The sequence below is a fragment of the Flavobacterium celericrescens genome (assembly GCF_011392075.1).
GTDB classification, from domain to species: Bacteria; Bacteroidota; Bacteroidia; order Flavobacteriales; family Flavobacteriaceae; genus Flavobacterium; species Flavobacterium celericrescens.
On record NZ_JAAJBV010000006.1, the window covers coordinates 1 to 115,343 of the forward strand.

94 protein-coding genes and 4 tRNA genes (1 of these 98 running past the window's edge) are annotated in these 115,343 nt (G+C 32.2%); 45 read left to right on the plus strand and 53 right to left on the minus strand.

The window, feature by feature from the left end; all coding sequences use genetic code 11:
* The coding region (locus tag G4L40_RS08855) for a T9SS sorting signal type C domain-containing protein (protein ID WP_166236850.1) at positions 1-479 on the plus strand (479 nt) is incomplete at its 5' end.
* A 140-nt stretch (positions 480-619) separates the two neighbouring features.
* On the opposite strand, the gene rpmA is transcribed toward G4L40_RS08855, so the two are convergent.
* Together rpmA and rplU are read right to left on the minus strand one after the other, a co-directional pair.
* Positions 620-880, minus strand: a complete 261-nt coding sequence (rpmA, locus tag G4L40_RS08860; protein WP_111567425.1) for a 50S ribosomal protein L27 — start codon at positions 878-880, stop codon at positions 620-622.
* A gap of 19 nt (positions 881-899) precedes the next feature.
* Positions 900-1,322, minus strand: a complete 423-nt coding sequence (rplU, locus tag G4L40_RS08865; protein ID WP_166236851.1) for a 50S ribosomal protein L21 — start codon at positions 1,320-1,322, stop codon at positions 900-902.
* 189 nt (positions 1,323-1,511) lie between these two features.
* On the opposite strand from rplU, the gene G4L40_RS08870 reads away from it, so the two are divergent.
* Positions 1,512-2,837: a M16 family metallopeptidase gene (locus tag G4L40_RS08870; protein WP_166236852.1), complete on the plus strand. Its 1,326-nt coding sequence runs from the start codon at positions 1,512-1,514 to the stop codon at positions 2,835-2,837.
* Between the two features lie 12 nt (positions 2,838-2,849).
* Positions 2,850-4,901: a M16 family metallopeptidase gene (locus tag G4L40_RS08875; protein WP_166236853.1), complete on the plus strand. Its 2,052-nt coding sequence runs from the start codon at positions 2,850-2,852 to the stop codon at positions 4,899-4,901.
* A gap of 49 nt (positions 4,902-4,950) precedes the next feature.
* On the opposite strand, the gene G4L40_RS08880 is transcribed toward G4L40_RS08875, so the two are convergent.
* Positions 4,951-5,820, minus strand: a complete 870-nt coding sequence (locus tag G4L40_RS08880; protein WP_166236854.1) for a DMT family transporter — start codon at positions 5,818-5,820, stop codon at positions 4,951-4,953.
* Between the two features lie 109 nt (positions 5,821-5,929).
* On the opposite strand from G4L40_RS08880, the gene G4L40_RS08885 reads away from it, so the two are divergent.
* Positions 5,930-6,304, plus strand: a complete 375-nt coding sequence (locus G4L40_RS08885) for a heavy-metal-associated domain-containing protein (protein WP_166236855.1) — start codon at positions 5,930-5,932, stop codon at positions 6,302-6,304.
* Positions 6,305-6,338: 34 nt separating this feature from the next.
* Here G4L40_RS08885 and gldD read toward each other — a convergent pair whose 3' ends face one another.
* From gldD to serS, 6 genes are all read right to left on the minus strand, one after another.
* Entirely contained in the window at positions 6,339-6,887 is a 549-nt protein-coding gene (gldD, locus tag G4L40_RS08890) for a gliding motility lipoprotein GldD (RefSeq protein WP_166236856.1), read from the minus strand.
* 15 nt (positions 6,888-6,902) lie between these two features.
* Positions 6,903-8,255, minus strand: coding sequence for a magnesium transporter (gene mgtE / locus G4L40_RS08895; RefSeq protein ID WP_166236857.1), 1,353 nt, complete (start codon positions 8,253-8,255; stop codon positions 6,903-6,905).
* Positions 8,245-9,024 (minus strand): 16S rRNA (adenine(1518)-N(6)/adenine(1519)-N(6))-dimethyltransferase RsmA, encoded by a 780-nt coding sequence (gene rsmA, locus G4L40_RS08900; protein ID WP_166236858.1) that lies wholly within the window; start codon positions 9,022-9,024, stop codon positions 8,245-8,247. Before rsmA ends, mgtE begins: the two co-directional genes overlap by 11 nt.
* A gap of 1 nt (position 9,025) precedes the next feature.
* A complete protein-coding gene (locus G4L40_RS08905) occupies positions 9,026-9,352 on the minus strand; it encodes a DUF4286 family protein (protein WP_166236859.1) in 327 nt (108 codons plus the stop codon).
* Positions 9,353-9,427: 75 nt separating this feature from the next.
* On the minus strand, positions 9,428-11,248 hold the full coding sequence (locus G4L40_RS08910; protein ID WP_235922628.1) for a tetratricopeptide repeat protein: 1,821 nt from the start codon (positions 11,246-11,248) through the stop codon (positions 9,428-9,430).
* Positions 11,249-11,278: 30 nt separating this feature from the next.
* Positions 11,279-12,550: a serine--tRNA ligase gene (gene serS / locus G4L40_RS08915; protein ID WP_166236860.1), complete on the minus strand. Its 1,272-nt coding sequence runs from the start codon at positions 12,548-12,550 to the stop codon at positions 11,279-11,281.
* A gap of 243 nt (positions 12,551-12,793) precedes the next feature.
* Here serS and G4L40_RS08920 point away from each other — a divergent pair, with 243 nt between their 5' ends.
* The 4 genes from G4L40_RS08920 to G4L40_RS08935 all read left to right on the plus strand — a co-directional run bounded on the left by G4L40_RS08920 (position 12,794) and on the right by G4L40_RS08935 (position 16,616).
* Positions 12,794-14,707 carry a M1 family aminopeptidase gene (locus G4L40_RS08920; RefSeq protein ID WP_166236861.1) on the plus strand — a complete coding sequence of 638 codons (1,914 nt, stop codon included), beginning with the start codon at positions 12,794-12,796 and terminating at the stop codon, positions 14,705-14,707.
* A 71-nt stretch (positions 14,708-14,778) separates the two neighbouring features.
* Positions 14,779-16,362, plus strand: a complete 1,584-nt coding sequence (locus G4L40_RS08925; RefSeq protein ID WP_166236862.1) for a M50 family metallopeptidase — start codon at positions 14,779-14,781, stop codon at positions 16,360-16,362.
* A gap of 71 nt (positions 16,363-16,433) precedes the next feature.
* A tRNA-Asn gene (locus tag G4L40_RS08930) sits at positions 16,434-16,507 on the plus strand.
* 35 nt (positions 16,508-16,542) lie between these two features.
* Positions 16,543-16,616, plus strand: a tRNA-Asn gene (locus G4L40_RS08935).
* A gap of 38 nt (positions 16,617-16,654) precedes the next feature.
* Here the strand turns inward: G4L40_RS08935 and G4L40_RS08940 are convergent.
* Positions 16,655-17,131, minus strand: a complete 477-nt coding sequence (locus G4L40_RS08940) for a TspO/MBR family protein (RefSeq protein ID WP_166236863.1) — start codon at positions 17,129-17,131, stop codon at positions 16,655-16,657.
* Between the two features lie 82 nt (positions 17,132-17,213).
* Between G4L40_RS08940 and G4L40_RS08945 the strand changes: the two genes are divergently transcribed.
* The 5 genes from G4L40_RS08945 to G4L40_RS08965 all read left to right on the plus strand — a co-directional run bounded on the left by G4L40_RS08945 (position 17,214) and on the right by G4L40_RS08965 (position 21,686).
* Positions 17,214-18,290, plus strand: a complete 1,077-nt coding sequence (locus tag G4L40_RS08945) for a diphosphomevalonate/mevalonate 3,5-bisphosphate decarboxylase family protein (protein WP_166236864.1) — start codon at positions 17,214-17,216, stop codon at positions 18,288-18,290.
* Positions 18,291-18,336: 46 nt separating this feature from the next.
* Positions 18,337-19,275: a mevalonate kinase family protein gene (locus G4L40_RS08950; RefSeq protein WP_166236865.1), complete on the plus strand. Its 939-nt coding sequence runs from the start codon at positions 18,337-18,339 to the stop codon at positions 19,273-19,275.
* Between the two features lie 98 nt (positions 19,276-19,373).
* Complete coding sequence (locus G4L40_RS08955) at positions 19,374-20,294, plus strand: geranylgeranylglycerol-phosphate geranylgeranyltransferase (RefSeq protein ID WP_166237001.1); 921 nt, start codon at positions 19,374-19,376, stop codon at positions 20,292-20,294.
* A gap of 30 nt (positions 20,295-20,324) precedes the next feature.
* A complete protein-coding gene (locus G4L40_RS08960) occupies positions 20,325-21,209 on the plus strand; it encodes a pseudouridine synthase (RefSeq protein ID WP_166236866.1) in 885 nt (294 codons plus the stop codon).
* A gap of 117 nt (positions 21,210-21,326) precedes the next feature.
* Positions 21,327-21,686: a nuclear transport factor 2 family protein gene (locus tag G4L40_RS08965; protein ID WP_166236867.1), complete on the plus strand. Its 360-nt coding sequence runs from the start codon at positions 21,327-21,329 to the stop codon at positions 21,684-21,686.
* A 4-nt stretch (positions 21,687-21,690) separates the two neighbouring features.
* Here the strand turns inward: G4L40_RS08965 and dusB are convergent, their stop codons facing one another.
* Entirely contained in the window at positions 21,691-22,686 is a 996-nt protein-coding gene (gene dusB / locus G4L40_RS08970) for a tRNA dihydrouridine synthase DusB (protein ID WP_166236868.1), read from the minus strand.
* A gap of 160 nt (positions 22,687-22,846) precedes the next feature.
* Here dusB and lepA point away from each other — a divergent pair, with 160 nt between their 5' ends.
* The 4 genes from lepA to G4L40_RS08990 all read left to right on the plus strand — a co-directional run bounded on the left by lepA (position 22,847) and on the right by G4L40_RS08990 (position 30,740).
* Positions 22,847-24,643, plus strand: coding sequence for a translation elongation factor 4 (gene lepA / locus G4L40_RS08975; RefSeq protein WP_166236869.1), 1,797 nt, complete (start codon positions 22,847-22,849; stop codon positions 24,641-24,643).
* Positions 24,644-24,771: 128 nt separating this feature from the next.
* Positions 24,772-28,983, plus strand: a complete 4,212-nt coding sequence (locus G4L40_RS08980) for a T9SS type B sorting domain-containing protein (RefSeq protein ID WP_166236870.1) — start codon at positions 24,772-24,774, stop codon at positions 28,981-28,983.
* Positions 28,984-29,049: 66 nt separating this feature from the next.
* Positions 29,050-30,315: a Y-family DNA polymerase gene (locus tag G4L40_RS08985; RefSeq protein ID WP_166236871.1), complete on the plus strand. Its 1,266-nt coding sequence runs from the start codon at positions 29,050-29,052 to the stop codon at positions 30,313-30,315.
* On the plus strand, positions 30,306-30,740 hold the full coding sequence (locus tag G4L40_RS08990; RefSeq protein WP_166236872.1) for a LexA family protein: 435 nt from the start codon (positions 30,306-30,308) through the stop codon (positions 30,738-30,740). The genes G4L40_RS08985 and G4L40_RS08990 overlap by 10 nt, the downstream gene beginning before the upstream one ends.
* A 50-nt stretch (positions 30,741-30,790) precedes the next feature.
* On the opposite strand, the gene G4L40_RS08995 is transcribed toward G4L40_RS08990, so the two are convergent.
* The 5 genes from G4L40_RS08995 to G4L40_RS09015 form a co-directional block, all read right to left on the minus strand.
* Positions 30,791-32,896 (minus strand): peptidylprolyl isomerase, encoded by a 2,106-nt coding sequence (locus G4L40_RS08995; RefSeq protein WP_166236873.1) that lies wholly within the window; start codon positions 32,894-32,896, stop codon positions 30,791-30,793.
* Between the two features lie 151 nt (positions 32,897-33,047).
* Positions 33,048-33,230, minus strand: coding sequence for a hypothetical protein (locus G4L40_RS09000; RefSeq protein WP_166236874.1), 183 nt, complete (start codon positions 33,228-33,230; stop codon positions 33,048-33,050).
* A 37-nt stretch (positions 33,231-33,267) separates the two neighbouring features.
* On the minus strand, positions 33,268-33,831 hold the full coding sequence (lptC, locus tag G4L40_RS09005) for an LPS export ABC transporter periplasmic protein LptC (RefSeq protein WP_166237002.1): 564 nt from the start codon (positions 33,829-33,831) through the stop codon (positions 33,268-33,270).
* A gap of 22 nt (positions 33,832-33,853) precedes the next feature.
* Positions 33,854-35,125, minus strand: coding sequence for a hypothetical protein (locus G4L40_RS09010; RefSeq protein WP_166236875.1), 1,272 nt, complete (start codon positions 35,123-35,125; stop codon positions 33,854-33,856).
* Positions 35,118-35,852, minus strand: a complete 735-nt coding sequence (locus tag G4L40_RS09015) for a type III pantothenate kinase (protein ID WP_166236876.1) — start codon at positions 35,850-35,852, stop codon at positions 35,118-35,120. Before G4L40_RS09015 ends, G4L40_RS09010 begins: the two co-directional genes overlap by 8 nt.
* Before the next feature lie 122 nt (positions 35,853-35,974).
* Here G4L40_RS09015 and G4L40_RS09020 point away from each other — a divergent pair.
* From G4L40_RS09020 to G4L40_RS09065, 10 genes are all read left to right on the plus strand, one after another.
* Positions 35,975-36,047: transfer RNA gene (locus G4L40_RS09020), tRNA-Phe, on the plus strand.
* Positions 36,048-36,228: 181 nt separating this feature from the next.
* Positions 36,229-37,206 (plus strand): pyruvate dehydrogenase complex E1 component subunit beta, encoded by a 978-nt coding sequence (locus G4L40_RS09025; protein ID WP_166236877.1) that lies wholly within the window; start codon positions 36,229-36,231, stop codon positions 37,204-37,206.
* A 64-nt stretch (positions 37,207-37,270) separates the two neighbouring features.
* A complete protein-coding gene (locus G4L40_RS09030) occupies positions 37,271-39,754 on the plus strand; it encodes a DUF5686 family protein (protein WP_166236878.1) in 2,484 nt (827 codons plus the stop codon).
* Positions 39,755-40,357 carry a DNA-3-methyladenine glycosylase family protein gene (locus G4L40_RS09035; protein ID WP_166236879.1) on the plus strand — a complete coding sequence of 201 codons (603 nt, stop codon included), beginning with the start codon at positions 39,755-39,757 and terminating at the stop codon, positions 40,355-40,357.
* A gap of 93 nt (positions 40,358-40,450) precedes the next feature.
* A complete protein-coding gene (locus tag G4L40_RS09040) occupies positions 40,451-40,981 on the plus strand; it encodes an inorganic diphosphatase (protein ID WP_166236880.1) in 531 nt (176 codons plus the stop codon).
* Between the two features lie 110 nt (positions 40,982-41,091).
* Positions 41,092-43,665: a sodium-translocating pyrophosphatase gene (locus G4L40_RS09045; protein ID WP_166236881.1), complete on the plus strand. Its 2,574-nt coding sequence runs from the start codon at positions 41,092-41,094 to the stop codon at positions 43,663-43,665.
* An 81-nt stretch (positions 43,666-43,746) separates the two neighbouring features.
* On the plus strand, positions 43,747-46,008 hold the full coding sequence (locus G4L40_RS09050; protein ID WP_166236882.1) for a glycoside hydrolase family 20 protein: 2,262 nt from the start codon (positions 43,747-43,749) through the stop codon (positions 46,006-46,008).
* Positions 46,008-47,006 carry an isoaspartyl peptidase/L-asparaginase gene (locus G4L40_RS09055; RefSeq protein ID WP_207785354.1) on the plus strand — a complete coding sequence of 333 codons (999 nt, stop codon included), beginning with the start codon at positions 46,008-46,010 and terminating at the stop codon, positions 47,004-47,006. The genes G4L40_RS09050 and G4L40_RS09055 overlap by 1 nt, the downstream gene beginning before the upstream one ends.
* Positions 47,006-47,677: a copper homeostasis protein CutC gene (locus tag G4L40_RS09060; RefSeq protein WP_166236883.1), complete on the plus strand. Its 672-nt coding sequence runs from the start codon at positions 47,006-47,008 to the stop codon at positions 47,675-47,677. The genes G4L40_RS09055 and G4L40_RS09060 overlap by 1 nt, the downstream gene beginning before the upstream one ends.
* Positions 47,678-47,727: 50 nt before the next feature.
* Positions 47,728-50,202 (plus strand): beta-mannosidase, encoded by a 2,475-nt coding sequence (locus tag G4L40_RS09065; RefSeq protein ID WP_166236884.1) that lies wholly within the window; start codon positions 47,728-47,730, stop codon positions 50,200-50,202.
* A 61-nt stretch (positions 50,203-50,263) separates the two neighbouring features.
* Here G4L40_RS09065 and G4L40_RS09070 read toward each other — a convergent pair whose 3' ends face one another.
* The 4 genes from G4L40_RS09070 to G4L40_RS09085 all read right to left on the minus strand — a co-directional run bounded on the left by G4L40_RS09070 (position 50,264) and on the right by G4L40_RS09085 (position 55,003).
* Positions 50,264-52,624 (minus strand): endonuclease, encoded by a 2,361-nt coding sequence (locus G4L40_RS09070; RefSeq protein WP_166236885.1) that lies wholly within the window; start codon positions 52,622-52,624, stop codon positions 50,264-50,266.
* Positions 52,625-52,697: 73 nt separating this feature from the next.
* Positions 52,698-53,264, minus strand: coding sequence for an aminoacyl-tRNA hydrolase (gene pth, locus G4L40_RS09075; RefSeq protein WP_166237004.1), 567 nt, complete (start codon positions 53,262-53,264; stop codon positions 52,698-52,700).
* A 145-nt stretch (positions 53,265-53,409) separates the two neighbouring features.
* Entirely contained in the window at positions 53,410-54,012 is a 603-nt protein-coding gene (locus G4L40_RS09080; RefSeq protein ID WP_166236886.1) for a 50S ribosomal protein L25/general stress protein Ctc, read from the minus strand.
* 49 nt (positions 54,013-54,061) lie between these two features.
* A complete protein-coding gene (locus tag G4L40_RS09085) occupies positions 54,062-55,003 on the minus strand; it encodes a ribose-phosphate pyrophosphokinase (RefSeq protein ID WP_166236887.1) in 942 nt (313 codons plus the stop codon).
* Between the two features lie 166 nt (positions 55,004-55,169).
* Here G4L40_RS09085 and G4L40_RS09090 point away from each other — a divergent pair.
* Positions 55,170-55,249 (plus strand) — tRNA-Leu (locus G4L40_RS09090).
* Here G4L40_RS09090 and G4L40_RS13200 read toward each other — a convergent pair.
* From G4L40_RS13200 to G4L40_RS09150, 11 genes are all read right to left on the minus strand, one after another.
* On the minus strand, positions 55,203-56,798 hold the full coding sequence (locus G4L40_RS13200; protein ID WP_394367768.1) for a recombinase family protein: 1,596 nt from the start codon (positions 56,796-56,798) through the stop codon (positions 55,203-55,205). The genes G4L40_RS09090 and G4L40_RS13200 overlap by 47 nt on opposite strands.
* On the minus strand, positions 56,788-56,937 hold the full coding sequence (locus tag G4L40_RS09105) for a hypothetical protein (RefSeq protein WP_166236888.1): 150 nt from the start codon (positions 56,935-56,937) through the stop codon (positions 56,788-56,790). The genes G4L40_RS13200 and G4L40_RS09105 overlap by 11 nt, the downstream gene beginning before the upstream one ends.
* Positions 56,938-57,020: 83 nt before the next feature.
* A complete protein-coding gene (locus G4L40_RS09110; RefSeq protein ID WP_166236889.1) occupies positions 57,021-57,842 on the minus strand; it encodes a MerR family transcriptional regulator in 822 nt (273 codons plus the stop codon).
* A 184-nt stretch (positions 57,843-58,026) separates the two neighbouring features.
* Positions 58,027-59,001 (minus strand): restriction endonuclease, encoded by a 975-nt coding sequence (locus G4L40_RS09115; protein WP_166236890.1) that lies wholly within the window; start codon positions 58,999-59,001, stop codon positions 58,027-58,029.
* A 63-nt stretch (positions 59,002-59,064) separates the two neighbouring features.
* Positions 59,065-60,867 carry a restriction endonuclease subunit S gene (locus tag G4L40_RS09120; protein WP_166236891.1) on the minus strand — a complete coding sequence of 601 codons (1,803 nt, stop codon included), beginning with the start codon at positions 60,865-60,867 and terminating at the stop codon, positions 59,065-59,067.
* Positions 60,857-62,347 carry a type I restriction-modification system subunit M gene (locus G4L40_RS09125; RefSeq protein ID WP_166236892.1) on the minus strand — a complete coding sequence of 497 codons (1,491 nt, stop codon included), beginning with the start codon at positions 62,345-62,347 and terminating at the stop codon, positions 60,857-60,859. Before G4L40_RS09125 ends, G4L40_RS09120 begins: the two co-directional genes overlap by 11 nt.
* 6 nt (positions 62,348-62,353) lie before the next feature.
* Complete coding sequence (gene hsdR, locus G4L40_RS09130) at positions 62,354-64,693, minus strand: EcoAI/FtnUII family type I restriction enzme subunit R (protein ID WP_166236893.1); 2,340 nt, start codon at positions 64,691-64,693, stop codon at positions 62,354-62,356.
* A gap of 1 nt (position 64,694) precedes the next feature.
* Entirely contained in the window at positions 64,695-65,375 is a 681-nt protein-coding gene (locus tag G4L40_RS09135) for a DUF4276 family protein (protein ID WP_166236894.1), read from the minus strand.
* A gap of 1 nt (position 65,376) precedes the next feature.
* Positions 65,377-66,471, minus strand: coding sequence for an AAA family ATPase (locus tag G4L40_RS09140; RefSeq protein WP_166236895.1), 1,095 nt, complete (start codon positions 66,469-66,471; stop codon positions 65,377-65,379).
* Positions 66,472-66,482: 11 nt separating this feature from the next.
* Positions 66,483-66,683, minus strand: coding sequence for a helix-turn-helix domain-containing protein (locus G4L40_RS09145; protein ID WP_166236896.1), 201 nt, complete (start codon positions 66,681-66,683; stop codon positions 66,483-66,485).
* A gap of 72 nt (positions 66,684-66,755) precedes the next feature.
* The gene (locus tag G4L40_RS09150; RefSeq protein WP_166236897.1) at positions 66,756-67,706 is read right to left on the minus strand and encodes a hypothetical protein; all 951 of its coding nucleotides are present in this window, start codon (positions 67,704-67,706) and stop codon (positions 66,756-66,758) included.
* Between the two features lie 101 nt (positions 67,707-67,807).
* Between G4L40_RS09150 and G4L40_RS09155 the strand changes: the two genes are divergently transcribed.
* Positions 67,808-68,050, plus strand: coding sequence for a helix-turn-helix domain-containing protein (locus G4L40_RS09155; protein WP_166236898.1), 243 nt, complete (start codon positions 67,808-67,810; stop codon positions 68,048-68,050).
* A gap of 18 nt (positions 68,051-68,068) precedes the next feature.
* Here the strand turns inward: G4L40_RS09155 and G4L40_RS09160 are convergent, their stop codons facing one another.
* The 9 genes from G4L40_RS09160 to G4L40_RS09200 all read right to left on the minus strand — a co-directional run bounded on the left by G4L40_RS09160 (position 68,069) and on the right by G4L40_RS09200 (position 78,586).
* Positions 68,069-68,734 (minus strand): recombinase family protein, encoded by a 666-nt coding sequence (locus tag G4L40_RS09160; RefSeq protein WP_166236899.1) that lies wholly within the window; start codon positions 68,732-68,734, stop codon positions 68,069-68,071.
* A gap of 61 nt (positions 68,735-68,795) precedes the next feature.
* Complete coding sequence (locus G4L40_RS09165; protein ID WP_166236900.1) at positions 68,796-69,266, minus strand: DUF488 domain-containing protein; 471 nt, start codon at positions 69,264-69,266, stop codon at positions 68,796-68,798.
* 59 nt (positions 69,267-69,325) lie between these two features.
* Complete coding sequence (locus G4L40_RS09170; RefSeq protein ID WP_166236901.1) at positions 69,326-69,889, minus strand: hypothetical protein; 564 nt, start codon at positions 69,887-69,889, stop codon at positions 69,326-69,328.
* A 197-nt stretch (positions 69,890-70,086) separates the two neighbouring features.
* Complete coding sequence (locus G4L40_RS09175; RefSeq protein WP_166236902.1) at positions 70,087-70,854, minus strand: hypothetical protein; 768 nt, start codon at positions 70,852-70,854, stop codon at positions 70,087-70,089.
* A 190-nt stretch (positions 70,855-71,044) separates the two neighbouring features.
* Entirely contained in the window at positions 71,045-72,877 is a 1,833-nt protein-coding gene (locus G4L40_RS09180) for a glycoside hydrolase family 13 protein (protein WP_166236903.1), read from the minus strand.
* 54 nt (positions 72,878-72,931) lie between these two features.
* On the minus strand, positions 72,932-75,235 hold the full coding sequence (locus G4L40_RS09185) for a glycoside hydrolase family 65 protein (RefSeq protein ID WP_166236904.1): 2,304 nt from the start codon (positions 75,233-75,235) through the stop codon (positions 72,932-72,934).
* A gap of 84 nt (positions 75,236-75,319) precedes the next feature.
* Positions 75,320-75,973 carry a beta-phosphoglucomutase gene (pgmB, locus tag G4L40_RS09190; protein ID WP_166236905.1) on the minus strand — a complete coding sequence of 218 codons (654 nt, stop codon included), beginning with the start codon at positions 75,971-75,973 and terminating at the stop codon, positions 75,320-75,322.
* Between the two features lie 3 nt (positions 75,974-75,976).
* Positions 75,977-77,365 carry an MFS transporter gene (locus tag G4L40_RS09195; RefSeq protein WP_207785356.1) on the minus strand — a complete coding sequence of 463 codons (1,389 nt, stop codon included), beginning with the start codon at positions 77,363-77,365 and terminating at the stop codon, positions 75,977-75,979.
* Between the two features lie 195 nt (positions 77,366-77,560).
* Positions 77,561-78,586, minus strand: a complete 1,026-nt coding sequence (locus tag G4L40_RS09200; protein WP_166236906.1) for a LacI family DNA-binding transcriptional regulator — start codon at positions 78,584-78,586, stop codon at positions 77,561-77,563.
* 224 nt (positions 78,587-78,810) lie between these two features.
* Here G4L40_RS09200 and G4L40_RS09205 point away from each other — a divergent pair, with 224 nt between their 5' ends.
* From G4L40_RS09205 to G4L40_RS09220, 4 genes are read left to right on the plus strand one after another with little or no spacing between them, the layout of a single operon-like run.
* Entirely contained in the window at positions 78,811-81,702 is a 2,892-nt protein-coding gene (locus G4L40_RS09205; RefSeq protein WP_166236907.1) for a SusC/RagA family TonB-linked outer membrane protein, read from the plus strand.
* Positions 81,703-81,711: 9 nt separating this feature from the next.
* Positions 81,712-83,319 carry a RagB/SusD family nutrient uptake outer membrane protein gene (locus G4L40_RS09210; protein ID WP_166236908.1) on the plus strand — a complete coding sequence of 536 codons (1,608 nt, stop codon included), beginning with the start codon at positions 81,712-81,714 and terminating at the stop codon, positions 83,317-83,319.
* A gap of 17 nt (positions 83,320-83,336) precedes the next feature.
* Positions 83,337-84,404 (plus strand): SusE domain-containing protein, encoded by a 1,068-nt coding sequence (locus G4L40_RS09215; protein WP_166236909.1) that lies wholly within the window; start codon positions 83,337-83,339, stop codon positions 84,402-84,404.
* A gap of 59 nt (positions 84,405-84,463) precedes the next feature.
* The gene (locus G4L40_RS09220) at positions 84,464-87,361 is read left to right on the plus strand and encodes an alpha-amylase family glycosyl hydrolase (protein ID WP_166236910.1); all 2,898 of its coding nucleotides are present in this window, start codon (positions 84,464-84,466) and stop codon (positions 87,359-87,361) included.
* A gap of 696 nt (positions 87,362-88,057) precedes the next feature.
* On the opposite strand, the gene G4L40_RS13140 is transcribed toward G4L40_RS09220, so the two are convergent.
* The 8 genes from G4L40_RS13140 to G4L40_RS09260 all read right to left on the minus strand — a co-directional run bounded on the left by G4L40_RS13140 (position 88,058) and on the right by G4L40_RS09260 (position 98,634).
* Positions 88,058-91,357 carry a PA domain-containing protein gene (locus tag G4L40_RS13140; protein ID WP_166236911.1) on the minus strand — a complete coding sequence of 1,100 codons (3,300 nt, stop codon included), beginning with the start codon at positions 91,355-91,357 and terminating at the stop codon, positions 88,058-88,060.
* 89 nt (positions 91,358-91,446) lie between these two features.
* Positions 91,447-92,790, minus strand: a complete 1,344-nt coding sequence (locus tag G4L40_RS09230; RefSeq protein WP_166237007.1) for a deoxyguanosinetriphosphate triphosphohydrolase — start codon at positions 92,788-92,790, stop codon at positions 91,447-91,449.
* 36 nt (positions 92,791-92,826) lie between these two features.
* Positions 92,827-93,051 carry a hypothetical protein gene (locus G4L40_RS09235; protein WP_166236912.1) on the minus strand — a complete coding sequence of 75 codons (225 nt, stop codon included), beginning with the start codon at positions 93,049-93,051 and terminating at the stop codon, positions 92,827-92,829.
* 81 nt (positions 93,052-93,132) lie between these two features.
* Entirely contained in the window at positions 93,133-93,501 is a 369-nt protein-coding gene (locus G4L40_RS09240; protein WP_166236913.1) for a hypothetical protein, read from the minus strand.
* Between the two features lie 16 nt (positions 93,502-93,517).
* Positions 93,518-95,953: a ribonucleoside-diphosphate reductase subunit alpha gene (locus G4L40_RS09245; protein WP_166236914.1), complete on the minus strand. Its 2,436-nt coding sequence runs from the start codon at positions 95,951-95,953 to the stop codon at positions 93,518-93,520.
* A 60-nt stretch (positions 95,954-96,013) separates the two neighbouring features.
* On the minus strand, positions 96,014-96,811 hold the full coding sequence (locus tag G4L40_RS09250; RefSeq protein ID WP_166236915.1) for a hypothetical protein: 798 nt from the start codon (positions 96,809-96,811) through the stop codon (positions 96,014-96,016).
* A gap of 9 nt (positions 96,812-96,820) precedes the next feature.
* Positions 96,821-97,798: a ribonucleotide-diphosphate reductase subunit beta gene (locus G4L40_RS09255; protein ID WP_166236916.1), complete on the minus strand. Its 978-nt coding sequence runs from the start codon at positions 97,796-97,798 to the stop codon at positions 96,821-96,823.
* A 269-nt stretch (positions 97,799-98,067) separates the two neighbouring features.
* Positions 98,068-98,634 carry a DUF3109 family protein gene (locus G4L40_RS09260; RefSeq protein ID WP_166236917.1) on the minus strand — a complete coding sequence of 189 codons (567 nt, stop codon included), beginning with the start codon at positions 98,632-98,634 and terminating at the stop codon, positions 98,068-98,070.
* Between the two features lie 114 nt (positions 98,635-98,748).
* Between G4L40_RS09260 and G4L40_RS09265 the strand changes: the two genes are divergently transcribed.
* Genes G4L40_RS09265 through G4L40_RS09275 form a run of 3 tightly spaced genes read left to right on the plus strand, consistent with a single transcriptional unit; the run spans position 98,749 to position 100,150 of the window.
* Positions 98,749-99,330 carry a MarC family protein gene (locus tag G4L40_RS09265; RefSeq protein ID WP_166237008.1) on the plus strand — a complete coding sequence of 194 codons (582 nt, stop codon included), beginning with the start codon at positions 98,749-98,751 and terminating at the stop codon, positions 99,328-99,330.
* 11 nt (positions 99,331-99,341) lie between these two features.
* Positions 99,342-99,539, plus strand: a complete 198-nt coding sequence (locus G4L40_RS09270) for a hypothetical protein (protein ID WP_166236918.1) — start codon at positions 99,342-99,344, stop codon at positions 99,537-99,539.
* A 2-nt stretch (positions 99,540-99,541) separates the two neighbouring features.
* Positions 99,542-100,150 carry an FAD-dependent oxidoreductase gene (locus tag G4L40_RS09275; protein WP_166236919.1) on the plus strand — a complete coding sequence of 203 codons (609 nt, stop codon included), beginning with the start codon at positions 99,542-99,544 and terminating at the stop codon, positions 100,148-100,150.
* On the opposite strand, the gene G4L40_RS09280 is transcribed toward G4L40_RS09275, so the two are convergent.
* Genes G4L40_RS09280 through G4L40_RS09290 form a run of 3 tightly spaced genes read right to left on the minus strand, consistent with a single transcriptional unit; the run spans position 100,151 to position 102,745 of the window.
* Positions 100,151-101,722 carry a S41 family peptidase gene (locus G4L40_RS09280; RefSeq protein WP_166236920.1) on the minus strand — a complete coding sequence of 524 codons (1,572 nt, stop codon included), beginning with the start codon at positions 101,720-101,722 and terminating at the stop codon, positions 100,151-100,153.
* Position 101,723: 1 nt separating this feature from the next.
* Entirely contained in the window at positions 101,724-102,152 is a 429-nt protein-coding gene (locus G4L40_RS09285; RefSeq protein ID WP_166236921.1) for a deoxycytidylate deaminase, read from the minus strand.
* Complete coding sequence (locus tag G4L40_RS09290) at positions 102,152-102,745, minus strand: HupE/UreJ family protein (protein ID WP_166236922.1); 594 nt, start codon at positions 102,743-102,745, stop codon at positions 102,152-102,154. Before G4L40_RS09290 ends, G4L40_RS09285 begins: the two co-directional genes overlap by 1 nt.
* Before the next feature lie 137 nt (positions 102,746-102,882).
* Between G4L40_RS09290 and G4L40_RS09295 the strand changes: the two genes are divergently transcribed.
* Positions 102,883-103,317, plus strand: coding sequence for a tellurite resistance TerB family protein (locus G4L40_RS09295; protein WP_166236923.1), 435 nt, complete (start codon positions 102,883-102,885; stop codon positions 103,315-103,317).
* A 73-nt stretch (positions 103,318-103,390) separates the two neighbouring features.
* On the opposite strand, the gene fbp is transcribed toward G4L40_RS09295, so the two are convergent.
* Positions 103,391-104,398: a class 1 fructose-bisphosphatase gene (gene fbp / locus G4L40_RS09300; protein ID WP_166236924.1), complete on the minus strand. Its 1,008-nt coding sequence runs from the start codon at positions 104,396-104,398 to the stop codon at positions 103,391-103,393.
* Between the two features lie 113 nt (positions 104,399-104,511).
* Here fbp and G4L40_RS09305 point away from each other — a divergent pair, with 113 nt between their 5' ends.
* The 8 genes from G4L40_RS09305 (at position 104,512) to G4L40_RS09340 (ending at position 115,228) form a co-directional block, all read left to right on the plus strand.
* Positions 104,512-104,988 (plus strand): GNAT family N-acetyltransferase, encoded by a 477-nt coding sequence (locus G4L40_RS09305; RefSeq protein ID WP_166236925.1) that lies wholly within the window; start codon positions 104,512-104,514, stop codon positions 104,986-104,988.
* A 9-nt stretch (positions 104,989-104,997) separates the two neighbouring features.
* Positions 104,998-106,251 (plus strand): aspartate kinase, encoded by a 1,254-nt coding sequence (locus G4L40_RS09310; protein ID WP_166236926.1) that lies wholly within the window; start codon positions 104,998-105,000, stop codon positions 106,249-106,251.
* Position 106,252: 1 nt separating this feature from the next.
* Entirely contained in the window at positions 106,253-106,804 is a 552-nt protein-coding gene (locus G4L40_RS09315; RefSeq protein WP_166236927.1) for a hypothetical protein, read from the plus strand.
* Between the two features lie 107 nt (positions 106,805-106,911).
* Positions 106,912-110,316 (plus strand): hypothetical protein, encoded by a 3,405-nt coding sequence (locus tag G4L40_RS09320; protein ID WP_166236928.1) that lies wholly within the window; start codon positions 106,912-106,914, stop codon positions 110,314-110,316.
* 64 nt (positions 110,317-110,380) lie between these two features.
* Positions 110,381-113,827 carry a T9SS type B sorting domain-containing protein gene (locus G4L40_RS09325; protein WP_166236929.1) on the plus strand — a complete coding sequence of 1,149 codons (3,447 nt, stop codon included), beginning with the start codon at positions 110,381-110,383 and terminating at the stop codon, positions 113,825-113,827.
* Entirely contained in the window at positions 113,827-114,585 is a 759-nt protein-coding gene (locus tag G4L40_RS09330) for an enoyl-CoA hydratase/isomerase family protein (protein ID WP_166236930.1), read from the plus strand. Before G4L40_RS09325 ends, G4L40_RS09330 begins: the two co-directional genes overlap by 1 nt.
* Positions 114,582-114,764: a hypothetical protein gene (locus tag G4L40_RS09335; RefSeq protein ID WP_166236931.1), complete on the plus strand. Its 183-nt coding sequence runs from the start codon at positions 114,582-114,584 to the stop codon at positions 114,762-114,764. Before G4L40_RS09330 ends, G4L40_RS09335 begins: the two co-directional genes overlap by 4 nt.
* Positions 114,765-114,775: 11 nt before the next feature.
* Entirely contained in the window at positions 114,776-115,228 is a 453-nt protein-coding gene (locus tag G4L40_RS09340) for a 6-pyruvoyl trahydropterin synthase family protein (protein ID WP_166236932.1), read from the plus strand.
* Between the two features lie 45 nt (positions 115,229-115,273).
* On the opposite strand, the gene G4L40_RS09345 is transcribed toward G4L40_RS09340, so the two are convergent.
* On the minus strand, positions 115,274-115,343 hold the 3' end of the coding sequence (locus tag G4L40_RS09345) for an OmpA family protein (RefSeq protein ID WP_166236933.1). It continues 1,805 nt past the right edge of the window; the window shows 70 of its 1,875 coding nt (coding positions 1,806-1,875); its start codon lies beyond the right edge, outside the window; its stop codon occupies positions 115,274-115,276.

Consider the following 115,343-nt stretch of genomic DNA (forward strand, 5'->3'; position numbering starts at 1 on the left):
GTTTGCCATTTACAGATACTGATGTTGTTGCATTAGGGTTAAAAGTATTAACTCCAGGCACATATTCTATTTCTATTGAAAATGTTGATGGATTATTTACAACTCAAGATGTATTTATTAAAGACAAGTACAACAATAGCATCCATGATGTCAAACAAACACCTTATTCGTTCACAACACAAGACGGAACTTTTACAGACCGTTTTGAAGTGGTGTACAAAAACACATTAGCCAATGAAGATTTTGTGAATGAAAACAATATTACAGTTTACACTACAACAAATGGTATTGCAATTACTGCTACTGAAAACATCAAAGAAATTACAATATTTGATGTATTAGGTAGAAAACTATATCACAACGACAAAATAAACGACAAAGAAATGATTGTTTCTAAATTAACTGCTACAAATCAAGCGTTACTTGTGAAAACTACATTAACTAATGGTCAAACTATCACTAAAAAAGTAGTGTATTAATAACTATATAAACACCTAACAAAGAATCCCAGTTTATCTGGGATTCTTTGTTTTTATGAAAAATAGTCAATTACTTTATCTTTAAAAATAAAAAAGCCTTGCAATATGCAAGGCTTTTTTTATGTTGCTAAATAAATTTATTAAGCTTCGAAAGGAACTACAGATACATAAGATTTGTTTTCCCCTTTTTTCTGGAATTTTACAACTCCATCAACTTTAGCATGTAAAGTATGATCTTTACCCATGTAAACATTTTCACCTGGGTTGTGCTTCGAACCTCTTTGTCTAACAATGATGTTTCCAGCAATAGCAGCTTGACCACCATAAATCTTAACGCCTAAACGTTTCGATTCTGATTCTCTACCATTCTTCGAACTACCGACACCTTTCTTGTGAGCCATGACGTAATATTTTTAAATGTTATTCTTCAGTTTTTGGTTTTTTTGTTGCTTTAGCTTTTGGCTTAACTTCTTCAGCAGTTTCAGTTACTTCAACTTCAACTTCTTTTTTAGCAGCTTTTTTCTTAGCACCAGCAGCAACGATTCCTTCAATTAAAATTTGAGTGAATGATTGTCTGTGACCGTTTTTCTTTTTGTAACCTTTTCTTCTTTTCTTTTTGAAAACAATTACTTTATCACCTTTTAAGTGTTGTAACACTTTGGCTTCTACTGAAGCTCCTTCTACAGCTGGGGCGCCTAAAGTTACGTTTCCGTTGTCATCTAATAAAAGAACTTTATCAAAAGAAACTTTAGTTCCTTCTTCTGAAGCTAAACGGTGAACATAAACCTTTTGGTCTTTGCTTACTTTGAATTGTTGCCCTGCTATCTCTACGATTGCGTACATAACAATGATTTTAGTTAAAAATTTTAAGGTTGCAAATATACAATAATTTCTAAACCAAACAACTATACACTTAAATAAAATACCTCAAAACAGTATTTTAATGTTTTTTTACCTAAAATGTTAATTGAAATTGTAACATTATCACGAAATTGCGTCTTATTACAATTATATCAAACAAATTAATAACGTATGAAAAAATCTTTAATGGCTTTAGGAACTGCACTAATGCTTGGCGGAACTGCTTCAGCTCAAAAAGTAACATTCGAAGAATTTGATTTAGACAACGGATTACACGTCGTACTTCATCAAGATAATTCGGCTCCAGTTGTAATTACTTCGGTTATGTATCATGTAGGAGCAAAAGACGAACAACCTAACCGCACAGGTTTTGCACACTTTTTTGAACACCTTTTATTTGAAGGAACAAAAAATATTGCTCGTGGAGAATGGTTTAAATTAGTTACAGCAAACGGAGGAAACAACAATGCTAATACTACAGACGACAGAACATATTATTATGAAGTTTTCCCGTCAAATAATTTAGAATTAGCTATTTGGATGGAATCTGAACGATTAATGCACCCTGTAATTAATCAAATTGGTGTTGACACACAAAACGAAGTAGTTAAAGAAGAAAAAAGACTTCGTGTTGACAATCAACCTTATGGAAACTTAATCAAAGCGGTTAAACAAAACATGTTCAAAGTGCATCCATATAAATGGACAACTATTGGAGAAATGGAACATTTAGACGCAGCAACTTTAGAAGAGTTTCAAGCATTTAACAAAAAATTCTATGTGCCAAATAACGCTGTTTTAGTTATTGCTGGTCAGTTTGACAAAGCACAAGCTAAAGAATGGGTTAAAAAATATTTCAGCACTATCCCAAAAGGAGCTCCTGTTACACGTCAAAAAGTAGAGGAAGCACCTATTACACAAGAATTTAAAGCGTCTTGGGAAGATCCAAATATTCAAATTCCAATGCTGGTTGCTTCTTACAGAACGCCTTCAATGAAATCTCGCGACGCAAGAGTTTTAGATATGATTTCGACTTATTTATCAGATGGTAAAAGTTCTAAATTATACAAAAAAATTGTAGATGATAAAAAAATGGCATTACAAATTGGAGCATTCAACTACAGCCAAGAAGATTATGGTATGTATTTAATTTATGGCTTACCAATGGGTGAAAATACTACAGAATCTATTTTAAAGGAAATTGATGCAGAAATTGTAAAAATGCAAACAGAATTAATCTCTGAAAATGATTTCCAAAAACTTCAAAACAAGTTTGAAAGTAATTATGTAAGCAACAATGCTTCTGTTGAAGGAATTGCCGACAACTTAGCTACATATTATATGTTATATGGCGATATCAATTTAATCAATACAGAAATTGATATTTATCGTTCAATCACAAGAGAAGAAATTAGAGACATTGCAAAAAAATATCTAAACTCAAACCAAAGAATGATTTTAGACTATGTTCCTGCTAAAGATAAAGCTCAAAACTAAGATTTGAAGAATATGAAAAAATTTATATATATCGCAGCCAGTTTATTTTTAACAATAACTATGCAAGCACAAGACAGACCTCAACCAAAACCAGGACCAGCTCCATCAATAAATATTAACAAACCACAAAGTTTTGTTCTTAAAAATGGTTTAAAAGTTTTAGTTGTAGAAAATCACAAATTACCTCGTGTATCTTTTAATCTTACATTAGACAATCCTCCTTATGCAGAAGGAACTAAAAAAGGTGTTTCAGACATTTTAAGTTCTATGATTGGAAATGGAACGGAAACAATGACTAAAGATGCTTTTAATGAAGAAATCGATTTTTTAGGAGCAAACATTAATTTTTATGCTTCTGGAGCTTCAGCAAATGGATTATCTAGATATTCTAAAAGAATCTTAGAATTAATGGCTGACGGAACTTTAAATCCGTTATTTGTCCAAGAAGAATTTGATAAAGAAAAAGCAAAATTAATCGAAGGACTAAAATCAGACGAAAAAAGTGTTTCTGCAATTGCAAGAAGAGTTGAAAACGTATTAACTTATGGTAAAGAACACTACAAAGGAGAATTTACTAGCGAGGAAACATTAAACAACGTAACTCTTAGCGATGTAGTTTTAAACTACAACACTTATTTTGTTCCAGCAAATGCTTATTTAGTTATCGTTGGAGATGTTAACTTTAAAGAAGTTAAAAAAGAAGTTGAAAAACTTTTTGGAAGCTGGAAAAAAGCTACAGCTCCACAATTAACATATTCTGATCCTAAAGATGTTCAATACAGTCAAATAAACTTTATCGACACTCCAAATGCAGTTCAATCAGAAATTGCATTGGTAAATTTGTCAAACTTAAAAATGACTGATAAAGAATATTTTGCGGTTTTATTAGCAAATCAAGTTTTAGGTGGCGGTGGTGAAGGTCGTTTATTCCTTAACTTACGTGAAAAACATGGTTGGACATACGGAGCATATTCTTCAATTGGTTCAGGAAAATATATCAATAAATTTCGCTCAAGTTCTTCGGTAAGAAATGCAGTTACCGATAGTGCAGTTGTAGAGGTATTTAATGAGTTAAAAAGAATTAGAACCGAGCTAGTTTCTGAAGAAGATTTAAAAAATGCAAAAGCAAAATACATTGGAAATTTTGTAATGCAAATTGAAAAACCTTCAACAATTGCAGGCTATGCATTAAATAAAGAAACACAAGGTTTACCAGAAGATTTTTATGAAAACTACATTAAAAACATCAACGCTGTAACAGCTGAAGATATTAGAAATGCAGCCAATAAATATTTCTTAGCAGACAAAACAAGAGTTGTAATTGTAGGGAAAGCAGCTGATGTTTTACCTGGATTAGAAGCAATGAGTAAACGAGAAAAATTACCAATTTTCTACTTTGATAAATATGGTAATCCAACAGAAAAACCTGAAGTTAAAAAACCTATTCCTGCTGGTGTAACTGCACAATCAGTTTTAAACAACTACATCAATGCCATTGGTGGAGAAAAAGCGGTTAAAAATGTAAAAACATTAGCCATATTATCATCTGGAACAGTTCAAGGAACACCATTAGAATTAGTTGTAAAAACAGCTCCTAAAAAATTAGGCGTTGAAATGAAAGCTATGGGAATGGTAATGATGAAACAAGTTGTGAACGAAAAAGAAGCTTACATGGTACAACAAGGTCAAAGAAAAGACTTTACTGGAGATGATTTAAAAGACATGCAAGCTGATGCTACAACTTTCAAAGAATTAGCATTATTAACTGACAAAGATGTAACTTTAACAGGAATTGAAAACATAAATGGAGCTGATGCTTATGCAATCAAAAACGGTAAATCAACATTATATTATGATGTAAAAACAGGATTTAAAGTTGCTGAAGCTAAAGAATTAGAGCAAGGTGGTCAAAAAATGACACAAACAACTTATTACCAAGATTATAAAGATGTAAAAGGATTAAAATTCCCATACAAAACTATTATGAATGTTGGTATAGAAATCGAATTAACAACATCTGAAGTTAAAATTAACGAAGGTGTAACTGATGCTGATTTTAAATAATATCAGATTGTAAATTTTCTAAAAAGCACTCAAGAAATTGAGTGCTTTTTTATTTCTTGCTAGAAAAATAAACCCCAACTAAAACCACCAAAGCTCCAATTACCTGAACAATTGATAAGGTTTCATTCATAAATAAATAACCTAACATTATAGCAACCACAGGAATTATATAAGTAACAGAGGAAGCAAAAACCGGAGAAGAAAGCTGGATTAATTTAAAGAATAATATATTTGACAATCCTGTACCAACAATTCCTAAAATCACAATAAAACCTAGTGAATTCTGTACTTTTTCTTGATGTACAATATCAAAAAAACCTGTAAAATAAAGTACAACTAACGCTGGAATAAACATTACAATAAAATTTCCCGTACTTATGGTCAAAGGTTTTAAATCAGATAAATATTTTTTAATCAAATTCACATTAATCCCATAAAAAACAGAAGCAATAATTATCAAAATTGCATAATAATAATTCTCTGTTGTGTTTTCTCCATCTCCAAATAGAACCAATAAAACGCAGCCTACAAAACCAATAATTACTCCAAAAATCTGCCTTCTTTGAACATCTAATCCAAAAAAGAACAAACCAACTAGTAGCGTATTCAAAGGAGTTAATGAATTTAATATCGAACTTACTGAACCGTCAATTTTTGACAAGGCTATGGCAAACAAAAATGCAGGTACAAATGTTCCAAAAAATGAAGTCAAGGCAATATACTTCCATTTATACAAAGGAATTTGAGTAATATGCTTAAATCCCACAACAATTAAAAACATAGCTGCAAACAATATACGCAAACTCCCCAACTGAATTGAATTCACGCCTTGCAAACCTAATTGCATTAATATAAAAGAACTTCCCCAAACACAGCCTAAAAAGGCTAACAAATACCATTTCGTAGTGTTATTTTCCATAGCATCATTTTATCTGTCAAAATTCAGGCTTTATTTTGAGAATCACACTATGAATTTTTGTAAATTTGTAAAGACTTAAAAAAGAGTCGATTTTTTAAATATTTATTTTATGAAAAATATAAAAAACATAGTTTTTGCAACACTAATTACGTTTTTTGCAGTAAGTTGTAAAAAACAAGCAACAACAGAAGTTAAAGAAGTTGCAACAACAAAAACAGAAATAGCTGCTGAGAATGTAGAAACAGCAAGTTTTACAATTGAAGGAATGACATGCGAAATTGGTTGCGCAAAAACCATAGAAGGAAAATTATCTGAAACCGAAGGTGTTGGAGAAGCAAAAGTTGATTTTGAAAGCAAAATTGCAACAGTAAAGTTTGACAAAACAAAACAAACGATAGAGTCTTTAACAAAAACAATAGAAAAAGTTGGCGGAGGAGATTTGTATAAGGTTACAAAATCAGAAAAAAGCACAAATAAAGCTTAATATAAAAAAAGCGCTGAAAATATCAGCGCTTTTTTTATTTCCATTTAATAGTCTCCATTATTCTTCGCATATCATCTTTCAAATAATCTGCGGCAGGCAAAATAGAATCAAAATTTGGTTTTGCATAAAAATAAACACTTCCAGTCATAAAATGTTTAGTACTGTCCGTTACATAAAATTGTGCGTTAGTAGCAGCGTTACCTCCTACCTGATAAAACATTCCGTAAACTTTTTTGTCATTATTTATATAAGGTTGTTCAACAATATCATCGGCTTTAATCACATGCTCATATGTTAGCTTTTGTGCATCTCTCAATAAATCATTGATATTATTTGAAACCGCTTTGTGAGTCAAGTAAATAGTTGCTTTCATTTTTGGATAATGAATTTCATACGAGCAATTTTTCTCTTTAACAGCCGCAAATTCATTTACTTCAAACGTGAAAGGACAATTTGTTTTTAATGTACTGTATGTAGCATTTGGATATTCCAAACTAAGTTGCCCTTTTGGCTTTGGCACTGATTCATCTCCACACGAGATTAATCCGATTGTCAATATAAGCAATATGATTTTTTTATACATAAACCAATTTTGTTTTTAAATCCCTAAAATAATTTTAGCAATTGTAAAGTAGGTTAAAATACCTAAAATATCATTACTTGTTGTAATAAATGGACCTGTTGCTAATGCAGGGTCAACTCCATATTTATTCAGAATAATAGGGATAAAAGTTCCTATTAATGATGCCATAATAATAACTGAAAGTAAAGCTATAGCAACCGTATAACCTACATGTATTTCATATCCTAATAAAAAGTAACTTCCTAGAAGAAGTATTGCTGAAAGAATAACACCATTTAATAAACTTAAGGAAAGCTCTTTAAGTAATCGCTCTACAATAGGACCAATAATAGTATTATTTGCTAAACCTTGAACTATGATGGCAGAAGATTGTACACCAACATTACCTGCCATTGCTGCAATAAGCGGGGTAAAGAAAAACAATTCGGGATGCAATTTCATGATAGGTTCAAATATTCCCAAAACATGAACAGATATGAATCCTCCAAATAAAGCTAAAACCAACCACGGTAAACGTGCTTTTGTCAATTCTAAAACGCTATCATCTGCTTCAACGTCTTGTGAAATACCTGCTGCTAACTGATAATCTTTATCTGCTTCTTCTTTGATGACATCAATAATATCATCAATAGTAATTCGACCAACCAAACGCCCTAATTCATCAATAACTGGAATGGCTTCCAAGTCATACTTTTGCATAATTCTTGCAACTTCAACATCTTTAGTGTCTACCTTTACATAATCTACTTTTTTAATATAAACTTCGCTAATGGGTGTTTTTGTAGAGGTTGTTAATAAATCTTTTAATGACAATCTTCCTTTCAAACGTTCTTCATCATCAACTACATATATTGAATGAACTCTCGAAACATTTTCTGCTTGTAAACGCATTTCTTTGACACAAGTTAAAACGTTCCAATTTTCGTTTACTTTAACCAACTCTTTACCCATTAATCCACCAGCAGTATCTTCGTCATAACGCAATAAATCAACAATGTCTTTTGCGTGCTCAACATCCTCTAATTCTGAAATTACTTGCTCTTTTTTGTGTTGTGGTAATTCAGCAATAATATCAGCTGCATCATCAGTGCTTAATTCATCAAGCTCTTCTGCAATTTCTTTTGGAGATAAATTATGTAAGATTTTTTCACGAACCTCATCATCCAATTCCAACAGTATTTCTGCGGTTTTCTCAGAATCTAAGGTGTTAAAAATATAAGCCGCACCATAATCATCGAGTTCCTCCATGATTTCGGCAATATCAGCAAAGTGAATATCGTCAAGAAGCAATAGTAATTCTTGCGACTTGTTTTCACTTATAAGTTGTTCTATTTCAGATAGAAACTCTCTGCTGATTTTAAACTCCATCGGCTGTTATTTTTTGGGTAATATCTATAAATTGTTCCACCGTAAGCTGTTCTGGACGGAGGTCAAAGATACTATCTTCTTTTAAATTATCAGAAAAATTGAACGATTTTAAACTATTTCGCAATGTTTTTCTTCTTTGTTGAAATGCAGTTTTTACAACTCTAAAAAATAGCTTTTCATCACAAGGCAATGAATAATCTTCTTTTCTTCTTAATCGAAGTACGCCCGAATCTACTTTTGGAGGTGGATTAAAAACATCTGGTGGAACAGTAAATAAGTATTCAGCATCATAAAATGCTTGGGTTAATACTGATAATATGCCATAGACTTTACTTCCTTTTTTCTCACAAATTCGTTGAGCTACTTCTTTTTGAAACATTCCTGCAAATTCAGGAATTTGATCGCGCATTTCTAATGTTTTAAACACAATTTGTGTAGAAATATTGTATGGAAAATTTCCAATAATTGCAAAAGGCTCATTATCCAACACTTCGTTCAAATCATATTTTAAAAAATCTTTAGAAATAATATGGTTTTCTAACTTTGGATAATGCACGCCCAAATATTCAACCGATTCTTTGTCAATTTCAATCACAAAGGTTTCGGTTGGTTTGTCTAACAAATATTTGGTTAAAACACCCATTCCTGGACCAATTTCTAAAATTTTAGAATAACCTTCTAAAGAAAGTGTATCTGCAATATCTTTAGCAATGCTTTCATCTTTTAAGAAATGCTGTCCTAAGTGTTTTTTTGCGGTTACTTTTTCCATTTTAATTACTTTCGTGATAATGCTCACTCATTACTTCTAATTCGGTTCTAAAAGCTAACATTTTATCAGCAAAAAGTTGCAATCCTTCTTGACGTAGTCTTGGTGCATGATTTTTATAATAATCTTCAAGTTTAGTTCTAGAATCTGTAGCATACTGAATTGCGTATGTGGTTCCACCCATTTCTTCTTCCACTAATACTTTAACCATTTTCGCACTAGTAAATAAACCAGTTGCCAAAACATCATTAATATGTTTGTTTTGCATCCATTTTAACCAATCTTGGTGTATGCTTTCGTCTACGTTTATTGTTACGTTATATATAATCATTGTTCTTGTTTAATCGTTTAACTGTTTAGTTGTTTAACTTAAAACATCTTTTCTCTTTCTTCTTTCTTCTTTCTTCTAAATAGAGGTATCACCTCTCAATGTTCTATATTGTTTTCTACTTTCGGTATAATATAAACTATCAGCATGTTCTAAAACCATTTTTTCGTATAAAGGTTTTGCTTTTTCGTTGTCCATGAGATGTTTTTTATAAATTTCAGCAGAAAAAAACAAGGCTTCATCGATGTAAATTCCTTCTTTATGATTCTCTAAGATATTTTGATAATAGTTTAAAGCGGTAGTATATTCTTTTTTTTGCTCATAGATTTTAGCAACTTTCAGCAACGTTTCATCTTCTATACTTTCTCCTTTGTGCTTCTGCAAAATACTCAAAAAAGATTGAAGTGCTTCTTCATTTTTCTTTTGATAAAGTTGTAAATCTGCCTTAGCATAAGCTTGTAATGCCACTCGCAAACTGTCTTCAACCGAGTTGTCTTGGATTAGTAAAAACAATTCTACAGCATCATTTGCAATTAACAAACTCGACGATTGCTTTAAATTTTTTACTTGTTGTAACGTCCAATCAAAATCTTTTTTATAAAAATTAGCTTTTGCTAATTTCATACTTGCTTCATGAGCTAAAACATCATTCTTTAAATTCTCTTCAACTTGAGCATAAAATAAAATAGCTTGATTGAATTTTTCATCAAATACCATAATATCAGCTAATTCCATTTTTATTTTAGATTGTTGTCTAATATTGAGTGGAAGATTTAAAGTGTTTTGCAAGAGTTGTTTTCCAAGTTCAGGTTGTTTCAAATAAAATGCTTCAAAATGTGCTGTGAGAATTTGTAAATCTAACGAGAATGGAGTAACACCATACTTTTTAAGTAATTCCTGTAGCTTTTGATGAATTATTATGTAATCGGTTTGTGGTGCATTTTCAATTTCCATAGAAATCAAAAAGTGATGCGCTTGCATTTGTAAATCTAAATCTTGAGTATTTTCTAAAACAAAAGCCAAAATAGTTTTTGCATCTTCACTTTGCTTTTCTTCAATAGCCATTTTGGCCAAAGTAACAATATTTATAAATGATTCGGGATTTCTTTTATAAACCGATTTTTCTTGAACGAATGCTTTTCCATATTCTTTTTGCTGTACAAAAAACCAACTTAAAAACTGGTTCCAATACACGTCTTGTGATTTTTGTGTTTTTAACAACAATGCTTTTCTGATATCAGCAGCAAACGTTCCTTCGGTATCATCCATCAAAAAACGACTCAACTGATTTTGAACTAAGGCTGTATTTTCTTGATTTTTATAGCCATAATCAAGTAATTTTTCTAGCATTAAATCTAAGTTTCCTAATTGCCCTTGAAGCAAAGCTATTTGGTAATCAAAATTTATATTTGGATTTACTTTTTGTCCATTTTCATATGCTTTTAAAGCCCATTCAAGCAATACTTTTCGTTCAAAAATACTACCTAAATTGTAAGCATAATTAGGATTTTTATTTATTTCGTTAAGCGCTTCTTCATATTTTTTATCAGCTTCCGATTGTTTTTTTTGTAACTGATAAACATAACCTTCTTCTACTAAAAACGTGGGATTATTATATTTGACTTTTAATTCACCAATAAGCTTTAATGCTTTGTCATATTGTTTCAATTGCTGATAGCAATACAATAGCTTGTCAGAATAGATTTGTTTATTTTTTATATAAAGTTCTTCTAAAATTGTGACTGCTTTTTCATATTCACCAGCATCAATATAGTTAAATGCCAATTGTTCGTTCTGTGCCGAAACCCAAAACGAAGCTAAAAACAGAACGAAAAAACCTATTTTTTTTAGCATAAATAAAAACAAATAATGTACTAAAGTAACACTTTTTAGCGTCATTTTAGTACATTATTTTATAAAGATTAACGTTTAGTTGATAATATCAAACCCTGTGTATTTTCTTAAAACTTCAGGAACTACTATTCCTTCTGGAGTTTGGTAGTTTTCTAAAATTCCTGCTAATACTCGTGGTAAAGCCAATGAGCTTCCATTTAATGTGTGAGCAAGTTGGTTTTTACCATCTTTATCTTTGAAACGTAATTTTAAACGATTTGCTTGGAAAGTTTCAAAATTAGAAACCGAACTAATTTCTAACCAACGTTCTTGAGCCGTTGAAAAAACTTCAAAATCATAGGTTAAAGCAGACGCAAAACTCATGTCGCCACCACATAATCTTAAAATACGGTAAGGCAATTTCAATTCTTGTAAAATTCCTTTAACATGTTCTACCATTCCGTCTAAAGCTTTATATGAATTATCTGGATGTTCAATACGAACGATTTCTACTTTGTCAAATTGGTGTAAACGATTTAAACCACGAACATGTGCGCCATATGAACCTGCTTCACGACGGAAACAAGGCGTATATCCTGTACAAAGCACTGGTAAATCATTTTCGTTTAATAAAACATCTCTAAAAATATTTGTTACCGGAACTTCCGCAGTTGGAATTAAATACAAATCATCAACACCAACATGATACATTTGTCCTTCTTTATCAGGCAATTGACCAGTTCCAAATCCAGATGCTTCGTTTACTATGTGTGGAACTTGATATTCTAAGTAACCTGCATCTGTATTTTTATCTAAGAAATAAGTGATTAATGCACGCTGTAATTTAGCGCATTTTCCTTTGTAAACTGGAAAACCTGCTCCCGTAATTTTAACGCCTAATTCAAAATCGATTAAATCATATTTTTTTGCTAATTCCCAGTGAGGCAAAGCGCCTTCGTGTAATTTTGGAATTTCACCTTCTTGAAAAACATTTAAATTTTCTTCAGGTGTTTTCCCTACCGGAACAATGTCTGCTGGTAAATTTGGTAATTTGTATAATTCTTCTTGTAATTGAGCAGCATAAGCATTTAATACTTCCGTCAATTCTTTATCTCTTTCACGAAGTTGAACCGATTTTTCTTTTAAGATTTCAGCTTTTGCTTTTTCGCCACCTTTCATTAAATCACCAATATCTTTGGATAGCTTGTTTGACTCAGATTTAATAGTGTCTAATTCTGCTTGTGTTGCTCTTCTTTTTTCATCAAGAGCTATTACTTCATCAATTGCAGTTTTGGCATCTAAGTTTTTCTTAGCCAATTTTTTTACTACTTCTTCTTTGTTTTCTCTAATGTACGCTATCTGTAACATAATATATTGGTTTTAAAGCCACAAATTTAAGAAATTGGTTTTAGATAAACGACAAAAAAAAGAAATGCTATAAGGTTTGTGTATATGTGTGAATTTCAGCAATAAATCATATAAAAATTAAACATTTTATAGTATATTCGCTAAATTTTTATTTTAAAATAAATTTACGTCACAAATAATAATATAATTAATATCATATTTGTTTATCAAATTAATGCCCATACTATTAAACCTACATAAAAAATGAAAAAAATTACTTTTTGCTTATTCTATCTCTTATCTGTTTTTAGTTTTGCCCAAACCGAAAACACTGAATTTGAACGAATGGTTGAGTCGGAAATGAAATCTGCTTCTAATTTACAAACAATGGCAGTAAATCCAAATACTCAAAACTACAATGTAACTTATCATGAGTTGCGCTTTACTGTTGATCCGGCAAATTATTTTATTAGCGGGGTAGTAACAACAACTTTTACCGCATTGTCAAATATGACAACCGTGACATTTGATTTAACAAACGAGCTAACAGTAAGCGCAGTAACTTTAGCAGGAAGTCCTCTCGGATTTACGCAAAATGCAAATGAAGAATTAGTAATTACTCTTCCAAGCGTTTTAAACACAGGAAGCAACGCAACAGTTGTTATCTCATATTCAGGAGCACCTGCATCAGGTGAAGCAGCTTTTACAGCATCAACCCATTCTGGAACACCAGTAATATTTACTCTATCAGAACCTTTTGGAGCAAGAGATTGGTGGCCTTGCAAACAAGATTTAAACGACAAAGTTGAAAGTATAGATGTTTATATAACTGCACCTTCTACCTATACTAGTGTAGCTAATGGTCTTGAAGTTTCTCAGGTTGTTAACGGAGGAAACAAAACAACTCATTTCCATCATAATTATCCAATTCCCGCTTATTTGATTGCTATAGCGGTAACAAATTATCAAGTTTTTACGCAAACTGCCGGCACTATACCAAATGATTTTCCTATCGTGAATTATATTTATCCAGAAAATTATACTAGTGCAGTAACTAGTTTAGCACAAACTCTACCGATAATGAATTTATATGAAAATTTATTTGAGGCTTATCCTTTTCACCAAGAAAAATATGGTCACGCACAATTTGGTTGGGGTGGCGGAATGGAACACACAACCGTTTCATTCATGGGAAGTTGGGGCAGAAATTTAATTGCTCACGAATTAGCCCATCAATGGTTTGGAGACAAAATTACTTGTGGCTCTTGGAAAGACATTTGGTTAAATGAAGGGTTTGCAGAGTATTTATCAGGATTAGTCGTTGAAAATTTAGATGGAGCTGCCAGTTTTGTTTCGTGGAAAAACAGCAAAATATCAAATATTACTTCTGTTTCCAATGGTGCCGTTTTTTTAACAGATACAGAAGCAGAAAATGTAAATCGTATTTTTAGCTCAAGGCTTACATACAATAAGGGATCTATGGTAGTTCATATGTTACGATGGAAAATGGGAGACGCCGCTTTTTTTCAAGCTGTTAAAAATTATCTTGCAGATACTAATTTGGCATATGGTTATGCGTTAACAAACAATTTAAAATCGCATTTGGAAGCAGTCTACGGAAGCAGTTTAACAGAGTTTTTTAATGATTGGTTATATATGCAAGGATATCCAACATATACTGTAACCGCTCAAAATTGGGGGCCAGGGCAAGCAAAAATAACCGTTAGTCAAACACAATCAGACCCAAGTGTTTCTTATTTTGAAATGCCTTTAGAAATAAGATTAACAAGTGCTGGCGGTGCGAATCATGATGTTGTTGTTAATCACACTACTAATGGACAAGAGTTTGTGGTTGCCGTACCTTTTGTGGTTGCTGGAGTTACTTTTGACCCTAATAAGCATATTATTTCAAAAAATAATGTAGTTACTTTAGGTCATGAAACCTTTCAATTAGACGAAACCGTTTCAATTTACCCAAATCCTACGAATGATGAATTACATATTATGATGCCAACAAATGTTCAGTTAGAAAAAGTAGAAATTTACAATACATTAGGCCAATTAGTTGCTTTACAAAGCACAGTTGATTTTAGTGTAAATAATTTATCCTCGGGACTACATGTGATTAAAATCACTACTTCGGAAGGAATAATTCATAAAAATTTTATAAAAAAATAGCCCAACAATAAAAATATGATAAAAAGTAAGGTGAAAACCTTACTTTTGTCGTTTAAATAAAAGCATAAAAAATGATTCAAGTAGCGCAAATATTATTCATATTATCAGTTTTAGTAATTCTTCACGAATTTGGCCATTATATTACAGCCAAAATGTTTAAAGTACGAGTAGAAAAGTTCTATTTGTTCATGGATGCTGGTTTTTCATTAATCAAAAAGAAAATTGGAGAAACCGAATGGGGAATTGGATGGTTGCCTCTTGGTGGTTATGTAAAACTATCAGGAATGATAGATGAAAGTTTAGATACCGCTCAAATGAGTGAAGAACCTCAGCCTTGGGAATTTCGTTCAAAACCAGCTTGGCAACGTTTAATTATTATGCTTGGTGGAATTATTGTAAATATAATTTTAGCTTGGTTAATCTTCACCATAATGTATGCAACCGTAGGACAAAAATACATTGCGACTGAAAAAATACAAGAAAACGGATTGGCTTTTGGAGAAGTAGGACAATTTGCTGGGTTTAAAAATGGCGACAAAATTTTAGCTGTAGATGGCAATTTTCAGCCAAGTTTTAATAGAATGACATTAGATGTTCTTTTAGGAAACAAAGTTACTTTAGATAGAAATGGGAATAAAGTAGACTTGTTTTTAACAGACGAAATGAAAGGAAAAATAATCAGCGAAGAAGGTAAAGGCTTTTTATCGGCAAGAAGTTTCTTAAATGATGTTTTTGTAGATTCTGTTACTAGTAAATCAACTTTCAATAGATTTGATCAATTTGTTGGAATTGGAAATAAAAAATTCAAATATTTTGACGAGTTCACAGATGAATTAAAAAACAACAAAAACAAAGTTGTAGATATTGTTGTAAAAAGAGACAATAAAGAAGTTTTAATTGCAACTAAAGTAGATAGCGCTGGAAAAGTTGGATTTAATAAATCTGTTTTCATCACTGCTAATTATGATTTTAAAAATGCCAAAGTAAGCGAAATACAAGAAAATTCTGCTGCTGAAAAAGCAGGAATTGAATTTGGTGATATAATTACAGGTGTAAACAGCATTGCAGTAAGCAATGTGAAAGATTTTAAGCAAATTATTAGCAACAAAAAAGGTGAAAAAATAACTATCGAAATCAATAGAAACGGAAGCACAAAAACTTTAAACGCTACAATTTCAAAGAAAGGAAAATTAGGAATTGATTTTGATGATAAAACCTCTGAGAAATTATATACTAAAGTCAACGATTTATCATTTGCCCAAGCCATACCTGCCGCAGTTAAAGAATCATGGGCATTATTGGTCTATAATGTAAAACAATTCAAATTAATTTTGAAACCATCAACTAAGGCTTATACTAAAGTACAAAGCCCAATTGGAATCGCACGTCGCCTACCAGATGAATGGAATTGGGAATTTATTTGGAATTTTACAGCATTATTCTCAATTGGATTAGCATTTATGAACTTACTGCCTATTCCAGGATTAGATGGTGGCCATGCTTTATTTACTATTGCAGAAATGATAACTGGAAGAAAATTATCGGATAAAGCAATGGGATATGTACAAACTGGCGGAATGATTATCTTGTTGAGTTTAATGGCTTTAACTTTTGGAAAAGATATTTACCAATTAATTATCGATAAAGTTTTGTAATTTTTACAAAAAATAATTTGCGTTAATAAAAAATCAGTTTATATTTGCACTCGCTAAAAAGATAAACACTTTCCTCCTTAGCTCAGTTGGTTAGAGCATCTGACTGTTAATCAGAGGGTCCTTGGTTCGAGCCCAAGAGGGGGAGCAACTTTTTAGCAAAACATAAACCCATGAGGTTATTCCTCCTTAGCTCAGTTGGTTAGAGCATCTGACTGTTAATCAGAGGGTCCTTGGTTCGAGCCCAAGAGGGGGAGCAAAAAAGTCTTACAGATATGTAGGACTTTTTTATTTATTATCGATTCAACCAAAAAATACTTCCCGTTAAAACTGTTGCAAATCCTACCCAAACCAAGTAAGGAATTAGTAGATAAGCCGCTTTTTTATCAATCTGTTTGAAAACAAAATAAGTTTCATAAATCATTAACCAAAGTAGAATAATTTCAACAAAGGCTAATAAAAAATTATGCAATCCAAAGAAAATGTATGACCAAAGTGCATTTAATACCAATTGGATAATAAAGAAAAGCATCCCTTTTTTTACCAGAGGCATTTTTGTTGCCATTTGATTCCAAATTAAACCACCAGAAATTCCCATTAACACAAAAAGCAAAGTCCATACTGGAGCAAAAACCCAATTTGGCGGATTGAAAAATGGTTTTTTAATCAAAGGATACCATGATTCTACGCTTGCTTGAGTAACTTTACTAGACAAATAACCAACCGCCAAACAAACGATTACTAAGTTTATAATTCTTAAATATTTTGTCATCATTTCAATTTTATAAGCAAATTAACGAAATATCAAGGGAACAAATCAATCTAAATCGGTATTTTTGTCAAAATTTTAAGCTATGCTTACTGAAAAAGATTTTATAACAACATCATATAAATCCATTGATGCGGCAAGTTTCGAATGGAGCGCGCCTAGTAATATTGCCTTAGTAAAATATTGGGGCAAGAAAGAAAATCAAATTCCAGCGAACCCATCGATAAGTTTTACATTAAACAATTGTAAAACAATAACTAAATTGGATGTGATTAAAAAATCAGAAACCAATAGTTTTTCATTCGATTTGCTTTTTGAAGGAAAACCAAAAGAAGATTTCAAACCAAAAATTCAAAAATTCTTCGAAAGAATCGAAAAATATTGTCCATTTTTAAAAGAATATCATTTTAAAATCGATACCCAAAACACTTTTCCTCATAGTTCTGGAATCGCTTCTTCTGCATCTGGAATGGCAGCTTTAGCAATGAATATTATGAGTCTGGAAAAGGCTATTAATCCAACTATTTCTGACGAATATTTCTATTCAAAAGCATCATTTTTAGCAAGATTAGGAAGCGGAAGTGCTTGTAGAAGCATCAAAGGTGAAGTAGTAGTTTGGGGCAATCATGCTGAAATTAACGGAAGTTCGGATTTGTTTGGAGTGGAATTTTCTGAAATTCATCCCAACTTCAAAAACTATCAAGACACAATTCTGTTAGTAGATAAAGGCGAAAAACAAGTTTCGAGTACAGTTGGGCACGATTTAATGCACAATCATCTGTATGCCGAAAAACGTTTTGCTCAAGCACACGAAAATTTATCCAAAATGAAAGCGATTTTAACTTCTGGAAACACAGCAGAATTCATTAAAATTGTAGAAAGCGAGGCTTTAACTTTACATGCAATGATGATGACTTCGATGCCCTATTTTATTTTGATGAAACCAAACACTTTGGAAATCATTAATAAAATTTGGAAATTTAGAAATGAAACACAAATTCCAGTTTGTTTTACATTAGATGCAGGAGCAAATGTGCACGTTTTGTATCCTGAAAATGTGAAAGAAAATGTATTGCAATTTATTCAAGATGAATTAGTTGGCTATTGTCAAAATGGTCAGTATATTTGTGATCAAATTGGAAATGGTGCAAAATCAAATTAATTTTGTACATTTACTCATTGTTTACTGAAAAAGAAAACTGAAATTTATGAAAGGACCACTTTTTTACTCAAAAATATTACTTTTCGGAGAATATGGAATTATCCAAGATTCGAAAGGACTTTCAATTCCATATAATTTCTATAATGGTGCTTTAAAGAAAGATGAAAATGCTTCGGAAAGCGCAATTAAATCAAACGAAAGTTTAAAAAAGTTTGTTCTTTACTTAGAACAATTACAAGCGGAACAACCAGAACTAGTGACTTTCAACTTAGAAGTTTTAAAACAAGATGTAAACAGTGGAATGTATTTTGATTCCAGTATTCCGCAAGGATATGGTGTAGGAAGTAGCGGTGCTTTAGTCGCTGCGATTTACGATAAATATGCTAATAATAAAATCACAGTTTTAGAGAATTTAACACGTGAAAAATTATTGCAATTAAAAACGATTTTTTCTCAAATGGAATCGTTTTTCCACGGGAAAAGCTCAGGTTTAGATCCGTTGAACAGTTATTTGAGTATTCCAATTTTAATTAATTCGAAAGATAACATTGAAGCAACAGGAATTCCAACACAAAGTACTCAAGGAAAAGGTGCTGTTTTCTTAATCGATTCAGGAATTGTGGGCGAAACTGCTCCAATGGTTTCTATTTTTATGGAAAACTTAAAAGATAACGGTTTCCGAAACATGTTAAAATCACAATTCATAAAATATACCGATGCTTGTGTGGAAAACTTCTTGCACGGCGATGTAAAATCGTTGTTAGAAAACACCAAACAGTTGTCAAAAGTAGTTTTGAATAACTTTAAACCGATGATTCCAGAGCAATTTCACCAAGTGTGGCAAAAAGGAATCGATACCAACGATTACTACTTAAAACTATGTGGTTCTGGCGGTGGCGGTTATATTTTAGGATTCACTCAAGATTTAGATAAAGCAAAAGAATCATTGAAAGACTATAAATTAGAAGTAGTTTATAATTTTTAAAATAGGCGAAAGGGATTAGGCAAAAGGGATTAGATTTGAGTATAAAATTCAACATTATTACCCTTCACCCTTCACCCATTACCTTTAACCTAAAAGAAATGCTTACTCGTAAATCCAAATTAACGCTTAAAAAAATCGCAAGCTTCTTCTCTGTAATTAGAGGATATAATATTTGGGTTGTTGCATTAGCGCAATATCTTTCTGCTATTTTTATTTTGGCACCTGAAAAAAGAGCTTTAGCCATTATTCTCGATTGGCGTTTGTTTTTGATTGTTATTGCTTCTACCCTAACCATTGCTTCGGGTTATATCATCAATAATTTTTACGATGCGAAAAAGGATTTAATCAATCGCCCAAAAAAAGCCATGATTGACCGTTTGGTAAGTCAAGAAACAAAGTTAAAGGTGTATTTTGGAATTAATTTCATTGTCGCTTTGCTAATGTTTTTCATTTCTTGGCGTGCGGTTTTGTTTTTTTCGACTTACATTTTTTTAATTTGGTTTTATTCACACAAACTAAAAAAGATGTTTTTGATTGGTAATATTACTGCAGCGGTATTAGCAGTTTTGCCTTTCTTTGGAATTTTAATGTATTATAAAAATTTTTATGCTGTTATTTTTGCACATGCAATCTTCTTGCTTTTATTAATTTTAATTAGGGAAATAATTAAAGATTTAGAAAATATTGAAGGAGATTTAATTGCAGATTACAAAACTATTCCTGTTGTTTTTGGAGAAAAAACCGCTAAGGCAGTAATTTCAATATTAACTTCTTTAACTTTAATTCCAGTATATTTTTTAGTTGAAATATATAACGTGGGTTACATGGACATCTATTTTTATTTGAGTTTAATAGGGTTGTTATTTTTTGCCATGCTGTTATGGAAAGCAACTACTAAAACCGAATATTTAAAACTCCATTTTTTACTAAAATTTATTATTGTATCGGGTGTTTTTTGTATAGTTTTAATCGAACCTTCTGTTTTAATTCACGGCAAAAAATTGATTTCAACATATTAGTTATATCTTTGCAAAAATTTGTTTACAATTATGTCACGTCATCAAGATAACGATAAAAGTCGTCCAGGTTCTGCAAGACAAGGAGGCTACAAGAAAGCTAGTAATTCTAGAGGAAATGCGCCTATACGAAAAGCGCCTTCAAAGTTTACTACAAAACCTGAGACCGCAAAAGAAGCGCCAAAGGCTCCAAAAAAACCTTCAAATCCAGATGAAATCCGTTTAAATCGATACATTTCTAATTCAGGAATGTGTAGTCGAAGAGACGCTGATATTTACATTCAAAGTGGAAATGTAAAAGTAAACGGTGAAGTAATTACCGAAATGGGTTACAAAGTAAAATTAACCGATTCAGTTCAGTTCGATGGTGTAAACATAACGCCAGAAAAGAAAGAATATATTTTACTAAACAAACCTAAAAACTTTTCTACGGCTGGAGATGACGCAGCTGGTTCTGCAAATGTTTTGGATTTAGTACGAAATGCAACAAAAGCTAATTTGATGCCTGTAGGAAGAATGGACAAAACAACAACAGGTTTATTATTGTTTACAAATGACACTGAAATCGTTCAAAAATTCACGGTTCCAAATCAACGTTCGTCGAAAGTATACCAAGTTTCGTTAGATAAAAATTTGAAATTCGAAGATTTAGAACGTATTCAAAAAGGATTAACGATTGATGAACACAGAGTTTACGTGGAAGAAATCACTTACATCGAAGATCAGCCAAAAAGTGAAATTGGTTTGAAAATGAAAACTTCAAACGTAAAAATCGTGCGTAGAATTTTCGAACATTTAAAATATGATGTTTTAAAAGTGGACCGCGTAACTTTCGCCGGTTTAACTAAGAAAAATTTACCAAGAGGCGATTGGAGATTCTTAACCGAACAAGAAATCATAAACCTTAAAAATGCTTAAACGTATTTTTTAAAACATATTGGCACATTGAATTATATTCTTTGTGCCTTTTTTTATTTAATAATCTTTGCGAACTTTGCGAAAACTTAGCGCTTTTAGCAATTAAATCTATACTTTATGCCAAATCAACTACAACAAATCGCCATTAAATGGTTTGATGCTTTCAATACCAAAAACTTAGAAAAATTACTAGCATTATACGACGACGAAGCTCAACATTTCAGCCCGAAATTAAAAATTCGTAAACCCGAAACCAACGGATTAATCATTGGAAAAGAAGCGATGCGCGTGTGGTGGCAAGATGCTTTTGATAGATTACCAACTTTACACTACAAAGTAACCTCATTAACCGCGAACACCGACCGAGTGTTTATGGAATACACACGTCAAGTAACAGGCGAAGCCGATATGTTAGTTGCAGAAGTTTTAGAAATTAAAGACGGAAAGATTGTGTTTTCTAGGGTGTATCATGGGTAAATGATTATCCTTCAAAAACATAATCCGCATACACCTGCTCAATCTCAGTAAACACATCTAATAACTGATTAATGCCATCTGTTGTAACCAATTTTTGTTTGTATTCTTTAAAACCGTGAATGCCTTTGAAATAATTAGTATAATGACGACGCATTTCGTTGATGCCTAAACGTTCGCCTTTCCATTCAATGCTCCAAATTAAGTGATTTCTTGCGGCTTCAATTCGGTCGTTCATACTTGGTGGCGCTAATTTTTCTCCTGTTGCGAAATAATGTTTAATTTCATTAAAAATCCACGGATAACCAATCGCAGCACGACCAATCATCATACCATCTAAACCGTATTTGTTTTTGTATTCCAATGCTTTTTCAGGAGAATCAATATCGCCATTTCCAAAAATAGGCATTGTAATTCTAGGATTTTCCTTAATTCTTTGAATATGACTCCAGTCAGAATGTCCTTTATACATCTGTGCTCGCGTTCTAGCATGAACCGTTAAAGCTTGTACGCCTATATCTTGCAAACGCTCAGCAACTTCATCAATATTAATTGAACTTTCATCCCAACCCAAGCGCGTTTTTACCGTAACCGGCAAACTCGTTCCTTTGATAACGGCTTTTGTTAAACGCACCATTAAATCCACATCTTTTAAAACGCCTGCTCCAGCACCTTTACAAACGACTTTTTTTACAGGGCAGCCAAAATTAATATCCACCAAATCAGGTTGGACGGTGTCTACAATTTTAGTACTCATTTCCATAGCTTCTTCATCACCACCAAAAATCTGAATTCCTACTGGACGTTCGTAATCAAAAATATCTAGTTTTTGCTTGCTTTTCATAGCATCACGAATCAATCCTTCCGAAGAAATAAATTCAGAGTACATTAAATCAGCTCCATGTAATTTACATAAACGACGAAATGGTGGATCGCTCACATCTTCCATTGGGGCTAATAATAAAGGGAAATCGGGCAGTATGATGTTACCAATTTTAGGCATGGTGCTTCAATTTTTTGCAAAGATAGGAATTTTTTAAATCGAATGGGTTTCCAAAGATTCTTGGGTTTAAAATCCAAAACTTTAGCTTATATTTGCAGATTAAACGCACAAGAGTTTTGAGGATGAAAATGGCTCTTGTACCTGAACTTTACATTGAAAGATGAAACACATTAGAAATTTCTGCATTATTGCACACATTGACCACGGAAAAAGTACGTTAGCGGACCGTTTATTAGGTGCTACGCAAACCGTTACAGCTCGTGAAGAAAAAGCTCAGTTATTAGATAACATGGACTTAGAACGCGAACGTGGTATTACCATAAAAAGTCACGCCATTCAAATGGAATATACCTACAAAGGGGAACAATACATTTTGAATTTGATTGATACGCCAGGTCACGTGGATTTCTCATACGAAGTTTCTCGTTCAATTGCCGCTTGTGAAGGGGCTTTGTTGATTGTAGATGCGGCGCAAAGTATTCAGGCACAAACGATTTCGAATTTATATTTGGCTTTAGAAAACGACTTGGAAATTATCCCAGTTTTAAATAAAGTAGACTTGCCTAGTGCCAATCCTGAAGAAGTTAGTGATGATATTATCGATTTATTAGGATGTAAATTAGAGGATATTATTCACGCATCTGGAAAAACAGGTTTTGGTGTTGAAAATATTTTGGCAGCTATTATTGAGAAAATTCCAGCTCCAAAAGGAGATCCAAACGAACCGCTTCAAGCGTTGATTTTTGATTCACATTACAATCCATTTAGAGGAATTGAAGTTATTTTCCGTGTTCTTAATGGAGAAATCAAAAAGGGTCAGAAAATTAAATTCATGGCGACTGGAAACGAATATTATGCAGACGAAGTTGGAACATTGAAATTAAATCAAGTTCCAAAAAGCATAATTTCTACCGGAGATGTTGGTTACTTAGTTTCGGGAATTAAAGAAGCTAAAGAAGTAAAAGTTGGTGATACAATTACAGATGCAAAAGAGCCAACTCAAAATGCGATTTTAGGATTTGAAGATGTAAAACCAATGGTTTTCGCTGGAATTTATCCTGTAGATACAGAAGATTACGAAGACTTACGCGCTTCGATGGAGAAACTTCAGTTGAATGATGCTTCATTAGTGTTTGCTGCTGAAAGTTCGGCTGCCTTAGGATTTGGTTTCCGTTGTGGATTCTTAGGAATGTTGCACATGGAAATTATCCAAGAACGTTTAGAGCGTGAGTTCGACATGACGGTTATTACAACGGTTCCTAACGTTTCGTATCATGCTTACACTAAAAAAGAACCTAACACTATTTTAATTGTAAACAATCCATCGGATTTACCTGAACCTTCAAAATTAGACAGAGTAGAAGAACCATATATCAAGGCAACCATCATCACAAAATCAGATTTCGTAGGAAACGTAATGAGTTTGTGTATTGAAAAACGTGGTTTAATTACTAATCAAACCTATTTAACAACAGAACGTGTAGAATTGAATTTCGATATGCCATTAGCGGAAATCGTATTCGATTTTTATGATAGATTAAAAACAGTTTCTAAAGGATATGCTTCTTTTGATTACCATCCAATAGGAATGCGCGAATCAAAATTAGTGCGTTTAGATGTTTTATTAAATGCACAGCCAGTAGATGCGCTTTCGGCTTTAATTCACGAAAGTAATGCATACAACATTGGTAAAAAAATGTGTGAGAAGCTAAAAGAATTAATTCCAAGACAACAGTTTGATATTCCAATTCAGGCTGCCATTGGTGCTAAAGTCATCGCACGTGAAACTATTAAAGCTTTAAGAAAAGACGTTACTGCAAAATGTTATGGTGGAGATATTTCACGTAAACGTAAACTTCTTGAAAAACAGAAAAAAGGTAAAAAACGTATGCGTCAAGTAGGAAATGTTGAAATTCCTCAAGAAGCATTTATGGCTGTATTAAAATTGAATGATTAACAAATAATTAAAAAATTGTGAAAAAGTTTGAATAATTATTAATGTTTGAACTTTTTCATAATTATAATAAATATCATTTTTATTTTTTCCCTATATTTATATCAATGATTTTAATCCCAAACAAAATCTTGAAAAAAATAACCTATATATTCGCCATTTTATTTTCAACAAGTTTGTTTTCTCAAACAATAACCGTTGACAATACAACTAATTCGCCAGCTCAATTAGTTGATTTATTACTTGGAAATTCTTGTGTAGAAGTTTCAAACATCTCTATTTCTTCAGCGCAATCGGTTGCTTATTTTAATAGAAATGCTTCTTCATTTCCAATAAATGAAGGAATTATTATTCGAAATGGAGCAGCAATAAATACGCAAGGACAATATTTAAACACTAATTTAAGCACACAAATTAATACAAATAGTGATGTTTATTTACAAAATTTAAGTAATTCAAGCGGTCAAACAGCGGCAATTACTGATGTAGCGTTTTTAGAATTTGATTTTATACCGCTTTCGAATACATTTAATTTTAATTTCCTTTTTGCGTCTAACGAATATGGTGAATATCAATGTGAATTTAGCGATGTTTTTGCATTTGTTTTAACCAATTTAAGCACTGGTGTATCTACAAATTTAGCTGTAATTCCAGGCACTAGTACACCTGTAACAGTAAAAGATATTAGAAATTCTATTTACAATTTTCCAGGTGAAACTTGTGCGTCTTCCAATGCGTCATTTTTTGATGTATACAACGTAATTAATCCATCAGCATCAACATTGAACATGCGTGGCCATACAGTTCTAATGAATGCAGCATCTGCAGTTATTCCAAATACTCCTTATAAAATTAGATTAGTCATTGGTGATTATAATGACTCAAGTTATGATTCTGCTGTTTTTTTAGCTGCAGGAAGTTTTACAACAACTTTAGATATGGGTCCCGATCAAATTATTTGTACAGGAGATGAATATCTATTAGACACAGGTTTAGACACTACTTACACTTATACTTGGTTTGAAAATGGAAATCCAATTCCAGGTGAAACCAATTCTTCTTACACGGTAACACAAGCTGGAACATATACTGTTGAAGCAGTGAAAGGCTCTTGTTTAATAACGGACACGGTTGTATTTACTGACTTAGCTGTAATAGCACCACAAAACTTACAAACTTGCAACACTGGTGCTGCTACGTATTCATTTAATTTAACCACAAATAATGAAGTTTCTTTAGGATTAAACCCTGCAATTTATGATGTTCTATATTATGAAACACCTGCAGATATTGTGGCAAACAATCCAATACCAAATGCTAGTTTAAGCACTTATCCTAGCTCAGGTGGACAGACCATTTTGATAAAAATATTAAACACCTTAACAGGAAATTTCTGTGATGCAGTTTATCCGTTTAATTTAATTGTTACAAATGCAGTTATAGCTACACAACCTAACAACATTCAACTGTGTGAAGGTGTTGGCAGTACTAATTACACATTTACAACGCTTTTAGATGCTGAAGTATTAAATGGACAATCGGCAGCTAATTATACTATTTCATACTATAACACTGTAGCCGAAGCTACTACTGGAATAGGTGCAATAACCTCTATTTCAATACTTAATGGAACTACAACTGTAACTATAGGTATTAGAATGCAAGATAATTCAAATCCAAATTGTTTTGATGTTACCTCAGTTACTCTAATTGTAAACCCTTTGCCTACAGTGGATGACATTCCAGATCCAACAGAATGTCATGATTTTACCTTGCCAGTTATCACCAATGGGAATTATTTCACTGGTCCTGGTGGAACTGGAACGCCGTTAAATGCGGGAGACATAATTGACAATGGCGGAACATATTATATCTTTATTGGTCCTGATGCTAATGGATGTACTAATGAATCAACATTTAATTTAACATTAATCGATGAGTATGTTCCTCAATTAGATCATTGTGGGGTGTTTACTATTCCAACTCCACCTGAAAATATAGGCGATTTTTATACCGCACCTGGAGGCCCTTCAGGAACTGGGGTTCTGCTTCCAGAAGGAACACAATTTACAAATACTACACAAGTAAGCACTTCAATGACCATTTATTATTATGCTGAAGTTAATGGTATTTTTTGTAGAGATGACCAATTCATAATCAACATTCACCCAATACCTTTAGCAGATTCACCTTCAGATGTAACAGCTTGTGATTCGTATGTATTACCTCCTTTAACTAATGGTTCATATTTTCTTTTTTCTGGAGGAATTGGTGCGTTAAATCCTGGAGATGTAATTAGTGTTAATGGTCCAAATTTCCCTGGAACATATTATGTTTTTTCTTCAAATGCTAATTGTTCAATAGAAAACACATTTGACATAAATTTAGTTGACACCTCTCAATTCACCGCTGTTTCAGCTTGTGGAAGTTACACATTGCCTTCAGTTGCTTTTGGCGGATATTATACAGCGCCAATGGGTGGAGGAACCCATATAACAGATTTGATAATTACCTCTTCACAAACTGTATACTATTTTACAAACACATCGGTGCTTCCGAATTGTACTGACAATTTAAATTATAACATAACTATTTATCCAAGACCAGCAGTTGATGTAATACCAAGCGGAACACATTGTGGAGAATTTGTATTACCTACTCTAGCTAACGGCACTTATTATACTTTATCTGGTGGACCTACAATTATTGGGCAACAGCAATTACATGCAGGAAACATTATTGATTTATCAGGCGCTCATTTAGCACCAGGAACATATTATATCTATAATGGCCCGGATGCAAATGGTTGTGCTAACGAATCGAGTTTTACTATTTCATTAAACCCTTTTCCACCTGTTGATGGCGTTTTAAGCGAGACTAAATGTCAACCTTATTCAATACCTGCACCAACATTTGGAACTATTTATACCGAATCTGGCGGCCCTTCTGGAACAGGAGTTGTTGTTTCTCCTACAGATGTATTTAATTACACACACACATTTTATATTTACAATGTTGACCCAACTACTCTTTGTGTAAGAGATTTACCTTTCACAATGACATATAACGGCATCAATTTACCCGATTATCAAAATATTAATGTTTGCGAGAATGATAATTTTCAATTACCGGCACTAACACATATAGCTCCAACTCCTTTTAATTATTCAATTGGTTATTTTTATGACCCAAATGGTATTAATCCTATACCAAATGGAACAATTTTCAATACTCCAAACACAACTACAACTATTTATGTATACGCCGTAAATGGGGATAGAATTATTTGTACTCAAGAAGATAGTTTTGATATTATAGTTTCAGAAACGCCAAATTTAGCTGCTTTAGGATTGGTTTTCGATAATGAAGAATGTGGAAACTATGTTTTACCAGCATTACCAACTGTACCATATAACATTAATTATTATTCACAACCAGGAGGAAATACTGCTGATTTAATTACGAATTTAAACATTTCAACACCAGGAACATATACGTATTATGTATATGCTTCAGCAACAGGAAATCCAAATTGTAATGATGAAATTGCATTTACTTTTACAGTACATCCACTGTTAGACATCACATTACAAGGAGGAATTATCTGTGTAGATGCTATAACAGGAACAGTATATAGAAACTTTACCATTCATTCTGGACTAAATCCAGCTTTCTTTACGGTAAATTGGTACTTGAATGGCACACTTATGGGAACTGGACCAAATTATACAGCTACTCAAGCTGGAACATATGATGTTGAGTTTATAAAACTTACTCCAGACGTTGGTTCTGCTTGTAATTACAATAATACAACCGTTACAATTACTCAATCAGGACCTGCGGTTGCTGATTTTGATGTGAGTTCTGCTTTTGAAAACAATACATTTATTACAGTAAATATTACAGGAGGTTATGGTGATTACTTGTATCAATTAGAATATCCAAATGGAAATTTAAGCGCAATACAATCTAGCAATGTTTTTTCTGATTTAGAAACGGGTGAATATTTTGTTAATATAATTGATATTTTAGGTAATTGCTCTCCGACCCGCATTGGACCAATTTATATTATTAATTATCCAAATTATTTCACACCAAATGGTGATGGAATTAATGACAATTGGAATATTTGGGATTTAAGCCAACAACCGAATGCCGTTATTTCAATTTTTGATCGATACGGGAAATTTTTAAAACAATTATCTCCCGCAAGTTTTGGTTGGGATGGAACTTATAATGGTGAAAAATTACCATCAACAGATTATTGGTTTACCGTAGAATATTTATCGCAAACATCTCAAACAAAACAGATATTTAAGGCTCATTTTTCGTTAAAGCGATAATTCAAAGTTATTAACATTAACAATTGTATTATTTACTTTTTGGCAAAAGAAAAGTAATTTTACAAGATGTATGCACTAGTAGATTGTAATAATTTTTATGTTTCTTGTGAGCGTATTTTTCAGCCTCAATATAACAACAAACCAGTCGTAGTATTGTCTAATAATGACGGTTGTGTTATATCTCGAAGCAGTGAAGCTAAAGCGCTCGGAATTCCTATGGGAATACCTGAATTCAAAATTAAAGAATTCATCCAACAGCAAAATATAAAAGTTTTTTCATCAAATTATGTACTCTATGGCGATCTAAGTCAAAGAGTTATGAAAATTTTAGAAAATTTCACGCCTAATGTAGAAATGTATAGCATTGATGAAGCTTTTTTAAATTTTGATGGACAACAAATTGCAGATTATCATTCTCTTGGATTAAATATTCAGCAACGAATATCAAAATGGCTAAGTATTCCTACAGGTATTGGATTTGCTCCAACAAAGGCTTTAGCTAAATTAGCAAATCGTATTGCTAAAAAATTCCCTGAACGCACCAATGGCGTTTATGTTATCGATACTGAAGAAAAACGTATTAAGGCTTTGAAATGGACAAAAATTGCAGACGTATGGGGAATCGGTTATCGATTAACAAAAAAAATGCAACGTAAAAATATTTTAACGGCTTATGATTTTACCTTACCACACAACGAACCGTTTATTAAAAAAGAAATGGGAGTTGTAGGTATTCGCTTGAAATATGAATTGGAAGGAAAATCAATTTTAGAGATAAACGAACCCAAAACAAAAAGAACAATCGCTATTACTAGAAGTTTTGAGCACGATATAAACGATTATAATGAATTAAAAGAACGAATAGCTACATTTGCGTCTATTTGCTCCGAAAAACTTCGTAAACAAAATTCATGTTGCTATGGAGTGATCTTGTATTTGCAAAAAAACAAATTTAAAACGACTGATTCTCGATATAGCTTTTATCGCTTAAAGACGCTTCCTTTTCCAAGTAACACAGCTTTTTCGATAAGCAATATTGCAATAGAAATGTTAAACGAAATTTATCAAGAAAAAACCTCATATAAAAAGGCAGGTGTTATAGTAACAGAGATTATTCCATCAAATCAAAAGCAATTTCATTTATTTGATGATGAAAATCCAAAGTATCAGAAAATAATGCAAGTAATGGATGACTACCATAAAAGAATTGGAGAACGAAAAATTCGCTTAGGTAATCAAGACTTGCAACGTACATGGAAAATGAAACAACATCATTTATCTAATAAATATACGACTAATTTTAAAGAAATATTAGAAATAAAATGTCATTAAATACAAAACTAAATATTTTCATCCCCGATGATGCTTTTTCTGAAGGGCAACAATTTATAAGCAGTGGAATTAAAGCAGGTTTTCCATCACCAGCGGCGGATTTTGAGGAAAATAAAATAAGTTTGGACAAAACTTTAGTAAAAAATGCAGAAGCAACATTTTATGCAAAAGCTTCCGGAAATTCAATGACAGGCGCAGGTATTGATGACGGCGATATTCTAGTCATAGATAGAAGTCTAGAGCCTACAAACAATAAAATAGCTGTTTGTTTAATAGATGGCGAGTTTACGGTTAAACGAATTAAGATAGAAGAAGATCATCTTTTTTTAATTCCAGAGAATTTAAATTACGAACCTATAAAAATCGATTTACACAACGATTTTGTTGTTTGGGGAATAGTAACATATGTTATCAAAAAGGTATAAAAAAAAGAGCTGATTAAATCAGCTCTTTTTTTTATACCTTTTAACTTTTGTTAAAATTTTGCTCTATTATCTTTTATATCTGCTTTGTCTTTAATTGCCGTATAAGCTTTAGACATTGCATAAGATTGATTTTGAGTTCTATCTTGATTGATATAAGTGGTGTAATTTGAAATTGCAGGAGCTTTAGTTACCTTTTTAGCTCTAATAATAAACATTCCACTTGTACCTTCAATAATATCAGAAGTTTTTCCAGAAGCTAAACCAAATGCTTTTCCAACAACTTTAGATTCCATTCCTACATTTGGAATTATAGGATTTTTGATAGAAACACCAGTAGCCGTTAAAACAGATGCACCTGAAGATTTTGAAACAGCCTCTAATGAAGTTCCACTCATTTTTTTCTTAATAATTTCAGCCTTTTTCTGATTTTTTAAGATTGGCTCAACAGATTGTTTTGCAACATCAATAGGTAATAAACCAGTATCATTGATATCTTTTAATTTTGCAATTACAAATCCTTGTGGCGCTTCAAAACGTTTTACATTTCCAACTTCTGTTTCTTCATTAAAACTCCAACGCACCATTTCTCTTTGAGCTCCTAAACCTTGTATATATTCATCATATGCTTTAATGTTTGTTGCAGGTGTGACAATTAGTCCTGCTTTTTTAGCAACAGCTTCAAAATCTTTATTTTCAGTAGCACTTGATTCTAACTGGCTTGCTTTAGTGTATGCCGCATCTATAGTAGCATCAGAAGCTTGTATTTTTTGAGCTATAGTTCCTAGCAAAACAGCATCATTTTTACCTGAAACCTTCATTACGTGGAAACCAAATTCTGTTTCAACTACTCCCATTGTTCCAACAGGATTATTAAAAACAAAATCATTAAATTTTGGTGTCATTTGACCCGGAGCAATATTATCATATTCTCCACCATTGCTTTTAGATCCTGGATCATCTGAATTAGCCATTGCTAACATTGCAAAATTAGTTGGATTTGCTTTTACTTGCGTTAATAAATCGTTTGCTAATTTTTGAGCTTCTTCTTTTGTTCTTGTAGCGCTTGATCTTTCTGCTCCTTTATATGCGATTAATATATGACTAGCTTTTGCACTTGCATTTGGTTTTCTTCCAATCATTCTTGAAACACATTGGTGTCCGTTATGAACATAAGGTCCAAAAACAGCGCCTGCTGGCAAATTAAATAATTGCTCTTGAAATTCAATTGGTAAATCTTTCTTTGCTAAATAAGTAGAATCAAACTTGATATCAGAATTTGCATTTACAAATTCTCCAACATTTGATACAGCTCTAAAACCTTGCAAAGTGTCATTAGATTTTGTTTGCTCGTTGTAAACAACTTTTCCATTCAAAACATTATTTATAGAAGTCAACATTGCTTCCTCATCTTCTTTTGACGGTTTGTTTTCAACTAAAATAAAATCGATACTTCTTGTGTTATCAGATTTATATTTTTTAGCATTTTTTTTCATGTACTCTAAAATTTCATCATCTGAAACTTTAACTTGATCATCGTTTACAGTAGAATATGCTACAGTTACATAATCAAAATCAGCTTTGTCTGCTTCCATTTGGTATGCAAATTTACCTTCCGCCTTTGTTGTAATAACACCTGATTTAATCATTGTGTTATACATTTGCTCAACAGCATATTTTTCGATGTTTTTTTCAAACTCTTTCCATTGCAACCATTGTTCTTGGTTAGGGGCATTTTTTAAAGACTTGATATATTCTTTAAATTTATTTTCGTCAAACTGACCTGCTGCATTCAAAAACTGTTGATTTTGAGCAAAATTTGGATTTTGTTTGATAACGTTAATTAATTGTTCGTCACCAATTTTAAGGCCTAATTTTTCAAACTCTTCTCCAAGAATTATGCTTCTTACATTTTGTTCCCAAGCACTATTAATTGCTTGAGTGTTAGTCATACCTTGACCTTGTTTTTCAATCATTGCAACTTGTTGCATAAATTCTTGCCCAGAAATATCTGTTCCATTTACTGAACCAATATTATTTGCACTATTTCCAAATGTTCCACTTTGAATTACATCTGCTAATACAAATGAAAATAATGCTAATGCAATAATTACAATTAGGAAGAATGAACGTTGTCTAATTTTAGATAAAACTGCCATTTTTATTTGTGTTTAATTTTTTTCAGAGGGCGAAAATACAATTATCTATTTAATAATAAAATAGAAAAGATATATTTTCATAGATTTTTTTAAAGTTTTTGGTCTTCTCTTTGGTTTTAGATTTTAATTATATTAATCTAATCCTCAATAATTATTTTTTATTTTGATACTTGTTGTAAAAATGTCTTCTAAAAAAAAACATTCCTAATGATACAGCTGCAATTAAAATACTTAAGAAATAGCTTTCATCATTATTGTATTTAGCAAATGCATCGTAAGCAAAAAAAGCAGCAAATGCTAAGTAAAAATATTGTACAATTTTCAAATAATTCATTATAATGTTTTTTTAAAAGATTGTTTATAAATAATAATTAATCAAGTGTATTAACTTCTCCGTTGCTTTTTTGCATGTTGAAAATTTTAAAATCCTTACTAAAGTCAACTCCTGGACCTTCAAGATAACCACCGGCTTCATCTGTATATTTGAATAATTTTTCAGTAAAAAACCATTCGTTTTTTTGATCAAAATAAAGTTGAGAAGTTTCTAATTTTTTTCCATCATGCGAGGTAATAATTACATTTCCTTGCAAATCTATAATTTCAGTTTTCTTGTAAGAAATTGCATAATCCGCAACCACAGTACTTTTATTTCCTTTTTCATCCATTAATGTAAGGTGTATTCCTTTTGGAAATTCTGTAAATGCATTTTGAATATTGCTGTAATCGAGCATTTTAGGACTCTTCAAAATGGACTTTATCTTTCCCGAATCAGTATATTTCAAATTTATAGAATCTGCTTCACCTGTTGGAATAAAAGAAGTTTCGCTAAGTTTTTGGACTTTTTTCAAATCACTTTCACATGAAAAAAGTACAATTACACAAAACAGTATAATTGCACTTTTAAATATTTTAATAAAGCTAAACGAAAAAGTCATATCCAGCTCGAATAAATTAGATTTAGTCAATTTTTCTTTTCTTGAACCAAATATCACTTAAAGAAAGACCAACACTTACATTGAAATAATTTTCTTCAATTAAATTGTTCGTAGTGGTTCCTTTTTTTCCAAATTCAAATCCTAAATTAATATTTGAAATTCCTAATGGCAATCCAAAACCGAAATTCACACCATAATCCTTAATACTTTCGTTGTTTATAACTAAACCCGTGTTTTCGTGTCTAAAACCAGCTCTATAAACTACTCTATTCCAATATCCATTGTAAGAATCATATTTTGGTATGTAATAACCTCCAATTGAAATTTTTGTAGAATTTTCAAACGTAGCACCAGTAATGTCATCAAAACGATTACCTAATTTGCTTGTGTTTTGAAATGTTATTTCAGAGCCTATTAACCATTTTTTTGCTTGACCAATTCCTGCTCCAAAAGAAAATTTACTTGGAAGTTTTAATTTTGTATCTTGAACATTGATGTCAACTGCATTTTCAGTATCTACAAATTCAGACCCGCTTGTGGTAAAAATAATATTCGCAATATTTCTAGCGTTTTTAGATGTTAAATCGCTCTCAGGACTATATGTTACACTAGAAAACAAGTCTAACTTTTGAGAAATTTTACAATTATACAACAAGCCCAAATTCAATGAGAAACCAGATATTTTTGAATTATTAAGTTCTCTCGTTCCCAACTGCACAATTGGATCAGTTATAAACTCAATATCCTTAGTATTAATATCCCCAAAATAGTAACTAAAATCAACTCCTGCACTCAGATTTGGAGTTATGTTGTAAGCAGTTCCAAAAAACACTTTATTAATATTACCATCACCAGTAAACTGTTTAGACCTTTCTAAACCATCAGGATCATCAGCAGCTTCAGTGATACTTTGAACCTTGTAACCTACTGCACTATAAGGCATTAAACCAAAAGACATCCCAAATTTACCCAATGGCAAACCAACAGCTAAATAATCTAAACTGGTTCTTTGCGCTTTTTCACTATCTGATGAAGTGTTAAAATTGGTAAATGTTGAAGTTCCTCCAATACTGAAAGTAGTAAGTTTTAAATTGGAATAAGACGCTGGATTCGAAAGATTTAAATGAATACTATCGCCAACAATACTTAATCCCCCCATAGCTTTTATGTCATGAGTTCCTTTGAATTTTACTTCACCAAGACCATAATATGAATAAGGTGAAGCTGTGTTTTCTTGAGCAAATAAGGTTGCTGATACAAGTAAACTAAAAAAGACTACAATTTTTTTAATCATTATTTTCTGTGTATATTGATAATAAGTTCAAACTTTCTAATAAGAAATTTGAATTGGCAAATATGGTGCTTTTTAATCTTTTAGCCAAAAAATCTGCGTCTCCTCCTGTTAAAATTACTGTTAAATCTTGATATTTAAGATAATATTGTGAAATAAAACCATCGATTTCGTAACATAAACCATTTATCACACCACTGTGTATCGAATTATTTGTAGAATCTCCAATAAAATTACTTGGACTAGAAATTGTTAGCAACGGCAATTTTGCTGTATAATCATGTAAACTTTTATAACGTAGTTTTATTCCTGGAGAAATTGCCCCTCCAAAATAAGAATTGTCTTTATCTATAAAATCATATGTTACACAGGTTCCGGCATCAATAATTAATCTATTTTGATTTGGAAATTTTAATGTTGCTCCAGCTGACAAAACCATCCTGTCTATTCCTAATGTGTTTGGAGTAGCGTATTTATTGATAAAAGGAAATGATGAATCATGATTAATAATCTTGATTTTTACTTTACTTTTGATTAATTCTAACACTTCAACATCTAATTTTCCAACGGAAGAATAAATAGCGTTGCTAATTTTTGGAAAAAAACTCACTATTTCTGAAATTTTTTTTAAAGCCTCTTGATGCTCAAAAACAAACAACTCAATTAGCTTATCTTCTTCAAATACAGCTACTTTAATTCTTGAATTTCCTACATCTATTGTTAAAAGCATATCAAAGTTTTTGGTTTTGCAAATATACAAATTGATTTTTTTTAATAATTGTTTTGGAAAATATAAAATAGGTTCTATATTTGCACCCGCAATCAACAAGCAGTATTGCCTTGTTTGATAAAGGTACCTTAGCTCAGATGGTAGAGCAATGGACTGAAAATCCATGTGTCCCTGGTTCGATCCCTGGAGGTACCACTTAAAGCCCTTGATTTTAAAATCAAGGGCTTTTTTGTGTCTTTTAATTATTCAAAAAACTAATTACAACGTTTTAGTTAATAATTACTTATTGTATTGAACAACAAATTCACATAAATGATATAAAAATCGGTTTTAATTTTTATTTTTGCCTTTCATTAAAACTTTAAGAAGTAAACACATGAGAACGATACAATTTAGAGAAGCAATCTGCGAAGCAATGAGTGAAGAAATGCGTCGCGATGAATCAATATATTTGATGGGTGAAGAAGTAGCTGAATACAACGGCGCTTATAAAGCCTCAAAAGGTATGCTAGATGAATTTGGACCAAAACGTGTAATTGATACTCCTATCGCCGAATTAGGTTTTGCAGGAATTGCAGTAGGATCAGCTATGAACGGAAATAGACCAATTGTTGAATTCATGACGTTTAACTTTTCATTAGTGGGTATTGACCAAATCATTAATAATGCTGCAAAAATGCGTCAAATGTCGGCTGGACAATTTCCAATGCCTATGGTTTTTCGTGGACCAACAGCATCGGCAGGTCAATTAGGAGCAACACACTCGCAAGCTTTTGAAAACTGGTTTGCAAATACACCAGGATTAAAAGTTGTCGTTCCTTCAACTGTTTATGACGCAAAAGGGTTGTTAAAAGCTGCTATTCGCGATAATGATCCTGTTATTTTTATGGAATCAGAACAAATGTATGGCGACAAAGGTGAAGTACCTGAAGGAGAATACACAATTCCATTAGGAGTTGCAGATATTAAAAGAGAAGGAACAGATGTAACTATCGTTTCCTTTGGAAAAATTATTAAAGAAGCTCATATTGCCGCTGACGAATTAGCAAAAGAAGGTATTTCTTGTGAAATAATTGACTTAAGAACAGTTCGCCCAATGGATTATGACACGATTTTAAATTCAGTTAAAAAAACTAATAGATTAGTTGTTTTAGAAGAAGCTTGGCCTTTTGCAAGTGTTGCTTCTGAAATTACTTACATGGTACAAGAAAAAGCATTTGATTATTTAGACGCACCTGTTCAAAGAATCACTACAGCTGACACCCCAGCACCATATTCACCAACTTTATTAAAGGAATGGTTGCCTAATGCACAAGATGTAATCAAAGCCGTAAAAAAAGTTACCTATAAATAAAAAATAACTCGTTATATTTGGAACTTCATCAGTAATTCGCTGATGAAGTTTTTTGTTTTTAATTATGAAAAAGAAATTAGTACTATTTACTTTGTTTTTTGCAGCAATCGCTTTGGGTCAAACCAAAGTTGGAGGGAAAGTTGTTGATAAAAAAGGTGAATCAATCCCCTTTGCTAGTGTATTCTTTAAAGATTCGAGAGAAGGTGTAATTACAGATGAAAACGGAATTTTCTATTTTGAATCTGAACAAAATTATACTGCTTTAGTTGTTTTATTTGAAGGTTATGAAAAAAGAGAAATACCTCTGAAACCAGGCTTGAATCAAAATTTAAAAATAACCTTAAAAGAAAACGAACAATTAAAAGAAATTGTTATTCATACTGGAAAAACATCTAAAAAAGACAATCCAGCACTTGATATTTTGAGAAAAATTTGGGAACGAAGAAGAAAAAACGGACTCAAAATGTTTAAACAATATCAATATGAAAAATATGAAAAAGTAGAATTTGATTTAAACACTATTGATTCAGCCTTTATGAAAAGTAAAGTTTTCAAAGGAATGGAATTTGTTTTTAATCAAATCGATACTTCAAAAATTTCTGGAAAAACGTTTTTACCTATTTTTATCAATGAAACTTTAAGTGAAGTTTATGGTGACAACGAAACTAAAAAAACAAAAGAAATTACAACTGCCAATAAAAATTCAGGTCTTGGCTCTGGCGATGGCGTAAATACTTTTATCAAAGATTTGTATGCCGATTATGATATTTATGATAATTATTTGAAATTTTTTGATAAAGATTTTGTGAGTCCTTTATCAAGAACAGGAATCAACGTATATAATTATGTGTTGTCAGATAGTATGTATATTGACAACAAATGGTGTTATAACATTGTGTATTATCCTAGACGTAAAAACGAACTAACATTTAAAGGTGATTTTTGGGTAAACGACACCACTTTTGCAATTAAAAAAATTAATCTCGAAGCAAGTAAAAGCGCTAACATTAACTGGGTAAAAGAAATTTACATCGAACAAGAATTTGAAGTGATGAATGATTCTGTTTTCTTACTTACACGAGATTACATGATGTCTGATTTTAGTTTTTCTAAAAAAGAAGAATCTAAAGGAGTTTATGGAAAACGTACTTCTCTTTTCAAGAATCATCAATTTGACAAAAAGAAAGAAGACAAGTTTTTTAAGGAAGAAGTGAATTTTTACGATAATTCGGTTTTCAATAAATCGGATGAGTTTTGGGAAGAAAATCGATTCGAAAATCTAAATAAAAACGAAGCTGGAATATACAAAATGCTCGATACTTTAAAAGAAGTTCCTCGTTTCAAACGCATTTATAATTTGGCTTCCATTTTAGGAAGTGGTTACATCGAAATTCCTAAATGGAAAATGGATTTTGGCCCAATATTTTCAACCTTTGGATACAATGATGTTGAAGGACAACGCCTTCGTTTTGGTGGAAGAACTTATTTCGGTTCAAACGATACTTGGCGCATTCAAGGTTATACCGCTTATGGTTTTAAAGATAATAAATTCAAGTATGGCATTTCTGGGAAATGGATGGTAGACAAGAAAAATAGAATTATTCTTTCTGCAGGAAACCGAAGAGATGTGGAACAAATTGGCGTTAGTTTAACCACTTCAAATGATGTTTTAGGGCGAAGTTTTGCCTCATCTTCTTTCTTCTCTAGTGGAACAAATAATAAATTAACTTCTGTAAATTTAACTACACTTGGTTTTGAAATCGAACCAGTTAAAAATTTAACCTTTCAAACCAATTTATCGTATCGTACATTGAAATCTGCATCTAATCAATTTAGCTTAGATTATTATACTGATGCAACTCAAACTACAACCAAAAGCGAAGTAAAACAATCGGAAATTAATTTTGTTACCGAATTTACTCCAAAAAGACGAACTGTAGGTTATGGTGTTGAAAGAATGGAAGTTGACAACAATTACGCACGTCTTTTCTTAAGTTATAGCCAAGGATTAAAAGGTGTTATGAATAGCGATTTTGATTATCAAAAGCTTCAATTTTACTATCGTCAACCTGTACTGATTGGTGGTTTTGGTAGATTATTTTCAACTTTGGAAGTAGGAAAAACTTTCGGTCAAGTACCATTAGGATTAATGGGTGTAATTCCAGGAAACCAGTCTTATTTCATTATAGATAACACCTATAACTTATTAGATTATTATGATTTTGTGGCTGATGAATATGCTTCGCTACATTTTGAACATCATTTTAATGGAAGATTATTTTCTAGAGTTCCACTTTTGAGAAAATTAAATTGGAGAGAAATTGTGGGTATAAAAGGTGTTTATGGAACAGTTTCAGATGAAAATCGTTTCATCAATGCTTCTGGATTAGTTTACCGTGCTCCAGAAGATATTTACTGGGAATACCATGCAGGCATAGGAAATATTTTTAAAGTTTTGCGAATTGATTTTGCTTGGCGCGGAAGTTATTTAGACATTCCAGATGCAAATAGATTTACTGTAAAAGCATCATTTGGGTTTTATTTCTAAATGGAAAAAGCAATTGCATATCTGCTTAAAAAAGAAGCTGTTTTCGAACAAATAAATCAGCAATATGGAATTCCTATTCAGCCAAAAAGAGCGCAAGGTTTTGAAACATTAGTACTTTTAATTTTAGAACAACAAGTTTCAATAGATTCTGCCAAAGCTACTTTTAATAAGTTGAAAAATGCAATTCCAATTTTTTCAATTGAAAATGTATACCGTTTTTCAGATGAAGATTTTCGTTCATGTGGAGTAAGTAGGCAAAAAACTAAATATATTAAAGCGCTTTCTGAAGCTATTTTAACAGAACAAATAAACATTGAAAGTTTAGCATTTAAAAAACCTGAATTAGTTAGAGAAGAGTTAATTAAGATTAAAGGCATTGGTAACTGGACAATTGATGTTTATTTAATGTTTTGCTTGAATTCATTAGATATAATTCCACTTGGAGACATTGCAGTTGTAAACACCATGAAAGAGCTTTTTGATATTCACACTAAAGAAGAAATGGAAATCTATGCTCAAAAATGGAAACCTTATCGTTCAGTAGCAACTTATTTTCTTTGGCATTATTATCTTGAAAAAAGAGGAAGAAAAATTACTTTTTAAAGAGTATAAAAATATATACTTTTTTTGCAAAACTCTTTTGTTTCTACTGTTTTATAGTAGTACCTTTGCAACCCTTTATTAAAATAATAGAAAATGACAGCAGATAAAGTTACTACATTTGATGTATTGATTGAGATTCCAAGAGGAAGTAGAAACAAATACGAGTATGATTTTGAATTAAAGAGAATGCGTTTTGACAGAATGCTTTTTTCGTCAATGATGTATCCAGCAGATTATGGATTTATTCCTGAAACTTTAGCTTTAGACGGAGACCCTTTGGATGTTTTAGTTCTAATTAACGAACCAACCTTTCCTGGATGTGTGATTGAAGTAAAACCAATAGGTGTTTTTCACATGGCAGACGATAAAGGTCCAGATGAAAAAGTAATTTGTGTACCTGTTTCTGACCCTATTTGGAATAAATTAAATGATTTAAGCGATGTAAATCCTCACTTAATCAAAGAAATTGAGCATTTTTTCCAAGTTTACAAAGATTTAGAAAACAAAAAAGTAGACGTAGAAGGTTGGGGAGATGTAAATGAAGCAAAAGAAATTTTGATGAAATGTACGCAACGTTTTAACGAAATTGAAAACAAACCAGAAGGATTATTTAGTATCAAATAAATTTCTGTATATCAACTAAAAAAGGCAATATTTTCTATGAATATTGCCTTTTTTGTTTATTTTTGTTAAAATTAGAATATAATTAACAAACAAAACCAAATAAACATTTTATGGAATCAATGATGATTTATGTGCCAATAGTAATGGCATTATTAGGGTTGGCATTCATGGCAGCTAAACGCGCTTGGGTTCTTAAACAAGACGCTGGCGATGGAAAAATGAAAGAAATTTCGGATTACATTTATGAAGGTGCATTAGCATTTTTAAAAGCAGAATACAAATTATTAACATTTTTCGTTCTTGGAGCAAGTGTTGTCTTAGCAATTATTTCAACAATCGTTCCAACAACTCATTGGTTGATAGTAATTGCATTTGTTTTCGGAGCTATATTTTCGGCTTATGCTGGAAATATTGGAATGAAAATCGCAACAAAAACTAATGTTAGAACCACGCAAGCTGCTCGTACTAGTTTACCACAAGCTTTAAAAGTTTCTTTTGGTGGTGGAACAGTTATGGGATTAGGAGTTGCAGGTTTAGCTGTTTTAGGATTAACCGGATTCTTTATCATATTCTTTAGATTTTTTATGAACGGAGTTTGGACATCTACAGAAGATATGACAATCGTTCTTGAAACATTAGCTGGATTTTCATTAGGTGCTGAGTCAATTGCTTTATTCGCACGTGTTGGAGGTGGAATTTATACAAAAGCTGCAGACGTAGGTGCTGATTTAGTAGGTAAAGTAGAAGCTGGTATTCCAGAAGATGACCCACGTAATCCTGCTACAATTGCTGATAACGTTGGTGATAACGTAGGAGACGTTGCCGGAATGGGTGCTGATTTGTTCGGTTCGTATGTTGCTACAGTTTTAGCGGCAATGGTATTAGGAAATTATGTAATTAAAGATATGGGTGGTAAAATCGATGATGCTTTCGGAGGAATCGGGCCAATTTTATTACCAATGGCAATCGCTGGTTTCGGAATCTTATTCTCTATCATTGGAACAATGTTAGTGAAAATTTCAAGCGACGATGCTAAAGAAGCTCAAGTACAAAAAGCATTAAACATTGGAAACTGGGTATCTATTGTTTTAACAGCTGTTTCTTGTTTCTTCTTAGTGAAATTCATGCTTCCTGAAGTTATGACAATGGAATTCTTTGGTGAAGGAACACAAAAAATTTCAGCAATGCGTGTTTTCTACGCTACTTTAATCGGATTATTTGTTGGTGGAGCAATTTCATCAGTAACAGAATATTACACTGGATTAGGTACAAAACCTGTATTAGCAATTGTACAAAAATCATCAACTGGTGCAGGAACAAACGTAATCGCTGGTTTAGCTACGGGGATGATTTCAACTTTCCCAACTGTATTATTATTTGGAGCTGCAATTTGGTCAACTTATGCTTTAGCAGGATTTTATGGAGTAGCTTTAGCTGCTTCTGCAATGATGGCAACAACAGCAATGCAATTAGCTATTGACGCTTTCGGACCAATCTCTGATAACGCAGGTGGAATCGCTGAAATGAGTGAATTACCTAAAGAAGTTCGTACAAGAACTGATATTTTAGATTCAGTTGGTAACACAACTGCGGCAACAGGAAAAGGTTTTGCAATCGCCTCTGCTGCATTAACTTCATTAGCTTTATTTGCGGCATATGTAACTTTTACAGGAATTGACGGTATTAATATATTTAAAGCACCAGTATTAGCTATGTTGTTTATTGGTGGAATGATTCCAGTTGTATTCTCAGCATTAGCAATGAATTCAGTAGGTAAAGCTGCTATGGACATGGTGTACGAAGTACGTCGTCAGTTTAAAGAAATTCCAGGAATTATGGAAGGAACTGGTAAACCAGAATACGGAAAATGCGTTGAAATTTCTACAAAAGCGGCTTTACGCGAAATGATGTTACCAGGAATTTTAACGATTGGTTTCCCAATTGCAATTGTATTGTTAGGCAAATTAGTTTATGGAGATGACAATCAATTAATTGCTGAAATGTTAGGTGGTTATATGGCTGGAGTTACGGTTTCAGGTGTGCTTTGGGCTGTGTTCCAAAACAATGCAGGTGGTGCTTGGGATAATGCTAAAAAATCATTTGAAGCAGGTGTTGAAATCAACGGAGAAATGACATACAAAGGTTCTGACGCACACAAAGCAGCGGTTACTGGAGATACTGTTGGAGATCCATTCAAAGATACTTCTGGTCCATCGATGAACATCTTAATCAAATTAACATGTTTAATTGGTTTAGTAATTGCTCCAATTTTAGGAGGTCACGGTGCTACAACTGAAAATGGCGCATGTTGTTCAAAAGACAAAAAAGAAGTTTGTCACGAAGGAAAATGCGATTTATCAAAATGTGCAACTATGACTAAAGATGAGTGTGCTAAAATGTGTGAAGAGAATGGTTGTTCTCAAGAATGCAAAGACAAATGCATGTCTCAATACGATGAAAATGGTAAATATATTGGTGATGCACATGTTCATGGACCAAACTGCAATCATGAAAAAACAAATATCAAAGACATCAAAGTAAAAAAAGTAAAAGACGCTAACGGAAAAGTAAAAGCAACAGTTACTTTAACTACAATAGTTGATGGCAAAGAAACTACTGAAGAAAAAGTTTTCGAAGGAGACGATTTAGAAGTAGAAGCAAAAATTGCTGAACTAGGAAAATAATATTTTTCGACACAAATAATGAAAACCGCGCAGCAATGTGCGGTTTTTTTATTTAATTTTAGCCAAACAAACACAACTCCAATGAAACACAAAATACTGACTTTGTTGTTGCTTATTTCTACAATTTGCTTGGCTCAACAGAATCTTAATATAATTCCAAAACCAAATTCAGTCGAAATCAAAAAAGGACATTTCGTTTTAAATAAAGAAACGGTAATCGTAGCTGATGAAGATTCTTTTGAAGCAAAGTATCTTCAAAATGAAATTAATAATAGAACAGGATTGGAATTAAAAATATCATCAAAATATCGTTCTAAAAATAGTATTCAATTTGGTATTAAAATTCATGATACTACAAATTTTGACAGAGAACAATATAATATTGAAGTTTGGAAAAATAAAGTTCATATTTCTGCCTTTTCACATCAAGGTATTTTTTATGGAATCCAAACTTTAGTCCAAATGATTCCTTATGAAAAATCAAATGAGATTAAATTAAATGAAATTTCTATTTTGGACCAACCTAAATTCAAATGGAGAGGCATGCATCTCGACGTTTGTCGTCATTTCTTTCCAAAAGATTTCATCAAAAAATACATTGATTATTTAGCGATGTACAAGATGAATACCTTTCATTGGCATTTAACCGATGACCAAGGTTGGCGCATCGAAATCAAAAAATATCACAAATTAACTGAAGTAGGCGCATGGCGAAATGGTTCCATGATTGGACATTACACCGACCAAACGTTCGACGACATTCGCCATGGCGGATTTTATACACAAGATGAAATAAAAGAAATTGTAGCTTACGCCAAAGAACGACACATCACCATCGTTCCAGAAATCGAAATGCCAGGTCACGCTTTAGCAGCATTAGCTTCGTATCCAGAATTTTCATGTACAGGCGGACCTTTTGAAGTGGGAAAAACTTGGGGCGTTTTAGAAGATGTTTTTTGTCCAAAAGACGAAACCTTTACTTTTTTAGAAAATGTGTTGACAGAAGTGATTGCGTTATTTCCCTCTGAATACATTCACATCGGTGGCGATGAATCTCCAAAAGTGCGTTGGAAAAGTTGTCCGCATTGTCAAAAAAGAATCAAAGATGAAAACTTAAAAGACGAACACGAATTACAAAGTTATTTCATTCAAAGAATCGAAAAATTCTTGAATAGTAAAGGACGAAAAATCATCGGTTGGGACGAAATTTTAGAAGGCGGATTAGCACCAAACGCAGCCGTTATGAGTTGGCGCGGTACCGAAGGAGGAATCGCAGCAACCAAACAAAAACATTTCGTAGTGATGTCGCCAGGTTCACATTGTTATTTTGACCATTATCAAGGCGAACCTAAAAATGAACCGATTGCTTTTGGCGGTTATACCAATGTCGAAAAAGTGTATTCTTTCAATCCTATTCCAAAGGAGCTTTCCGAAGAACAATCGAAATATATTTTAGGTGCTCAAGCCAATCTTTGGACAGAATATATCAACACACCAGGGCATGTTGAATACATGCTTTTCCCAAGAATAGCAGCGCTTTCCGAAGTAGTTTGGGGAACATCCAATCCAAAAGAATATAAAGAATTCGAAAAAAGATTGATTTCACATTTTGAAATCTATGACAAAAAAGGAATCAATTACAGCAAAGCCATTTTTGAAGTAACTTCCAAAGTGCAACCTGCCGAACACGGAGTAGCTTTCGAATTAAAATCAGCAAATCCAAACGGCATCAAATATACAACTGATGGTTCAGAACCGAATACGAATTCTATTTCTTATGAAAAACCAATTCTAGTTACTAAAAATCAAACCATTAAAGCAGCTTATTTCGAAAACGGAAAAGCAAAAAGTGCCGCTATCGAACAACCATTTTTCATCACAAAATCAACGGGTAAAAAGATTGAATTGGTACACCAACCGCATGAAAATTATGGAATCGGAGGCAGTTTTACTTTGGTAGACGGAATGAAAGGAAATCCTTCAAAATTCGGAAGAGATTGGTTAGGGTTCTGGGGAAAAGACATGAATGCCACTATCAATTTAGGAAAAACTGAAACGATTTCAAAAATCAGCATAAATACACTTTCATCAGAAGGAAGTTGGATTTATTATCCAAAAAGCATCGGAATTTCAGTTTCAAATGATGGAGAAAATTACTATTCTACTGCGATTGTTTCTTCCAAAGAAATCAAAGAAAACAAAGGGAAAATTGTAGTGAAATTTGACAAACAAAATGTTCAATTTATAAAAGTCATCGCAGAAAACAACGGAATCATTTCAGATGGAAATCCAGGAGCAGGTTCCAACAGTTGGTTATTTGTAGACGAAATAAGTGTAGAATAATGACAAACAGAAGAAATTTTTTAAAGACAACCGCATTAGCAACTGCTGGCGTAGCGTTTCAGACTTTTAATGGAAAATCTGAAGAAGCAGAAATCGATATCAATTCAGGAAAAGTGAATAAACCAATTGTGCTTTCCACTTGGCGTTTTGGAATTGAAGCCAACGAAGCCGCTTGGGAAGTGCTGAAAAATAAAGGTCGCGCTTTAGATGCTGTAGAAGCTGGAGTAAAAATTCCAGAAGGCGATCCAAATGAAAGAAGTGTAGGTTACGGAGGTCGCCCAGATAGAGATGGTCGCGTAACATTAGATGCTTGTATCATGGACGAATTTTCGAATATTGGTTCAGTAGCGTGTTTGGAACACATCAAACATCCTATTTCTGTAGCAAGAATGGTGATGGAAAAAACGCCTCATGTGATGTTGGTTGGTGATGGCGCTTTACAATTTGCTTTATCGCAAGGATTTCAAAAGGAAAATTTATTGTTAGAAGCTTCCGAAAAAGAATGGAAAGAATGGCTAAAAACCAGTGAATATTTACCAAAAGCCAACATCGAAAACCACGATACGATCGGAATGATTGCATTAGATGCTCAAGGTAATTTGTCGGGTGCGTGTACAACAAGTGGAATGGCTTTTAAAATGCATGGAAGAGTGGGCGATTCTCCAATTATTGGTGCTGGTTTGTATGTGGATAATGAAATTGGAGCCGCAACCGCAACAGGCCACGGAGAAGAAGTGATTCGAATTACGGGTTGTCATTTGGTAGTAGAGTTAATGCGTCAAGGGAAATCGCCACAAAAAGCATGTGAAGAAGCTGTGATGCGAATTGTGAAATTGACTCAAAATCGAGGAAAAAATTTAAAAGATATCCAAGTTGGATTCATTGCCTTGAATAAAAAAGGAGAATATGGTTCATATTGTGTGCAAGGTGGCTTCAATTATGCCGTTCACGATGCAAGTGGAAATAAATTAATCGATGCGAATTACTTTTTGAAATAATGAAAAAAATCGAAATCGCTTGTTTTAACCTTGAATCTGCTCTAATTGCACAAAAATATGGAGCCGATAGAATAGAATTGTGCGCAGATATGTTGGTTGGCGGCACAACTCCAAAAATTGAAATGATTCAACAAGCTCGCGAAAATCTAACCATTGATATGTTTGTAATGATTCGCCCAAGAGGAGGAAATTTTGTGTATTCGGATTCAGAATTTGAACAAATGAAATCGGAAATCGAAACTATAAAAAAAGTTGGAGTCAACGGATTTGTTTTCGGAATTTTGATGGATGATAGAACAATTAATGTCGAACAAAATAAAGACTTAGTGGAATTAGTAAAACCATTTCCATGTACTTTTCACAGAGCTTTTGATGCCGTTTCGAATTGCGAAAAAGCATTGGAAGATGTCATTTCTTGTGGATTTTCAACTATTCTGACTTCTGGAACTTTTCCAAATGTGATGGAAGGAAAAGAAGTTTTGAAACAATTAGTCATTCAAGCGAAGAATCGAATCGAAATCATGCCCGGTGGCGGATTGCGTTCGACCAATATTTCAGAATTAAATGAAATGGTAAATGCGAATTGGTATCATTCATCCGCTATTACCGATGGAAGTGAAATTGCAAATCCTGTGGAAATTGTTCAACTAAAGAATAAACTCCAATCTTAAATGAACTGTTTTAATTTTAAGCTTTCACTCTAAAAATTTATATGACTTATATGTTTAAAAAAATATTCTTGTTTTTGATTCTAATTTGCTGTTCGGTTTCAGCACAAACTTCCTATCGCAATTTGTCATCAGAAAACTGGACATTCAACAAACATAACGAAGCAAAAAAATACAAGGCAACCATTCCTGGAACTGTTCACACGGATTTATTTCAAAACCAATTAATTTCTGATCCTTTTTTTGGAGCTAATGAAAAACAATTGCAATGGATTGAAAATGAAAATTGGGAATATGAAACACATTTCACAATTTCAGAATCCGAATTAAAAAATCAAAATATCGATTTGGAATTTGAAGGTTTGGACACGTATGCAACTGTTTTTTTGAACGGAAAAGTAGTTTTAGAAGCTGATAATATGTTCCGAAAATGGACTATTTCTACTAAATCGCATTTGAAAAGAGGAACCAATCATTTGAAAGTAGTTTTTCATTCTGCAGTTCAAAAAGGAAAAGAAGAAGCAAAAAAATTGCCTTATACCTTACCCGAAAAAGAACGTGTTTTTGTTCGAAAAGCGCAATATCAATTCGGTTGGGATTGGGGACCAAGATTTGTAACGGCTGGAATTTGGAAAAAAGTTCAATTGAAATTTTGGAATTCGGCTAAAATAGAACATGTAAAATACGAACAAAAAGTATTGAATGAATCTGTAGCCAATTTGGATTTTATTTTTACCATTCACGCAGAAAAATCAGGAAAATACCAAATCAAATTAGGTCAAAAACCATTTCCATTTGTGTTGAAAAAAGGACAAAATGTAGTAAAAGTTCCAGTAACTATTCAAAATCCAATTTTATGGTGGTGTAATGGTTTGGGTGTTCCACATCAATATTTATTTCAATTTGAATTAGAAAAGAATAATAAGCGAATTGAACAAAACGAATTGAAGATAGGTTTACGAACCATAGAATTAATCCAAGAAAACAAAGAACAAGGAAAAAGTTTTTATTTCAAGTTAAATGGAAAATCGGTTTTCATGAAAGGTGCTAATGTGGTTCCGCCTGATAGTTTTTTACCACGAGTTTCCGATTCCACTTATTTTTCTTTAGTTGAAAATGCCAAAAAAGCGAACATGAACATGCTTCGCGTTTGGGGAGGAGGCGTTTATTTTGATGATGCGTTTTATGAAGCTTGCGATGCTAACGGAATTTTGGTTTGGCAAGATTTTATGTTTGCGTGTTCGATGTATCCGGGCGATGAAAAATTTGTAGAAAATGTAAAACAAGAAGTGATTGATAACGTAAATCGTTTGCAAAATCATCCGAGTATTGCGATTTGGTGTGGTAATAACGAAAACGATGAAGGTTGGCAAAATTGGGGTTGGCAAAAACAATTCAATTATTCCAAAGCCGATTCGACTCAAATTTGGAACGACTACAAAAAAGTATTTCACGAAATGATTCCGCAGACATTAGATAGTTTGCTTCCAAAAGAAAAGAATATTTATTGGTCGTCTTCGCCGTCGATTGGTTGGGGAAGAAAGGAAAGTTTATTGCAAGGCGATTCCCATTATTGGGGAGTTTGGTGGGGAAAAGAACCATTTGAAATTTATGAGAAAAAAGTGGGTCGATTTATGAGTGAATATGGTTTTCAAGGTATGCCTAATTTGGAAACTTTACAAAAAGTGATGAAAAAAGAAGATTTGAATTTCAATTCCGAAGCTTTTAAAAATCATCAAAAACACCCAACAGGTTACGAAACCATAAACGAATATATGGAACGCGACTATGTGGTGCCAAAAGATTTTGAGGATTATGCTTATGTTTCTCAATTACTACAAGCTCGCGGTATGAAAACCGCAATTGAAGCTCATCGAAGAACCAAGCCTTATTGCATGGGAACACTCTATTGGCAATTCAATGATTGTTGGCCAGTAACGTCTTGGAGTTCGTTAGATTATTATGGAAATTGGAAAGCATTTCATTATCAGGCGAAACGAAGTTTTGAAAACATACTTTTATCTTTTGAAATGAATGTTAATAGAGGTAATAAATATTTTGTTATTAATGATGGTTTACAAAATTATGCAGGAGAATTAAAAGCTGAAATTAGAAATTTTAACGGTCAACTTTTATGGAATGATTTAACGTATTGTAAAGCTGATTCTAAATCAATAAACATTGCAATAACTTATCCATCTATTCCTTTAGATAAAATTGATACGCAAAATTCATATTTAAAAATGGAATTTATTTCAGATGAAAATCATTGGGAATCAAATTTCTTTTTCGAAAAACCAAAAAATTTAAAATTATCAAAACCAAACATTCAAATTAAAAATATTGACGAGTTAACCATTGAAATTTCTTCGGATGTTTTAGCTAAGGATGTTTTTCTGTCTTCCGAAAACAATACTTTTTTTGAAGATAATTATTTTGATTTGTTACCGAATGAAAAGCGAATTATCAAATTGTCCAAAGCTGCAAAAGAGATAAAAGTGAAATCGTTATTTGATATAATGAAATAAAAAAACGCCTCAAATGAGACGTTTTTTGCTAAAATAATCCGTTTAATCTTTTAGAAATATACTATTTCACTTTTTTAGTGATAGTTTGACCATTAGTTAATGTAGTTTTCACAAGTAAGGCTTGATTTGTAGCAGTTAGTTTAGAAACAATCATTTCTTTGTCGTTTACTTTGTCGTTGTGATATAGTTTTCTACCTAATACATCAAATATTGTAATTTCTTTGATGTTTTCAGTAGCAGTAATTGCAATACCATTTGTTGTAGTGTAAACTGTAATGTTGTTTTCATTCACAAAATCTTCATTGGCTAATGTATTTTTGTACACCACTTCAAAACGGTCTGTAAAAATTCCGTCTTGTGTTGTAAACGAATAGGGTGTTTGTTTTACATCATGGATGCTATTGTTGTATTTGTCTTTAATAAATACATCTTGAGTTGTAAATAATCCATCAACATTTTCAATAGAAATAGAATATGTTCCTGGAGTTAACACTTTTAATCCTAATGCAACAACATCAGTATTTTCAAATTCTGCTCTTCCTTCAATAACATATTCCTTATTATCGACTAATGTATACAACATTGTATTTTGGGTTTCAAACGCTTTTCCATCAATACCAATATCAAATCCATTAGTTGCTTCAGGAATATATCCAATTAAAATTTGATTATATGCATTATTTGTATCCGTTAAATTTAGTCTGAAAATATTTTTTTCTGCTAAATTTTCTGTTTTGAAAAATTGCGTGTTTTTTACATCATATCTTAATGCATTATGAAACCAAGCATTAATGTTTTCGGAAGAATAAACATAAAAACCTTGACCTGCTTTTATTGTACCGTCAGGAATTTGACCACCTGCTGCTGCTGCAACTCCTCCTAGTGTTGTATAAGACGCATAATTATTTACTGGATAAATCCCACCAACAGCTTGAGCTGTATGTGTCCAAAAATAAACTGTTTCAATCGTTCTGTTTAAACCAATAAAATGACTTGCTTGCAATGTTGCTGGATATGGATTTCCTAATAAATTAAATCCAATATTTATGGAAGGAAAATATTCATCATTATTTGGAGTCCCAGAAAAGTTTCCTAAAAAAGAGCTAGCCACAGTTGATGACCAATTGTTTGGTGCTCTTATCAAATATCCTTTTGCTCCAATAAAGCTATTTACCGTTGGATTCACTGAACTATATGCTGTGGTTGGTGTGGTACCAGAAGTAACATATTCATAAAAACGATTCGTGAGTGTTTGAGGGGAAAAAGCTAGAAGGTTTTGGTTATTTACTGGTGTTGACCAAGCCGTGTAATCTAATCTTAAAATCGGGGCGCTTTCCTTTAGCAATGTTACTATTCCTGTATTTGGTACGTGATTAATCTGAACTAAATTGGCATTATTCTGAATTGTAAAACTTGCTGTTGTAGCAACATTTATTTCCCTGACTATTGTGAAAGTATGATTTGATTGTAATATAACTTGAGCTGTGCCATTTATTGTTAATGAACATGCTGATAAATCTCCGATAGATGTATAATTTCCCGAAAACACTGCCTTTATATCTTTATTTGGAATCCCGTTACTCCACGATGAACCGTTCCAAATTGTAGTAGTTGTACACGACAAAGTATTCCAAGTATCTGGAGCTTGTGGACCACCCCAAATTCTAGTTGCTAAATATGGATTATCAATAAAAGGATTTCTATTTCCTTGAATTGATTGTAAGGTATTGTTTCTAATTCTTTCAAAATCACTTACTGGATCTTCTTCATTCCATTCTAAAAAAATATCTGGCATATCTACATTGTAAGATGTTGCACCAGAACCAACATTAGTTGCTAGACATCTCGTGTTATAACGCACATACATATACATCATCATTCGAGCTATATCTCCCTTCCATTCATCACCCGGATACCAATAAATACCTACAGGACCCGCATCTCCTTCTCCATCAGCATAAAGTCTATTTCCTCTATCTGCATTAAATGTAACATCAGCTGCTCTAATATGATGTGCATCAGTTCCTGGACCAGCAGATGATGTTACTAAAGCTGGTGTTCCTAATGAAAGTGCATAACAATGCTCCCTATTCCATGCCCCTGTTGGACATGATGTACTGCAAATATTTGCAACATCATCTAATCTGTCATTTTTATAAATAGCATCAACATCATTGTATCCATAAATTAACAATACTTGAGCTGAATTTAAAGGATTTTTATCTCCAGCTTGCAATGCATCCCAGACGTCTGTGGTTGCAGCTGTATAAGGCAATTGTGTGGTATGAGTGGTTGTAATTAAACTTGCTAATTGTGTTTTTAGAGTATTACCCGTTTGAGTAAAATCTATTGAACTATAATATGCTGGAATTTGTGCATAAGTAGAAAATGATAAAAGCAAAAAAAGTAACTTTATTTTCATGTTTTTTAAAATTTGGGGAAACCAAGGTAGTAAAAAAAAACAAAAATAAAGAGATACTTTTCTTAAGATTTTTTTATTTTCCGTTATAAGTATTCATGGTATTGTTAAGTCCTGCCAAAGCAAATGATTTTACAATTTCTGCACTTAACTGTAATCGTTCTTTTAGTTTTTCTTTTTCTTCAATATCCCATTCACCTAAAACGTAGTTAACTTGCTGCCCTTTTTTAAAAGCGTCACTGATACCAAATCTAAAACGTGGATATTCTGTTGAATTTAATAATAATTGAATGTTCTTAAGTCCATTATGACCACCATCACTTCCTTTGGTTTTAATTCGGATGGTTCCAAAAGCTAAATTCAAGTCATCGGTGATAACCAACATATTTTCTTTTTCGATATTTTCCTTTTCTAGCCAATATTTTACAGCCTTACCGCTAAGGTTCATGTAGGTGTTTGGTTTTAACAACAGTAAGGTTCTTCCTTTGATTTTTAACTCGGCTATTTCTCCTAATTTCACTGTTTGAAATGAAATCCCTTCTTGATTAGCAATATAATCTAAAACTTTGAAACCGATATTGTGTCGTGTATTTGCGTATTCTGAGCCGATATTCCCAAGCCCAACAATTAAGAATTTCTTCATTGGAATAGTGTCTTCTTGTTTGTTTTTCTTAAATAGATGTAAAAACCAATTCATGCTGTAAAAGTACCACAAAGTTTAGAAAGTTGAAAGCATAAAAAAAGCACCAGTAAAAACTGATGCTCCTTTATTATAGTTTGTAAAGAAATTATTTTTTCTTTTTTCCACCTTTTTCTGCTTTTGCAGCTTCTTGAGCAGCTTTCATTGCAGCACGAGAAATTCTTACTTGACAAACAACAGTGTTGTCTGGGTGCATTAATTTGAAATTGTTTGTTTCTAATTTAGTTACATACAATTTGTTACCCATTTGTAATTCAGAAATACTTGCTTCAACAAAATCAGGTAAGTTTTTAGGTAAAGCTTTCACTTTTAAACGACGTTGGTTTAAACGTAAAACACCACCTAATAATACACCTGGAGAAGTTCCTGTAATTTTAACTGGTACTTCCATGATAATTTCTTTGTCATCACTTAATTGGAAGAAGTCAATGTGTAAAATTTTGTCAGAAACTGGGTGAAACTGAATGTCTTGCATAATTACATTGTAAGACGTTCCGTTTAACTCAACTACAACTGTGTGTGCGTTTGGAGTGTAAACCAAATCTTTAAATGCTCTTTCGTCTGCAACAAAATGAACTGGCTGATTTCCTCCGTAGATAACGCAAGGAACCATTCCAGCATCACGTACGGCTTTAGTTGCCTTTTTACCTACGTTTTCTCTTTCTGATCCTTTAATCGTAATTGATTTCATTGTAAAATATATATAATTAATAAATACTTATTAAAGTGGTTGCTCTTGATTACATCAAAAATTTACCACTAATAGAGTTGTTGTTTTGAACCATATGCATTACTTCGGCAAATAATGGTGCGCAACTTACTACTCTAATTTTCTTTGATTCTTTTCGTAACGGAATTGAATCGGTAACAATTAATTCTAATAATTTAGAATTTTCTATTTTTTCGTATGCTTCACCAGACAAAATCGGGTGTGTACATATTGCTCTAACACTTAGTGCTCCTTTTTCCATCATAACATCAGCGGCTTTTGCTAGTGTTCCTCCGGTATCAATCATATCGTCAACTAAAATAACATTTCTGCCTTTTACATCTCCGATTAATTCCATTGTGTCAATTACATTCGCTTTTTTTCTTTGCTTGTAACAAACTACAACGTCAGATTCTAAAAATTTAGAATATGCATATGCTCTTTTTGAACCTCCCATATCTGGAGATGCGATGGTTAAATTTTCTAAATTTAAACTTCTCACATATGGCAAAAAGATAGTAGAAGCAAACAAGTGATCTACTGGTTTTTCAAAGAACCCTTGAATTTGATCTGCATGTAAATCCATAGTCATAATTCGGGTTGCTCCAGCCGTTTCTAAAAGTTTTGCAACTAATTTAGCACCTATTGGCACTCTTGGCTTGTCTTTTCTGTCTTGTCTTGCCCAACCAAAGTAAGGAATAACTGCAGTAATATGACGTGCAGATGCTCTTTTAGCAGCATCAATCATCAATAATAATTCCATTAAATTGTCTGCACTTGGAAATGTAGAACAAACTAGGAATACGCGCAATCCTCTTATTGATTCTTCAAAAGAAGGCTGAAATTCGCCATCACTATATTTAGAGAACGTAATCTTACCTAGCGGAACGCCATACTTTTCAGCAATTTGTTCAGCTAAATACACACTCTGAGAACATGCAAAAATTTTTGCCTCTGGTTCTTGATACAGCATGTTAATTTATTGTTTAGTAGTTAGTTAGTGTTGTGTCGTATAAACGAGGTGCAAATTTAGAAATAAAATCGAACTCTGAAAGCATATTTTTAACTATTTTTTTATGAATTGCAGAAATATTTTTTACATTTGCACCCACTTAATGATACAAATATCATTTTCCATTGCCCGGATGGCGGAATTGGTAGACGCGCACGACTCAAACTCGTGTACTTAGGTGTGTGGGTTCGATTCCCACTCCGGGTACAGTAAGGGAAGTTCTCAATTGGGAACTTCCTTTTTTGTTTTTATTCCTTCCTAAAGCCTTGTTGTAATTGCCTATTAAAGAAATTGCTTCATTAAATGGGAGGGTTCGGAATGAGTTTTCAAAAAATTCAAGTTTATTTGAAAAAATCGAACCGAGAAGTTTAGTTTTTACTTCAACTCCAGCATTTTTATAGAATTCTGAAAGGTTCGTAAGCAGTGACAATCCAAAACTCACATACTTATCTAAATCGTGTTGATAGTCTCCAAGTTCTGCTTTAGCTGCTTTTAAATCAATCATTTCTTTTTCGTAGCAGTCCATCAATTTATTGTATACTTCCTCCTTGATTTTGTCTAATCCAAATTTTTCAGTTAGCATCATTTGATTATAACCGATGTCTGCTATTTTTTTGTCTAAGTCATTAATGTCTTTTAATCTATCTGTTTTGACGTTTTTGTATTCATCAATTAATATCTTTTCAAACAACTCTAAAACTTCTTTAGCAGGCTTAATATTCTGTAGAGCAAGTTCCAGTTTATTGTGTATAATTTCTACCCGATACCTCTTGCAAGTGTGTTTTGAGTTGCATTGATAATAATTATATGTACGTGTCACTTTTTTACTCTTTCCATTATTGCTTTGGCTTCCGTATAAAACTTGTCCGCACTCTGGACAAGTTAGAAAGCTAGTTAATGGGAAATTATCATTCTTGCCTTTTAGTTTTTTTATCAAGTTAGTTCTGCCATTCTTTACTCCCTGAACAATATAAAACGTTTCCTTCGATATAAGCGGAATATGTAACCCTTCAACTAGCATTTCTGGTTCGTCCTTGTAAGCAGGAACTTTTACCATTCCCATATACAAAGGATTTTCTAGCAATCTACTTAATGCACTTCTCTCAATCTTTAAACCTTTTACTTTATATTTTTTAAGTAAATCTTGTTGTGTATATAAACCAGTGGAATAATCCTCAAATAATTTTTTTACAAGAGGAGCAACAATAGGGTCTGGCTTCATCAAAGTCTTATCTCGTTCATCTCTACCACTTATATAACCAATAGGTTGAGAATTTACATACCGACCTTGTTTTAGTGCTTCACGTGTGCCAGCTATAGTTCTATCTCGTATCTTACTGTTTTCTGCTTCTGGAGTTGATAAATAAAGAGACAAAAGAATTATATAATCTGATGCATTGTAATCTATCCAATTTTCTACACAATTAACCTCAATACCTAACTTTTTGAAGTACTCAATCATCTGTAATGCCAAGCCTACATTTCTTGAAAATCTATCCCATTTTTGTACTATTAGATAATCAATTTTTCCTTTATTCTTTTTGGCATAATCTTTAAGCTCTTTGAAAACAGGGCGATTAAAATTCTTTGCTGAATAATCTTCTTCAAAGAATTCTACCACATTCATTTGATAGCAATCACAATAATTAGCAATTGCTTTGTTTTGCGATGAAAGGCTATGACCAAAATCTTTTTGATCTTTAGTAGAAACTCTTATGTATCCCAACACATTTTTCCCCATTAAATTATTTCTCATTTTTTCTCACTTTAGGATTCTGATTAATAATTATTTTTGCCATTTTATATAAAAACTCTCTAATTTTTATAATCTCTTCTTCTGAATATTTTTCTTCATTTTTGTTTAGAATTGCTCTACAATCTTTAGTATTTAGCATGTTCTTAATAATTTTACCCTTTTCTTATTTGTTAAGTAAAAAGACAATTATTAAAAAGTCGGATGTTTTCCGTACTGTAGTATTTATATTTTTATTTTTTCGTTGATTTTAATGAAACAAATTTTTCCATTTTGTTTTTTTATCTCAATATCTGCAAAGTCATTATTTTTTAATATTTCAGCATATTTATTCTCATTTGTAATCTCTCTTCCTTTTTCAACCAAGTAAACACTTCCGTCTTTCATTCTTATTTTAATTTCATCAAAATCTCCAGTTCTAAAATGGAATAAAATTTTAGATTCGTCTTCTGTCAAACTAGTATTGTCACTATATAAGTTTTGAGTAGTTTCAAAATTATTATTAGGAAAAACTTTTTTTGCTAAATTGTAGAAATTTAAGACTAAATGAAGGGGTAAATCATTTACTTCAATTGTTTTAGAGTAATCGTTTTTTGTTAAAACATTAATTTTTCCATCAGGAAATACTACCATAACGTATGGTTTTCTTATAATAGAATACATTAAAGCGTACTCGATTAACTTAAATCCTTTAACTTCATCATTAAATAGCTGATGGCGTATTTTTCGCAATGATTCTAAACCTAATCCAAATTCTCGAAGTTGTGTAACAATATCAATCCAAATTGATTCAATCCTATTAAAATGATACCAGCCACCATCAGAATTTTGTTCTCCTTGTATAACTCCTTCTTTTACCCAATGACCGATAACTCTTTTAGATTGTTCTGTTTTTTTTCTCGTTTTTTCAGTTCTAAACGATTCTATTATGTCTGTGTCTAAAGTTAGATTTATTAAATCATCTCTCAAGTAATCTAGCTGTTCTTCTCGAGCTTTTTTATCTAAGTGTGGTTGTAATGCTTTTAATTTTTCTATATCTAATCCCATAACATTGTTTTTATAATGCAAATATAAATATAAAAACCAATGTTACCTATTTATTTTTACAAGAAACACTAGTTTTTGTTTTAAACAACATCTCTTTCTTTTTCTAAAATTGATTTAGCTCCTTAAACAAACTCACAGAAAAGAGAATGTTTAAGGAGCTAAATCATATAAGAAGATTTGTTAACTATGAAATTACAAGCCCAATTTTCAAGCCCAATTTTTCTTTAAATTCATCTGGAATATTTGACCAATGCTCTGTAAGTATATCAACCAACTGTTCTCCATTAATGAGACCAATTCTTGGAAATCCATTTTCGTTTGCTATTTCTTGAGCTCTTTTTTGAAATTCTGCTGTTGTAATAAATGCACCTTGACCACCAGAAGGAATATTAGACCTCAAATTTTTCACAACATTATGGTTAATTTTTGAACCCAGTTTGTATCTTTTTGCTTGAACAAATATTTTAATTTTCGCTAATCCAGATACGTCAAGTTCTCCAGTAGCATCAACACCACCGTCTCCAACTCTTCCAGTTCTCTCTGAACCTTCAAAGCCCAATGCTGACAAAATGTGTGTTACTAGTATCTCAAACTCTTGGTCGTCTAGTTCTAGTATTTTATTTAGCACAGATTTATAGTAGTCGAATTTTACTATTTGCTCGGCTTTTGGCACAAGGTCAGTTCTTCCAATTACTTCAAAAAAGTTCCTTTTATGATTTACTGCAAATACAGTAAGAGACGAACGCATTGTATTTTGAAATGGCACTGAAAATTCACTTCTCAAAATCGGTTCTTTATTCCAGATAACTTTTTTTCTCTGAAAATATGGACAAACATCTTTTCCAGTATTTTCGTAGTAGTAGCTGTTATTTTCAACAACCCCATAGTACAAATAGTTTGTGTCTTCCGATGGAGTTATTACATAATCGCCTGTTTGTATATCTAATAAAAACCGAGAAATTTGTCCCACTTGAACGCCTATCACAACGTTGCTGGTATCTTTAGGGTATTCATTTCTGTACAAAGGGTATAAGGCATCTTTGTTTTGAATTTGTGATAAATCATTACTTGGCAACCATCCAATTGCTACATAACCGCCACTGATAAATTCTTTAGTATATTTTCCGAAATCTGCTCTTACACAATAGATGTTATTCATAAATATTATTTACTTCTTTTCCCACTCATTATTGAAGTGAGATTAATATATTTTAGTCATTTACTATTTTAAAACTTTCAAATGCCAGTTCTCTTTCACTATAAACTTAATAACCAATTGAGTGTTTGGCTCTGGGAATTTATCAAATTTAGTTTTAAACTGTCCGATTTTTATTTTCCAGTTTTTCATTGCTTCCCTTATGGTGGGTAAGTCTGTACTTTGTGTGTCTTCAATACATTTTAAAACAGTTGCAAACAATTCTTTTGCTTCTGCTCTTTTATAAGGCGAAATTTTAGAAAACAATTTACGGTTCAATTCACTGATACCATTGAAAACCTGACTTTTCAAATCTGCTGAAACTGTTTTAAATAGTTCCTCTTCATTTTTAGTTACAACATAGGTAGCTTGGCTATTCGGAAAATTCTTTTTATCAAAGTGAGTTTTATTTGTTATACCTTTTTTTATTTCTGGTGCAAATGGTCCTAAATTGTGGTTTGCAAAATTCATTTTTGTTGGCACTTGAAATAAACGGTCTAACAAATACATATCTTTTGCAATCGCCATTTCTCCTTGCGGAATATTATCGTACTTGTTGGCTTCGATACTTAAACCTATTAACTGCATTTGATAAAAAGCCAAGTTGAAAGTTTTCGCTTTTTGCTCCTTTTTAAACTCGCCTTTAAATGCACTTTCTAAAACACTATTTTTAAGCCTTTGTAAGGCTTCTAATTTATTTTGATAGTGTTGTAATAATTTGTTGTTATTTTCGGTTAGTTGGTCTAAATATGAAACAATACGTTGTTGTTCCTGTAAAGATGGAAGTGGCATTTCACAATTAAGCAAATCTTTATCGCTTATCGCAGGATATTGTGCTCCTCTTATAAAAGGTTTTATCTTGTCTTGTATGTTGTCAGTAATTAAAAAATAAAATAAATAATTTCTAATTATGCTAGAATTGGGTCTAAGAACACAGAATCCAGTCGATGCAACTGCATTTGGATAATCTTCTTCAACTATCGCAATATTTTTAAGATTAGGTCGAGTTGTAGCAAAAACTATATCTCCTTTTTTAATTCCTTTCTTTGCTCTACTTGGGGCATCTTTCCCTACAAAACTATTAGGATTTGTTATCTTTTGAATATTTTTATCAATTGCAGTAATATCGATGTAGGTGAATTTTTCTTTAATATTAATTTTAGGATTGATGTTCTCTGATTTTTCAATCAGATTTTTCAAACAGATACTTTTATAATTTTTGTTTTCAAAAATTTTATTCAAAGCACTTTCATTGAGTTGCTTTATTTTCTCAATATTTTGTTTTAGTAGAAGAGAAGCTTGGTCTAATTTAGAAAATGTATTTTCTAAGATAGCAACTATTTGTTTTTGTTCGTTGAGATTAGGAAGCGGAATGTTAACTGAGCTTACTAAACCAATATTCAAGTTTCTTACCGTTGTACCAGATGCGAGTATATTAAATTGTTTTGAAACAATAGGAGAAGTCAGCAAATAATACAAATATTCCTTGTCAATCTCTACTTTTTTCGTGTCTCTTAATAATAACCAACCGTCATGAATACAACCTGTTGTTTTCATTATATAGGGTTTTCCAAAACTCATTGAATTTGAAAGAATGAAATCTCCTTCATATACCATTCTTGTTTTATGAAGACCTGCTTTTGTGATTTTCTCTTTTGTTTTATAAATGTATTTATCAGAGGCAGTTGCATCTGAAATCTTAATCCAATTTATGCCTTCAGAGTTTTGAGTAATATAATTATCAATTGGACGAGGTGAACCACCACGTTCAATATGAACTACATCCTTTAATTTCTTCAAATCCCAACCTTTTGGCAAATTATTCTTCATAACCTTGCTCTATTAAATTATTAATTTCGGTCAGTAACTTATTTATACTTTTGTCATTAGTCTGTATGTCTGCAATAATTTCATTTGGTGCTTGGTGTAAAACTTCAACTTGTTTTACAGGGTTTTTTGCACTAATATCATAATTTCTGTCTTTTATTTCTTCTATATTAACTAGCCATGAATTTGCGGTTATTGTTCGTTTTTTATATAAATTCACAAAATCCTCTAACTGTTCATATTGAATAGGACTTTTTTTGGTTAACGTTTTTTCTAAATTAATTTCGTAATACCAAATATCTTGAGTTCCTCCTTTACGTTCAAAGAAAACAACATTTGTTTTAACACCACTGTAAGGCAGGAAAACACCTGCTGGTAGGCTTAAAATTGTGTGTAGATTAAAGTTCTGTAACAAATCTTGTTTAACTGCTGTAAACGCATTGTTATTCTGAAATAATACACCTTCTGGAATTACAATTCCTGCTTTTCCGCCTTTGGCTAATTTTTTCATAAAATGTTGCATAAACAACAACTCTGTTGCTGAGCTTTCTACTAAAAAATTTTGCTGGATTGTGCTTTTCTCTTTTCCACCAAACGGAGGATTTGCCAAAATTATAGAGTGGCGGTCTTTTTCTTGAAAATCTCTTATGTTCTGCGTTAAGGTATTTTGTTTGTAAATATTTGGGCTTTCTATTCCGTGTAGAATCATATTCATAACACCCATCACATAAGCTAAAGGTGTTTTTTCATTCCCAAAAAACATATCTTCTTTGATGTGCTTTAGCTGGGTTGTACTGTACTCGTTTTTTTTAAGCATTACAAAGTCATAGGCTTGTATCAAAAAGCCAGAGCTTCCAACTGCACCATCATAAATAGTATCTTTTACAGTAGGTTCTAAAACTTCTACCATAGCTTTAATAACTGGACGAGGCGTGTAGAACTCTCCGCTATTTCCGCCATCGCTCCCCATTCCTTTAAGCAAGTTTTCATAAATAACACTCAATTCAAATAGGTCTTCTTGACTTTGAAAGTTGAGGTCTGCTATGTTCTCTATTACTTCACGCAACGTGTGACCACTAGCAATACGATTATTTATAAATTCAAATATTGCACCGATTTTATATTTTACACTTTTAACATCTTGCAAATTTGATTTGAAATTCTGCAAGTAAGGAAACAATTCATTGTTAACAAACTCTACTAAATCATCTCCACTCATTGCATTTTTTAGGTCATATTCTCCATTCTCTTTTAGTGGATACGCCCATTCATCCCAACGGTATTTGGTGTCAATTATATACTTGTACTGCTTTCCGTCAATTAGAGCATCTTGTGCTTTGCTCTCTTCATAGTCGTTAAGGTATTTCAAAAACAATATCCAGCTGATTTGTTCTGTATAGTGCATCGCTCCGCTTATTCCATCATCTCTGCGGAGTATATCTGTTATTCTGTCTATTCTTGATTGTAGGTTAACTATTGTCATACTGGCTTATCCTGCTTTATACATCACTTCTTGTAATTGATAAAAAGCGTTTATTAAATTGTTTGCATTACCAAATACTTTGGCTGCATCTTTTGTTGTTCCTAAACCGTTCAGATGAATTAACTCTGAAAGTTTATCTCTTTTGAGTTCTTCAATTCCATCTTTTTTATATCGTTCAAGAACAAAATATAAAAATTGCTGTGCTTTTTCGTTCTCGTATTCTTCAAAGAAAATATTCTGTCTTTTTGTTGCATCGGCTCTTTCTGCTCGAGTCATAAGGCTTTTGTTATAGCTTATGAATGCCAGTAAATCAAAAATATCACTTTGCTCTGCTTCAAAAAGTTGTTGCAAAGTTGCCATTTGCTCATCATCAAAACCCAATTGCCCTAACTTGATTAACAAATCTTCACGTGTCTCTGGCTTACTCCAAAGGGTTCTTAATTGTTCTTCATTCTCAAATAAGTTTGGTAAAAACTGAATGAGTTTGTCTAAAAATTCAGAAACCGTTAGCGGTCTTCCGTCTTCTCCAACATAGCGAACTTCAATATCTGTAACTCTTAATTGTCTGCCATTACTCAATTTGACTACAATTTTTTCTTTCTTTACTTCCGGCTCAAAATCTCCATCATCTGGATTTGAAGGTGGTGTTGGATTAGTAGGTTTTGGCTGTTTTGGAGGTTTGGGAATATTCCCGCCACCATCAATAATAATATTATCTGGCGGAACATCTGGTATACCGTCCCACTCATCATCATAAAATTTGTTACTTGCTCCTGTAAAATCTATAATTGTAAAAAAGTCTTTTCCTTCAAAAATTCTAGTACCTCGTCCAACGATTTGTTTGAACTCGACCATAGAGTTTACTAATCTAACTAAAACTACGTTTCTCACATTTCTTGCATCTACACCAGTAGTAAGCATTTGCGATGAGGTTAATATTGTCGGAATGTCTTTGTCGTTATCTTGGAATTTTTCTAACAGTGTTCTACCGTTGTCTCCTTCATCACTTGTAACTCTTACACAGTAGAAAGGGTCTTTAACGGTTTTGTATTGGTTTATTGCGTCACGCATATTTAAAGCGTGTTGTTGATTCACACAGAAAATAATGGTTTTATCCATTTCTCTAATGTTGTCTAGTATAGCTTTTGCAATTAAGTTAGTACGGTCTTCTACTATAATTTTATTTTCAAAATCAGATAGATTATAAATTCTATCTTCAAGTTCTCCGCTAACAACTACATCATCTTTGGTCGGAATGTATTCGTCAATATTGGTTCGGATTCTTTTTACTTTGTATGGCGTTAAAAAACCGTCATTAATACCGTCTTTAAGCGAATACTCATAAATTGGCTTTCCAAAATAATTATAAGTATCAACATTGTCGCTTCGTTTTGGTGTTGCTGTAAGTCCTAAATGAACCGCAGTTTTGAAATAATCAAGAATATCTCTCCAAGAACCAACTTCATTAGCAGATCCTCGATGACATTCATCGATAATAATTAAATCAAAAAAGTCATTAGGATACTGTTTGTAAAAACCTCCAATATTTTCTTTTTCCGCAATAGCTTGATAAATAGCAAAAAAGATGTTGGCGTTTGTTGGTACTTTGCCGTTTCTACTTCTTATCTCATCTCCATTAATTTTGACCAAATCTTTTTCTAAAGGATTAAAAGTATTTATTGCTTGGTCGGCAAGTATATTTCTGTCAGCTAGAAATAGTATTCTAGGTCTTCTAACTGTTTTGTCAATATTCCAACGAGCTGTAAAAAGTTTATATGCAATTTGAAAAGCAATAAACGTTTTTCCTGTTCCTGTCGCTAACGTAAGTAAAATTCTTTTTTTATCATCCGTGATAGCTTCCATTACTTTACTTACCGCAATTTCTTGGTAGTATCTAGGTTTGAAATCTCCAGTTAAATAAAACGGAATTTCTAGCAATTGTTTCTTAAGATTGTCAACATTTGAAAATCTCTTATTATATAATTCTGTTGGAGTAGGGTAGCAATCAATAAATTGACCTTTCCCTGTTATTAGTGAAAACTCATAAATTTGTTTGCCATTCGTTGAAAAAACAAAATCGATGTTCAGTTTTTGAGCGTAATCTATTGCTTGTTGAAGTCCTTCGGTTGGTTCTTTGTCATGTTTTTTTGCTTCAATAATTGCTAAAGAAACATTCTGAAATCGCAACAAATAATCTACAAAAAGTCTTTCTCCTCTTTTGTTTCCAGATAATTTTCTTCCATCAGTAAAATAATACTCACGGATAATATAAGTCTCTTCCCAACTAGCTTGTTTAAGCTGTGGGTCTATAAATTTTGCTCGAGTATCGTGTTCAGAGTATCTCAAATTATTCTTGAATTTTTTCAATCAATTTTTCAACCCACGCTTTAAATCTTGGACATTTTTCTATCATAACCTCAATACCAACTATCGTTGAAATTGCATCTCCATCAATCACTTTTTCATACTTTTCTCCGTATTTCTCCAAAATTGAAATTATTCTTTTTGATGGTGCAGTAACTGGACTATCATTAATGTCTTCTGGAGTTTCATAACGTGGAGCAATAGCTTTTAACTCTCTAATCACCCTTTCGTCATCATATTGAAATTCAAAACCTTCATCAGAAGAAAAAAGTAATGCCTCAAATTCGTGTAACTGAATGTAAGGAATGAAATTTTTTGTATTAATGCCTTTTGAATCTAAATCCTCTTTTAAACCTTGCTCCATTATGCCCACGCCAATTTTAGCATTGGTTTGGTCTAGTTTAGCTTCTTTGTATTTAGGATAATTATGTTTCTCTAAAATACCATAATAGTCAAAAAAAGTAGTTAGAATTTTGTCTTTATCAGCAAGATGGTTTCTTAACTCTGGGAGCAATTTCGAGTATTTTACAATTCCACCTCCAGAATGTTTTATAGGTGTAATTTCTATATAAGCCCCAGTTTTAGCTAATATGTAGGGAGCCAAAATTGAATAAAATACTTTGACCTCTGTTTGTCCTTCAACAATACAATGTACTCTTTTCATACTAATAAGGTTGTCCTTTAATTATGTTTTTTAACCAAAGGTCTCCTAATGTAAAATCAGACAACCAATCTTCTAAACTTTCTTTTTCTAGTCTATTAAACACAGATTGATTTTCCATTCTATCAACTGTTATAATATTTTCTGGTTCAAAATTTCCTACCAAGTTCACAGATTGTGTAGATATGATAATTTGACTTTTAGCGGATGCTTTTTTAATTAATCCTGCTAATGTGTTTATTGCTACTGGATGTAAACCAAGTTCGGGTTCATCAATGATAATGATTTCTGGCATATCGGGTTGCATTAACAAAGTTGCCAAGGCAATAAATCTTAAAGTACCATCAGAAAAATGAGTGGCATTAAACAAAGTATCAGGATGATTTATTTCTGTCCATTCTAAATTTATCCTATCTTCATTAAGTCTGTCTGGTTGTAATTGAAATCTCTCAAAGTATGGCGCAACAGATTTTATCACATGCTCAATTCTTTTGAAGTGTTTATTGTGTTTTTCCTTTAAAAAATATAGAAAAGCAGCCAAATTCCCACCGTCTTCTTTCAAAATGACATTGTCATTTAAAATTGCAGGAGTTCTTAGTGGAGACGAATCACTAGTGTCGTGAAAATGGTATATCTTAAAACTATCCAAATATGAATTAACCCATTTAGCAACTCCGCCTGTGGTGTTTTTTAATTTACTTTCTATGGAATTATGACTAATAGGTTTTGAAAACCAAGTACCCATATATGTAAATTCAGAACCTTTTTCACTGTTAAAAGCTCCATTCTCATAAGCTAAAATTAATCCATTGCTACTTGTCGGCTGTAATGAAAAAATATAAGCGTTTGTATTATCAAACTCTATTCTTGATTTTATTTCATAAGTGTTTTTACTTCCAAAATGCAAAAGACTTTCTGCACCTTTTCTCATGGAATAATTTTCAAGTCTTTGTTCATATATGTTGTTAACTAACTTGAAAAAAGAAATAAAATTTGATTTTCCAACACCGTTAGAACCTATTAATACATTAATAGACTTTAAGTCAAGGCTTGTTTTTTTTATGGATTTAAAGCCTTCTATTTGAATTTTATTTATCATTTTTGGCTCAATTACAAATCTATTGTTATTTTCCCTTTAAAACCTTTATCAACAATTTCAATCAGGGTTTTTAGTTTTATATTGGAACCTTCAACCCCTTCAATTCTTGAAATGTAACTTCTTTTTTTACCGACTTTCTGAGCAAGCTCTTCTTGAGTTAAATTTTGCTTCTCTCGGGCTTCTTTGATTAGTTTCCCAATATCTATTTTCATAAAAAAAGAATTTTATTTTAAAGAAATTTAAGGCTAATGTAACTTAAAAGTTGCAATCTTCAAAAAATATTTTTATTCAATTATTTCAACTACTTGGCAATCAAAATCTACCTTAGCTGTAATCGTGTTTAGTATAAGTGCGTTAAAACCATTTTTTGCTCTATATTTCATAAAAACCAATGCATAACTATCCTTCAAAATAAATTTAGTTTCTACATGTTCAAAGCTGTCAGGATTATGTAAGTTCTCTTTAACATATTTTACTAATGGTAGATTATAGCCATCCATTCCTGTAAAACACTCTTCTTCAAATTTCGCTTTTTTCATCTCATTTTCTTTGTGTAGTTTTTGAGCTTCTGCAAGTTTTGCAACTGCATCTTTCATTTTTAAAATTTTGGATGTGTTCAGAAGCTTTTCAATAGAAATAATATTGCTTTCGGAAAACTCTTTTTCAGTTCCATTACTATATTTTGCAACTGCTTTCACTGAATTAACATTGTTGTTTTTAAAGTCAAAAATTAGATTATAATCAATTATGTAATTTCCATTTTCTAAATTTTGATAATCTTTGAACAAACTATCTCTTTTAATATCCAAAAATCTATATGATACACTACCATCTGAATTAACTGTGTAATTTTTATCATAAAAATATTTTTTACTGTCGTCACTATCGAAATAATCATCAAGCTTTAAAAGTGTATCAGCAATTTTTATCAGTTTATTGTTGGGATTGTCTTTAACGAATTGTTCAGCTAAAAACTCTGGAGTTGATTCCAGTTTTTGTTTATCTGCTTTGCCTTTAAATGCTCCACCTATTATAACTAATCCTATTATAATCCCATATCTAACGTATTTATTTTGCCATAATGTAATTTTTGATTTTAGAATTTCAGAAATGTTTGGAAACATTGCTAAACCTGCCAAAACAAAGAAAATAGACATAAGGAAATTACCCTCGATTAATGCTCTAATTCCACCTAGAAGCAATCCAATTGAAATAACATACTTTAAAATTTTCATCTTTTTATTTTTTAATTTTGAAATGTAAATATATAAAAAATGTAGTATTTTAAGGTTACAAATGTTTTTGTATTTGCTCGGAAATTGCACTCATGCGTAATTTGTCCGATTTAGAATTAAAGAAAATAGAAAATGAAATCCCAATTAAAGTTGGGGAGCAGATAGTATATTTCAGAAAATTAAAAGGTTTGACCCAAACAGAACTCGCTAAAATGGTTAATAAAGACCGTCAATACATTTACAAAATTGAAAAGGCGGTAGTCACTTCAAATATTGCAACTTTGGCAATAATTGCTACAGCTCTCGAAATAACACTCTCACAACTTTTTGAAAAGGTCAAATAGATTTGGCTCAAAACAACATTACTTATTATTCACGTACCTATCGTACAATCTTTTTACAGTCATCTGATTAAATTCTTTTCCATTTCTTGTTTTGAATCCGTTCTCATTTAATTGATTTGAGATAAAATAAAGGCTTTTTCCGCTATCTTTCATCAATACAATCATTGCAGTAGCTTTTCTGTTGTTTTCGTCTTCTAAAGCATTATTTCTTCTTACTTCAATACTTTTTGTTCTGGATTCATTTGTTAAATTTTGTGGCGAACCAAGATTTATTCCTCTGGCTTTTAGTTCAGCAAGAGCAACTTTTGTTCTTTGACTAATCCGTTCCCTTTCATCCTGTGCTAAAATTGCCATAATCCCAATAGTAACTGAATTTGCTGTAGGCATATCAGCACAAACAAATTCAATTTTAGAATCTCTCAATGTGAGTATGAAGGCTGCATTTCTGGAAAGTCTATCTAGTTTTGCAATCAAAAGAACAGCACCAGTAGATTTACAGTGTTCAATGGCTCTAAGCAATTGAGGTCGTTGATTGTCTTTTCCGCTTTCAGCTTCTTGATACTCTGCAATCAAAATATTTTCTTTATCCAAGAAGTTTTGAACTGCTGTCTTCTGTGCGTCCAAACCAAGTCCCGACTTTTCTTGTTTCTTTGTTGATACTCTATAATAACTAATATATTTCATTTGTAACATTTGTTAAATGGTAGTTTAATAAGTGCTATATGCTAGAAAACAAAAAAAGAGACTAAAACAGCCTCTCATTTTGAGAAATATCTCCGTTTTTGTTAATATGGTAAACTTCATAACCTTTTCTCGACATATCAACTCCTATGAGTTTGTTTCTGTGACATTCCGTGTGGTCTAAACAAGCACATAAAACAGCAATTCTAAATCCCAATTCAATACCACATTCTAAATAATAAAGTCCTTGTTGGTAAGAAATTGTTTTTCTGATTTTATCATAATCTGGTAAATCATTAGTTTGAAGAGCTGTGTCTTTTGGCATTCCGCCTAATTCATTTCCCTTAAACATATAACCAATTCCTACATCAGTAAGATTCTTTGCTAGTGCTTTGGAATTGAAGGCTGGTCTATATCTGGAATAAGGTACAGACCTAACATCAACCACAACTTGAATTTGATTATCTTTTAAAATTTGAATAAAATCTGAAATCGAGCGATTTCCATATCCGATAGTGTAAATACAAAAAGTCATATATTTATTGTAAATCTATACAGAATTTGACTTTTGACCCAACGTTTTCGGCTGTTTTTTTAATTTAATTTGGCTTCAAAAAGAGCTATTTCTGCGTCCAATTCTTGCATAGTGTATTTTGAATAATCTTTTGTTGGCATTTTAATGTTTCGTTTTTCATTCGTCACAATATGAGTAGAAACTCCGTACCCTCTATCTTTCATTTTAGCCTCTGAATAAATTTTCATAGCCATAACATTTTCATCAATAAATATCTTTTTTAAAAGGATAGTTTCTATATCATCCTTAAACCCTTCTACTATATCACGATGAAAAGCCCTAAAAGTGTCACTTTCTTCGAGCCATCTATAGAAGGTTTGTCTACTAATTCTGACCTCTCTGCAAGTAGCTGCAACATTTAAAAATCTCAAAGGGAATAAATTAATAAAATGCTCTTGAAGTCTTGTCAATCCTATAGCTTTCAAGTATAAATCATCAAACCCTAATATTGTTTGACGCCAAATTTTTATTACATTTTCATCAATCTTAAAATGATAATATACATCATATAAATCATGTTTATTTTCTATCATTTCGATGACTTTTTTATGCTTTTTCTGTAGCTTTTTGTGTCTTTTTCTCATGATTTTTCTGTTTTTTATTATTGAATCAATATCTTAAAATCGTTTTTCTGCACTTACTGGTTAAAATTTCTATAGTCTCCCTTCAACCTTTTTCTAGCTTTCATTTTACTTTACTTAATAATCTCTAAAAGAATTACTATTTAGATAACAGATAAGGTTATTATTCTTTATTCCCCCTATACCCCCAATATATCCGTTCATATATTTTCCCTGTATTTAAAGCGCTTTGTCTTCATTATTAAATTTGATTTAACTAAATCGGATTCAATTACTGCAATAAAGCCTTTTTTAGTTCTTAATCTCCCTGATAACTTTTGATTGTTTTTTCTAAAGATCATCATCTTGTCTTGCTCAATCTTATTTCCTAATTTGTCAAGCAAATAGTTTTTCTGACTTTTGATTTCAAGAAGATGAAATTTTGTAGCATCTTTTTTTATGTTATGTGCAGTTGTTTTTGACACCCCTAAAAAAGATGCTAAATAGCTGGTAGAAAGTTCTAAGTTATTTCGACGTGAATTACAATTCTTACTGGTATCTCCCAATTTTGACACCGACTGTCTTTTTATCTTATCAAAATATCTTTTTCGTTTTGCTGCTTGTGTGCAAACGCTTGCAGAACAAAATGATTTTAACTTTGAAAACTCTTCTTCAAATACAAAACATTTAGGGTTAGTGAACCCCAATTTTCTATTTAATTGTTTGTAGCTTATTATTCTATATGATACTTTTTTTGAGTTAACGGTTAGCCATTTGTTTTTTATTAGCCATTTAAACAAATTGCGTATCGTTCTTTCACTTAATTCAAGGTCTGATGCCCAAGCAGAATAAAGATTATAATTTTTCATACTAATATGACCACTTGAAGTTGTCTTCAAATAAAGAAATAGCTTTAAATGATTAACTCTATTGTTAATCAAAGCGTATTGACATAAATCAACTGGAATAGAAGTATAGGTTGCTTTCATTAGAAGTGTGCCGTTTGTGCTTGATTATTGTTGATAATAGGGTACAATCCAGCCTCTTCTAGTATTGGTTTTAAGTCGTAAAGTTTCTTAAAGTCAAGATAGATTTGGTTCGTAATTAGTTGCGTTAAGGGTACTAAAAAGGCTTTTAAACAATATGTTTAAAAGCCTTTTTTGATAAAACTAGATAATTTTATTTCAATTCTAAAATTAAAACTGATTTCCCATCGATTGAAATATCATTTTTTAAATCCATAGTAACAGAGGTTAATACATCTATCCCTGTTTTAAAATTTTTAATGTTTTCAGAGAATCTATTAGTTTTAAATACTTGTTTTTCAGGATTATTATTTACAATCACCATTACACTTTCTTTCTCATTATACCTAAAATAAACATACACGTTGTTTTCAGGAATATAATGTGTTGTTTTACCCGTATGAATTACAGTTTTGTTTTTTCTCCAATTAAATAATTTACTAGTAAAAGCATGGAATTTTTCTTGCTCTGCTGTTCTTTCTGATTTTAAAAAAGCATTATTTTTATCGCCTGTCCATCCACCTGGAAAATCTCTACGAATATCCCCATCACCAAGACCTTTATCTCCTGCCATTCCAATTTCTGAACCATAATATACTTGCGGAATTCCTCTCACAGTGGCAATTAAGGTTAATGCCATTTGATACTTTTTGAAATCATTATTATAAATATGATTAATTCTATTGGTATCATGATTTTCAAAGAAAACTAATAGATTGTTTATGTTTGGATATAAAAAATCGTTATTAAAATTTTCATACACTTTTACTATTCCATTACGCCATTCTTGTTTGTCTTCATTAAAAGCTCCATTATGAATTGCTTCTTGTAAAGTAAAATCCATTACACTAGGCAAATTCGAATTATAACTTTGAATAGCACCTATCTTACTATCTTTTTGCCAATATGCCATTTGTGCTTGATCATACATCCAAACTTCTCCAACAATATTAAAGTTGGGATATTCATCTGTAATAGATTTCGTCCATTTCGCAATAGCAGTTTTGTCATTGTAAGAATATGTGTCTACTCTAAACCCATCTAAATCAGCATATTCAATCCACCAAATAGCGTTTTGAGTTAAATAATTTAAAACTAATGGGTTTGATTGATTCAAATCAGGCATTGATTTCACAAACCAACCATCCATACATAGATTAGAATCTTTTTTGGATGCATTTACATCAAATTGACTTGCCATTCTGTAATTAGTTTGGGCATAACCTGGGAATTGATGAATCCATTCATAAGTAGGTAAATCCTTCATCATCCAGTGATTGTAACCCCAATGGTTGGTAACATAATCCATAATATTCTTCATTCCGCGCTTATGTAATTCAGCACTTAAACGAAGATAGTCTTCATTTGTTCCAAATCGTGAATCAATTTTATAAACATCAGATTGTCCATACGTATGATAAGAACCTCTTTCATCATTATCTTCGCAAAGAGGTGTTGGCCAGATTGCCGTTGCACCTAATTCTTTTATATAATCTAAATTTTTAATAATTCCTTCTATATCACCACCATGACGGCCATCTTTATTGCTTCTGTTTACCTTTTCAATAGTTTCTTTTGTATTATCGTTGTTTGTATTCCCATTAGCAAAACGATCAGACATAATTAAATAGATTAAGTCTGAGGAATCAAAACTTTTACGGTTTCTTGAATTTTCCCTTCTAGATTTAATCGAATATTGTTGAGTAAACGATTTGTTTTTGTTTTTAAATGTGAAAACAAAATCTTGTGTTGGAATATTTTTTGTATCAATAGTTACAAAAACGTAATTAGGATTTTCGGTTTTTTGAATTCCTTTGATAACAATTCCATTAGAAACAGAAATTTCATTTTGCGCAATATTTTTTCCATAAAACATAATTTGCACATCTGAATAATTCATATCACTCCACCAAAAAGGCGGCTCCATTCGGTCAACTTGTGCAAATGAATATGTTGTTAGCAATAAAAAGAATATTATTTTTTTCATAAGATTAAATTAAAAACCCTTGTAGCATAATTACTACAAGGGCTGAATTTTTTATTAAACAGTTACCAATCCATTTGGCTCAACTGTAACTTGTTTTCCATTTATATTTACTAAAATTTCTTTTTCTCCTTCTAATGAAAAATTGGTAGCATTTTGCGTTATTTCCACTTTTAAAATTTGATTTCTGAAATTAATTTTAAACGAATAACCTTTCCATTCTTTTGGAATTCTTGGTTCAAAATGCAATTGGTTATTTTTAACACGCATTCCACCAAAACCTTCTACAATACTCATCCAAGTTCCTGCCATGGAAGTAATATGTAAACCTTCTTCGACTTCTTTGTTATAATCATCTAAATCTAAACGTGAAGTTCTTAAATAGAATGTATAAGCTTGTTCCATTCTTCCTAAAACAGCAGCTTGAATAGAGTGAACACAAGGAGAAAGCGAACTTTCATGCACTGTAAATGGTTCATAAAAATCGAAATGTTTTTCCAATTGTTCTTTGGTAAAATGATCCTCAAAGAAATAAAATCCTTGCAAAGTATCTGCTTGCTTGATGTATGGCGAACGTAAAATTCTATCCCACGACCATTTTTGATTAATTGGTCGTTGCGATTTATCTAAATTAGCCACGGTAATCAATTCTTTATCTAAGAAACCATCTTGTTGTAAATATACTCCGTGCTCTTCAGAATAAGGGAAATACATATTATCCGCTACATTTTTCATTTCTGAAATCTCAGATTGAGACAACTTCACTTTATTGAGGATTCTAGAGTAGTCTGATGGATATTCTTTCTCTATTTTTTGAATTTGCTCAATTGTGTAATCAATACACCATTTTGCAATATAGTTTGTATAGAAATTATTGTTTACGTTGTTTTCATATTCATTAGGGCCAGTCACGCCTAAAATTACATACTGATTTCTATTAGTAGAAAAAGTAGCTCTTTGATGCCAAAAACGAGCAATTCCAATTAACACTTCTAATCCTTTTTCTGGAATATAGGAATAATCACCTGTGAATCTATAATAGTTATAAATTGCAAAAGCGATAGCACCGTTTCTATGAATTTCTTCAAATGTTATTTCCCATTCATTATGGCACTCTTCACCATTCATAGTTACCATTGGATACAAAGCAGCTCCATTTTTGAACCCTAATTTTTCAGCATTTTCAATTGCCTTATCTAATTGATTATAACGATATGCTAATAAATTTCGTGCGACTTGTTGGTCTTTTGTAGCCATGTAAAAAGGTATACAATAAGCTTCTGTATCCCAATAAGTTGAACCCCCGTATTTTTCACCTGTAAAACCCTTAGGACCAATATTTAATCTTGAATCTTTTCCTAAATATGTTTGATTTAATTGGAAAATATTGAAACGAATACCTTGTTGCGCTTTTACATCGCCATCAATGGTAATATCACTCATTTCCCATATTTTTGCCCAAGCTGCTTTTTGGTTCTCAGTTAATTGATTTACACCAACTTCTAACGCTTTTAAGATTATGTTTTCAGCTGCTTTAACTGTATTTTCGTGATTCATTGAAACTGTGTAACCACCTATTTTTTGTAGGGTAGTAGTTTGACCTTTTGCAACAGCAATTTCGTAAGAAAATTGTATTTTTTCTGTTGTTGTTTGAACATTTATTGGTGTTACACTTAAGTTTGAACCATCTAGCAATACACTGTTTTGCATAAATGTAGTGGCTGTAAAATGGGTTTTAAAAGTTCTTGCTGTAACAAAAGCTTCATTAGCAAGATTTTTCACACTTATTGGCTCCCAAAACTTTTCTTCCCAATTGGCATCTTCATTATGTACTCCGGCATCAACATATGGTTTAAATACAATTTTTGCATCTGAGTTTAGTGCGGTGATTTCATAATTAATTACACCAACTTCATCTAAATCTAATGACAAGAAACGACGTACTTTAACAGCAATCTCAGTACCATTTGCTAATGTAGCTTCAAAAGAACGATAATAAATACCTTCTTTCATATTCAATTCACGCTTAAAATTTGAAACAGATTTACATTTGGCTAAATCTAAATTTTCTCCATTGATTTCTATTTCAATTCCAATCCAGTTAGGTGCATTTAATACTTTGGCAAAATATTCAGGATAACCATTTTTCCACCATCCCACTTTTGTTTTGTCTGGATAATAAATTCCGGCGATATAACTTCCTTGAAAAGTTTTACCTGAATAATATTCTTCAAAATTAGCGCGTTGCCCCATAGCACCGTTTCCGATACTAAACAAACTTTCGGATGATTTAACCTTTTCTGCATCAAATCCTTCCTCAATAATCGACCAATTGTCTGGTTTAATATAATCTTGATTCATTTTATTTTTTCTTGTTTAAAAGTTTAAAAGTTTAAAAGTTAGGGTTGCTTTTTGAGCCCATAAATTTAAATTTCAAACAAAATATTAGTGTATTAATTTATCTAGAGTAGCCTCATCAATAAATGTAAAATCTTTAAAATTGTATTTAGCTTCGTGTAAAACGGATTGATCTCCAATTCCAACACTAGTCATATTAGCAATGTTAGCAGCTTGAATCCCTGCAACTGAATCTTCAAAAACAATTGCATTTTCATTTGTAACACCAACTAATTGTGCGGCTCTTAAAAAAACTTCAGGATCTGGTTTTGCATTTGAAACATCATTACCATCAATAATTGCATCAAAAAAGTGCATAATATTTGTCTTTTCTAATATTGGTCTAGCATTTTTACTTGCTGAACCTAAAGCAATAAATTGATTTTTATCTTTCAAATATTGTAAAACACGAATTACATCAGGCAAAAGCTCTTTTTCATCCATTGTTACTAAATAAGACAAATACTCCTCGTTTTTTTGGATTAACCATTTGTTTTTATCTTCTTCAGAAGCTTGAATTTTGCCAAGTTCTAAAATTATTTCTAATGAACGAACTCTACTAACACCTTTTAATCCTTCATTATGTTCATGTGTAAATTCAATTCCTAGCTGGTTGGCTAATTTTTGCCAAGCCAGAAAATGATATTTAGCAGTATCTACAATTACACCATCAAGGTCGAATATGAATGCTTTTTTAGTCATCGTTTATTCTGTTTTTTCTTGAATAGATGCAACAGCCAATCCTGCAATAAGTAATGAAATTCCAGCAACAACAATCATCAAAACTGCATCACCTGAAAATAAACCTTTATTTGCAGGTTCAATACATTTAACATTTGCTTCATTATAAAAGATAGCTCCTTTTTGCACACCTAAAATAATTCCGCCAAAAGCACCCGCTACAATTTGAGGTATCGTTATGGTTCCATTAAATAAACCCATATAAACTCCCATTTTATTTGCAGGCAACGCGCTTGAAAGCATTGCATATGGTATTGCTAAAATAGCAGCCCATGCTACTCCAACTCCAATCATTGAGAAAAACAAAATGTATTTGTCATGAAAAAAGTACATTGAAATTAACCCCACTCCACCAAAAATTAGTGAATAACTGTAAGTTTTTTTTCTTCCAATAACTTTTGCAATTGAAGGAATTGATAGTGCAAATAAAGCCGCAACAGCACTATAAAAAGCAAACAGAACTCCTGTCCAATCACCCGCTTCGTTAAACGATAATGAGCGCGGATCAGCTGCCGCCTCTCCCCATACTTGATTTGCAATTGCTCTAGTTGTATAAACCCACATTAAAAATAAAGCAAACCATGAAAAAAATTGAACTAAACCTAATTGCCAAAATATTTTTGGTGCGGTTTTTAACAATTCTATTATGCTTGTTTTTTCTTTTACTTCTGGAGCGTTTAAATCAATATTGTTAAATTCGGCATGTTCTTGTGGTGCATATTCTTTGGTTCTAAAAACGGTCCAAAGCACACTTAATAGAAGAATTGTACCACCAATATAGAAGGACCAAATTACAGAATCCGCAACTTTTTCACCTACATCAGGAACATTTGATACATTTAGTTTTGCTAAAATCCAAGGAAGCAAAGAGCCGAAAACAGCCCCAAAGTTGATTAATGCGCTCTGTAAAGAATACCCAAGATTTTTTTGCTCATCGTTTACCATATCACCAACTAGAGATCTAAAAGGCTGCATTGTAATATTAAAAGAGGTGTCCATTAACAATAACATTACACCTCCAAATACTAAGGCAGGTAATAGATTGGCAAAATTTCCAGAGTTTGGCATAAAAAACATCGCCAAAGCCGAAATTATAGAACCAAGTAATATAAAAGGAATTCTTCTTCCTAAACGGGTCCAAGTTTTATCACTTGAAAGACCTATAATAGGTTGAACGACTAAACCTGCTAAGGGAGCAGCAAGCCAAAAATAATTAATCTTGTCAACATTAGCACCTAATGCTTCGAGAATTCTACTAGTGTTACCATTTTGCAACGAATAGCCTATTTGGACACCTAGAAATCCAAAACTAAGATTCCATATTTGCCAAAAACTTAAATTCGGTTTTTTCATTATCGTAATTTAAATTAAAATACGATAAGCACTTTGCTTATCAAAACTTATTGTTTTAGAAGTGAAGTTATAAGCTTTGATTTTGTAAATTTAAAAATATTTTTTTGAATAAAACAATACTTAATCAAAAAACGCAAGACATGTTTTTTAATTTTAACATCTATATAATACTAATAATCAAATACTTAAATCAAACTATTTCGTTGTAGTAGATTCTCTAACTATCAAATTAGTTTCTATGATTTCTGTTTTGTAATGCTCGTCTTCTTCGTCTTCTAGCTCCAATCTATCAATAAGCATTTGAGCCGCTTTTCTTCCCATTTTAATTCCATTTTGACTAACGGTAGAAATACTAGGTGTAGAAAATTGAGAAATAATTCCATCTGTAAAGCCAATTACCGAAATATCGTCTGGAACCTTGAGATTATTTTTTGCAGCAATTTTAATCGCAGTAACAGCAAACAATTCATTCACAGCAAAAATAGCATCACAATTTTGCTCCTTAATTAGATTTTCAATTTTAACAGCGCAATTTTCTATATCTTCTATTTTAATGATTAATTCTTCGTCAACTGAAATATTATTGGATTTCAATGCCTTCTTGTAGCCATCCGTTCTTAATTTACCAACACTTACATAATCAACTGTGGTTATTAAAGCTATCTTTTTAAATCCTTGCTCAATTAAAAAGTGTACGGCATCAAATGCAGCTTGTTTATCATCAATAATTACTTTATCACAAAAAACATCATTCGTTACTCTATCAAAAAGCACGACAGGCATCCCTTGATTAATTACTTCTTGAATATGATGAAAATCTCTTTTTTGCTGTGTTTCTTTAGATAAAGACATGATGAAACCATCTGTGCTTCCATTTGCTAACATTTCTAAGTTAATCACCTCTTTATCAAAGGATTCGTCAGACAAACATACAATTACATTATATCCATTTTCATTAGCTACTTGCTCAATTCCACTAATAACAGTTGCAAAAAAATGATGTACAATTTCAGGAATAATAATCCCAATTGTCTTAGTCTTTTTGTTTTTCAAACTTAATGCGATATTATTTGGCTTATAGTTATACAGTTTTGCAAAAGCTTGAACTTTTAGCCGAGTATCTTCGCTAATTTCGTGACTATCACGCAGTGATTTTGAAACGGTTGAAATAGAAACATCTAATTCCTTTGCAATTTGTTTTAAAGTAACTTTTTTTCTCATGATAAAAATAGAGATTATAAATTTTTATTAAATGTATGTTTATTTTTTTATGTATCGTAATTTTTGCTAAAAAAACTGCTTAATTAATAAAGTTTTCAACACGAAAACGTTTTCGCGAGCTATAAAATTGATTCTCATTTTTTTATAACTAATTTTTACATAAATTTAACATTAGAAGTAAAGTTATAAGCAATTAAAAAACAATTTTAACCTAAACAATTTGTATGAAAACACTGCAAAAAAAGTTACTACTTTTCTTACTTATCTTTCCGATAGGTATTTTTGCACAAAACACACTTAAAGGTGTTGTTTTAGATGGTACTTCGCAACAGCCTTTGCCTAGCGCAACCATTGTAATAGAAGGTACTAACATAGTAACGTCAACTGATTTTGATGGTAATTTTTCGTTACCAAATCTAAAAAAAGGACAAAAATTAATTTTCTCTTATTTAGGATTTAAAGATCAAACATTAGTTTATGAAAATCAATCAACTGTAACGATAACTTTACAGGAAGACACACAAGAATTAAAAGATGTTGTTGTAATTGGGTATGGATCTGTTAAAAAGAAAGATGCTACTGGATCTGTAACTACTATGACTTCTAAAAACTTCGTAAAAGGACCAGTAGTTGCTGCGGATCAAATGATTCAAGGTAAAGTTGCTGGGGTTCAAATTACTAACGGAGGTGGAGCACCTGGTGAAGGAGCTACTATTAGAATTAGACAAGGGTCGTCTTTAAAAGCAACCAATGACCCTTTATTTGTCATTGATGGCGTTCCTGTTTTACAAGATAACACAGGCGGAAGAAATCCATTAGCAACAATTAACCAAAACGATATTGAATCGGTAACTGTTTTAAAAGACGCATCTGCAACAGCTATTTACGGATCAAGAGCATCTAATGGAGTAATCATTATTACTACTAAAAAAGGAAAAACAGGTGACTTAAAAGTAAATTATAATGGTAATGTTTCTTTAAGTGAAATTTCTACTAAAGTAGATGTTTTAAGTGCTAATCAACTAAGAGATTATGTAAATACTTTTGGTAGTGCAAATCAACAAGCACTTCTAGGTACAGCAAATACAGATTGGCAAAACGAGGTTTATAGAAAAGCCTTAGGAACTGACCACAACGTATCTCTATCTGGAGGAATTGACAATATTACATATAGAGCATCTGTTGGTTTAACTGATATGAATGGTATTTTAAAAAGAGACAACATGAATAGAGCAACAACAGGTGTGGCTTTAGTAGGTAACTTTTTTGACAACCATTTAAAAGTGGAGTTAAACAATAAAACTTCTGTAATGAGAAACAATTACAGTAATAGAGGTGCTATTGGTTCGGCTATTTCTTTTGATCCTACACAAAATGTAAAAAATCCAGACGGAACATATTTTGAATGGAATAACCAATTAGCAGGTAGAAACCCTGTTGCTTTATTGGAACAATTCAATAATTATGGTAACAACTTTAGAAGTTTAGGAAACGTTCAAACAGAATATAAACTACACTTCTTGCCAGAATTAAAATTAATTGCCAATTTTGGATATGATTATACAACGGGTAGAAGTTATGGAAATTCTTCACCTGATTATGCTTATGATGTAACAGATAACTATGAAAACAAAAATTACAGCAGAAACCGCTTAATGGATTTGTTTTTCAACTACAAAAGAGACATCAATGCAATAAATGGTTCTGTTGAATTAACTGCTGGTTATAATTATCAAAACTTAGAATACTATGGCAGTGGACTATCTGTAAATAATGCTATTATTTCAAATAGCGCTCCTTATTATAATGAATTAAACTTACAATCATTTTTTGGAAGAGCAATTGTTAATTTATACGACAAATATATTTTAACAGCAACCTACAGAAGAGATGGTTCGTCAAGATTTACTGAAAACTTTAGATGGGGTAACTTCCCTTCTGCAGCATTTGCATGGAAAATAGATGAAGAAAGTTTTATTAAAAACGTTTCTTCAATTTCAAATCTTAAATTAAGATTAGGATGGGGTATTACGGGTCAACAAGATACCGGAAGTTACTATCCTTCTCAAGCAACTTATTTGTCATCTGATGCGCAAGCACAGTACCAATTTGGCAATCAATTTTACACTACAGTTCGTCCAGAAAGATACAATCCTAACTTAAAATGGGAAGAAACTGAAACTAGAAACATTGGATTAGATTTTGGATTCTTAAATGATAGAATAACAGGTTCTGTAGATGTTTATGAAAAAAGAACAAAAGATTTATTAGCATTTATTCCAAATCCACCATTTTTTGGTTTTTCAAATTATGACAACTACAATATTGGAAAAACAAAAAACCAAGGTATAGAAATTGCTGCTGAAGTAATTCCTGTAAAAAATGACAATTTCACATTAAGTGTTGGTGGAAATATTACTTTCCAAAATTCAGAACTTACTGATTTAATTGATGGTGCGCCAGGTTTTGGAATAGAAACGGGTGGAATTGCAGGAGGAATTGGTAATAATATTCAAATTCAAACTGTTGGTTACACACCAAATTCATTCTTTGTTTATGAACAAGCTTATGACAATCAGGGGAATCCTATTGATGGTGTATTCATTGACAGAAACGGTGATGGTTCTATTACAACTGCTGACCGTTATATTTATAAAAAACCAAGCGCTGATATTTTTTACGGTTTTTATACAAACTTAACATACAAAAACTGGGATATGTCTATGTCTTGGAGAGGAAGTTGGGGTAATTATGTATACAATAACGTAGATTCTAATTTAGGATGGAGTAATCAAGTTTTAATTAGAGAAACAGACTTAGGAAATGCAGTTACTGAAATTTTAAACACTAATTTTAGCTCTACATCAGCTGAAAGATTTCAGTCTGATTATTATATTCAAGATGCTAGTTTTGTACGCTTAGACAACCTTACTATTGGATATAATTTTGAAAAATTTATGTCTGAAAAAGTTAGTGCAAAACTATCATTAGGTGGACAGAATTTATTATTAATCACTGATTACAAAGGTATTGATCCAGAAGTAAGTGGAGGTATTGACAATAATATTTATCCAAGACCAAGAATTTATACATTAGGATTAAATGTAAACTTTTAATAAAAAACTATGAAAAATTTAAAATTTAAACTTTTAAGCTTGGCTTCAGTTTTTGTTTTAGCACTAATTTCTACTTCATGTGTAGATGAGCTTAGCACAGAACCTGAAGGAACACAGCAAACCGCTGAAGAATTGTTTCAAGATCCAGCATCTTACAAACAATTTTTAGCCAAGTTATATGCTGGTTTAGCTACTACTGGACAACAAGGACCAGCAGGTAGTGGAGACGTAGCAGGAATTGACGAAGGATTTAGCCAATACATTAGAAATTATTGGAACTTCCAAGAATTAACAACTGATGAGGCAATTATTGCATGGAATGATGCAACAATTAAAGATTTTCATTGGCATACATGGACGGCTTCTGATGGTTTTGTTAAGGCTACATATTATAGATTAGCTTTTCAAGTAACTAATTGTAATGAATATTTAAGACAAACTACAGATGAAAAATTAGATGCTAGAGGAATTACGGGAGCAATTCGTGATGAAATTAAAATCTATCGTGCAGAAGCTCGTTTTTTAAGAGCTATGAGCTACTGGCACATAATTGATTTGTTTGGTGGTGCTTCTTTAGAAACAGAAAACTCATCAACTGAATTTCACTTGCCAGATTATGCAAATAGAGCAGAATTATTTGCTTTTGTAGAGCAGGAATTAACAGATATGGAAGCCGATTTAATGGCTCCTAATTCAAATGAACAATTTAGAGTTGACAAAGCCGCAGCGTGGATGTTAAAAGCTAAATTATTAATGAATGCTCAAGTATATGTAGGAACTGATAGATATGCAGACGCATTAATATATATCAACAAAGTAATAACTGAAACAAGTTATTCTATTAATCCAAACTATAGAAATTTATTCTTAGCTGATAATGACACTAATGGAGCTCAAAATGAGTTTATCTTTGCCGTAGCTTTTGACGGATTACACACAAAAACATACGGAGGAACAACATATTTAACTCATGCTCCAGTTGGAGGAAGTATGACCGCTTCTAATTTCGGTATCAATGGCGGATGGGCTGGATTAAGAACTACATCTGCTTTTGTTAGTAAATTCAATGGAATGGACAATGACTCAAGAAAGCAGTTTTACACATCTGGACAAACTTTAGAGATTGCTAATGTAGGAACATTTACTGATGGATATGCAATTTCAAAATGGAAAAATGTGGACATCAATGGAGTTCAAGGATCTGATGCTGCTGGAGATTTTGTTGATATAGACTTTCCTGTATTTCGTTTAGCTGACGCATATTTAATGTATGTTGAATGTTTTGCTAGAGGAGCTGGAGGATCTGCTTCAACTGCTGTTGGATACATTAACGCACTAAGAGAAAGAGCTTATGGCAATACTTCTGGAAATATTTCAAGCTTACCATCTGATGCATTACAGTTTGTCTTAGATGAAAGAGCAAGAGAATTACATTGGGAAGGACATAGAAGAACAGACTTAATTCGTTTTGGCAAATTTACGGGTAGTTCTTATGTATGGCCTTGGAAAGGTAATGTTCCTAATGGAGCACCAACACCAAGTTACAGAAATGTTTTCCCAATTCCACAGGATGCAATAAATGTTAATCCTAAATTAATTCAAAACACAGGTTATTAATAATTAAAAAATAGAATATGAAAAATATAGTAAAATCAGTATTTATTTTATTTGGTGCTCTTGCAGTATCATGTAGTGTTGATGATGTTCAAGACAGACCAGTTATTGAAGGTGTAGATTCACCAGTATTATCAGCTCCAGAATCTGGAAGCGCATATGTATTATCTCCTGCAACTATGACTCAACAAGCAGAGCGTTTTGTTTGGTCAAAAGCAAATTATAATGGAGATGTAGCAATTAGTTATGCTTTAGAAATTGATGTTGAAGGTGGAGATTTCTCTGCTCCTCAAAGTTTAGGAGGAACAACTGGAGCTTTACAACTTTCTGTTTCTCAAGAAACATTAAATACTGCATGTTTGGCACTTGGTGCAACTCCTTACACTGCTGCAAATTTTGATGTAAGAGTGGTATCTAGCGCTTCAGGCTTTGACTTAATGGGTTCAAACAAAGTTACAATTATTGTAACTCCATTCACTACCGATCTACCACAAATCGCAGTTCCAGGTAACCACCAAGGATGGTCTCCAAGTACAGCTCCAAGATTAGCTGCTTCAGGATTTGGACAAACTGATTATGAAGGATATGTTGCTTTAGATGGTGAGTTCAAATTTGTAGGCCCTAATGGTTCTGGCGCTTACGAATGGGGTAATGATGATTGGGGTGATGATGGTACATTTTCAGGAATGTTAGCATTAACTGGTGAATCTAATTGTACAGCAACTGCTGGTTATTATAAAATCAATGCAAATACTACAACATTAGCTTACACTACAACACTAACAACTTGGGGAGTATTAGGTTCTGCTACAGCTCCTGTTACAGGTGGTGACGGTTGGGGTACAGATGCAAATATGACGTATAACCCAACTACTAAAAAATGGTCAATTGTTATCAACTTAGTAGGAGGTCAAGAAATCAAATTTAGAGCTAATGATGCTTGGGGATTAAACTACGGAGATAATGGTGCTGACGCTTCTTTAGAAGAAGGCGGTTCTAATATTGCAGTTCCATCTACTGGTGATTATTTAGTTGAATTAGATTTATCTAATCCTAGAGCTTATACTTATACTTTAACACCACAATAATAATAAAATTTTAAAAGGCTGTCTTTTACGAGACAGCCTTTTTATTAAATCAAATAGCTATGAAAAAAACCCTACTATATATTTTATTTTTTATAACAAGTATTGTTTCTCAAGCACAAGTAACCATTACGCCAAGTAGTTTTAATGTAACAGACCAAATAACAATTACCGTTTCAACTGCAGCACAAACTTGTAACTTAGTAGGAACATCTCCAACAAAAGTGTATATGCACGCAGGAATTGGGGATGACTCTAATGCGTTCGGTTTTGGAGTTGTTGGAAACTGGGGACAAGATGACAGTGTAGGCCTGATGACAAACAATGGAAATGGAACTTGGAGTATAACATTAACACCAAGTACTTATTTTGGATTAAATACGACTCAACAAGCAAATGCAACTAAACTTGGAATGGTATTCAGAAATGCAAATGGAAGCCAAACCTTAAAATTGCCTCCTTCATGTGGTGACTTTATCTTTAATGTTGGTACTTTTCAAGTTAACTTAACTTCGCCTTCTAATAATAGTGCAACTATTATGGCTGCTGGTGGAAACTTAAATATTACAGCTACGAACACAGGAGGAAATGCCAATTACAACTTAAAAGCTAATGGCACAAGTATAAATACAGCTACGACAGCATCATATTCATACAACCACACAAATATAACAGCAAATACAAGCTATGAACTTGAAGTCACTATAGGAGCTTCAACTATCACAAGAAGGTTTTCAGTAATTGTAACACCGACAACCATCTCTGAGGCATTACCTGTAGGACTAAAAAATGGCATAAATTATAATACATCAGACTTTTCAAAGGCCACTCTAGTATTAGATGCGCCTGGTAAAGACTTTGTTTATGTAGCGGGTAGCTTTAATAACTGGAATCCTAATAGTAGTTATGCCATGAAAAAAGACCCTACAACAGGTAAATTTTGGCTAGAACTTAACGGATTGACTTCTGGAGTAAATTATTCTTATCAATATTGGGTTGTAGATCAAACGCCTATTGCAAATTCACCAGCATTAGTAAAAACTGCCGATCCTTGCTCCACAACTGTACTTTCTTCATATGATGACCCATGGATTCCAAGTACAACTTATCCAGGATTACCTGCTTTTCCAACAGCATCAGGTCAAGAAAGAGAAGTTACATTATTAAAAACAGGTCAAACACCATACAATTGGATTTCTACAAGTTTTACAAAACCAAATAAAGATAAATTGGTAGTTTACGAATTACTAATTAGAGATTTTGATGCTGATAGAAATTTTCAAGATGTAATTGATAGAATTCAATATTTCAAAGATTTAGGTATAAATGCAATAGAACTTATGCCTGTAATGGAATTTGAAGGAAACGAAAGTTGGGGATACAACACTGCTTTCCATATGGCTTTAGACAAATTTTATGGTACACCAGAAAAATTTAAAGAATTAGTCGATTTATGTCATCAAAATGGTATTGCTGTAATCTTGGATATTGCTTTTAATCACGCCTTTGGAAGAAATCCTTTAATTAGAATGTGGATGAACGACCCTGAAGGTGATGGTTGGGGTGGTCCAGCAAGCGATAATCCATATTTTAACACAACTGCAAGACACAGTTATAGTGTTGGAGAAGATTTTAATCACTCTTCAACCTATACAAAAAACTACGTCAAACAAACAATAAATCATTGGATAACAGAATTTAAAATCGATGGTTTCAGATGGGATTTAACAAAAGGTTTCACACAAGCTTGTTCTAGTGGTGATGATGCATGTACAAACGCATACCAACAAGACAGAGTTGATGTTTTAAAAGAATATGCTGATTATTCTTGGACGCTGGATAATGACTTTTATGTGATTTTTGAGCATTTAGGAACAGATGCAGAAGAACAACAATGGGCTAATTACAGATTAGGTGAAGGCAAAGGAATTATGATGTGGGGTGAAATGTACACTCAATATAGAGAATTAGCAATGGGATATGCTACGCAAAATATTTCTAGAATGTCACACACAAGTCGTGGTTTTACAGGAAAAAGATTAATGGGTTATCCAGAAAGTCATGACAAAGATAGAATGATGTATGAAGCAGTAACATACGGAAATGGTGCTGGAGCTTTTCCTGTAAACGGAAATTTAACAAATGCTTTAAATCGAATGGGTTCAATTGGAGCTACAAGTATTTTAGTGCCTGGTCCAAAAATGATATGGCATTTTGCTGAATTAGGAAATAACCAATCTATCTACACCTGTGATAATGGCACCGTAAATGATGAAAGTGCAACCACACCTGGAGATTGTAAATTATCTACTAAAGAACAAGTTCAATGGACGCAAAATTGGTTAGCAGACGCAAGAAGAACTTCTATACTAAGTGATTGGTCAAAAATGATCAAACTAAAAACTTCGGAACCTGTATTTATGGGCGATCACGCAATTAGCCCTGACGCAAATAATGTCAAACAACGAATTTATATCTATAACAATTCATTTCCAACAACTCAACTGAGAAATGTAGTGGTTTTAGCTAATTTTTCTGTTGCAAATTTGACTATTAATCCAAGTTTTCCAACAGATGTATATACTTATCCGATGACATGGTACGATTTAATGGATAACAATACACCAGTAGTTATCAGTAGCCCAACAGCACTAATAACTGTAAATTCAGGAAGATTCAGAGTGTTTGGTAATCAACCTTCAACACTAAGTTCTGATGATTTTGATACAATTTCAAATGAAATTTTTATATATCCAAATCCTACTAGAAATAGTTTTTCTGTTTCAAAAGAAGTAAAACAAGTAGAAATTTACACTTTAACAGGACAATTAGTAAAATCATTTGAGAATGTAAGTGCTGAATATCAACTGAACATAGAAACTCTTGAAACAGGAATTTATATAATAAAAGTTACAGATAACAATGGTCTAAGCCAAACAAAGAAATTAATAAAAGAATAAATTTATAGTTAGTTAGAAAAAGCCGGCTAAACCGGCTTTTTTTTTAACTAAAAGAAAGGTCTTTTAGAATCTATTTACATGATAAAATCATTGAATTTTAAAATGAATAATTGAATTCCAAAAATCTTGAAGAGTAAATTTCTATTATTAATTCTATGCCGATTCTCGGCTTCACTCCTGTTATTGCTATGGGAACGAAACAACAAACCAGAAAAAATTCTTTGAAATATCTCCAAATTATTCTCCACAAAGACAAAAAAATTAAGCGCAGCGTGAAACAAATATTGCAGATGGTTTTTTTTGATTTCTTTATAATTCATTTTTACGCTATTCGTATAGGTTGAATTGGATTTTATATCTGTATATTCTCCTATTTTATTACGTTAATTTATCATGAAGGCAAAATATAAGCTATTATTTATCAAACATATAGTCTCTCCGCCTATCATTTCATCTTGACCAATTTTCATTTTAGATATAATTTTAGTACATCTTTTATTGTTGAATTTGAATTTCAACCATTGGTAGTTTTTAGTTTATTATTTACAGTAATTAATGCAATTATTTTTCCAGTTTCAAAGTTTGTAATTAAAGTGAAAATTGTCTGTCTAACTAATTAATACATATTTGACTTCTTGACTATAAATCATAAAAAAACACCCCAAAGGGTGTTTTTTGTTCTTTCTTAATATTCAACTATTCTAAAACAATTTTTTCGGTATAAGATAATCCATCATTACCTTGAAGTTTTAAAACATAAATTCCAGATTCTAATCCTTTAAGATTTATTGATTTTTCAATTGAAAAATTTTCAGAACTTGACAACACTTCTCTCCCATTGATATCAAATAAATTAATTTTAAGTTCACCTGAATAACTTGGAATTGACACATTTAATATTCCTTTAGAAGGATTTGGATAAATTTTCACTTCATTATTAAGTGAAATATCTCCATTAGACAAGCTAACCGCTGTAAAACTACCTGAGAAAACTCCTCGTCCATAAGTTGCAGCATAAACTTTATTGTCATTTCTTAAATCCATATCTGGTACTTTCACATTGCTCATTCCATTATATGATTGATTCCATGAAGGTGAAGAATCAGTAAAGTTATTTGTATACCAAACTCCTAAATCAGTCCCAATAATAACTTCATTTGTATTTAAAGGATTTTGCAAAATACATTTAACCGGTAGATCAGGTAAATTTCCTTCTTTATTTAACCATGTTGGAGTTGCTGAAGTTCCATTTGAAGTATACCATATACTAGTAACTCCATAATTATGAACCGTAACAAAAATTTCATCATTTGAAAGACCATATTCTACATCAGAAATACTACCTACAAAACCTGAACCTGTAATATCTGTCCAAGTTCCAGTTGTATTATTAATTCCTGTTACCCTTAATAATTTACCATTTTTTGTACCAACTAAAAGTGTAGAAGAACCTGAAGTATATGGAGAAACTTTAAGTGCTGTAGGACTACCTGTCAATAAAGCATTTGTGATACTAGTTCTACCAACAATTCCTGATTTTAAATTAGTATATCTTCTAACTATATATGAAGTTCCTGATGAATAATCTGTATAAAGAATATCTAGTCCAGAATCTAATGCCATTGCAGGATAAAATGCTCCATTAGCAGCAGAACCAGCATCATTACTAATTGCTCTTACATTACCAGCAGTAGATCTATAATTTATATTGACATTATATACATAACTTGAAATGTAATATTTATCTGCACCTTGATCAAACACTGTTGTTCCTCCATCTCCGCCTTGAGATTCAACACTCGGATTAATTCCAGGACCAGCACTTGCAAAATAATTTGTTCCATTGTCTTGCGCTCCAGCTGAAAAATAATCGTTTACTAAATTCCCTCCTGTAGCGCCTGTTGGAGCAACAGCAACAGAATGGAATTGAGTAACATTAAACCCGTTGTTTCTTGCCGTTGCAGGTGTTCCAGTCGCAGATAAATTTCCAGAATAATAAACACCTCCATCATTACCAAAAATAGCTATATTTGAGTTATTTGGTTTAAAAGTCATTGCATGTTGGTCAGCGTGAACATTAGAGGTCCAATCAGAAATTGTAACCCAAGAATTCGCACCATCAGTAGATCTATATAAATCAATACCTCCAACATATAGAATTTGATCATTTGATGGATCAGACTCAATCATTAAATCATAAAATGCTTGTTGTCCAGTAAAACCATATGTAATTTCTCTTGTTTCATTACCAGTTGGTAATGTTAAAACAGTTGGAGCTGTACTAAATCCATTATTTGTAACAAGCATAGTAATTTCAATAGTAGAAGGCGCTACTGCATCAATTTCAGATAAAACATATAACTTATTAGCAGTTGTATTAGAAACTTCAATCTCAGTTCTTGCTCCATTTGTAACTGTATACTTATCGACAAAAGTATTTCCTCCATCAGTTGACGAGAAAATTTTTCCTCCTCCATTTCCAAAAGACCAGCTATTAGTAGTTGAAACCCATATTGTACCATCTACAGCTATCTCTATATCATTTGGACAATGTTTATTCCCACTAGCGGTTAATGGCAAGTTCAACAACGTCCAATTTGCCCCTCCATCAGTAGACTTATAAACTCCATAGGTTGTACTCCCTTGATAAGTAGCATTTGCAGAAGAGGAATAAAATGTGTCACCAGCAGCAACGTATATTTCAGAAATTCCTCCGTTATTTTTAACAACAACATCATTAATATGCTGAATTCCTGGAACAATAAACCCTGAAGGAACTCCTGTAGCAGGTGTATTCAATGTGCCATTTACTGTATTAGAAGCTAATGCTGCCTCTAATATATCTCCTGTTTCTTTTGAAACAGCAAATGATGGTATTGTAATTGCTGGGTCAGTACCTCCCATAGAAGCTGGCCCTGCTCCAGCAACATTATTCATCACAATAACAGCAACTGCACCAGCATCTTGAGCCGCTTTAACTTTTATCACAAATGTACACGAACCTCTTCTTATCAAAGCAATTTTACCGTTTAGTGCAGCACCATTTAAGATTCCATCACAACCATCAGAAGTTGGTGGGGTATCATCTGAAATTAACACTATGTCATTTGTCAATGAACTTGACAAAGTAGTACCAAATGCTGTTGTTGGAACAACTGGATATGAACCTGCAATACCCGAAGGAGCATTAACTGTTAAACTTGAAGATGATTGAAAAAAGGTATTCCCCGTAATTCCCCCAAAAACTTTAGTCCAAGTAAGTCCTGCATCCGAAGATTTCCATAACCCATCACCACTTACATCACCAAAAACATAAGATTCTCCAGTACCTGCATAAAAAACATTTGTATTGTTAGGATCATAAGTTATTGACGAAACATTAAGATTTTCTGGGATATTTACTCTAGTCCATGTAGAACTAGAACTTGAAATATTTGTATTTTTCCATAATCCACCACTCACACCTCCAGCAATAACGGTATTGTATGTAGGATCGTTTGGATCAAAAATTATTGCTCTTGTTCTACCCCCAACATTATTTGGACCCCTTTCAATCCAACTATTATCACTTCCATCGCCTGGAGTTCTACCTAAAGCAATAGCTTGTGCTCTTTCTCTAGATAAATTATCTCTAATAACTCTTAAATTTTCAATATCTACTGTACCTGTTTGTGGATTCATGGTTAATTCCCACTCTTGTTCGAGATATTTATTTGGTGGTATTCCAGCAGCTTTTCTTTCACTTTTAGACATTTGTAAAGTCTTTTTAAAAGGACTATTTGCCAAATGTTTTTCATGAAGTTTTCTAAGCTTTTTTGTTTTTCTATCTGGTTTTGAAGAAACATTAGAAACATTCTTAACATTAGAATTTGTTTCTTTTTTTTCATTCATATTTACTGCATCAATTTGATTTTTTTGTTGCTGGCTGATTTCTTGAGAATAACCTGTAACAAATAAGAACAATGCACTTAACAATAGTAGTAATTGTTTTTTCATGGTTAATTAAGGGTTAGATTAAATATAATTACAACAAAATTAGCGTTTTATAGTAATTTTCAAAATTTTTAAGTGTTTATTTTAGAGATTTAACTTTTGTTTGCCTGAATTGTTTTGTATAATTCAACAGCTTTTCCATCAGTTAACAAGGATACAAAATGGCAAATGTGTAATAATCTGTCGTATAGATTTTCTTTTTGAAACTGAAATCTTTCAGGAAGCAATTTTAACAGAAGTTCATCATAGTTTGAGGCCATTCCACTTTCTTTTTTATTGGTTGCTGTGCAAAAACAATCTAATAATGTATTGATTACTTTATATCCCATTACTTCTTTGTGAATTACTTCCTTGCTTTGATATACGTTTTTTATGCTAATTTGAATGATATCGTTCATTTGTGCTTTGTATTGACTTTTATCCATCAATGCGTATGGGAATTCTCCAGCCAAAATAGCCTTTTCATTTTCCATAAAAACCGAAACAGCATCACTAATTAAGCTTCCAATAGCCAATGCACGTAAATAACTAATCCTATCTTCTTTAGTCAGTAATTCATTATATTTTTTGGTGTCTATTCCGTTTTTTACTAACTTAATTAAGTATTCTAAAGCATATTCTTCTGGAATTAAACCTAAGTTAATTCCGTCTTCAAAATCGATAATTGTATAACAAATATCATCAGCTGCTTCTACTAAATACGCTAAAGGATGACGCTCAAAACCGATATCACTTCCTGATTTATTTGAAATTAATCCTAATTCATTGGCAACCTCAGCAAAAAAAGCTTTGTCTTGCTGAAAGAAACCATATTTTTTATCACAGATTTTAGATGTTGGTTTTTTAGGCAAACTTTCTTTTGGATATTTCATAAAAGCGCCCAAAGTCGCATAAGAAATACGCAAACCGCCTTCAATTCCCTCACGAGATGAAGCTAAAACTGAAAAACCATTAGCGTTTCCTTCAAAATCGATTAGATCTTGCCATTCTTTTTCAGTTAATTGGTCTTTGTATTGCAATCCGTTTCCGGTTTTGAAATATTCACCAATTGCTTTTTCTCCTGAATGTCCAAATGGTGGATTTCCAATATCATGAGATAACGCCGCTGCCGCTACAATCGCACCAAAATCATTGGCTTGATAACCGTGCACTTCTTGCAAATGTGGATATTTCGCAATGATTTGCTTTCCAACCAAACGACCTAAAGAACGTCCAACAACCGAAACTTCCAAACTATGGGTCAATCGATTGTGTACAAAATCGGTTTTTGAAAGTGGAATGACTTGAGTTTTATCTTGCAGACTTCTGAAAGCGGCAGAAAAAATAATTCGGTCATAATCAACTTCAAAGCCTAAACGGGTTTCGTCTTGCTCTTTTCGTAAACGTTTACTGGTGTCGCCTTGTCTTTTTAAGGACAATAATTGTTCCCACTGCATCATAAGATTCTAGATTGAAGATTGCGGATTTTAGAATTATTCTTTTTCGTTAGCCAAGAAGAAATTTCTCGATTTTTTAGGATATTGATTATAACTTTTATCACTCGGATTTACGATAACCGATTTGATGTTGATTTCATCTCCTACTTTGAAGTTTTTCTCTGTGTATTGGTAATCCAACAAATATTCACCACAGAAATAATTTCCATCTACGTCTTTTTCTATGATTCCAGTGTAAACGCCTTTTTTATCTTTTGACATAATTGTATTTTTTTCAAATGTACGAATTGGATTGTAATTATTTAAAACAAAAACAGCCATCGTGTGATGACTGTTGATTAATTAATGATTTATATCTTTTAAAAAATTTTCTAGATAATTTTTCCCAAAAAAATTTAAAACTGCTTTTTTAAATTTATCTGAAACTTCTCTTTTCAATGACAGGTCAAAATCCTGAGAAACCTTCAATATAACATCACTTACTGAAGAAACTTCCTGATGGTATTCTATAATTGAATTTACATTTTTTCCTCCTTCAACCTTTGAATTAATAACGTTGTATATATTATGAATCTCACGACTAATCTTTATAGACAATTCATCCTCTTCCTCACTTAAAGATGAAATTGTACTGTAATATTCTGATCTATCAAGTCTCGCAAATTGTTTCCATGTTAGTTCAAGGAAAACAAATTTTTCAAAATAATCCATTAAATTACTTCTAAAATTAAGAACCACACATTTCACAATCTTCCGGACCAGCGTTTCTGGCCATTTCGATCATTGCTTTGTATTCTTCGGCTGTCATTTCTGCTGGTTCTTCTAAAACTGCGATAGCTTCTACTTTTTTCACTTCAACATGTTGTTCTTTAACTTCAATTGGAGCGGCCACTTTATCGTTATTTAAAGTAAACTTAATCGCATCCACTGCTGCTTTTGTTCTTAAGTAGTACATTCCTGTTTTCAAACCTGATTTCCAAGCGTAGAAATGCATCGAAGTTAATTTCGCATAATTTGCATCTTGCATAAACAAGTTCAACGATTGCGATTGGTCAATGAAATAACCTCTTTGACGCGACATATCAATAATATCTTTCATCGACATTTCCCAAACTGTTTTGTACAATTCTTTTAAATCAGCAGGAATTCTTTCAATATGTTGTACCGAACCATTGTGACGCATGATTTCTTGCTTCAATGTTTCGTTCCACAAACCTCTTTCTACTAAATCGTTTAATAAGTGTTTGTTCACCACGATGAATTCTCCCGAAAGTACTCTTCTTGTATAAATATTTGAAGTGTAAGGTTCGAAAGCTTCGTTATTTCCTAAAATTTGAGATGTTGAAGCCGTTGGCATCGGTGCTACTAACAACGAGTTTCTCACTCCGTTTGCCATTACTTCTTTTCTTAAACTTGCCCAATCCCAACGACCAGAAAGTTCTTCGTCTTTTAATCCCCAAAGGTTGTGTTGGAATTCTCCTTTAGAAATTGGCGAACCTTCGAAAGTTGAATATGGTCCTTCTTCTTTAGCCATTTCCATAGAAGCGGTTACAGCTGCAAAATATAACGTTTCAAAAATTTCTTGGTTTAATTTCTTAGCTTCATCACTTGTAAAAGGCATTCTCATCATGATGAAAGCATCCGCCAAACCTTGCACTCCCAATCCTACCGGACGGTGACGCATGTTTGAATTTTCAGCTTCTACAACTGGATAGTAATTTCTGTCGATTACTTTATTTAAGTTACGAGTAACACGTTTGGTTACATTGAATAATAATTCGTGATTGAATGCTCCATTTTCAACAAACATTGGTAACGAAATAGACGCCAAGTTACATACCGCAATTTCATCTGGAGAGGTGTACTCCATAATTTCAGTACATAAATTAGACGAACGGATAGTTCCCAAATTCTTTTGGTTCGATTTTCTGTTCGCTGCATCTTTGTACAACATATAAGGCGTTCCTGTTTCGATTTGAGATTCAAGAATTTTCTCCCAAAGTTCACGAGCTTTGATGGTTTTTCTACCTTTCCCTTGCGCTTCGTATGAAATATATAAAGCTTCAAATTCTTCGCCATACACTTCATCTAAACCTGGACATTCGTTTGGACACATTAACGTCCAAGTTGAATCTTCTTCCACACGTTTCATGAATAAGTCAGAAGTCCACATCGCGAAAAATAAATCTCTCGCACGCATTTCTTCTTTTCCGGTGTTCTTTTTTAAATCTAGGAATTCGAAAATATCAGCATGCCAAGTTTCTAAATAAATAGCGAAACTTCCTTTACGTTTTCCTCCACCTTGATCTACGTAACGAGCAGTGTCATTGAAAACACGTAACATCGGTACAATTCCGTTTGAAGTTCCATTAGTTCCACGAATGTATGAACCTGTAGCACGTACGTTATGAATAGCTAAACCAATTCCTCCCGCTGATTGTGAAATTTTTGCTGTTTGTTTTAAAGTGTCGTAAATCCCATCAATACTATCATCTTTCATTGTTAATAAGAAACATGATGACATTTGAGGTTTTGGAGTTCCGGCGTTGAATAATGTTGGCGTAGCGTGTGTAAAGAACTTTTTCGACATTAATTCGTAAGTTTCAATTACTGCTTCTAAGTCGTTTAAGTGAATCCCAACTGCTACACGCATTAACATCTGTTGTGGACGTTCAACAATTTTACCGTTGATTCTTAATAAATATGAACGTTCTAAGGTTTTGAAACCAAAGTAATCATAGTTAAAATCACGGTTGTATATGATGTGAGAATTTAAAAATTCTGCATTTGCTTTAATTACTTCGTAAACCTCATCTGAAATCAAAGGTGCTTCTTGGTTTGTTCTTGGATTTACATAGTGGTACATTTCACTCATCGTTTCCGAGAATGATTTGTTAGTATTTTTATGTAGGTTAGAAATTGCAATACGAGCCGCTAGTTGGGCATAATCTGGATGCGTTACCGTCATGGAAGCTGCGGTTTCTGCTGCTAAATTGTCTAATTCAGAAGTGGTAACTCCATCGTATAATCCTTCAATTACACGCATTGCCACTTTCACAGCGTCTACCATGTCATTTAATCCATAACATAATTTTTTAATTCTGTCCGTGATTTTGTCAAACATTACTGGCTCCTTATGGCCATCTCTTTTTACTACATACATACGTTTTTAGTTTTTGTGAAATAGAAAATCCCTTCTCATATTTCGGGTTATTTGTGGTTTTTACTTACAATTCTGGTAATCATTTATTAGCTTATCAATAAAATTAAAGTCATAATAATGAATGGTAAGCAGGTCATTTTGTTTTTCTTTAGGGAGCTTTTTAAACTCTTTACTCAATCTTTTTTCTTCAGCCTCATATGCTCTGTCTTGCTCAATATATGGCTCCAGCAAAGTGTCAATATTGTTGACAATTTCTGGGCAATCTTTGAATAAATCTTTTAGAGGATTACCCATTCTTTTGGATAATTTTTCCCTCATATTACTTTCAAAAATAATTTCAGAAGCAAACTCATCAATATTTCCATAATTTATAGCATAATTTTCGTTAGAATTTTGGTAGTAAAAAATTTCGTCTTTAGAATAAATACCACCTTTGACGCTTTTTTCTAGAAATTTAAAACCAAAAATGTTTATTCGTCCTTCTTTTAACAATGGTAAATAAACTTTCCTTTCTTCATCTGAAATTGTGCCGTCTTTATTAACTTCTCTTAAGAAAATAACTTTAAAAATTTGAACCGTATTATTTTCATTTATTAATGTAACCTGATTTATTTCGTCAATCAATATTTTCTTTGTATCAGATTCATTATTGATTTTAAAGACCAAAAACTTATCATCTAAATTCAAATTTTCTTCTAATGATTTTGATGTTTGAGCAAAAAACCATTTTTCCTCTAAAAATGATTTAATCAATCCTTTTTCTTCATGTCCATCATTAAATTTGACAATTCCCTCAACAAATTTTGCGTTTGCAGTTACACTGATTAGTAAAACGAATATAAAAATTAAATTTTTCATAAATATTTTTTAAAAATCAGCGTCGAAGCTTATTTTACTTGATTCAGCATCAGAATTCATTACACCAGCTTTTTGGTATTCACCCACACGTTTTTCAAAGAAATTTGTTTTTCCTTGTAACGAAATCATATCCATAAAATCAAAAGGGTTTGATGAATTATAAACTCTATCACAACCTAGTTCTACTAACAATCTATCGGTTACAAATTCTAAATATTGTGTCATTAAAGTCGCATTCATACCAATCAAACTTACTGGTAATGATTCAGTAATGAATTTTCTTTCAATATCTAAAGCATTAGTCAAAATTTCTGTAATTCTTGCTTTTGGCACTTTATTTATAATATGATGCGTGTGTAAATGCACAGCAAAATCACAATGCATACCTTCGTCACGCGAAATCAATTCGTTTGAAAATGTTAATCCTGGCATCAATCCACGTTTTTTCAACCAATAAATAGAACAAAACGATCCTGAAAAGAAAATTCCTTCTACAGCAGCAAAAGCAATTAAACGCTCTGCAAAACTTGGCGATTCAATCCATTTTAATGCCCATTCTGCTTTTTCTTTAATTGCAGGAAAAGTCTCAATGGCATGAAATAATGTGTGCTTTTCAGCTTCATCTTTTACATAAGTATCAATTAACAATGAGTATGTTTCACTGTGAATATTTTCCATCATTAATTGAAATCCGTAAAAGAATTTAGCTTCTGGATACTGTACTTCGCTCACGAAATTTTCAGCTAAATTTTCATTCACAATTCCGTCCGAAGCTGCGAAAAAAGCCAAAATATGCTTAATGAAATACTTTTCATCTTCGTTTAATTTATTGTTCCAGTCATTCAAATCAGTATGTAAATCGATTTCTTCTGCTGTCCAAATACAAGCTTCTTGTTTTTTATACCATTCCCAAATATCTTGGTGTTTGATAGGAAAAATTACAAATCGATCTTTGTTTTCTTGCAAAATTGGTTCCACTACTGACATAGCTCTTTGATTTTTATATTATTAATGATTGGATAAGTTGACTCATTTGGGGTTTACAAAGTTTGTCATTTGAAATGAAAAAAGAAAGGCAAACTTATTCACAATTGAGACAAGTTTTTAACAAAGATGATTTTTGTCAGTAAATTAATATGTCTTTTTAAATAATTGATTATCAATTATTTAAAAAGACAATAAACAATAGTTAAATCCTTGTGAGTAACTGAAAAATCAGCTCTTCACATCGATTTTTTTAAGACGTAAAATGGTGTTTACTTTTTTAAATCTTGAGCTACTTTATCCAATTCGTCAAACCATTGTTGTCCAAATTTTCTAATTAGTGCTTCTTTGACAAATTGATATACTGGAACTCCTAATTCTTCTCCTAACGCACATGCATCTGAACAAATATGCCATTTATGATAATTTACAGCGGAAAAATCAGAATATTCTTTTACTCGTATTGGATATAAATGACATGAAAAAGGTTTTTTCCAAGCTACAATTCCTTCATTATAGGCTTGTTCTATTCCACAAAGTGCTGTTTTTCCATCAAAAATTACATAGGCACAATCTTTTCCGTCGATAAGTGGGGTTTCTAATTCACCAAAATCTGAAGTTACGTGAGTTCCTTGTTCTTCAATGGCTTTTATTCCTTCAGGGCGAAGAAATGGTTTTACTTTTTCAAAAATTTCTGCCAAAATTTTTGTTTCTGCTTCATCTAAAGGTGCACCAGCATCACCATCTACACAACAAGCACCTTGGCAAGCTGATAGATTACAAACGAATTCTTTTTCTAAGATTTCTTCGGATACAATGGTTTTATTAAGCTGAAACATATTCTACTGGATTAAAAAAGCAAATATACGAATAATAATAAGTCATCCCAATGTATCGTTAAATTCAAATTAGCTTTATCACATTATGTTTATATTTGCAAAAAAATGTTACAAATGGGTTTAGGAATTATTTGGAAAGATGTTTTTACTATAGGTATGATTCTTTTTGCAGTAATTGATATTGTAGGAAGTATCCCAATTATTGTAGATTTACGCAGTAAAATGGGGCACATTCAATCAGAAAAAGCAACTATCGTAGCAGCAATAATTATGATTGCTTTTTTGTTTGTTGGAGAAGAAATTTTGAAGTTAATTGGTATTGATGCCAATTCGTTTGCTGTTGCTGGTTCGTTTGTGCTATTTTTTCTTGCTTTGGAAATGATTCTTGGTATTAGATTATACAAGGAAGATAATCCTAGTACAGCATCGATTGTTCCTATTGCTTTCCCTTTGATAGCTGGGGCTGGAACGATGACAACTATTTTATCGCTTCGAGCTGCTTATGATAAAATCAACATTATTATTGCTATTATTATTAATGTTATAGTGGTTTATGGCGTTTTAAAATCATCAGGAAAAATTGAACGACTTTTAGGAAATAACGGATTAGGTGTAATTCGTAAAATATTTGGTGTAATTTTACTCGCAATTGCTGTGAAATTATTTGCAGCCAATGTTAAAGGATTATTTATTTAGAAAATATACAAATGAAAATTTTTACTTACATAGCTGTTGCTATAGCTTTAGGATTAATTGTTTTTAACTTATTTCAAATTGATTACAGCAATCCGTTTGAAGGAAATAGTACAGTAGCAATAATTGGTGTTGTAGCAGGAGTTTGTGCTATTTTATTATTGCTTTTATTGCGTTTTTCAAAAATGATTGTTGAAAAAACTAAAGAATAATCATGTTTGATGTTTTAATTATTGGAGCTGGCGTTTCAGGTGTTTCTTGTGCATTAGTACTAGGTTCTGCAAAAAACAAACCATTTGCAAGTGATAAGAAAATAGGAATTATTGCCCATCAAAAAGCATCATCACTTCAAAATGCTATTTTTAATAACGCATACGGAATTTCCGCAGGAAAATTAGGAAGTGAATTGTTAGACGAAAGTTTGGAACATTTATCAAAATCGTATCCTCATGTTTTACAAATCGAAGATGAAAAAGTACTTTCGATTGCTGGTGAAGCTGGAGATTTTATGGTTACTACCAATAAATCAAATTATCAAGCTAAAATCATAGTTATTGCTGTTGGGGCTGGAAATCCATTTACAATTGAAGGAATGGAATCGTTTGTAATTCCACATCAAAAAATTGCTCCTGAGAAAAACAGAATTCAACTAAAAAACAATGATCATTTAGTGGCTGAAGGAATTTATGTGGCTGGTGTATTAGCAGGGCACAGAAGTCAACTATCAATAGCCGCAGGAAGTGGTGCCGCTGTTGCAACCGACATTTTGAGCTTGTGGAATAATGGAAATCACACGATGGTTCATGATGCTATTGGGAAGTAATTACCTATTCAAAACCTTATTTAACATCAAATCTTCTTTCAGTAGTAATTGATAATATTGTTTTTCATCAAACAATTGGTGCACAAATTCAGCATGAATATAATGCAATGTTTTTTCTTTTTGATTATCTAAATTTAGCATCAAACCGCTTGTCGCAATATGTTTTTTGAATGCGTTAAAATAATTGTTATTTTGGTGTACTTCTTTTTTAATTTCTTCAATTGACATTTTGGCAAACTTATTTCTGTTTTTGTCAATCTGTTCAAAAACAAAATAATTCACAAAACCAGATTGCAACATCAAAGTGGTCATCTCTTCTCCATGTTTTCCTTCAAAAGGCACAAAAACATCGGGAATAATTCCACCACCACCATAAACTGTTCGTCCTTTTTTAGTTTTAAATTTTAAACTATCTGCTATTTTTGTTTTGTCTTTTTCATATAATTCGCCACTTTCAAAGCGCTTTTCAAATTCGTTAAAATAGTTTTCCGCTTTGTCTTCATATGGCTTTTGAATCGAACGTCCAGAAGGTGTGTAATATCTTGCAACAGTTAATCGAACTGCAGAGCCATCTCCAAGCGGCATTTCGCGCTGTACTAATCCTTTTCCAAAAGAGCGTCTTCCAACAATAGTTCCTCTATCATTATCTTGGATGGCACCCGCTAAAATTTCACTTGCAGAAGCGGTGTTTTCATTAATTAAAATGGTAACTTTTCCTTTTTCAAAAATTCCTTTTTCAGTAGCTAATGTAGTATCTACTTTTCCTTTCTTGTTTTTTGTTTTAACTATAAGCTCTTTATTTTTCAAAAATTCATCTGCAATTGCTACAGCCGATTCTAAATAACCACCGCCATTATCTCGTAAATCGATGATAATCTCTTTTGCTCCTTGCTTTTTTAATTGCGATAATCCTTTGAAGAATTCATCATAAGTGGTTTCTGCAAAACGATTTACTTTAATATAACCCGCTGTTTTAGAAACCATGGTTGCAATGTCAACACTTTTTATGGGAATAACGTCGCGTTTTACATTTACTGCAAATTTTTTGTTTTCTGACTTTCTAAAAACGGTTAATTTAATTGTAGAACCTTGCTCACCTTTAAGTATTGCAAAAAGACTATCTGTCGAAATTTTCTTGTTGTAAAGTTGCAATCTATCCGCAAAAAGAATTCGGTCACCAGCTTTGATTCCTACCTTTTCTGAAGGTCCAAAAGCTATAGGTTTAATAACGGCTAGCGAATCATTATACATATAAAAATTTACACCAATCCCAACAAAATCACCACGCATACTTTGTGTAATTGCATCTAAATCACTTTTAGGAATATATACAGAATGTGGATCTAGTTTCTCAAGAATTCCATTAACAGTTAAATCTACAATTGAATCGGTATTTAAACTGTCAACATATTCCTTTTCGATAAAATCAATCAGTTTATTCAGCTTATTTTTATTGCTATTTCGACTGAAAAGACTATTATCAGTCGAAGAATTAAGTTTACTTCCCAACAACAACCCTATTGCAATAGCTACTGCAATAACAATTGGAAAATATACTTTATTCATTTTCATATCAATCTAAATCTTCGATTAATTCTACTTCAACACCTGCTTTTCTTAAAAAATCAACCCCAGATGTATCTTTATACTCATTGTGATACACCACTCTTTTTATTCCAGATTGATGGATTAATTTACTACAATCTTTACAAGGAGAAAGTGTGATATATAATGTTGCATCTTCACATGATTGAGTAGAACGAGCCACTTTTAAAATCGCATTAGCCTCAGCATGAAGTACATACCATTTAGTAACATTATGATCGTCTTCACAACAATTTTCAAATCCAGATGGAGTACCATTGTATCCATCTGAAATAATCATTTTGTTTTTAACAATAATTGCTCCTACTTTTTTACGTTGACAATAGGATAAATTTCCCCATTCTTTAGCGATTCTCAAATAAGCTTTATCGTATTTTTCTTTTTTTTCTTTTTTCATTATCTGTTCCAAATTTCGCTTTCAATTAGCATTGGCAAAACTACGCCAATTATAAATGCTGACATCACTAAAGCCCAATCTCTTTTAGAAAATCTAAAAAATGTTTGCACAATGTAAGATAAAATTAACACTACTAGAACCACAATTACTTGAGCGGCTTCAATACCTACTGCGAATTCCAACAATGGTAGTAGTTTGTCGGTAGCATTTCCTGGTAAAATTGTTTTGAAGTAATTTGAAAAACCTAATCCATGAATAATTCCAAAGAATAAAGTCACTACAGCCACAAAAGTAATACTTTCATTTTTTGAAGATTTACCAGCAGTAAACAGATGAAAAACAGCTGTTATTAAAATGGTTATCGGAATTAAAAACTCTACCAAACTGGCCTGAATTTGAACAACTCCATACACAGAAATTAACAAAGCTAATGTGTGCCCTAATGTAAATAAAGAGACTAAAATTAAAACTTTTGTCCAATCTTTAAAGGCATAAGGTACCATTAAAGCAATCAAGAACAAAACGTGATCATAGGCATTAATATCTAAAACATGCTTAAGACCAATATTGAAATACAACCAAAATTCTGACATAACAATACTATTTATTGGGGAATTCAAACTTACAATTTATTTTTAGAAATTGATAAAATCTTTCAGAAAACCTTGTGAAATTGTTTCCGAAAAAAAGATTTTTTGTGTAATTTTGCACAATATAAAAAACAATCAACATGTCAATTTCAGATTTATTCGATAGTGGTTTTAGAAATAGAAATAAAGGTCACTTTTCAGCAATTGTAAGAGTAGCTTTGTCTGACGGAGCAATTTCTCCAGAGGAAAAACAATTTTTAGACAAATTAGCTATCAAATTAGAAATTTCTCAAGCAGAATATGAGGAAATTTTAGAAAATCCTTTAAAATACCCTGTAAATCCACCATTAATGCATACGCACCGTTTAGAGCGTTTATACGATTTAGCAAGAATGGTTTACACAGATGAGCATGTAATGGCTGAAAAAGAGCATAATTTATTAACTCGTTTTGCTTTAGCCCTAGGATTTACAGCTGGTAATGTAAATTATATTGTAGACAAAGCATTAAAATTAGTAGATATGAATGTAGATTTAGACACATTCACTTACGAAATGCAACACATGAACAGATAATTCAACTGTTTTAAAATATAAAAGCACAAATTCTAATGAGTTTGTGCTTTTTTTATTTTATTATTCAAAGAATTTACTTCGCCTTTGCCATAAATTCTTCTGCTTTTTCTACCATTTCTTTGTTTCCACAGAAGAAAGGAACACGCTGATGTAATTCTGTTGGTTGAATTTCCATAATTCTTTTGTAACCATCAGAAGCTTTTCCTCCTGCTTGTTCGGCTATGAATGCCATTGGATTACATTCGTATAACAAACGTAACTTCCCATTTGGTGTTTTTGAAGTTGTTGGATACAAATAAATTCCACCTTTAATCATGTTTCTATGAAAATCAGAAACTAAACTTCCAATATATCTTGAAGTATAAGGTCTGTCACCTTCTTCTAACTGGCAATATTTAATATAATCTTTCACACCTTGTGGAAAATGAACATAATTTCCTTCATTGATAGAATAGATTTTTCCATTTTCAGCATATTTCATGTTTGGGTGCGACAAATAGAAAGTTCCGATAGCGGGATTTAATGTAAAACCGTTTACACCGTGACCAGTTGTATAAACCAACATGGTAGAAGTTCCATAAATCACATAACCTGCTGCCACTTGATTTACGCCAGGTTGCAAGAAATCTTCAATAGTTACCGGTGTTCCAACAGGTGTAATTCTTCTGAAAACTGAGAAAATTGTTCCTACCGAAACATTCACATCAATGTTTGAAGAACCATCTAGTGGATCCATCAAAACGACATATTTGTTATTGTGTGAATTATCAGAACCAGCAACGGTGATAAAATCGTCATTTTCTTCAGAACCAATTCCACAAACAATTTCACGATTAATTAAGGTTTGAATAAAAACCTCATTCGCGTAAACGTCTAATTTTTGTTGATCTTCCCCTTGAATATTTTGCTCTCCAGCGGCACCAACAATATCAACTAAACCTGCTTTATTTACTTTATAATTAACTACTTTTGCAGCCAATCGAATTGAATTAATAATACGCGATAATTCTCCCGTTGAGTACTGAAACGAATTTTGATGTTCAATAATAAATTCGCCTAATGTTCTATTTCTTTCTTCCATTACGAAAACGTTGTAGTTGTGTTTGTGGCACAAATATCGTGAATTTTGTTAAAAGACCATATTAATTTGAAAAGATGTTTAACTTAATTTTACTTTTGTAAAAAAAAATAAAAATGATCATTCGAAAAGCCTTCAAAAAAGATATGCCATCTGTATTAGAATTGATACAAGAATTAGCTATTTTTGAAAAAGAACCTGATGCAGTTGTGGTTACTGCTGATGATTTGGTTCGAGATGGTTTTTCAGAAAATCCGCTTTTTCAATGTTTTGTTGCTGAAGTTGATAGCGAGATTATTGGAATGGCTTTGTTTTACTATCGTTATTCTACTTGGAAAGGGAAAACCATTCACTTAGAAGATTTAATTGTAAAAGAAAACAAACGTGGAACAGGTGCCGGATTTGCCCTTTACAAAGAAATTATCAAACAAGGAAAAGCCGAAAATGTCCGCCGAATCGAATGGAATGTTCTAGATTGGAACACACCAGCCATCGATTTCTATGAAAAATCAGGCGCAAAAGTTTTAAGTGATTGGCGTGTGGTACAAATGGATGACAAAGGAATTGAACAATTTTTAAACACAACTATATAATTCTTAAAAATGAAAATTTTTAAATTTGGAGGCGCATCGGTTAAAGATGCCGAAGGCGTAAAAAACGTATTACAGGTATTAGAAACAGTAGGACATGAAGATGTTCTAATTGTAATTTCAGCAATGGGAAAAACCACTAATGCTTTAGAAGTAGTAATCAAGAACTATTTTGAAAAATCGAAAGAATTGAATGCTTCACTTCAAGAAGTTCGAAAATACCACAACCAAATTTTATTAGATTTATTTGAAGACGAAGAACACGATGTGTTTTTTGATGTAACTGCTCATTTTGATGATTTAGAATATTTTATCCGCAGTAATAAGTCACCAAATTATAGTTTTGTTTATGACCAGGTAGTAAGCGTTGGAGAATTAGTTTCAACAACCATTGTAAGCCATTATTTTAATTATAAAGGTTTAAAAAACAATTGGATTGATGTGCGCCCATTAATCAAAACCGACAATAACTACCGTGATGCTCAAGTAGATTGGGAAGCAACTCAAAAACTAATTTCAAAAGGAGTTAAAAAGAAAACTTTAAATATTACACAAGGATTTTTAGGTTCGGATGAGAATAATTTCACCACAACTTTAGGTCGTGAAGGTTCGGATTATACCGCTGCGATTTTTGCGTATTGTTTAGGTGCGGAAAGCGTTACCATTTGGAAAGACGTTCCTGGAGTTTTAAATGCCGACCCAAGATATTTTGAAAATGCAGTTTTATTGAACCAAATTTCATATAGAGAAGCGATTGAATTAGCTTTTTATGGGGCCTCAGTAATTCATCCAAAAACCTTACAACCATTACAGAAAAAAGAAATTCCATTATATGTAAAATCGTTTGTAAATCCTAAATTGCCTGGAACTAGCGTTTCAAAAGGAGCCGATTTAGAACCACACACGCCTTGTTTCATTGTAAAGAAAAACCAGTTATTATTGTCGTTATCGTCTATTGATTTCGATTTTATCATGGAAAATCACATTAGTGAGATATTTGCTTTGTTTTCGAAATACAAGATCAAAGTGAATTTAATTCAAAATACAGCAATTAGTTTCTCAGTTTGTATTGAAGACAAATACAACACCTTTGAAGAATTGCGAAAAGTTTTGGCTAAAAAATTCAAAGTTTCATATAACGAAAATGTGTCGCTTTACACCATCAGACATTTTGATGAAAATGCTGCGAAAGTGGTAGAGACAAACAAAACAGTATTGTTACGTCAGATTTCGAGAGAAACTATGCAGGTGATTACGAAGGAGTAATATGAAAGAAGTATTAAAACGTTTAAATTGGAAACTTATCCTTGTTCACTTTATAGCGACATGGTTTTTCATACACTCTTTTTATATACTATCTTATTTACACGACATTGAATTTACAGAATTCATCATGAAAAATAGAAATCATACACCTGTTTTTGATGAAATCCCATTTGACACAAAAAGAATGAGTAATTTTTTTATGGTAACTGGAATTTCTAAATTCATTGGTTTATTGGTTGCTTTTATGATTTCATTAAGCATTTCAATATACAGAAAATGGTTTTGGTTAAATTCGGTTTTTGTATTATTAATTACTTATACTTTTTTTAAGTTAGATTTTTTACAATGGAATTATTTAAAAGTTGTATTCAGATTTATCGGTGGATTTATGCCTAATATAACTTTAGATGTATTAGTTGATGGTTTAGTGATGCTTCTTTTAGGATTAATTATTTTCTTCTCTAAAAAATCGTCTCAACTAATAAATTCTAAAAAAACATATAATTCTCGCACAATCTTGTCATTCCGAAGCATGAGGAATCTCTCAATGTGATGTTTCCTCGCGTCAACATGACAAGATTGTGTTTTACTTTTCGGGAAAATAACGCAAAAGTTTCCAACAATAAATACTACTTTTGAAGATTCGGAGTTATAGTATTTATGCAAAAAATTGTTTTTTTAGCGGGATTTCTATTGTGTTTTTTGAGTTGTTTTGCTCAGGAAACATTGCAATTGTATCCAACTAAAAAAATTGCGTTTTCAAAAGACACGATTTCGATTGAAAAATTCAGTTTAAATAATTCCTTTTTTGAAATTAAAGACAAAAATGGAAAAGTCATTGACACCAGTTTTTACAAAGTAAATTTCCAGAAAGGAACCTTAGTTTTTACCAAAGAAATCAACACTTCTGATTCTCTAATTGTTCGCTATTCGAAATTTCCGGAATTTTTAACCAAAACTTACTCTATTTACGATGACGACAAAGTGGTTTCAAACGAAGCTGGAAAATTAGTCGTTTTCAAAAAAGACAAGAACACCAAATTCAAACCTTTTGACGGATTGAATACTTCGGGAAGTATTACACGTGGCGTTACAGTTGGAAACAATCAAAATACGGTGGTGAATTCAAATTTAGATTTGCAAATCACAGGAAAAATTTCGGATAAAGTGAGTTTGCGCGCTTCCATTCAAGATAGTAATATTCCCTTGCAAGAAGGTGGTTATTCGCAAAAACTGGATGAGTTTGACCAAATTTTCATCGAATTATTTTCGGATAAATGGAACATTCGCGCTGGAGATTTATTTCTGGAAAATCGAAAGTCTACTTTCTTGAATTTCAACAAAAAAGTGCAAGGTTTAGCCACTCGCTTCACTTTTGGAACACCTGATAAAAAAACCGAAGTCATTGCTTCTGGTGCTTTGGTTCGTGGACAATATGCCCGAAGTTCGTTCGTTGGACAAGAAGGAAATCAAGGTCCGTATAAATTGCGCGGGAATAATAACGAATTATACGTTTTAGTGATTTCAGGTTCGGAACGCGTTTATGTTAATGGAATTTTGAAAACTCGTGGCGAAAACAACGATTACATCATCGATTATAACGCTGGAGAAATCATTTTTACCTCATTATTTCCAATTACTTCCGAAATGCGAATCAATGTTGAATATCAATATACCGATAGAAATTTTACTCGTTTTATAACTTACGGAGGGATTTCGCACGAACGAGAAAATTGGCAAATTGGCGGTTATGTCTATTCGGAAAGTGATGTGAAAAATCAGCCATTGCAACAAAATTTATCTTCGGAACAAATTGATATTTTGCAAAACGCCGGCGATGATATTTCACAAATGAATGGCCCATCAGCGTATTTAGACACGTATTCCGAAAATAAAATTTTGTACAAAAAAGTGATTATTGGCACTGTTGAAGTGTTCGAATATTCAAATAATTCAACAGACGAATTGTACAATGTTCGATTTTCGTTAGTGGGAAATAATCAAGGAAATTACATTTTATCCAACAATCAAGCCGTTGGAAAAATTTATGAATATGTAGCGCCAATAGCGGGAATTCCGCAAGGAAATTATGAACCGATTGTAAGATTGATTGCGCCGACAAAAATTCAAATGGCAACAGTTTTAGGAAAATACAATCCGAGCGAGAAAACACTTTTAGATTTTGAAGTAGCATTAAGTAACAACGACCAAAATTTATATTCGAATTTAGACGACAATAACAACAAAGGTTTTGCTGGAAAATTCAATGGAAAACAACGCCTTTTTGACGGAAAAACCAAGATTGATGTGTTTGCGAATTATCAATTGGTGCAAGAAAATTTTAAAACCATTGAACGTTTGTACAACATCGAATTTAATAGAGATTGGAACATTACTTCGACTTTATTAGGCAATCAAAGCTTTTTGACTTCGGGATTGGATTTTAATTTCAACAATAAAGGAAAAGCGATGTATCAGTTTGAAAATTTAGCCTTTGGCGATGCTTTTTCGGGAAACAAACACACTTTATCCGGAAGATATGCTACCAAAAACTGGATGATTTGGAGCAATTCAAGCATAATGAAAAGCGATTCTGAATTTTCCAATTCATCTTTTGCTCGAAGTCAAAATCGTTCGTCTCATAAATTGGGTAAAAATTGGGTAGGTGCAACGGTGAATTTAGAAAATAATTCGGAAAAACTGAAGGCAACAAACACTTTTTCGGCCTTGAGCCAACGTTTTTTAGAATATGGTACTTTTGTAGGAAGAGGGGATTCGACTAAAGTTTATGTGGAATTAGGGTTTTTACAACGTCAGAATGATAGCTTGCAAAACAATCGCATTGAGCGCGTGAATCATTCGAATTCGTATTACTTGAAATCGCAATTAATCAAAACCGAAAAAAGCAATTTGAGTGTGTTTTTGAATTATCGTACTTTAAAATATGAAGATTCAAGCTTAAAAGACGAACCTTCGTTAAATTCACGAATTTTGTATTCGGACAGATATTTTGGGCAATTGATTCAAACTACAACAGCTTATGAAACCAGTTCGGGAACAATTGCGCAACAAGAATTTACCTATTTGCAAGTAGAACCTGGACAAGGCGTTTACATGTGGAACGATTACAATGGCAATGGAATTCAGGAATTGCAAGAGTTTGAAATTGCTCCGTATTCAGATTTAGCGATTTACGTTCGGGTATTTTTACCGAATCAGGTTTTTGTTCGAACGCATCAGAATAAATTTTCGCAGGCGTTGAATTTCAACTTTAATCAATGGCAAAATGAGACTGGTTTTAAAAAATTTGCATCACATTTTTACAATCAAACTTCGTTTTTAATTGAGCGAAGAATTCGAAGAGACGGCTCTAATTTCGATTTGAATCCGTTTTCAAAAAATGATGATGAGTTGATTGGTTTGAACACGAATTTTAGAAATAGTTTGTTTTTTAATCGCGGAAAACAATATCATTCCACCACTTATTCTTTCTTAATTAACGAAAGTCAAAATTTACTTTCTGTGGGAAGTGTTGCCGCTAAAAATCAATCGCATCAGTTGCAATACCAGCATTTGGTAAAGAAAAGTTGGTTGTTTAATTTTTCGGGAAGCACTACTTCAACCGAGTCTACTTCTGAGAATTATCCAAATAGAAATTTTGAGATTGAAAGTTATCAAGTAGAACCAAAAATTGGCTATTTGTTTTCCAAAAATGCGAGTTGGGATATTTTTTACGAATTTCAACAAAAAGAAAATCAAATTGGTGCTTTTGAAACCTTAAAACAAACTCGATTAGGAACCTCATTTACCTTCAATAGCGAAAAAGGATTTAGCATGAATGGCGAGTTTTCGATGTATAACAATTCGTATGATGGAAATGCCTTATCAGCAGTAGGATTTCAAATGTTAGAAGGCTTGCAACCAGGAAAAAATCAAACTTGGCGTTTACTTTTACAGAAAAATTTGACCCAATATTTAGACATTAATATTAACTATCAAGGCAGAAATAGTGAAACTAGTAAAACGATTCATACTGGAAATATACAATTAAGAGCGTTTTTTTAGTTAATATTTAGATTAATTCTACATTTCTGTTTAATTTTACAAGCTATCCCGATAAAAAAGAACTATGTTAAAAAGAATATTGTTTTTTCTGATTATAATTTCAAATGTATGTTACTCGCAATTAAGTAATAAACATTGGTTACCACCTTTGCATTCTAGAGTGAGTACAGTTGTTCAAGAACACTACATATATTTGTCGACTCCAGAACCTATTCCATTCCAAGTAACAATAACCACTGGAAATGGTTCTCCAATTTCAGGCTCACCTTTTACAATATCTCAAGGAAACCCTGTAAGAGTATACATTAACAATCAACAACCATCTTTGATGTTTTTAGATGCAAACAATTTGAATATGGTTGTGAACAACAAAGGATTAATTTTAGAAGGACCTAAAGAATTTTATGCAAGTTTTAGAGTAAAATCTACTAATCATGCTGAAACATTAATTTTGAAAGGGAGAGATGGTCTTGGCACAGAATTCAGATTAGGAAGTTTACCACAAGCTTATTTAGGAGACGCTAGAAATTTTGTTGCTAGTTTCATGGCAACAGAAGACGATACCGAAATAGATGTATCTGGTTATAATACAGATGTTGTATTTCATTCTGCTGGAAATGATATACTTTCAAATACACAAAATTTTACATTAGATGCCGGACAAGTAGTTGTTCTTTCGGGATATTCTGATGTCGCAGCAAATCTTGATGGTTTTGTTGGTGCACTAGTTACTTCAAATAAACCAATTGTAGTTAATTCTGGAAACAGTTTAGCAGGTATGGGAACACCAGAAGATGGACAAGATTTTACTTTAGATCAAATAGTGCCTGTAGAAAAAGTAGGCACGGAATACGCATTAGTAAGAGGAAATGGAAGTAACTTATCTGAATATCCCCTAGTTATTGCTACTCAGGATAATACACAGATTTATGTGAATGGAAACACTACTCCATTAATAACATTAAACGCAGGACAATATTATTTAGTTCCTAACTCGCTTTATCAAGGAACGAATAATAAAAACATGTATATTACTAGTAATAATGCAATTTATATGTACCAAATTATTGCTGGAAGTATTAGTGATGCCACAAATGGATTGAATTTCATACCGCCATTAAGCTGTTTTTTTCAAAAATCAGTAGACTTAATACCTAGTATCGATCAAATAGGCACAGTTATTTACGATAGTGATGTTATAGCAATAACAACAAACACTGCTGTATTATCAATTAATGATACACCCGTAACATCTTTACCTGAACCTCTAATTGGTAATAATACATGGGTAACATATAAAATTGAAAATCAAACCGGAGACACTAAAATAACATCAACAGGTCCCTTGGCCGTGGGAGTTTTTGGTTATAGTGGTGTTGCTGGATTTGGCGGATATTATTCAGGATTTGGAAGCACACCTCTAGATACAGATGTAACAATATGTTCTAATGAAACAATTAATCTTTTTGATGCAATTAATGGAAATCCTGAATCAGGTGGAACTTGGACTAGCCCACCTGGTGGAAACCCAATCGTAAATGATATTTTTAATCCATCACAAAATATTGGAGGAGATTATTTTTACACTTTTAACAAAATATGTGATAGTTCATCTCTTGTTATTACTATTAAAGTTAATGTTACTATTGAAGTAGCTCCTTTTGTTGGGACAAGTAGTTCAATTTCTATTTGTGAGAATGATTCTTTGATTAATTTATTCGATTTATTAGGTCCAGGTGCAGTTTCAGGTGGAAATTGGTCACCAAATTTAAGTTCAGGAAATGGCATATTTAATCCAAGTATTGATTCATCTGGGATATATACCTACTCAATCGCAGGAACAGGAATTTGTGAATCATCTTTTGCTGAAATTAATGTAACCAAAAATTTAATCCCTCAAATCTCACCTATTCCAAATTACGAATTATGTGATAATAACTCTGACGGAAACGACACAAATGGATTTGTTACTTTTAATTTAACATCGAAAGATTTAGAAGCGCTAGGCTCTCAAACTGGAGTTGTTGTAACATATCATACAGATCCAAACGATGCTCTCCTTGGTCAAAATGCTATTACATCTATTTATACTAATGATAGAATTATCTATGTAAGATTAACCAATACAGCTACAAGTTGTTTTAATACCACTTCGTTCAATTTAGTCGTAAAACCATTACCTTCAGTAAATTCTATTGTCACATTAAAACAATGTGACACTGATACCGATGCGGTCACTGATTTTAATTTAACTCAAGCAAATACTATTATTTCTGCTGATTTAACAAATACTTTTACTTATCATAATAGTCAATCAGGAGCAATAAATAATACAGATTTAGTAGCTAATGATATTTCACACACAGCAGCTAATGGAAGTATTGTATGGGCACGAATTACTAATACTTTAGGATGTTTTAGAGTTGCTCAAGTTAATTTAACAGTTTCTGCAACAACAATTCCGCAGAGTTACACTTATACTATTGAAGAATGTGATGATTATATAAACCTAGCTGACACTGACACTGACGGAATAGATTATTTTAATCTTACAGCAATTGAACCGATGTTAACCGTGCAATTTCCTGTGGGACAATCTTACACATACTCATATTATTTAAACGAAGCTGATGCAATTAGCGAACAAAATGCAATCACTACTTTTTTAAATTTTAGAAATACTATTCCTGACAACCAAACTATTTGGGTGCGAATTGAAAGCAATCTATATGAATGTGCCGGATTAGGACCGTTTTTAAAATTAATTGTAAATCCATTACCAGATGTTAATTTAGGTGAAAATTTTGCGCTTTGTCTAGATCCAGTTACGGGCATTGGTTCTCAAATTGTTGATGCAACACCTGCTACATCTGGAAATTATTCTTATGCTTGGACTCCAATAAATCCATTAGGAAATTCACCTTTTTATAACATAACAGCAGCAGGCACTTATTCTGTTGTAGTTACTAATACTATTACTAATTGTCAAAACTTTGATACAATTCTTGCTACTTTTTCTTCAGAACCTGCAACATTTGATGCTAATTTAATTACTCCTGCTTTTTCTAGCGGTTTAGCAACAATAGAAGCAATTGCTACTGGTGGATTTGGAGTTTATGAATATAGTTTAAATGCCATTGATTGGCAATCTAGCCCAATATTCTCTGATTTAGAAAACGGTACTTACACTGTATATGTTAGAGATATACAAGGATGTGGATTGTTAACTTCAGGTGAAATTCAAACAATAACATATCCTAATTATTTTACACCAAATGCAGATGGATTCAACGACACATGGATTGTTAGACTACCAACTGAATATTATGGAATAATTTCTATTTATGACAGATATGGAAAATTAATCAAACAAATCAGTGCTAATGGAAATGGTTGGGATGGAACATATAATGGAAATTTACTTCCTTCTACAGATTATTGGTTCAAGGTAGAATATACAGAAAACAACAAACGTAAAGAATTTAAATCGCACTTTAGTTTAAAAAGATAATGGTAGTATCGGGTTCAATAAATACAATTATACAAAACGCTGTTGCGACCATAACATTTTCGCATCCAGCAAGTAATTCTTTTCCTAGCGAATTATTACAAAAACTAACGGATGAGTTTTATGCATTGGACAACAACAAAAATGTTGCTGTAATTATTCTTCAAAGTGAAGGCAATGGTGCTTTCTGTGCAGGAGCTTCTTTTGATGAGCTTCTTTTGATATCAAATTTTGAAGATGGGAGCAATTTTTTTTCAGGTTTTGCAAATGTAATCAACTCAATGAGAAAATGCTCTAAACTTATTATTGGAAGAATTCAAGGTAAGGCCGTAGGTGGAGGAGTTGGGTTAGCTGCAGCATGTGATTATACTTTCGCAACAGAAAAAAGTGATATTAAACTATCTGAAATAGCCATTGGAATTGGACCATTTGTAATTGAACCTGCAGTTAGTCGCAAAATAAGTAAAAGAGCTTTTTCAGAAATGACCTTAACACCAACCAGATGGAAATCGGCACAGTGGGCCAAAGAAAATGGTTTGTTTTCGGAAATTTTTAGCACAATAGATGAATTAGATGCAAGCTTAAATACATTTGTATCTGAATTATCTAGTTATAATATTGAAGCACTAGAAGAAATAAAAAAAGTATTTTGGGAAGGAACTGAAAACTGGGACAGTTTGCTCAATGAAAGAGCTGCAATTTCTGGAAGATTGGTTTTATCAGAATATACTAAAAAAGCATTACAAAAATTTAAAAAATGAGAAGTTTACTTATAGCTTTACAACAAGTTAATATTGAAGAAAAATTAAAAACAGCACCTGATGGAAATTATCAAGTTGGCGTTTTAATTGGCTCCTTTGTGCCTTTCATAGTTTTGGTTGGTTTAGCCTATTTTTTATACTATCGAGCTAAAAAGAAAGAAAAAAATCTAAATAACTAACAATTATACTGATGTCAAAAATTAGAATCACCAAACAATTTAGTTTTGAAACTGGTCATGCTTTATTTGGTTATGACGGGAAATGCAAAAATGTTCACGGACACAGCTACAAACTTTCTGTAACAGTGATTGGATCTCCAATAGCTGATACTACCAATGTAAAATATGGTATGGTTATAGATTTTGGTGATTTAAAAAAAATTGTAAAAGAACAAATTGTTGATATATTTGATCACGCTACTGTTTTTAATAAAAACACCCCACATGTTGAATTAGCACACGAATTAAAAACACGCGGTCACCATGTAATCTTAGTTGACTATCAACCCACAAGTGAGAATATGGTTATTGACTTTTCTAATAAAATTAAAAACTTATTACCTGAAAATATAAAATTACACTCATTAAGGCTACAAGAAACAGAAACTTCATTTGCGGAATGGTTTGCAAGTGATAATGACTAAAAAAAAGCCTCGCAAATGCGAGGCTTTTTATATTTATTCTTAAAACTATTTCTTTACAATTAAGAATTCACTTCTTCTATTTTGAGAATGCTCTTCTTCAGTACATTTATCACAT

What these genes read in the sequence shown, in the direction of transcription:
- serS (WP_166236860.1), bottom strand. Translation starts at nt 12,550, where the DNA reads ATGTTACAGATAGCGTACATTAGAGAAAACAAAGAAGAAGTAGTAAAA.
- G4L40_RS09110 (WP_166236889.1), bottom strand. Translation starts at nt 57,842, where the DNA reads ATGGGATTAGATATAGAAAAATTAAAAGCATTACAACCACACTTAGAT.
- rsmA (WP_166236858.1), bottom strand. Translation starts at nt 9,024, where the DNA reads ATGGAAAAAGTAACCGCAAAAAAACACTTAGGACAGCATTTCTTAAAA.
- G4L40_RS09035 (WP_166236879.1), top strand. Translation starts at nt 39,755, where the DNA reads ATGGAAAAAGCAATTGCATATCTGCTTAAAAAAGAAGCTGTTTTCGAA.
- G4L40_RS08875 (WP_166236853.1), top strand. Translation starts at nt 2,850, where the DNA reads ATGAAAAAATTTATATATATCGCAGCCAGTTTATTTTTAACAATAACT.
- G4L40_RS09320 (WP_166236928.1), top strand. Translation starts at nt 106,912, where the DNA reads ATGCAAAAAATTGTTTTTTTAGCGGGATTTCTATTGTGTTTTTTGAGT.
- pth (WP_166237004.1), bottom strand. Translation starts at nt 53,264, where the DNA reads ATGAAGAAATTCTTAATTGTTGGGCTTGGGAATATCGGCTCAGAATAC.
- G4L40_RS09280 (WP_166236920.1), bottom strand. Translation starts at nt 101,722, where the DNA reads ATGAAAATGAATAAAGTATATTTTCCAATTGTTATTGCAGTAGCTATT.
- G4L40_RS09325 (WP_166236929.1), top strand. Translation starts at nt 110,381, where the DNA reads ATGTTAAAAAGAATATTGTTTTTTCTGATTATAATTTCAAATGTATGT.
- G4L40_RS09105 (WP_166236888.1), bottom strand. Translation starts at nt 56,937, where the DNA reads ATGCTAAATACTAAAGATTGTAGAGCAATTCTAAACAAAAATGAAGAA.
- G4L40_RS08960 (WP_166236866.1), top strand. Translation starts at nt 20,325, where the DNA reads ATGTCACGTCATCAAGATAACGATAAAAGTCGTCCAGGTTCTGCAAGA.
- G4L40_RS09210 (WP_166236908.1), top strand. Translation starts at nt 81,712, where the DNA reads ATGAAAAATTTAAAATTTAAACTTTTAAGCTTGGCTTCAGTTTTTGTT.
- G4L40_RS09150 (WP_166236897.1), bottom strand. Translation starts at nt 67,706, where the DNA reads ATGAAAATTTTAAAGTATGTTATTTCAATTGGATTGCTTCTAGGTGGA.
- pgmB (WP_166236905.1), bottom strand. Translation starts at nt 75,973, where the DNA reads ATGACTAAAAAAGCATTCATATTCGACCTTGATGGTGTAATTGTAGAT.
- G4L40_RS09055 (WP_207785354.1), top strand. Translation starts at nt 46,008, where the DNA reads ATGACAAACAGAAGAAATTTTTTAAAGACAACCGCATTAGCAACTGCT.
- G4L40_RS13140 (WP_166236911.1), bottom strand. Translation starts at nt 91,357, where the DNA reads ATGAAAAAACAATTACTACTATTGTTAAGTGCATTGTTCTTATTTGTT.
- G4L40_RS09170 (WP_166236901.1), bottom strand. Translation starts at nt 69,889, where the DNA reads ATGAGAAAAAGACACAAAAAGCTACAGAAAAAGCATAAAAAAGTCATC.
- G4L40_RS08940 (WP_166236863.1), bottom strand. Translation starts at nt 17,131, where the DNA reads ATGACAAAATATTTAAGAATTATAAACTTAGTAATCGTTTGTTTGGCG.
- dusB (WP_166236868.1), bottom strand. Translation starts at nt 22,686, where the DNA reads ATGCCTAAAATTGGTAACATCATACTGCCCGATTTCCCTTTATTATTA.
- gldD (WP_166236856.1), bottom strand. Translation starts at nt 6,887, where the DNA reads ATGTATAAAAAAATCATATTGCTTATATTGACAATCGGATTAATCTCG.
- G4L40_RS09160 (WP_166236899.1), bottom strand. Translation starts at nt 68,734, where the DNA reads ATGAAATATATTAGTTATTATAGAGTATCAACAAAGAAACAAGAAAAG.
- G4L40_RS09250 (WP_166236915.1), bottom strand. Translation starts at nt 96,811, where the DNA reads ATGAAAAATTTAATTTTTATATTCGTTTTACTAATCAGTGTAACTGCA.
- rpmA (WP_111567425.1), bottom strand. Translation starts at nt 880, where the DNA reads ATGGCTCACAAGAAAGGTGTCGGTAGTTCGAAGAATGGTAGAGAATCA.
- G4L40_RS08965 (WP_166236867.1), top strand. Translation starts at nt 21,327, where the DNA reads ATGCCAAATCAACTACAACAAATCGCCATTAAATGGTTTGATGCTTTC.
- G4L40_RS08950 (WP_166236865.1), top strand. Translation starts at nt 18,337, where the DNA reads ATGAAAGGACCACTTTTTTACTCAAAAATATTACTTTTCGGAGAATAT.
- G4L40_RS09060 (WP_166236883.1), top strand. Translation starts at nt 47,006, where the DNA reads ATGAAAAAAATCGAAATCGCTTGTTTTAACCTTGAATCTGCTCTAATT.
- mgtE (WP_166236857.1), bottom strand. Translation starts at nt 8,255, where the DNA reads ATGGAGTTTAAAATCAGCAGAGAGTTTCTATCTGAAATAGAACAACTT.
- G4L40_RS09125 (WP_166236892.1), bottom strand. Translation starts at nt 62,347, where the DNA reads ATGACAATAGTTAACCTACAATCAAGAATAGACAGAATAACAGATATA.
- G4L40_RS09180 (WP_166236903.1), bottom strand. Translation starts at nt 72,877, where the DNA reads ATGAAAAAAATAATATTCTTTTTATTGCTAACAACATATTCATTTGCA.
- G4L40_RS08985 (WP_166236871.1), top strand. Translation starts at nt 29,050, where the DNA reads ATGTATGCACTAGTAGATTGTAATAATTTTTATGTTTCTTGTGAGCGT.
- G4L40_RS09085 (WP_166236887.1), bottom strand. Translation starts at nt 55,003, where the DNA reads ATGCTGTATCAAGAACCAGAGGCAAAAATTTTTGCATGTTCTCAGAGT.
- G4L40_RS08880 (WP_166236854.1), bottom strand. Translation starts at nt 5,820, where the DNA reads ATGGAAAATAACACTACGAAATGGTATTTGTTAGCCTTTTTAGGCTGT.
- G4L40_RS08995 (WP_166236873.1), bottom strand. Translation starts at nt 32,896, where the DNA reads ATGGCAGTTTTATCTAAAATTAGACAACGTTCATTCTTCCTAATTGTA.
- G4L40_RS09120 (WP_166236891.1), bottom strand. Translation starts at nt 60,867, where the DNA reads ATGAAGAATAATTTGCCAAAAGGTTGGGATTTGAAGAAATTAAAGGAT.
- G4L40_RS08955 (WP_166237001.1), top strand. Translation starts at nt 19,374, where the DNA reads ATGCTTACTCGTAAATCCAAATTAACGCTTAAAAAAATCGCAAGCTTC.
- G4L40_RS09275 (WP_166236919.1), top strand. Translation starts at nt 99,542, where the DNA reads ATGTTTGATGTTTTAATTATTGGAGCTGGCGTTTCAGGTGTTTCTTGT.
- G4L40_RS09145 (WP_166236896.1), bottom strand. Translation starts at nt 66,683, where the DNA reads ATGAAAATAGATATTGGGAAACTAATCAAAGAAGCCCGAGAGAAGCAA.
- lepA (WP_166236869.1), top strand. Translation starts at nt 22,847, where the DNA reads ATGAAACACATTAGAAATTTCTGCATTATTGCACACATTGACCACGGA.
- G4L40_RS08945 (WP_166236864.1), top strand. Translation starts at nt 17,214, where the DNA reads ATGCTTACTGAAAAAGATTTTATAACAACATCATATAAATCCATTGAT.
- G4L40_RS09245 (WP_166236914.1), bottom strand. Translation starts at nt 95,953, where the DNA reads ATGTATGTAGTAAAAAGAGATGGCCATAAGGAGCCAGTAATGTTTGAC.
- G4L40_RS09240 (WP_166236913.1), bottom strand. Translation starts at nt 93,501, where the DNA reads ATGGATTATTTTGAAAAATTTGTTTTCCTTGAACTAACATGGAAACAA.
- G4L40_RS09030 (WP_166236878.1), top strand. Translation starts at nt 37,271, where the DNA reads ATGAAAAAGAAATTAGTACTATTTACTTTGTTTTTTGCAGCAATCGCT.
- G4L40_RS09175 (WP_166236902.1), bottom strand. Translation starts at nt 70,854, where the DNA reads ATGAAAGCAACCTATACTTCTATTCCAGTTGATTTATGTCAATACGCT.
- G4L40_RS09310 (WP_166236926.1), top strand. Translation starts at nt 104,998, where the DNA reads ATGAAAATTTTTAAATTTGGAGGCGCATCGGTTAAAGATGCCGAAGGC.
- G4L40_RS09200 (WP_166236906.1), bottom strand. Translation starts at nt 78,586, where the DNA reads ATGAGAAAAAAAGTTACTTTAAAACAAATTGCAAAGGAATTAGATGTT.
- G4L40_RS09205 (WP_166236907.1), top strand. Translation starts at nt 78,811, where the DNA reads ATGAAAACACTGCAAAAAAAGTTACTACTTTTCTTACTTATCTTTCCG.
- G4L40_RS08925 (WP_166236862.1), top strand. Translation starts at nt 14,779, where the DNA reads ATGATTCAAGTAGCGCAAATATTATTCATATTATCAGTTTTAGTAATT.
- G4L40_RS09305 (WP_166236925.1), top strand. Translation starts at nt 104,512, where the DNA reads ATGATCATTCGAAAAGCCTTCAAAAAAGATATGCCATCTGTATTAGAA.
- G4L40_RS08910 (WP_235922628.1), bottom strand. Translation starts at nt 11,248, where the DNA reads ATGACGCTAAAAAGTGTTACTTTAGTACATTATTTGTTTTTATTTATG.
- G4L40_RS09270 (WP_166236918.1), top strand. Translation starts at nt 99,342, where the DNA reads ATGAAAATTTTTACTTACATAGCTGTTGCTATAGCTTTAGGATTAATT.
- G4L40_RS09025 (WP_166236877.1), top strand. Translation starts at nt 36,229, where the DNA reads ATGAGAACGATACAATTTAGAGAAGCAATCTGCGAAGCAATGAGTGAA.
- G4L40_RS09050 (WP_166236882.1), top strand. Translation starts at nt 43,747, where the DNA reads ATGAAACACAAAATACTGACTTTGTTGTTGCTTATTTCTACAATTTGC.
- G4L40_RS13200 (WP_394367768.1), bottom strand. Translation starts at nt 56,798, where the DNA reads ATGAGAAATAATTTAATGGGGAAAAATGTGTTGGGATACATAAGAGTT.
- G4L40_RS09295 (WP_166236923.1), top strand. Translation starts at nt 102,883, where the DNA reads ATGTCAATTTCAGATTTATTCGATAGTGGTTTTAGAAATAGAAATAAA.
- G4L40_RS08920 (WP_166236861.1), top strand. Translation starts at nt 12,794, where the DNA reads ATGAAAAAAATTACTTTTTGCTTATTCTATCTCTTATCTGTTTTTAGT.
- G4L40_RS09185 (WP_166236904.1), bottom strand. Translation starts at nt 75,235, where the DNA reads ATGAATCAAGATTATATTAAACCAGACAATTGGTCGATTATTGAGGAA.
- G4L40_RS09040 (WP_166236880.1), top strand. Translation starts at nt 40,451, where the DNA reads ATGACAGCAGATAAAGTTACTACATTTGATGTATTGATTGAGATTCCA.
- G4L40_RS09140 (WP_166236895.1), bottom strand. Translation starts at nt 66,471, where the DNA reads ATGATAAATAAAATTCAAATAGAAGGCTTTAAATCCATAAAAAAAACA.
- G4L40_RS09070 (WP_166236885.1), bottom strand. Translation starts at nt 52,624, where the DNA reads ATGAAAATAAAGTTACTTTTTTTGCTTTTATCATTTTCTACTTATGCA.
- G4L40_RS09315 (WP_166236927.1), top strand. Translation starts at nt 106,253, where the DNA reads ATGAAAGAAGTATTAAAACGTTTAAATTGGAAACTTATCCTTGTTCAC.
- G4L40_RS09115 (WP_166236890.1), bottom strand. Translation starts at nt 59,001, where the DNA reads ATGAATAACATCTATTGTGTAAGAGCAGATTTCGGAAAATATACTAAA.
- G4L40_RS08885 (WP_166236855.1), top strand. Translation starts at nt 5,930, where the DNA reads ATGAAAAATATAAAAAACATAGTTTTTGCAACACTAATTACGTTTTTT.
- G4L40_RS09220 (WP_166236910.1), top strand. Translation starts at nt 84,464, where the DNA reads ATGAAAAAAACCCTACTATATATTTTATTTTTTATAACAAGTATTGTT.
- G4L40_RS09000 (WP_166236874.1), bottom strand. Translation starts at nt 33,230, where the DNA reads ATGAATTATTTGAAAATTGTACAATATTTTTACTTAGCATTTGCTGCT.
- G4L40_RS09010 (WP_166236875.1), bottom strand. Translation starts at nt 35,125, where the DNA reads ATGATTAAAAAAATTGTAGTCTTTTTTAGTTTACTTGTATCAGCAACC.
- G4L40_RS09230 (WP_166237007.1), bottom strand. Translation starts at nt 92,790, where the DNA reads ATGCAGTGGGAACAATTATTGTCCTTAAAAAGACAAGGCGACACCAGT.
- G4L40_RS09135 (WP_166236894.1), bottom strand. Translation starts at nt 65,375, where the DNA reads ATGAAAAGAGTACATTGTATTGTTGAAGGACAAACAGAGGTCAAAGTA.
- rplU (WP_166236851.1), bottom strand. Translation starts at nt 1,322, where the DNA reads ATGTACGCAATCGTAGAGATAGCAGGGCAACAATTCAAAGTAAGCAAA.
- G4L40_RS09080 (WP_166236886.1), bottom strand. Translation starts at nt 54,012, where the DNA reads ATGAAATCAATTACGATTAAAGGATCAGAAAGAGAAAACGTAGGTAAA.
- lptC (WP_166237002.1), bottom strand. Translation starts at nt 33,831, where the DNA reads ATGACTTTTTCGTTTAGCTTTATTAAAATATTTAAAAGTGCAATTATA.
- G4L40_RS08990 (WP_166236872.1), top strand. Translation starts at nt 30,306, where the DNA reads ATGTCATTAAATACAAAACTAAATATTTTCATCCCCGATGATGCTTTT.
- G4L40_RS09045 (WP_166236881.1), top strand. Translation starts at nt 41,092, where the DNA reads ATGGAATCAATGATGATTTATGTGCCAATAGTAATGGCATTATTAGGG.
- G4L40_RS09165 (WP_166236900.1), bottom strand. Translation starts at nt 69,266, where the DNA reads ATGACTTTTTGTATTTACACTATCGGATATGGAAATCGCTCGATTTCA.
- G4L40_RS09290 (WP_166236922.1), bottom strand. Translation starts at nt 102,745, where the DNA reads ATGTCAGAATTTTGGTTGTATTTCAATATTGGTCTTAAGCATGTTTTA.
- G4L40_RS09260 (WP_166236917.1), bottom strand. Translation starts at nt 98,634, where the DNA reads ATGTTTCAGCTTAATAAAACCATTGTATCCGAAGAAATCTTAGAAAAA.
- G4L40_RS09265 (WP_166237008.1), top strand. Translation starts at nt 98,749, where the DNA reads ATGGGTTTAGGAATTATTTGGAAAGATGTTTTTACTATAGGTATGATT.
- G4L40_RS09065 (WP_166236884.1), top strand. Translation starts at nt 47,728, where the DNA reads ATGTTTAAAAAAATATTCTTGTTTTTGATTCTAATTTGCTGTTCGGTT.
- G4L40_RS09335 (WP_166236931.1), top strand. Translation starts at nt 114,582, where the DNA reads ATGAGAAGTTTACTTATAGCTTTACAACAAGTTAATATTGAAGAAAAA.
- G4L40_RS09215 (WP_166236909.1), top strand. Translation starts at nt 83,337, where the DNA reads ATGAAAAATATAGTAAAATCAGTATTTATTTTATTTGGTGCTCTTGCA.
- fbp (WP_166236924.1), bottom strand. Translation starts at nt 104,398, where the DNA reads ATGGAAGAAAGAAATAGAACATTAGGCGAATTTATTATTGAACATCAA.
- G4L40_RS09285 (WP_166236921.1), bottom strand. Translation starts at nt 102,152, where the DNA reads ATGAAAAAAGAAAAAAAAGAAAAATACGATAAAGCTTATTTGAGAATC.
- G4L40_RS08905 (WP_166236859.1), bottom strand. Translation starts at nt 9,352, where the DNA reads ATGATTATATATAACGTAACAATAAACGTAGACGAAAGCATACACCAA.
- G4L40_RS09255 (WP_166236916.1), bottom strand. Translation starts at nt 97,798, where the DNA reads ATGTCAGTAGTGGAACCAATTTTGCAAGAAAACAAAGATCGATTTGTA.
- G4L40_RS09330 (WP_166236930.1), top strand. Translation starts at nt 113,827, where the DNA reads ATGGTAGTATCGGGTTCAATAAATACAATTATACAAAACGCTGTTGCG.
- G4L40_RS09235 (WP_166236912.1), bottom strand. Translation starts at nt 93,051, where the DNA reads ATGTCAAAAGATAAAAAAGGCGTTTACACTGGAATCATAGAAAAAGAC.
- G4L40_RS09015 (WP_166236876.1), bottom strand. Translation starts at nt 35,852, where the DNA reads ATGCTTTTAACAATAGATGTAGGAAATTCAAGAATTAAAGTAGCTGTA.
- G4L40_RS08870 (WP_166236852.1), top strand. Translation starts at nt 1,512, where the DNA reads ATGAAAAAATCTTTAATGGCTTTAGGAACTGCACTAATGCTTGGCGGA.
- G4L40_RS09340 (WP_166236932.1), top strand. Translation starts at nt 114,776, where the DNA reads ATGTCAAAAATTAGAATCACCAAACAATTTAGTTTTGAAACTGGTCAT.
- G4L40_RS09195 (WP_207785356.1), bottom strand. Translation starts at nt 77,365, where the DNA reads ATGAAAAAACCGAATTTAAGTTTTTGGCAAATATGGAATCTTAGTTTT.